Source organism: Streptomyces sp. NPDC006463 (assembly GCF_042870715.1).
GTDB lineage: Bacteria > Actinomycetota > Actinomycetes > Streptomycetales > Streptomycetaceae > Streptomyces.
Genome location: NZ_JBIAHP010000003.1, coordinates 166,661 through 279,810 on the forward strand (window position 1 = coordinate 166,661; position 113,150 = coordinate 279,810).

At 71.4% G+C, this 113,150-nt stretch carries 99 protein-coding genes and 4 pseudogenes (2 of these 103 running past the window's edge); 52 read left to right on the forward strand and 51 right to left on the reverse strand.

The features are described 5' to 3' along the window. From ACFYOB_RS07775 to katG, 6 genes are all read right to left on the reverse strand, one after another. A protein-coding gene (locus ACFYOB_RS07775) for a potassium-transporting ATPase subunit C (RefSeq protein ID WP_388555992.1) crosses the window boundary here: on the reverse strand, window positions 1–341 show its 5' portion. 376 nt of this gene lie to the left of the window's left edge; the window shows 341 of its 717 coding nt (coding positions 1–341); it begins with the start codon at window positions 339–341; its stop codon lies beyond the left edge, outside the window. 23 nt (window positions 342–364) lie between these two features. After that, on the reverse strand, window positions 365–2,470 hold the full coding sequence (kdpB, locus tag ACFYOB_RS07780) for a potassium-transporting ATPase subunit KdpB (protein ID WP_388555994.1): 2,106 nt from the start codon (window positions 2,468–2,470) through the stop codon (window positions 365–367). After that, window positions 2,467–4,131 carry a potassium-transporting ATPase subunit KdpA gene (kdpA, locus tag ACFYOB_RS07785; RefSeq protein WP_388555998.1) on the reverse strand — a complete coding sequence of 555 codons (1,665 nt, stop codon included), beginning with the start codon at window positions 4,129–4,131 and terminating at the stop codon, window positions 2,467–2,469. Before kdpA ends, kdpB begins: the two co-directional genes overlap by 4 nt. An 8-nt stretch (window positions 4,132–4,139) precedes the next feature. Then, window positions 4,140–4,229, reverse strand: coding sequence for a K(+)-transporting ATPase subunit F (gene kdpF, locus ACFYOB_RS07790; protein ID WP_388556002.1), 90 nt, complete (start codon window positions 4,227–4,229; stop codon window positions 4,140–4,142). Next, window positions 4,226–4,384: a hypothetical protein gene (locus ACFYOB_RS07795; protein ID WP_388556007.1), complete on the reverse strand. Its 159-nt coding sequence runs from the start codon at window positions 4,382–4,384 to the stop codon at window positions 4,226–4,228. Before ACFYOB_RS07795 ends, kdpF begins: the two co-directional genes overlap by 4 nt. A 215-nt stretch (window positions 4,385–4,599) precedes the next feature. Beyond that, window positions 4,600–6,789 carry a catalase/peroxidase HPI gene (gene katG / locus ACFYOB_RS07800; RefSeq protein ID WP_388556011.1) on the reverse strand — a complete coding sequence of 730 codons (2,190 nt, stop codon included), beginning with the start codon at window positions 6,787–6,789 and terminating at the stop codon, window positions 4,600–4,602. Between the two features lie 424 nt (window positions 6,790–7,213). Between katG and ACFYOB_RS07805 the strand changes: the two genes are divergently transcribed. From ACFYOB_RS07805 to ACFYOB_RS07815, 3 genes and pseudogenes are all read left to right on the forward strand, one after another. Further along, window positions 7,214–7,789, forward strand: coding sequence for a DUF2231 domain-containing protein (locus ACFYOB_RS07805; RefSeq protein ID WP_388556014.1), 576 nt, complete (start codon window positions 7,214–7,216; stop codon window positions 7,787–7,789). 280 nt (window positions 7,790–8,069) lie between these two features. Then, a pseudogene (locus ACFYOB_RS07810) lies at window positions 8,070–8,588 on the forward strand (glycine-rich protein); the annotation flags it as partial. Window positions 8,589–10,046: 1,458 nt separating this feature from the next. Next, window positions 10,047–10,466 (forward strand): molybdopterin-binding protein, encoded by a 420-nt coding sequence (locus tag ACFYOB_RS07815; protein ID WP_388556017.1) that lies wholly within the window; start codon window positions 10,047–10,049, stop codon window positions 10,464–10,466. Between the two features lie 114 nt (window positions 10,467–10,580). On the opposite strand, the pseudogene ACFYOB_RS07820 reads toward ACFYOB_RS07815, so the two are convergent. The 5 genes and pseudogenes from ACFYOB_RS07820 to ACFYOB_RS07840 all read right to left on the reverse strand — a co-directional run. Then, window positions 10,581–10,781: pseudogene (locus ACFYOB_RS07820) on the reverse strand (2Fe-2S iron-sulfur cluster-binding protein); the annotation flags it as partial. A 47-nt stretch (window positions 10,782–10,828) separates the two neighbouring features. After that, window positions 10,829–11,326, reverse strand: a complete 498-nt coding sequence (locus ACFYOB_RS07825) for a molybdopterin-dependent oxidoreductase (RefSeq protein WP_388556020.1) — start codon at window positions 11,324–11,326, stop codon at window positions 10,829–10,831. Between the two features lie 296 nt (window positions 11,327–11,622). Continuing rightward, window positions 11,623–11,979, reverse strand: coding sequence for a hypothetical protein (locus ACFYOB_RS07830; protein ID WP_388556023.1), 357 nt, complete (start codon window positions 11,977–11,979; stop codon window positions 11,623–11,625). Then, window positions 11,976–12,575, reverse strand: a complete 600-nt coding sequence (locus ACFYOB_RS07835) for an RNA polymerase sigma factor (RefSeq protein WP_388556025.1) — start codon at window positions 12,573–12,575, stop codon at window positions 11,976–11,978. The genes ACFYOB_RS07830 and ACFYOB_RS07835 overlap by 4 nt, the downstream gene beginning before the upstream one ends. 307 nt (window positions 12,576–12,882) lie before the next feature. Continuing rightward, the gene (locus tag ACFYOB_RS07840) at window positions 12,883–14,598 is read right to left on the reverse strand and encodes an ABC transporter ATP-binding protein (protein WP_388556769.1); all 1,716 of its coding nucleotides are present in this window, start codon (window positions 14,596–14,598) and stop codon (window positions 12,883–12,885) included. Window positions 14,599–15,083: 485 nt separating this feature from the next. On the opposite strand from ACFYOB_RS07840, the pseudogene ACFYOB_RS07845 reads away from it, so the two are divergent. The 4 genes and pseudogenes from ACFYOB_RS07845 to ACFYOB_RS07860 all read left to right on the forward strand — a co-directional run. After that, window positions 15,084–15,371 (forward strand): annotated as a pseudogene (locus tag ACFYOB_RS07845) (alpha/beta fold hydrolase); the annotation flags it as partial. A gap of 199 nt (window positions 15,372–15,570) precedes the next feature. Next, window positions 15,571–17,259 carry a GMC oxidoreductase gene (locus ACFYOB_RS07850; RefSeq protein ID WP_388556028.1) on the forward strand — a complete coding sequence of 563 codons (1,689 nt, stop codon included), beginning with the start codon at window positions 15,571–15,573 and terminating at the stop codon, window positions 17,257–17,259. Beyond that, a complete protein-coding gene (locus ACFYOB_RS07855) occupies window positions 17,256–18,803 on the forward strand; it encodes a patatin-like phospholipase family protein (RefSeq protein ID WP_388556030.1) in 1,548 nt (515 codons plus the stop codon). Before ACFYOB_RS07850 ends, ACFYOB_RS07855 begins: the two co-directional genes overlap by 4 nt. Before the next feature lie 28 nt (window positions 18,804–18,831). After that, complete coding sequence (locus ACFYOB_RS07860) at window positions 18,832–20,676, forward strand: hypothetical protein (RefSeq protein WP_388556032.1); 1,845 nt, start codon at window positions 18,832–18,834, stop codon at window positions 20,674–20,676. 75 nt (window positions 20,677–20,751) lie between these two features. Here the strand turns inward: ACFYOB_RS07860 and ACFYOB_RS07865 are convergent, their stop codons facing one another. The 3 genes from ACFYOB_RS07865 to ACFYOB_RS07875 form a co-directional block, all read right to left on the reverse strand. Beyond that, window positions 20,752–22,260 carry a DUF4246 domain-containing protein gene (locus ACFYOB_RS07865; protein ID WP_388556035.1) on the reverse strand — a complete coding sequence of 503 codons (1,509 nt, stop codon included), beginning with the start codon at window positions 22,258–22,260 and terminating at the stop codon, window positions 20,752–20,754. 875 nt (window positions 22,261–23,135) lie between these two features. Next, the gene (locus ACFYOB_RS07870; RefSeq protein ID WP_285440506.1) at window positions 23,136–23,513 is read right to left on the reverse strand and encodes an FKBP-type peptidyl-prolyl cis-trans isomerase; all 378 of its coding nucleotides are present in this window, start codon (window positions 23,511–23,513) and stop codon (window positions 23,136–23,138) included. 758 nt (window positions 23,514–24,271) lie between these two features. Next, window positions 24,272–24,448, reverse strand: a complete 177-nt coding sequence (locus tag ACFYOB_RS07875; RefSeq protein WP_388556038.1) for a hypothetical protein — start codon at window positions 24,446–24,448, stop codon at window positions 24,272–24,274. Window positions 24,449–25,179: 731 nt separating this feature from the next. On the opposite strand from ACFYOB_RS07875, the gene ACFYOB_RS07880 reads away from it, so the two are divergent. The 6 genes from ACFYOB_RS07880 to ACFYOB_RS07905 all read left to right on the forward strand — a co-directional run bounded on the left by ACFYOB_RS07880 (window position 25,180) and on the right by ACFYOB_RS07905 (window position 31,815). Continuing rightward, on the forward strand, window positions 25,180–26,979 hold the full coding sequence (locus ACFYOB_RS07880; protein ID WP_388556041.1) for a serine/threonine protein kinase: 1,800 nt from the start codon (window positions 25,180–25,182) through the stop codon (window positions 26,977–26,979). Window positions 26,980–28,744: 1,765 nt separating this feature from the next. After that, window positions 28,745–29,953 (forward strand): nitrous oxide reductase family maturation protein NosD, encoded by a 1,209-nt coding sequence (locus tag ACFYOB_RS07885; protein ID WP_388556043.1) that lies wholly within the window; start codon window positions 28,745–28,747, stop codon window positions 29,951–29,953. A 136-nt stretch (window positions 29,954–30,089) separates the two neighbouring features. Further along, window positions 30,090–30,278, forward strand: a complete 189-nt coding sequence (locus tag ACFYOB_RS07890) for a hypothetical protein (protein ID WP_053790793.1) — start codon at window positions 30,090–30,092, stop codon at window positions 30,276–30,278. A gap of 292 nt (window positions 30,279–30,570) precedes the next feature. After that, the gene (locus ACFYOB_RS07895; protein ID WP_388556046.1) at window positions 30,571–31,221 is read left to right on the forward strand and encodes a hypothetical protein; all 651 of its coding nucleotides are present in this window, start codon (window positions 30,571–30,573) and stop codon (window positions 31,219–31,221) included. Further along, the gene (locus ACFYOB_RS07900) at window positions 31,152–31,571 is read left to right on the forward strand and encodes a PP2C family protein-serine/threonine phosphatase (RefSeq protein WP_388556048.1); all 420 of its coding nucleotides are present in this window, start codon (window positions 31,152–31,154) and stop codon (window positions 31,569–31,571) included. The genes ACFYOB_RS07895 and ACFYOB_RS07900 overlap by 70 nt, the downstream gene beginning before the upstream one ends. Before the next feature lie 103 nt (window positions 31,572–31,674). Next, window positions 31,675–31,815 carry a hypothetical protein gene (locus ACFYOB_RS07905; RefSeq protein WP_388556050.1) on the forward strand — a complete coding sequence of 47 codons (141 nt, stop codon included), beginning with the start codon at window positions 31,675–31,677 and terminating at the stop codon, window positions 31,813–31,815. A gap of 97 nt (window positions 31,816–31,912) precedes the next feature. Here the strand turns inward: ACFYOB_RS07905 and ACFYOB_RS07910 are convergent. Then, window positions 31,913–32,524 (reverse strand): annotated as a pseudogene (locus ACFYOB_RS07910) (MFS transporter); the annotation flags it as partial. 718 nt (window positions 32,525–33,242) lie between these two features. Here ACFYOB_RS07910 and ACFYOB_RS07915 point away from each other — a divergent pair. The 6 genes from ACFYOB_RS07915 (at window position 33,243) to ACFYOB_RS07940 (ending at window position 38,903) form a co-directional block, all read left to right on the forward strand. Next, a complete protein-coding gene (locus ACFYOB_RS07915; protein ID WP_388556053.1) occupies window positions 33,243–33,464 on the forward strand; it encodes a hypothetical protein in 222 nt (73 codons plus the stop codon). Between the two features lie 75 nt (window positions 33,465–33,539). After that, complete coding sequence (locus ACFYOB_RS07920) at window positions 33,540–35,114, forward strand: GMC family oxidoreductase (RefSeq protein WP_388556055.1); 1,575 nt, start codon at window positions 33,540–33,542, stop codon at window positions 35,112–35,114. A gap of 108 nt (window positions 35,115–35,222) precedes the next feature. Then, entirely contained in the window at window positions 35,223–36,041 is an 819-nt protein-coding gene (locus ACFYOB_RS07925) for an inositol monophosphatase family protein (protein WP_388556058.1), read from the forward strand. A 44-nt stretch (window positions 36,042–36,085) separates the two neighbouring features. Further along, on the forward strand, window positions 36,086–36,682 hold the full coding sequence (locus ACFYOB_RS07930; RefSeq protein WP_266631639.1) for an NADPH-dependent F420 reductase: 597 nt from the start codon (window positions 36,086–36,088) through the stop codon (window positions 36,680–36,682). Window positions 36,683–37,340: 658 nt separating this feature from the next. Continuing rightward, window positions 37,341–38,327, forward strand: a complete 987-nt coding sequence (locus ACFYOB_RS07935; protein WP_030296791.1) for a helix-turn-helix domain-containing protein — start codon at window positions 37,341–37,343, stop codon at window positions 38,325–38,327. Window positions 38,328–38,747: 420 nt separating this feature from the next. Beyond that, window positions 38,748–38,903, forward strand: a complete 156-nt coding sequence (locus tag ACFYOB_RS07940) for a maleylpyruvate isomerase N-terminal domain-containing protein (RefSeq protein WP_243879321.1) — start codon at window positions 38,748–38,750, stop codon at window positions 38,901–38,903. A gap of 125 nt (window positions 38,904–39,028) precedes the next feature. Here the strand turns inward: ACFYOB_RS07940 and ACFYOB_RS07945 are convergent, their stop codons facing one another. Both ACFYOB_RS07945 and ACFYOB_RS07950 read right to left on the reverse strand, forming a co-directional pair. Further along, a complete protein-coding gene (locus ACFYOB_RS07945) occupies window positions 39,029–40,552 on the reverse strand; it encodes an aldehyde dehydrogenase family protein (RefSeq protein WP_388556062.1) in 1,524 nt (507 codons plus the stop codon). A 53-nt stretch (window positions 40,553–40,605) separates the two neighbouring features. Then, entirely contained in the window at window positions 40,606–41,934 is a 1,329-nt protein-coding gene (locus ACFYOB_RS07950; protein WP_388556065.1) for a GAF domain-containing protein, read from the reverse strand. Between the two features lie 319 nt (window positions 41,935–42,253). Between ACFYOB_RS07950 and ACFYOB_RS07955 the strand changes: the two genes are divergently transcribed. Next, window positions 42,254–42,436, forward strand: a complete 183-nt coding sequence (locus ACFYOB_RS07955; RefSeq protein ID WP_266938332.1) for a hypothetical protein — start codon at window positions 42,254–42,256, stop codon at window positions 42,434–42,436. Between the two features lie 239 nt (window positions 42,437–42,675). Here the strand turns inward: ACFYOB_RS07955 and ACFYOB_RS07960 are convergent, their stop codons facing one another. Together ACFYOB_RS07960 and ACFYOB_RS07965 are read right to left on the reverse strand one after the other, a co-directional pair. Further along, window positions 42,676–43,131, reverse strand: coding sequence for an SAM-dependent methyltransferase (locus tag ACFYOB_RS07960; protein WP_388556774.1), 456 nt, complete (start codon window positions 43,129–43,131; stop codon window positions 42,676–42,678). Window positions 43,132–43,164: 33 nt separating this feature from the next. Next, on the reverse strand, window positions 43,165–43,944 hold the full coding sequence (locus ACFYOB_RS07965; protein ID WP_388556069.1) for a hypothetical protein: 780 nt from the start codon (window positions 43,942–43,944) through the stop codon (window positions 43,165–43,167). 135 nt (window positions 43,945–44,079) lie between these two features. Between ACFYOB_RS07965 and ACFYOB_RS07970 the strand changes: the two genes are divergently transcribed. Continuing rightward, the gene (locus tag ACFYOB_RS07970) at window positions 44,080–44,994 is read left to right on the forward strand and encodes an oxygenase MpaB family protein (RefSeq protein ID WP_388556072.1); all 915 of its coding nucleotides are present in this window, start codon (window positions 44,080–44,082) and stop codon (window positions 44,992–44,994) included. A 64-nt stretch (window positions 44,995–45,058) separates the two neighbouring features. Here ACFYOB_RS07970 and ACFYOB_RS07975 read toward each other — a convergent pair whose 3' ends face one another. Further along, window positions 45,059–45,658, reverse strand: coding sequence for a class I SAM-dependent methyltransferase (locus ACFYOB_RS07975; protein ID WP_388556075.1), 600 nt, complete (start codon window positions 45,656–45,658; stop codon window positions 45,059–45,061). A gap of 178 nt (window positions 45,659–45,836) precedes the next feature. On the opposite strand from ACFYOB_RS07975, the gene ACFYOB_RS07980 reads away from it, so the two are divergent. The 5 genes from ACFYOB_RS07980 to ACFYOB_RS08000 all read left to right on the forward strand — a co-directional run bounded on the left by ACFYOB_RS07980 (window position 45,837) and on the right by ACFYOB_RS08000 (window position 50,793). Next, window positions 45,837–46,616, forward strand: a complete 780-nt coding sequence (locus ACFYOB_RS07980) for an MHYT domain-containing protein (RefSeq protein WP_388556777.1) — start codon at window positions 45,837–45,839, stop codon at window positions 46,614–46,616. A 118-nt stretch (window positions 46,617–46,734) separates the two neighbouring features. Then, window positions 46,735–49,308 carry a nitrate- and nitrite sensing domain-containing protein gene (locus ACFYOB_RS07985; protein WP_388556079.1) on the forward strand — a complete coding sequence of 858 codons (2,574 nt, stop codon included), beginning with the start codon at window positions 46,735–46,737 and terminating at the stop codon, window positions 49,306–49,308. Beyond that, entirely contained in the window at window positions 49,308–49,751 is a 444-nt protein-coding gene (locus tag ACFYOB_RS07990) for a roadblock/LC7 domain-containing protein (protein WP_388556082.1), read from the forward strand. The genes ACFYOB_RS07985 and ACFYOB_RS07990 overlap by 1 nt, the downstream gene beginning before the upstream one ends. A 17-nt stretch (window positions 49,752–49,768) precedes the next feature. Next, window positions 49,769–50,149: a DUF742 domain-containing protein gene (locus ACFYOB_RS07995; RefSeq protein ID WP_328924407.1), complete on the forward strand. Its 381-nt coding sequence runs from the start codon at window positions 49,769–49,771 to the stop codon at window positions 50,147–50,149. Beyond that, window positions 50,149–50,793: an ATP/GTP-binding protein gene (locus ACFYOB_RS08000; RefSeq protein WP_388556086.1), complete on the forward strand. Its 645-nt coding sequence runs from the start codon at window positions 50,149–50,151 to the stop codon at window positions 50,791–50,793. The genes ACFYOB_RS07995 and ACFYOB_RS08000 overlap by 1 nt, the downstream gene beginning before the upstream one ends. Window positions 50,794–50,837: 44 nt before the next feature. On the opposite strand, the gene ACFYOB_RS08005 is transcribed toward ACFYOB_RS08000, so the two are convergent. Next, a complete protein-coding gene (locus ACFYOB_RS08005; protein ID WP_388556089.1) occupies window positions 50,838–51,275 on the reverse strand; it encodes a PPOX class F420-dependent oxidoreductase in 438 nt (145 codons plus the stop codon). A gap of 106 nt (window positions 51,276–51,381) precedes the next feature. Here ACFYOB_RS08005 and ACFYOB_RS08010 point away from each other — a divergent pair, with 106 nt between their 5' ends. Next, on the forward strand, window positions 51,382–51,780 hold the full coding sequence (locus ACFYOB_RS08010) for a roadblock/LC7 domain-containing protein (RefSeq protein ID WP_328924404.1): 399 nt from the start codon (window positions 51,382–51,384) through the stop codon (window positions 51,778–51,780). An 83-nt stretch (window positions 51,781–51,863) separates the two neighbouring features. After that, the gene (locus ACFYOB_RS08015) at window positions 51,864–52,808 is read left to right on the forward strand and encodes a DUF6397 family protein (RefSeq protein ID WP_388556093.1); all 945 of its coding nucleotides are present in this window, start codon (window positions 51,864–51,866) and stop codon (window positions 52,806–52,808) included. Here ACFYOB_RS08015 and ACFYOB_RS08020 read toward each other — a convergent pair. From ACFYOB_RS08020 to ACFYOB_RS08030, 3 genes are read right to left on the reverse strand one after another with little or no spacing between them, the layout of a single operon-like run. Then, window positions 52,772–53,173 (reverse strand): YchJ family protein, encoded by a 402-nt coding sequence (locus ACFYOB_RS08020; RefSeq protein ID WP_388556096.1) that lies wholly within the window; start codon window positions 53,171–53,173, stop codon window positions 52,772–52,774. The genes ACFYOB_RS08015 and ACFYOB_RS08020 overlap by 37 nt on opposite strands. Before the next feature lie 50 nt (window positions 53,174–53,223). Continuing rightward, window positions 53,224–54,132 carry an acyl-CoA thioesterase gene (locus ACFYOB_RS08025; RefSeq protein ID WP_388556099.1) on the reverse strand — a complete coding sequence of 303 codons (909 nt, stop codon included), beginning with the start codon at window positions 54,130–54,132 and terminating at the stop codon, window positions 53,224–53,226. A gap of 49 nt (window positions 54,133–54,181) precedes the next feature. Then, window positions 54,182–56,704 (reverse strand): DEAD/DEAH box helicase, encoded by a 2,523-nt coding sequence (locus tag ACFYOB_RS08030; protein WP_388556101.1) that lies wholly within the window; start codon window positions 56,702–56,704, stop codon window positions 54,182–54,184. A 145-nt stretch (window positions 56,705–56,849) separates the two neighbouring features. Here ACFYOB_RS08030 and ACFYOB_RS08035 point away from each other — a divergent pair, with 145 nt between their 5' ends. Then, window positions 56,850–57,641, forward strand: a complete 792-nt coding sequence (locus tag ACFYOB_RS08035) for a metal-dependent hydrolase (RefSeq protein WP_388556104.1) — start codon at window positions 56,850–56,852, stop codon at window positions 57,639–57,641. Between the two features lie 518 nt (window positions 57,642–58,159). Here ACFYOB_RS08035 and ACFYOB_RS08040 read toward each other — a convergent pair. The 4 genes from ACFYOB_RS08040 to ACFYOB_RS08055 all read right to left on the reverse strand — a co-directional run bounded on the left by ACFYOB_RS08040 (window position 58,160) and on the right by ACFYOB_RS08055 (window position 65,354). Further along, window positions 58,160–59,941, reverse strand: coding sequence for an ABC transporter ATP-binding protein (locus ACFYOB_RS08040; protein WP_388556107.1), 1,782 nt, complete (start codon window positions 59,939–59,941; stop codon window positions 58,160–58,162). Beyond that, on the reverse strand, window positions 59,938–61,776 hold the full coding sequence (locus ACFYOB_RS08045; protein WP_388556110.1) for an ABC transporter transmembrane domain-containing protein: 1,839 nt from the start codon (window positions 61,774–61,776) through the stop codon (window positions 59,938–59,940). Before ACFYOB_RS08045 ends, ACFYOB_RS08040 begins: the two co-directional genes overlap by 4 nt. A gap of 148 nt (window positions 61,777–61,924) precedes the next feature. Beyond that, the gene (locus tag ACFYOB_RS08050) at window positions 61,925–64,861 is read right to left on the reverse strand and encodes an FAD-binding and (Fe-S)-binding domain-containing protein (protein WP_388556112.1); all 2,937 of its coding nucleotides are present in this window, start codon (window positions 64,859–64,861) and stop codon (window positions 61,925–61,927) included. Window positions 64,862–64,901: 40 nt separating this feature from the next. Continuing rightward, on the reverse strand, window positions 64,902–65,354 hold the full coding sequence (locus tag ACFYOB_RS08055; RefSeq protein ID WP_388556115.1) for a MarR family winged helix-turn-helix transcriptional regulator: 453 nt from the start codon (window positions 65,352–65,354) through the stop codon (window positions 64,902–64,904). A 93-nt stretch (window positions 65,355–65,447) separates the two neighbouring features. Here ACFYOB_RS08055 and ACFYOB_RS08060 point away from each other — a divergent pair, with 93 nt between their 5' ends. The 3 genes from ACFYOB_RS08060 (at window position 65,448) to ACFYOB_RS08070 (ending at window position 69,245) form a co-directional block, all read left to right on the forward strand. Further along, a complete protein-coding gene (locus ACFYOB_RS08060; RefSeq protein ID WP_388556118.1) occupies window positions 65,448–67,307 on the forward strand; it encodes an ABC transporter ATP-binding protein in 1,860 nt (619 codons plus the stop codon). A gap of 63 nt (window positions 67,308–67,370) precedes the next feature. Further along, window positions 67,371–68,237 carry an endolytic transglycosylase MltG gene (gene mltG, locus ACFYOB_RS08065; protein ID WP_388556121.1) on the forward strand — a complete coding sequence of 289 codons (867 nt, stop codon included), beginning with the start codon at window positions 67,371–67,373 and terminating at the stop codon, window positions 68,235–68,237. Between the two features lie 69 nt (window positions 68,238–68,306). Beyond that, window positions 68,307–69,245 carry a hypothetical protein gene (locus ACFYOB_RS08070; protein WP_388556124.1) on the forward strand — a complete coding sequence of 313 codons (939 nt, stop codon included), beginning with the start codon at window positions 68,307–68,309 and terminating at the stop codon, window positions 69,243–69,245. 16 nt (window positions 69,246–69,261) lie between these two features. On the opposite strand, the gene ACFYOB_RS08075 is transcribed toward ACFYOB_RS08070, so the two are convergent. The 4 genes from ACFYOB_RS08075 to ACFYOB_RS08090 all read right to left on the reverse strand — a co-directional run bounded on the left by ACFYOB_RS08075 (window position 69,262) and on the right by ACFYOB_RS08090 (window position 73,083). Continuing rightward, window positions 69,262–70,350 (reverse strand): FAD-dependent oxidoreductase, encoded by a 1,089-nt coding sequence (locus tag ACFYOB_RS08075; RefSeq protein ID WP_388556126.1) that lies wholly within the window; start codon window positions 70,348–70,350, stop codon window positions 69,262–69,264. A gap of 60 nt (window positions 70,351–70,410) precedes the next feature. After that, window positions 70,411–71,793, reverse strand: coding sequence for a cytochrome P450 (locus tag ACFYOB_RS08080; RefSeq protein ID WP_388556129.1), 1,383 nt, complete (start codon window positions 71,791–71,793; stop codon window positions 70,411–70,413). 83 nt (window positions 71,794–71,876) lie between these two features. Then, window positions 71,877–72,554, reverse strand: coding sequence for an HAD family hydrolase (locus ACFYOB_RS08085; protein ID WP_388556133.1), 678 nt, complete (start codon window positions 72,552–72,554; stop codon window positions 71,877–71,879). Between the two features lie 49 nt (window positions 72,555–72,603). Beyond that, on the reverse strand, window positions 72,604–73,083 hold the full coding sequence (locus ACFYOB_RS08090; RefSeq protein ID WP_388556136.1) for an Lrp/AsnC family transcriptional regulator: 480 nt from the start codon (window positions 73,081–73,083) through the stop codon (window positions 72,604–72,606). A gap of 142 nt (window positions 73,084–73,225) precedes the next feature. Between ACFYOB_RS08090 and ACFYOB_RS08095 the strand changes: the two genes are divergently transcribed. The 3 genes from ACFYOB_RS08095 to ACFYOB_RS08105 are packed head-to-tail and all read left to right on the forward strand — an operon-like array spanning window position 73,226 to window position 77,257. After that, window positions 73,226–74,824, forward strand: coding sequence for an SDR family oxidoreductase (locus ACFYOB_RS08095; RefSeq protein WP_388556139.1), 1,599 nt, complete (start codon window positions 73,226–73,228; stop codon window positions 74,822–74,824). Continuing rightward, complete coding sequence (locus tag ACFYOB_RS08100; protein ID WP_388556142.1) at window positions 74,821–76,194, forward strand: cryptochrome/photolyase family protein; 1,374 nt, start codon at window positions 74,821–74,823, stop codon at window positions 76,192–76,194. Before ACFYOB_RS08095 ends, ACFYOB_RS08100 begins: the two co-directional genes overlap by 4 nt. Window positions 76,195–76,231: 37 nt before the next feature. Continuing rightward, window positions 76,232–77,257, forward strand: coding sequence for a MerR family transcriptional regulator (locus tag ACFYOB_RS08105; protein ID WP_388556144.1), 1,026 nt, complete (start codon window positions 76,232–76,234; stop codon window positions 77,255–77,257). Here the strand turns inward: ACFYOB_RS08105 and ACFYOB_RS08110 are convergent. Then, the gene (locus tag ACFYOB_RS08110; protein WP_388556146.1) at window positions 77,181–77,771 is read right to left on the reverse strand and encodes an RNA polymerase sigma factor; all 591 of its coding nucleotides are present in this window, start codon (window positions 77,769–77,771) and stop codon (window positions 77,181–77,183) included. The genes ACFYOB_RS08105 and ACFYOB_RS08110 overlap by 77 nt on opposite strands. A gap of 79 nt (window positions 77,772–77,850) precedes the next feature. Beyond that, complete coding sequence (locus tag ACFYOB_RS08115) at window positions 77,851–78,561, reverse strand: YoaK family protein (protein WP_388556149.1); 711 nt, start codon at window positions 78,559–78,561, stop codon at window positions 77,851–77,853. 70 nt (window positions 78,562–78,631) lie between these two features. Here ACFYOB_RS08115 and ACFYOB_RS08120 point away from each other — a divergent pair, with 70 nt between their 5' ends. From ACFYOB_RS08120 to ACFYOB_RS08140, 5 genes are all read left to right on the forward strand, one after another. Further along, window positions 78,632–79,225, forward strand: a complete 594-nt coding sequence (locus ACFYOB_RS08120; protein ID WP_388556152.1) for a histidine phosphatase family protein — start codon at window positions 78,632–78,634, stop codon at window positions 79,223–79,225. Between the two features lie 48 nt (window positions 79,226–79,273). Further along, window positions 79,274–80,845, forward strand: a complete 1,572-nt coding sequence (locus tag ACFYOB_RS08125) for an APC family permease (protein WP_388556155.1) — start codon at window positions 79,274–79,276, stop codon at window positions 80,843–80,845. Window positions 80,846–80,854: 9 nt separating this feature from the next. Continuing rightward, window positions 80,855–81,283, forward strand: coding sequence for a universal stress protein (locus tag ACFYOB_RS08130; RefSeq protein ID WP_388556157.1), 429 nt, complete (start codon window positions 80,855–80,857; stop codon window positions 81,281–81,283). A 153-nt stretch (window positions 81,284–81,436) separates the two neighbouring features. After that, entirely contained in the window at window positions 81,437–82,357 is a 921-nt protein-coding gene (locus tag ACFYOB_RS08135) for a methyltransferase domain-containing protein (RefSeq protein ID WP_388556160.1), read from the forward strand. 2 nt (window positions 82,358–82,359) lie between these two features. Continuing rightward, entirely contained in the window at window positions 82,360–83,469 is a 1,110-nt protein-coding gene (locus ACFYOB_RS08140) for a hypothetical protein (protein WP_388556163.1), read from the forward strand. Window positions 83,470–83,476: 7 nt separating this feature from the next. Here ACFYOB_RS08140 and ACFYOB_RS08145 read toward each other — a convergent pair whose 3' ends face one another. Genes ACFYOB_RS08145 through ACFYOB_RS08165 form a run of 5 tightly spaced genes read right to left on the reverse strand, consistent with a single transcriptional unit; the run spans window position 83,477 to window position 87,731 of the window. Continuing rightward, window positions 83,477–84,838 carry a cytochrome P450 gene (locus ACFYOB_RS08145; protein ID WP_388556166.1) on the reverse strand — a complete coding sequence of 454 codons (1,362 nt, stop codon included), beginning with the start codon at window positions 84,836–84,838 and terminating at the stop codon, window positions 83,477–83,479. Next, the gene (locus ACFYOB_RS08150; RefSeq protein WP_328924377.1) at window positions 84,835–85,455 is read right to left on the reverse strand and encodes an ATP/GTP-binding protein; all 621 of its coding nucleotides are present in this window, start codon (window positions 85,453–85,455) and stop codon (window positions 84,835–84,837) included. The genes ACFYOB_RS08145 and ACFYOB_RS08150 overlap by 4 nt, the downstream gene beginning before the upstream one ends. Beyond that, complete coding sequence (locus ACFYOB_RS08155; RefSeq protein WP_328924376.1) at window positions 85,436–85,795, reverse strand: DUF742 domain-containing protein; 360 nt, start codon at window positions 85,793–85,795, stop codon at window positions 85,436–85,438. Before ACFYOB_RS08155 ends, ACFYOB_RS08150 begins: the two co-directional genes overlap by 20 nt. Then, window positions 85,792–86,199: a roadblock/LC7 domain-containing protein gene (locus ACFYOB_RS08160; protein WP_328924375.1), complete on the reverse strand. Its 408-nt coding sequence runs from the start codon at window positions 86,197–86,199 to the stop codon at window positions 85,792–85,794. Before ACFYOB_RS08160 ends, ACFYOB_RS08155 begins: the two co-directional genes overlap by 4 nt. Beyond that, window positions 86,196–87,731, reverse strand: coding sequence for a sensor histidine kinase (locus tag ACFYOB_RS08165; RefSeq protein ID WP_388556171.1), 1,536 nt, complete (start codon window positions 87,729–87,731; stop codon window positions 86,196–86,198). Before ACFYOB_RS08165 ends, ACFYOB_RS08160 begins: the two co-directional genes overlap by 4 nt. Window positions 87,732–88,379: 648 nt before the next feature. On the opposite strand from ACFYOB_RS08165, the gene ACFYOB_RS08170 reads away from it, so the two are divergent. Then, the gene (locus ACFYOB_RS08170) at window positions 88,380–89,873 is read left to right on the forward strand and encodes an FUSC family protein (RefSeq protein ID WP_388556780.1); all 1,494 of its coding nucleotides are present in this window, start codon (window positions 88,380–88,382) and stop codon (window positions 89,871–89,873) included. Here the strand turns inward: ACFYOB_RS08170 and ACFYOB_RS08175 are convergent, their stop codons facing one another. Continuing rightward, window positions 89,874–92,231, reverse strand: a complete 2,358-nt coding sequence (locus ACFYOB_RS08175; RefSeq protein WP_388556173.1) for a HelD family protein — start codon at window positions 92,229–92,231, stop codon at window positions 89,874–89,876. It lies immediately after the preceding gene. A 75-nt stretch (window positions 92,232–92,306) separates the two neighbouring features. Here ACFYOB_RS08175 and ACFYOB_RS08180 point away from each other — a divergent pair, with 75 nt between their 5' ends. From ACFYOB_RS08180 to ACFYOB_RS08190, 3 genes are all read left to right on the forward strand, one after another. Further along, window positions 92,307–92,888 carry a GNAT family N-acetyltransferase gene (locus ACFYOB_RS08180; RefSeq protein ID WP_388556175.1) on the forward strand — a complete coding sequence of 194 codons (582 nt, stop codon included), beginning with the start codon at window positions 92,307–92,309 and terminating at the stop codon, window positions 92,886–92,888. A 215-nt stretch (window positions 92,889–93,103) separates the two neighbouring features. Continuing rightward, entirely contained in the window at window positions 93,104–94,243 is a 1,140-nt protein-coding gene (locus tag ACFYOB_RS08185; protein ID WP_388556178.1) for a nitric oxide synthase oxygenase, read from the forward strand. Window positions 94,244–94,297: 54 nt separating this feature from the next. Then, window positions 94,298–95,377: a lactonase family protein gene (locus ACFYOB_RS08190; protein WP_388556180.1), complete on the forward strand. Its 1,080-nt coding sequence runs from the start codon at window positions 94,298–94,300 to the stop codon at window positions 95,375–95,377. A 59-nt stretch (window positions 95,378–95,436) separates the two neighbouring features. Here ACFYOB_RS08190 and ACFYOB_RS08195 read toward each other — a convergent pair whose 3' ends face one another. The 3 genes from ACFYOB_RS08195 to ACFYOB_RS08205 all read right to left on the reverse strand — a co-directional run bounded on the left by ACFYOB_RS08195 (window position 95,437) and on the right by ACFYOB_RS08205 (window position 98,237). After that, complete coding sequence (locus ACFYOB_RS08195; RefSeq protein ID WP_388556182.1) at window positions 95,437–96,351, reverse strand: sirohydrochlorin chelatase; 915 nt, start codon at window positions 96,349–96,351, stop codon at window positions 95,437–95,439. A 96-nt stretch (window positions 96,352–96,447) separates the two neighbouring features. Then, entirely contained in the window at window positions 96,448–97,134 is a 687-nt protein-coding gene (locus ACFYOB_RS08200; RefSeq protein ID WP_388556185.1) for a uracil-DNA glycosylase, read from the reverse strand. Window positions 97,135–97,145: 11 nt separating this feature from the next. Then, window positions 97,146–98,237 (reverse strand): WD40/YVTN/BNR-like repeat-containing protein, encoded by a 1,092-nt coding sequence (locus ACFYOB_RS08205; RefSeq protein WP_388556188.1) that lies wholly within the window; start codon window positions 98,235–98,237, stop codon window positions 97,146–97,148. A 237-nt stretch (window positions 98,238–98,474) separates the two neighbouring features. Here ACFYOB_RS08205 and ACFYOB_RS08210 point away from each other — a divergent pair, with 237 nt between their 5' ends. The 3 genes from ACFYOB_RS08210 to ACFYOB_RS08220 all read left to right on the forward strand — a co-directional run bounded on the left by ACFYOB_RS08210 (window position 98,475) and on the right by ACFYOB_RS08220 (window position 101,458). Then, window positions 98,475–99,812, forward strand: coding sequence for a wax ester/triacylglycerol synthase family O-acyltransferase (locus tag ACFYOB_RS08210; RefSeq protein ID WP_388556191.1), 1,338 nt, complete (start codon window positions 98,475–98,477; stop codon window positions 99,810–99,812). 80 nt (window positions 99,813–99,892) lie between these two features. Next, window positions 99,893–100,993: an NADH:flavin oxidoreductase/NADH oxidase gene (locus tag ACFYOB_RS08215; RefSeq protein WP_388556194.1), complete on the forward strand. Its 1,101-nt coding sequence runs from the start codon at window positions 99,893–99,895 to the stop codon at window positions 100,991–100,993. Between the two features lie 108 nt (window positions 100,994–101,101). After that, entirely contained in the window at window positions 101,102–101,458 is a 357-nt protein-coding gene (locus tag ACFYOB_RS08220) for an ArsR/SmtB family transcription factor (RefSeq protein WP_388556197.1), read from the forward strand. On the opposite strand, the gene ACFYOB_RS08225 is transcribed toward ACFYOB_RS08220, so the two are convergent. Together ACFYOB_RS08225 and ACFYOB_RS08230 are read right to left on the reverse strand one after the other, a co-directional pair. Next, window positions 101,451–102,812 carry an FAD-dependent oxidoreductase gene (locus ACFYOB_RS08225; protein ID WP_388556199.1) on the reverse strand — a complete coding sequence of 454 codons (1,362 nt, stop codon included), beginning with the start codon at window positions 102,810–102,812 and terminating at the stop codon, window positions 101,451–101,453. The genes ACFYOB_RS08220 and ACFYOB_RS08225 overlap by 8 nt on opposite strands. 52 nt (window positions 102,813–102,864) lie before the next feature. After that, window positions 102,865–103,551: a DUF305 domain-containing protein gene (locus ACFYOB_RS08230; protein WP_388556202.1), complete on the reverse strand. Its 687-nt coding sequence runs from the start codon at window positions 103,549–103,551 to the stop codon at window positions 102,865–102,867. A 78-nt stretch (window positions 103,552–103,629) separates the two neighbouring features. Here ACFYOB_RS08230 and ACFYOB_RS08235 point away from each other — a divergent pair, with 78 nt between their 5' ends. Then, window positions 103,630–105,114, forward strand: a complete 1,485-nt coding sequence (locus tag ACFYOB_RS08235; RefSeq protein WP_388556205.1) for an LVIVD repeat-containing protein — start codon at window positions 103,630–103,632, stop codon at window positions 105,112–105,114. A 19-nt stretch (window positions 105,115–105,133) separates the two neighbouring features. Here the strand turns inward: ACFYOB_RS08235 and ACFYOB_RS08240 are convergent, their stop codons facing one another. The 4 genes from ACFYOB_RS08240 to ACFYOB_RS08255 form a co-directional block, all read right to left on the reverse strand. Continuing rightward, the gene (locus ACFYOB_RS08240) at window positions 105,134–105,772 is read right to left on the reverse strand and encodes a TetR/AcrR family transcriptional regulator (protein WP_388556208.1); all 639 of its coding nucleotides are present in this window, start codon (window positions 105,770–105,772) and stop codon (window positions 105,134–105,136) included. Between the two features lie 132 nt (window positions 105,773–105,904). Beyond that, window positions 105,905–106,552, reverse strand: a complete 648-nt coding sequence (locus tag ACFYOB_RS08245; RefSeq protein WP_388556211.1) for a phosphatase PAP2 family protein — start codon at window positions 106,550–106,552, stop codon at window positions 105,905–105,907. A 56-nt stretch (window positions 106,553–106,608) separates the two neighbouring features. After that, complete coding sequence (locus tag ACFYOB_RS08250; RefSeq protein ID WP_388556214.1) at window positions 106,609–107,547, reverse strand: M56 family metallopeptidase; 939 nt, start codon at window positions 107,545–107,547, stop codon at window positions 106,609–106,611. Between the two features lie 81 nt (window positions 107,548–107,628). Continuing rightward, the gene (locus tag ACFYOB_RS08255; protein ID WP_388556216.1) at window positions 107,629–108,162 is read right to left on the reverse strand and encodes a DUF5134 domain-containing protein; all 534 of its coding nucleotides are present in this window, start codon (window positions 108,160–108,162) and stop codon (window positions 107,629–107,631) included. Window positions 108,163–108,335: 173 nt separating this feature from the next. Here ACFYOB_RS08255 and ACFYOB_RS08260 point away from each other — a divergent pair, with 173 nt between their 5' ends. Further along, complete coding sequence (locus ACFYOB_RS08260; protein WP_388556219.1) at window positions 108,336–108,875, forward strand: GNAT family N-acetyltransferase; 540 nt, start codon at window positions 108,336–108,338, stop codon at window positions 108,873–108,875. A 9-nt stretch (window positions 108,876–108,884) separates the two neighbouring features. On the opposite strand, the gene ACFYOB_RS08265 is transcribed toward ACFYOB_RS08260, so the two are convergent. Both ACFYOB_RS08265 and ACFYOB_RS08270 read right to left on the reverse strand, forming a co-directional pair. Beyond that, window positions 108,885–109,577: a glycerophosphodiester phosphodiesterase gene (locus ACFYOB_RS08265; protein ID WP_388556222.1), complete on the reverse strand. Its 693-nt coding sequence runs from the start codon at window positions 109,575–109,577 to the stop codon at window positions 108,885–108,887. Window positions 109,578–109,812: 235 nt separating this feature from the next. After that, window positions 109,813–110,427 (reverse strand): PadR family transcriptional regulator, encoded by a 615-nt coding sequence (locus ACFYOB_RS08270; protein ID WP_388556225.1) that lies wholly within the window; start codon window positions 110,425–110,427, stop codon window positions 109,813–109,815. 49 nt (window positions 110,428–110,476) lie between these two features. Here ACFYOB_RS08270 and ACFYOB_RS08275 point away from each other — a divergent pair, with 49 nt between their 5' ends. From ACFYOB_RS08275 to ACFYOB_RS08285, 3 genes are all read left to right on the forward strand, one after another. Next, window positions 110,477–111,598, forward strand: coding sequence for an LLM class flavin-dependent oxidoreductase (locus ACFYOB_RS08275; RefSeq protein WP_388556228.1), 1,122 nt, complete (start codon window positions 110,477–110,479; stop codon window positions 111,596–111,598). Then, entirely contained in the window at window positions 111,598–112,632 is a 1,035-nt protein-coding gene (locus tag ACFYOB_RS08280; RefSeq protein ID WP_388556231.1) for an alpha/beta hydrolase, read from the forward strand. The genes ACFYOB_RS08275 and ACFYOB_RS08280 overlap by 1 nt, the downstream gene beginning before the upstream one ends. 81 nt (window positions 112,633–112,713) lie before the next feature. Beyond that, window positions 112,714–113,150: the start of a DUF6421 family protein gene (locus ACFYOB_RS08285; protein WP_388556234.1), read on the forward strand. Its footprint extends 970 nt past the window's final position; only the first 437 of its 1,407 coding nucleotides appear in the window; the start codon lies at window positions 112,714–112,716; its stop codon lies beyond the right edge, outside the window.

Genomic DNA, 113,150 nt, shown 5'->3' on the forward strand with positions numbered 1-113,150 from the left:
GTGGCGCCGGAAAGGATCAGCGAGTACCGGGTGTTGACGCTGTTGCCGCCCAGGCCGTTGGAGGGGCGCGGCTGGAACCACCTCAGGTCCGGCTTCGCGGTCTCTTCGGCGTCGTCGGGGTCCTGCTTCGGAAGGTCGTAGGTCTGCCCGATGAGGGAGGAGCCGACGACCTGGCCGCTGCTGTCCTTGATCTCGGACCCGTTGGCCTTGTCCCCGAAGAGGGCCTGGGCGATCCCGGTGACGGCGAGCGGGTAGATGATCCCGCAGATCACGGTCAGGACGAGCAGGGCGCGGAGGCCCGCACCGATCAGGCGCGCGGTGTTGCCTGCAGAGTTGTTCATTGTCGTCTCAGCACGTTCCTGGTTCAGGCGAGGCCGGGGATGAGGGAGATGAGCATGTCGATGATCTTGATGCCGATGAACGGGGCGATCAGGCCGCCGAGTCCGTAGATCCCGAGGTTGCGGCGGAGCATCTTGTCGGCACTGGTCGGCTTGTACTGGACGCCCCTGAGGGCGAGCGGGACCAGCGCGATGATGATCAGCGCGTTGAAGATCACGGCGGAGAGGATCGCGGAGCTCGGGGAGGACAGGCCCATGATGTTGAGCTTGTCCAGGCCCGGGTAGACCACGGCGAACATGGCCGGGATGATCGCGAAGTACTTCGCGACGTCGTTGGCGATGGAGAACGTGGTGAGCGCACCTCGGGTGATGAGGAGCTGTTTGCCGATCTCGACGATCTCGATGAGTTTGGTGGGGTTGGAGTCCAGGTCCACCATGTTCCCGGCCTCCTTGGCGGCCGAGGTGCCGGTGTTCATCGCGACGCCGACATCGGCCTGCGCGAGGGCCGGGGCGTCGTTGGTGCCGTCACCGGTCATCGCGACGAGCTTGCCGCCCGCCTGCTCCCGCTTGATGAGTGCCATCTTGTCCTCGGGAGTGGCTTCCGCGAGGAAGTCGTCCACGCCCGCCTCTTCGGCGATCGCCTTGGCCGTCAGCGGGTTGTCGCCGGTGATCATGACGGTCTTGATGCCCATGCGGCGCAGTTCGTCGAACCGCTCGCGCATGCCCTCCTTGACGACGTCCTTGAGGTGGATGACCCCGAGGACGCGGGCGCCCTCCTCGTCGTCGACCGCGACGAGGAGCGGGGTTCCGCCGGCCTCGGAGATGCGGTTGGCGAGGAGGTCGGCGTCGTCGGAGACCCGGCCGCCCTGCTCCTCGACCCAGGTGATGACGGAGCCGGCGGCGCCCTTGCGGGTCCTCGCACCGTCGACGTCCACACCCGACATACGGGTCTGGGCGGTGAAGGGGACCCAGGTGGCGTGGGCGAGCTCGCCCTGGTGGCGCTCGCGCAGGCCGTACTTCTCCTTAGCCAGGACGACGACGGATCGGCCCTCGGGGGTCTCGTCGGCGAGCGAGGAGAGCTGGGCGGCGTCGGCGAGCTCGGCCTCGGAGGTGCCGTTGACGGGTACGAAGTCGGAGGCCTGCCGGTTGCCGAGGGTGATGGTGCCGGTCTTGTCGAGCAGCAGCGTGGAGACGTCTCCGGCCGCTTCCACCGCGCGGCCGGACATGGCGAGCACGTTGCGCTGGACCAGGCGGTCCATGCCCGCGATGCCGATGGCGGAGAGGAGCGCGCCGATGGTGGTGGGAATGAGGCAGACCAGCAAGGCGGTGAGCACGATCATGGACTGCTCGGCGTCCGCGTAGATCGCGAAGGGCTGCAGGGTGACGACCGCGAGCAGGAAGACGATGGTGAGGGACGCCAGCAGGATGTTGAGGGCGATCTCGTTGGGGGTCTTCTGCCGGGCCGCGCCCTCGACCAGGGCGATCATGCGGTCGATGAAGGTCTCGCCGGACTTTGTCGTGATCTTGATGACGATCCGGTCGGAGAGCACCTTCGTACCGCCGGTGACCGCGGACCGGTCGCCCCCCGACTCGCGGATCACCGGGGCGGACTCACCCGTGATCGCGGACTCGTCCACCGAGGCGACGCCTTCGACGACGTCACCGTCGCCGGGGATGATGTCGCCGGCCTCGCAGACCACCAGGTCGCCGACGCGCAGCTCCGTGCCGGGGACCTGCTCCTCGCCGTTGCCGTCCTTGGCCAGGCGGCGGGCGACGGAGTCGGTCTTGGCCTTGCGCAAGGTGTCGGCCTGGGCCTTGCCGCGGCCCTCGGCGACGGCCTCGGCGAGGTTGGCGAAGATCGTGGTCAGCCACAGCCAGGCGGTGATGGCCCAGCCGAACCAGTCCGTCGGGTCCTTGACCGCGAGGACGGTCGTGACGACCGAGCCGATCAGCACGACGAACATGACCGGGGACTTGATCATGATCCGGGGGTCGAGCTTGCGGACCGCTTCCGGGAAGGACCTGAGCAGCTGCGTCGGGTCGAAGAGTCCGCCGCCCACGCGTCCGGCGCCCGGCTCGTGACCGGCGGGCACGTCCTGCTGCGGAGCCCTTGTGGGTGTGGCGGTGCTCATGATGCGAGTCCTTCGGCGAGCGGACCCAGCGCCAGGGCCGGGAAGTAGGTCAGACCGGTGACGATGACGATCGTGCCGACGAGCAGGCCCGTGTAGAGCGGCTTGTCTGTACGCAGCGTGCCCGCGGTCTCGGGAACGGGCTTCTGCTCGGCGAGCGAGCCGGCCAGGGCCAGGACGAACACCATGGGCAGGAAACGGCCCAGCAGCATCGCGATGCCGATGGTGCTGTTGAACCACTGCGTGTCGGCGTTCAGGCCCGCGAAGGCGGAGCCGTTGTTGTTGGCGCCCGAGGTGTAGGCGTAGAGGACCTCGGAGAATCCGTGCGCCCCGGTGTTGGTCATCGAGTCGGCCGGGGTGTCCAGGGCCATCGCGGCGGCCGTGAAGCCCAGGACCAGGGCGGGCGTGATGAGGATGTAGCAGGCCGCGAACTTGATCTCGCGGGTGCCGATCTTCTTTCCGAGGTACTCGGGGGTGCGGCCGACCATCAGGCCGGCGATGAACACCGCGATGATCGCCATGATCAGCATGCCGTAGAGGCCGGAGCCGACGCCGCCGGGCGCGATCTCGCCGAGCTGCATGCCCAGCAGCTGGATGCCGCCGCCGAATCCCGTGTAGGAGGAGTGGAAGGAGTTGACCGCACCCGTCGAGGTCAGCGTGGTCGCGACCGAGAAGATCGCGGAGGCGCCGATCCCGAACCGGGTCTCCTTGCCCTCCATCGCGCCGCCGGCGACGTCGAAGGCCGGGCCGTGGTGGGCGAACTCGGTCCACATCATCAGCGCGGTGAAGCCGATCCAGATGGTGGCCATCGTCGCGAGGATCGCGTAACCCTGCTTCACGCTGCCGACCATCTTGCCGAAAGTGCGGGTCAGCGCGAACGGGATGACGAGGACGAGGAAGATCTCGAAGAGGTTGGAGAACGGGGTGGGGTTCTCGAAGGGGTGGGCCGAGTTGGCGTTGAAGTAGCCGCCGCCGTTCGTGCCGAGCTCCTTGATGACCTCCTGCGAGGCGACCGCACCGCCGTTCCACTGCTGGGTGCCGCCCAGGAACTGGCCGACCTCGTGGATTCCGGCGAAGTTCTGGATCGCGCCGCAGGCGACCAGGATGATCGCGCCGATGACGGAGATCGGCAGGAGTACGCGGACGGTGCCGCGGACCAGGTCGGCCCAGAAGTTGCCGAGCTCACCGGTACGGGAGCGGGCGAAGCCCCGCACGAGGGCCACGGCGACGGCCATGCCCACCGCGGCCGAGACGAAGTTCTGCACCGCCAGGCCGCCCGTCTGCACGACGTGTCCCATGGCCTGCTCACCGGCGTACGACTGCCAGTTGGTGTTCGCGACGAACGAGGCGGCGGTGTTGAAGGCCTGGTCCGGGTCGATCGCGGAGAAGCCGAGCGAGCCGGGCAGGACGCCCTGGGCCCGCTGGAGGGCGTAGAGGAAGAGGACGCCCACCGCCGAGAAGGCGAGGACGGCGCGCAGGTAGGCCGGCCAGCGCATCTCGGCGGCGGGGTTGGCGCCGATGGCCTTGTAGATCCACTTCTCCGGCCGGTAGTGCTTCTCGGAGGAGTAGACGCGGGCCATGTAGTCGCCCAGCGGGCGGTAGGCCAGCGCCAGCGCGGCGATCAGCGCGAGCAGCTGGAGCACGCCGGCGGTTACGGGACTCATATCAGGACTCAGAACCTCTCCGGGTACACGAGGGCGAGGACGAGGTATCCGAGCAGGGAGACGGCCACGACGAGGCCGACGACGGTCTCGGCGGTCACAGCTTGGTCACCCCCCGGGCGATGAGAGCCACCAGCGCGAACACCGCGACCGTAGTGACGACGAAGGCCAGATCGGCCATCGCAAGCTCCTGAGTGAAGTCGGAAGTAAGGAATCGGCCAGGTGGCCGATGACCAGACAACCGTGTCTTCACCACGGCGTTGAGCCGCCTTGACGGCCTCCATACGGGTGCCCCGGAACCCTTGACGCCCCCCTGACGCGAAAGGCAGCGCACGGCCCTGCCGGGCCGCCGTGCCGTCGACGGCCCAACAGAAATCCCGCCGGATCCTCGCGCACGCGAGGATCCGGCGGGACCCTGGACGGCCTGCCCCGTCCTGACGGATCAGTGGGAGACCGGCCGGTGCATCGGGCTCAGACGAGGTCGAACCTGTCGAGGTTCATCACCTTGTCCCACGCAGCCACGAAGTCACGCACGAACTTCTCTCCCGCGTCCCTGGACGCGTAGACCTCCGAGAGGGCTCGGAGCTGGGAGTTCGAACCGAAGATCAGGTCGACCGCGGTGGCGGACCACTTGACCTCGCCCGTGGCGCGGTCCCGGCCTTCGAAGACGTTCTCGGCCGAGGCCGACGCCTTCCACTCCGTACCCATGTCGAGCAGGTTGACGAAGAAGTCGTTGGTCAACGTCTCCGGCCGGTCGGTGAAGGCACCGTGCGGGGACCCCTTGAAGCCGGTGTTCAGGGCCCGCATGCCGCCGGTCAGGACCGTCATCTCGGGTGCGGTCAGCGTCAACAGGTTTGCGCGGTCGAGCAGGAGAGTCTCCGGCGACAGCTTCTCTCCCGCCCGGAGGTAGTTGCGGAATCCGTCGGCCCTCGGTTCGAGTACGGCGAACGACTCCACGTCGGTCTGCTCCTGCAAGGCGTCCGTGCGCCCCGGTGCGAACGGGACCGTGACGTCGTGCCCGGCGTTCTTCGCGGCCCGCTCGACGGCCGCGCACCCGCCCAGGACGATCAGATCGGCGAGCGAGACCTTCGTTCCACCGGTCTGTGAGGCGTTGAAGTCCTGCCGGAGCTGTTCGAGGGTCCGCACCACCTCGGCCACCTCGGGCAGGTCGTTGACCTCCCAGTCCTTCTGCGGCGCGAGTCGGATCCGTGCCCCGTTGGCCCCGCCCCGCTTGTCGGTGCCGCGGAAGCTCGCCGCCGCCGCCCAGGCGGTGGTGACCAGTTGGGAGATGGACAGCCCCGAGGCAAGGATCCGGGCCTTGAGATCGGCGATCTCCGCGTCCCCGACCAGCGCGTGATCGACCTCGGGGAGGGGGTCCTGCCACAGCTGCGGCGCGGCGATCCACGGGCCGAGGTAACGCGAGAGGGGCCCCATGTCGCGGTGCAACAGCTTGTACCAGGCCTTGGCGAACGCCTCCGCGAGCTTGGCCGGGTTCTCGTGGAAGCTCTTCGAGATCGGCGCGTAGACCGGGTCCAGCTTCAGCGAGAGGTCCGTCGTCAGCATCATGGGAGCGTGCCGCTTCGACGGGTCGTGCGCATCGGGCACCGTGCCTTGGGCCGAGGGATCCTTGGGGGTCCACTGGTGCGCACCGGCCGGGCTCGCCGTCAGCTCCCAGTCGTACTTGAACAGGTTGTCCAGGTAGCCGTTGTCCCACTTCGTCGGCTCGGTGGTCCATGCGCCTTCGAGCCCACTGGTGAGCGTGTCGACGCCCATGCCGCTGCCGTAGGAGTTCTTCCATCCGAGGCCCTGCTGCTCGATCGGGCCGGCCTCGGGTTCCGGACCGATGTACTCGGGATCGACCGCGCCGTGGCACTTGCCGAACGTGTGGCCGCCGACGATGAGCGCGACCGTCTCCTCGTCGTTCATCGCCATACGGGCGAACGTCTCGCGAATGTCCCTGGCGGCAGCGATCGGATCCGGGTTTCCGTTGGGTCCCTGCGGATTGACGTAGATCAGCCCCATCTGCACTGCACCGAAAGGACCGGAGAGTTCCCGGTCCCCGCTGTAGCGCTCATCTCCGAGCCACGTGTCCTCGGGCCCCCAGAAGATTTCCTCTGGCTCCCAGATGTCCTCTCGCCCGAAGCCGAACCCGAACGTCTCGAACCCCATCGATTCCATGGCGCAGTTGCCGGCGAATACCAGAAGGTCGGCCCATGAGATCTTCTGGCCGTACTTCTGCTTGACCGGCCAGAGCAAACGGCGCGCCTTGTCGAGGCTCGCGTTGTCCGGCCAGCTGTTGAGGGGTGCGAAGCGCTGAGCGCCGGAGCCGCCACCGCCGCGGCCGTCGGCGATGCGGTACGTACCCGCGGCATGCCAGCTCATACGGATGAAGAGCGGGCCGTAGTGGCCGTAGTCGGCAGGCCACCAGTCCTGCGACGTAGTCATCACCTCGAAGACGTCCCGCTTCAGCGCGTCGACGTCCAGGGTCGCGAACTCCTCCGCGTAGTTGAAGTCATCACCCATCGGATTGGACCGAGGCGAATGCTGGTGGAGAACCTGAAGTTCCAGCTGATTCGGCCACCAGTCCCGGTTCGTCTTGGGGCTGGTCGGCGCAGGGGCCGGGGAGGGGATTGCTGGGTTCTCGCTTTCGCTGCCGGACACGTCCGTCCTTCTTCCTGTCTCGGTGTTTCCGTCTGCTGGCTGCTTGCTCTTGACGCTGTCTGCTTTTCCGATTCGAGTACTGCGATCCGCGCCCGTGGCGCGCCATGGCGGCGTCCGTATGGTCGCGCACCGCGGACCGCACGGCCACGAGAACACGCAGGGCGCCCTCGCGTAACAAGCAGTCGAAATTCCTCTGAGACATATGGCGCTGCCGCCCGGCAGGTCACTCACCGCTTTCCGTCAGAAGCCGAACCCGTGCCGGTATGTTTTTGTCGTCCCGCCGGGCCTGAACAGATGAACCGAAATGAGTGACCTGCTGGAGTGACTGCGAGGGCGTGGCCGGCGCATGACATCCCGGCGGCCATCTGGCTGGGAATTCGGTGACCGGCGGGCGTGGCGGAGCGAGGGTGGGTAGGCGACCTCCATGAACACACAGATCAGGTCCGGGAAGACGAGCCCGGCCGGGGCTCTCGATACGGCGTCCGCCGGATGGCTGAGAACCGTGGACCACATCGAACGGACCACCATCGTGGATCCGGTAATTCGTGTTCTCCAGCGGGCCATCCGGGCTGTTCCGCTGGGCGGGGCACGCGACATCCTGCGAGGCAGGCCCTTGGGGCATCCGCTGCATCCCGTACTGGTGCAGGTGCCGGTCGGCTGCCTGCTGTCGGCCGGGGTGATGGACGTCGTGCCCGGAGGGCAGCCCGCGGCCTCGACGCTCACGGCCGTCGGACTGGCGGGGGCCGGTCCGGCGGCCGTTGCCGGCTGGCTCGACTGGGCCGATCTGCCGCCGCGGGAGGCCCGGGTCGGATTGGCCCATGCGGTGTCGAACGTGGCCGTGATCGCCTGCTACGCCCTGTCCCTCAGGGCGAGGGTGCGGGGCCACACGGCCAAGGGCCGGGGCTGGTCCCTCGCCGGGCTGACGGCGGTCGCCGTGAGCGGCGCGCTGGGCGGACACGTTGCCTACCGGCGGGCCGTCGGTGCGGATGCCGTGCCGTAGGTACGGAGCGCAGCCACGTCCGGGCAGCCCGGTCCTGAGCGGGTTGTGCGCTGTAGGACGTCGGCCGGTTCCGCAGCCGAGGAGGCCCTCTGCCCGGCCGCGGAAGCGGGGGCGGAGAACGTGGCCGTGGGGGCACCGATCCTGCGCTTCGGCTTGGCCTCGCCGCGGTAGAGGTCGGCGATGCGCCGCATGGCGAGGCCAGGCAGCCCGCCGCGACGGCCGCCGCGGCCGAACCCGGCTGCGGGACGACCGGTACGGCCACCACCGACAGCCGAGCCGTATGCGCCTGGACCGCGCCCGGCACCGACACCTTCACCGTCCCGGCCGGAGTCAGCTCCGTGATGACCGTGGACCTGTTCGGCGCCGAGGGCGGCAGCGCCGCCGGATACGTCGCCCCCAACCCGTCCAACGCCGGGTCCCCGGCGGCCTCGGGGGCCACACCCGCGCCACCCTGGCCGTCACCCCGGGCCAGGTCCTCCAGCTCACGGTGGGCGCCGCCGGCATACCCGGCACTTCCCGGCACGGGGAGTACGCCCGGCCCGGTGGCTACGGCCACGGAGCGGGCGACGGCGGCGCGCACGGCGGCGGGGGCTCCGGCGGCGGGGCCTCCGACCTCCGGGTCGGATCGTTCGGCCCGGCCGAGCGGATCCTGGTCGCCGGCGGGGGCGGCGGCGCCGGTAAGGGCGGACCGCAGCTGCGCGGAGGCGACGGCGGCGGCCTGACCGGCGGGCCCGGTGGCCAGGCCGATGGCCCGCAGGGCTCCGGCACCGCCGGCGGGGGCGCGACCCAGAGCGCCCACGGCACCGGCAGCCCAACTCCAAGCTGGGCGGCCCCGGCATCCCCGGCGGCGACACCGACCCCAACACCGGCCTGCTCAACCCGGGCAACGGCGGCCCCGGCGGCAACGGCGGGCGCGGCGGCAACGGCGGTGGAGGCGGGGGCGCGGCCGGCAGCCGCGAGCATCGCCGGGGTGACGTCGATGCCCAGGACGCTGCCGGTGTCTCCGACGTGGGCGCGCAGTGCCGGCATGGCTCGCCCGGTGCCGCAGCCGAGGTCGACCGTTCGACCGCCCGGCTTCAGGCGCGTCCGCGCGACTGCGGCCGCGTAGGCCGGGGTCTGGTAGGCGAAGCGCTCCTCCCAGGCCTCGGCCCGGCGGGTGAAGAAGGCCGGCCACCAGCGCGGCGAACCTGCCGATCACCCCGTCCCACCAAGGCGCGAGTCCGACGTCGTCCCCGAGTTCGAAGTCCACGCCCCGGGCACTGCTTCCGATCCGGAACGCGTGCACGGCGTGCAGGTCACAGGAGACCAGGGCCACTGCGCCATGGGGCAAATTCCCGCTGCCGGCGGCAGACCGGAGTCCGGAGGCCGTCGGAGCGGCCCCTGCCAACAGGGGGTCGACATCGGCTGCCGTAGTGAAGCTCGTCCGCCCGCACCCGCCCCGGGCGTCGCGCTCGGTCCGGTTCGCGGATCCAGCTGCCACGGCCAGCACCCTGCCCCCGGGCCCGCCGCCAGTACGGGTACTTCGGCGGCGAGAGCGCTCCGCAGAAGGCCGACGTCGGTGGGACCCGCGAAGTGAGATCGTCATCTGCCCCGACGCGCGCGGCCCTTCCCAATGACGATGAGTCCCTCGATTCCCGTGAGGTCCGCGGGTGGCGGCTCGTCGGCCCAGAGCCGGATCGTCCGACTCCTCAGGCCTGCCGCGGTGACAGCGCTGTCGATGGCTGACGCCAGGTCTCCCTGGGATGGGTACTGCAGGACCGTGACCGCCATGGAGGGCTCCTCAAATTCGAGCCACTTCAGCTGATCCAAGTGGCATCCGCGTAAGAATGCCCGCTGGATCACCGCATAGGCCAGGTGTCGATCAGTCTGCGAGACGGGTCGGTGCCGATGGCCCGCAAGAACGGTCGCCGCGCGCCGAACACCGCGAGCGGCGCGCAGGGGCTCCTGCACCGGCCACGGCTGTCGCAGTGAGAGCCGCCCCACTGGTGCGGCGGCCGGTGCCCGAGTCGGTCAATCAACAGCCGGCCCCGGGTACGACTGGATCCCGACACGGAATCCGGCGTTGGGGACCCGTTCCGAGATGGTGGTTCATCCAGAGGGTCTCGCGGTTCGGATCCGCGACCCCGAAATGGCCTACTCGGTCAGCGGCTGCGATGCGCCTGCGCAGGGGTGTGATCGGCTTGCCGTAGGGTCGGGAAAGGCCCAGGCCGCAGAAGGGTCTGCGGTTCAGAACCAGTCTTTTGTGAGGCGTGTTTCCTTGAGCCTGAGCATCCGCAACCAGATCGCCGGCACGGTTACGGCCGTCACCACGGGCGAAGCAATGGCCACGGTGAGGGTGCGTCTGGCGGGCGGTCAGGACATCACCGCCGCGATCACCGCCGACGCGGTCAAGGAGCTCGGCCTCGCCGAGGGCTCCGAGGTGAAGGCGCTCGTGAAGTCCACCGAAGTCGCGCTCGCCACCGCCCCGGTGGACGGCATCTCGATCCGCAACCAGATCGCGGGCACCGTCACCGAGGTCGCGACCGGCGGAGCCATGGGCTCCGTCAAGGTCTCCGTCGAGGGCGGTGAACTGACCGCCGCCGTCACCAAGGACGCCGTCGACGCGCTCGGCCTGGCCGCCGGGTCCTCCGTCGTCGCGCTGATCAAGTCCACCGAGATCTCGCTCGCCGCGGTCTGATCAGCCTCAGGGGGTCGCTCGTACGATGACGAGCGCCTCCTCGTACGCCGGCTGCCCGCGCAGGCCCGACGAGGAACTGCCGCACGCAACGGCCGTAGCCCAGCGGCCCGATGGCACCGCTCTGCCCGTGCAGGGCCGCTCGGCGTGCTGGACGCCGCGCACGGCGTCCTCGATGGCGCGGTAGCCCGTACAGCGGCAGTTGTTGTCCTTGAACGCGCGGGGCAGGTCGTCGAGCCTGCCGTCGTCGTGCGGGGCGCCGCGCTCGGTCTCCAGGGCGGCCGTCGTCATGAGGAAGCCGGCGGTGCGGAAGCCGCACTACCAGGAGGCTCCACGTCGCTGAACCCCGCGCTGCGGGCCGTGGTCTAGGCGGGGGCCGGGCAAGCGTCGATGCGGAGACGGGTGAGGGCGCTGACGTAGCGCGCTCCGCAGCGGTCCGTCGGCACGACGAGCTGACTGCCCTCGGCGTCGAGGTCCCGCCCGTCCATGCGGGTGGCCAGCAGGATGGGGGCGTCGCCGAAGTCCTCGTCGACCTCCGCCCAGGCGAGCACGCTGTGGTGGCCGTCCCCGCCTTCGGCGGTGAGCAGGAAGCGGGAGCGGTCCTTGCGCCGACACGGGTCGAACGCGGGCTCGGCTGCGGAGACGACCTCGCGAAGCAGCGGGCCTTCGAAGCTGTGCTGCTGTGGTCCCTCGGTCGCGCAGTCGAACACCACCTGCGCCTGGTGCTGCGGCCATCGGGTCCGCAAGTGCTCGATGGTGAGTGTGATGGGGCGGCGCACCTCGCCGGTGATGAGGAGCGCCGGAGCGGCCGGTGACGGGATCGCGGGCGCGACGGTAAGCGGCGCGGTGTCGGTCCCGTGCATGGTTGCCTCCAGTGCGGGTGGGCGGCTGCCTCCCCTTCATGCCCACGTGACGCGAAGTGGAATCGCATTTCCGAAGAAAATTTGTTGAGACTCTCGCATATGAGAGTTGGATGTCCTGGATTGTGGAGCAAAAGCGTCATGGGGTCAGTCCGGGCAAGGGGCTCAGGCGACGGAACGTCCGACCGCGCCTCGAGGCCCCTCTCCCGGCTCGACCATCGTCTCGACCTCCGTGCGACGCTGCTGTGCCGGTGACGTCCTGTGAGTTCCGCTGTGTGCGGAGGTCTGCGGCCTCCGTTTCAGCGGCTGCCGGCGGTCGACGCGGCCACGGCATTCGCCGCCGGGTGCGCCTTGGTGAGGGTGCAGACGCCGTCGACGCACTGGCGCTCCAGACGGCCGCGCGAGATGGTCTGCGCCAGGCCGACCATCCAGCAGGTGGGGCAGCCGCGGAAGGCGATCAGGGCCAACGGGGCCGCCAGCAGGGTGGCCGGGCCGGCGATGGGCACCAGGGCGATCGAGCCGATGATCAGCCCGAAGCCGATGGCGCCGCGCGCCAGGTGGCGCGGGACGGACTTGCTGGCGAAATTCATCTCGGGCGCCCCGGGCCGTGCGGTGGCCCGGGCCTTCTCGTCGTGCGGGGGCTTCGCGGTCTTCATGGTCGTGAGTCTTCTCCCACTGGTAGGTCGATGGCTTGATCGGGTGCCCGGTCCGTCACTGCCAATGAGTGACGCAGTGCTGTGCGTGCTCTGTGCAGCCGGGATTTCATCGCAGCGCTGCTCAGACCGAGCGAATGGGCGACGGTCTTGCCGGGCAGGCCCTGCATGTCCCGCATGATCAGGACCTGCCGCTGGTCAGGGGGAAGGGCGCTGATCGCAGCCGAGATTCGCTCCACCTCCAGCCTGTGGAGCACCGCGTCCTCGGCGGAGCGTTCCGCGGACGCCTCCGGGTCGGCCGACGCCTCGTCCCTCCGCGAGACGAGCAGCCGTACCTGCCGGAGGCATTCGTTGCGCACGATCCGGAACATCCATGAGGCGAGCGCGCCGGTGGCCCGCAAGGTGCCGATCTTCCGGTAGAGGGTGATCAGCGCCTCCTGTGCCGCGTCCTCCGCGTCTTGCGGCGAGGCGCACAGCGACATGGCGAACTTGCGCACATGAGGCTGCGATTCCATGACGACGGTGGCGAGCGACGTGGCGTCGCCGTCCTGAGCGGCCTTGATCAGCCGGTCGTCCGGCCAGGGGAAACGTTGTTTCATCTGCTACTCATATCCGGAAGGGCGCCCTGCGCGGCTCTGGTCAGCTTCGGCTCTGGTCAGCTTCGGCTCTTGTAACGCCGCATCAGGTGCCAGCTGCACGCGCCCACGAGCAGGACTCCGATCACTACGAGGCCAGTGACCATCATTGGCGTTTCCTCCCGGTTCTGCCGGCCCGGTTCGGCCGGTACGCAGATAAGAGGCGGGGCGGTCCGGAAAGGATTCACCGCCGGCCGAAGTTTTCTGCGAACCGTACAGGGCGCCGCTCGCGCCGCCGCGGCACGAGGTCGGGGTTCCGGGCCGGTGTTGCTCACCGGCCGTTCAGCAGCTGGGTGGTGGCCAGTTCGCGGTAAAGGGCATCCGCTTCGAGGAGTTCGGAGTGGGTGCCCACCGCCCGTACGTGGCCGGCCTCCATCACGACGATGCGGTCGGCCGTGGTGACCGTGGATAGCCGGTGGGCGACGACGAGGACGGTGACGCGACCCGCGACGTCGGTGATGGTGTCGCGCAGTGCCGCCTCGTTGGCCGCGTCGAGCTGCGAAGTGGCTTCGTCCAGCAGCAGCAGTCTCGGGCGGCGCAGCAGGGCCCGGGCGATCGCGACGCGCTGGCGCTCGCCGCCCGAGAGACTGCTGCCGCGGTGGCCGACGTCGGTGTCGAGGCCACGGGGCAGACGGTCCGTCACCGAGTCGAGGCGGACGAGGCGCAGGGCGTGGCGGAGTTCCTCCTCAGTGGCATCGACCGCGCCCAGCGTCAGGTTCTCCCGCAGGGTGCCGGCGAGGACGGGCGTGTCCTGTTCTACGTATCCGATGGCTGCGCGGAGTTCGGCCAGGGGCCATTGCCGCACGTCTTTCCCGTCCAGCAGTACGTGGCCGGCGTCCGGGTCGTAGAAGCGTTCGATGAGGGAGAAGACCGTGGTCTTGCCCGTGCCGGACGGCCCGACGAACGCGGTCAGGCCTCCGCCGGGAACGGTGAAGTAGACACGGTGGTGGACCTGGGGCAGGCCGGGGCGGTAGGCGAAGCGGACGTCGCGGAAGGCCACGCGGGCGGGCAGTTGATCCGCTTTCGGCCGGCTCGCACTGCCTTCGGTTCCGTAGTGAGCGTCCTCGACCTCCAGGCTCTCGACCTCCAGGCTCTCGACCTCCAGGCTCTCGACCTCCCGGATCCGGGAGGCGGCGGCCGAACCGATCTGGAACTGGCCGACGCCTTCCACCAACTGGCCGATCCGGGGTGCGAGCGCGAAGAGGTAGAGGAGAAAGGCGACCAGGGTGGAGACGTCGATGGCGCCGGAGGTGACGCGCGCGCCCCCCACCCCCAGCACGACCAGGAAGCAGACCTGCACGACGACCGCCGACAGGGTCGCGGACAACGCTTCCCAGGCGGCAGCGCGGACACCGGTACGCCGGGCGTGCTCGGCCGCCCGGTACAGCGCTAGCGCCTCCTGTCGTTCGGCACCCGACGCCTTGATCGTACGGAAGGCGCCCAGGGCTCGTTCCAGCGCGGCGCCCATGCGGCCGACCGCCTCCTGCGTATGCCGGGTCGCCCGACCGATCCGCGGGGCCACGACAGCGACGACGATGCCGACGAACGCGACCACGCCGAGCGTGATGCCGAGCAGCACGGCGTCGAGCAGGCCCATCATGACCACCGTCGCGAGGGTGATCAGGGTGCCGGTGACCGCGGCCGACACCGCCTGAGGAGCGCTTTGCCGCAGCAGCGCCGTGTCGGAGGTGACGCGGGAGATCAGGTCTCCCGGTTCGGTGCGTTCCACCACCGGTACGCGCAGCGCCAGCAGACGATCGGTCAGTCGGCGCCGGGCGGCGCAGACGATGGACTCCGCGGACCGGTCCAGGACGTAGTGCCCGAGGCCGGCGAGGATCCCTCCCGCCGCGACCAGCACGCTGAGGGCGATCACCGGGCCGTACGCCGGGCCTCCTCGGCCCATGTCGTCCATCACCTGTTTGGCCACCATGGGCTGGGCCAGGCCCATCACGCTGCCGAGCAGACCCAGCACGACACCCGCCGTCATGCGGCCGCGCTGCGGTCGGAGGTGCCCGAGGAGGGCGAGCGACGCACGGGCCACGGGCTCAGTCCACCGTGAAGTCACAATGGTGTTCCGGTCCGGGCCGCGGCACGCCCGCGGCGCGCAAGTCGCCTTGCGCGCCGCCGAACGATGCCGCCCGCCTCCGGATCGGCGGGCATCCGACCTCGTGCGCAACACCCGCAACAGCGAGGACGTAAAGGCATACTTTTCGGCGGTCCTGGGCGGGTCCGGTTGCGGTGCGGGGGGCGAAACCCATGGGGCACAAGGCACTGCACCGGCCGCGCGACGGATGGCCGCCGGCTCCGCGGGCGAGGTCCGCCTCCGCCGGGCTTGCGGGACGGGCGCGGCTCTCGGTCCCGACCGGTGGTGCGCTGTCGTGCCAACTCCTGGGCGCAGGAAGTAAATACGGTCGGTCGGGTCGCTCGTAACTTCGGGGTGTGCCGAGCCGCCGAGGCGGCGGGCGTGCTACCGCGGCGGACGTGACCGAGGACGTCGCCTGCATTCTCGCTGCGACCCAACGACCGCTCGCCGCAACCGCCTTCACGGAGACGGCGTCGGCGGCGGCGTGGCGGGCGAAGCCGTCCTGGGCCCTGGTGGCCGGGGCCGACCGCACGATCAGCCCCGAGGTCCAGCGTTTCGGCGCCGAACGCGCCGGAGCCGTCGTCGTCGAAATCCCGGACGCCTCCCACGCCGTAGCCCTGTCCCAGCCCACCCTGGTCGCCGACCTGATCAGGAACGCGGTACGGGCGACGAGCTGACCGACCGGCCTCTGCGGCGGTACCGGCGAGGGCGACGCCCCTGCCGGCGCAGGCTGAGACGGCCTTGGTGCCGGTGCGGGCCGACGCTACGACGTGCGCGTCACCGTACGTGGGTGAACCATGGAATGAGGTCGTGCGTGCAGCAGCCGCATGCGGGGGAAGTCAGGCCATGGGGCTTCGGCCTCTAGAGGTGGCGAGCGTGGACGTTTTCGATGCTGTCGTCGTCGGGTCGGGTTTCGGCGGGTCCGTGACCGCATTTCGCCTGGCCGAGGCCGACATGCGCGTATGCCTTCTGGAAAGAGGGAAGCCCTTCCCGCCCGGGTCCTTTCCACGGAGCCCCCATGACGCGGCCAAGAACTTCTGGGAACCGGACTCCCAGCTGTACGGGATGTACGACATGTGGAGCTTCTCGAAGCTCGACGCCCTCGTGTCCAGCGGGCTGGGCGGAGGTTCCTTGATCTATGCGAACGTGATGATTCGCAAGCCGGAAAGCTGGTTCGTGCACGAGTCGTTCGACGGCGGCTACGAGGACTGGCCCGTCACACGTGCGGATCTCGATCCTCACTACGATCGCGTCGAGACCATGATGGGTGCGCAGCGGTACCCGTTCGGTGTGAAGCCCTACCAGGACACCCCCAAGACCATCGCCATGCAGGAGGCGGCCTCGCGGCTGGGCCTTCCGTGGGAGCTTCCCCTGCTGGCCGTCTCCTTCGGAGACCCCCCGGTGCCCGGCGCTCCCATCGAGGGCGGTGAGGACAATCTGCACCACAGCCCGCGCTATACGTGCAGACTTGTCGGTGAATGCGACCTGGGCTGTAACTTCGGCAGCAAGAACAGCCTGGATTTCACCTACCTCAGTGCCGCGAACCGGCGCGGGGTGGATATCCGGACCCTTTGCGAGGTCCGCTCGTTCGAACGGGTCAAGGAGGGGTTCCTCGTCTCGTACATCGAGCACGGGGCTGCCGGAGACGGAGATCCGCTCGCTCCTCCCGCGCGGCGCACCGTCAGGACCAGACAGCTGATCCTCTCTGCCGGCACGCTCGGCACCGCCTATCTGCTGCTGAGGAACCGCAGCGCCTTTCCTGCACTCAGCCCGGCGCTGGGCACCCATTTCTCGGGGAACGGGGACTTTCTCGGGCTGGTGTTCAAAGCACGGGAGAGGCGTCAGGACGGGACCGGGGCGACGGCGCCGCGCATGATGGAGCCGAGTTTCGGCCCGGTCATCACGAGTGCGATGGTCATGAACCGCAAGGCTGACGGCGAGACCGTCCGCGGTTTCTACATCGAGGACGCCGGTTACCCGGAATTCCTCAACTGGCTCGTCGAGGACAATGTGCTCACCATGTCCAACAGGGTCGCGCGGTTCCTGCTGCGGCGAGGGTGGTCGCAGCTGACCAGAACCGCCAGGAGCCGTGTGGGGCGACAGCTCGGTGACGCCATGGGCAAGGGGCTGTTCACCGCGACTTCCCTGCCACTGCTCGGCATGGGCAGGGACGTCCCCAACGGCCGGTTGTTCCTCCGGGACGGACTTCTGGACCTCGACTGGCATCTGGCCGCCTCCGATCAGTACTTCGACCAGATGAACGAGGCCATGGAGCGTGTGTCCCACAGCCTGGGCGGGCGCTACGCCTCGAATCCCCTGTGGTGGCTCAACCGCCTCATCACCGTGCACCCCGTGGGCGGCGCGCCGATGGGACGCACCGCACGGGAAGGCGTGGTGGACCCCTTCGGGCGCGTGTACGGCTGTCCGGGATTGTCGATCGCCGACGGCTCGGTGATGCCCGGACCCGTAGGCCCGAATCCCTCCCTGACCATCGCGGCGCTGGCCGACCGGTCGGCCGACCGCATCATCGAGGATCACCGGAAGAACCCTACGAGGCCCTCATGACGACCGGACCGGGCACCGAGCCCCGCAGCGGATCCCCGCGCAGATCTCTCATCCTCGCCGGCGGCGGGCTGAAGGTGGCTTTCCAGGCGGGAGTCCTCCAGGTCCTGCTCGACGAGGCCGAGTTGCAGTTCGACCACGCCGACGGTGCCAGCGGAGGTGTGTTCAACCTCGCCATGTACTGCCAGGGGATGTCCGGGCACGAGATAGCGGACAACTGGCGCAAGCTCTCTCCCTTGAAAGGCGTCACCCCGAACTGGCGCGAGTTGCCGAAAGGGCCGTACGCCCGTTCCGTCTTCACGCTGGACGGCTATCGGCGTCGCGTCTTCCCGGGCTGGGGGCTGGACTGGGAGGCGATCCGGGCCACCGATCGGGAAGCCACCTTCAACCTCTACAACTTCAGCTCCAATGAACTGGAGACGGTGACCGCCGACCGCATGGACGAGGAGCGTTTCTGTGCCGGGGTGGCACTGCCCATGTGGTTCCCTCCCGTCGTCATCGATGGGCAGACCTACATCGACCCGGTCTACATCACCGACGCAAACGTCGAGGAGGCGATTCGGCGAGGCTGCGACGAACTGTGGATCATCTGGACGGTAAGCCGCCGGCACCGCTGGCGGGACGGCTTCGTGGCCAACTACTTCCACATCATCGAAACGGCGGCCAACGGTCAGTTGAAGCACTGGCTGCGTCGGATCGAGGCCAGCAACGCGGCCATCCACGGAGGAGGCCAGGGAGAGTTCGGACGCCTGATCGACGTGAGGCTCCTGAGCGCGGAGGTCCCCCTGAACTACCTGATCAACTTCAGCAGGGACCGTTTCGCCCAGGCCGTGGAACTCGGAGTCCATCGTGCTCGCCAGTGGTGCACGGACCAGGGGATCCCCTGGAAGCCCGGCGCCCCTCCGGACCGCCCCGACGACCCGACCCGCATCCGGTTCACCGAACGCATGGTCGGCCGCGTCGCCTTCGGCGAGAGCGACTTCCAGAAGGGAGCCTCGTCGGAGGGTGGAGCAGCGGCTAACTTGGCCTTGCACGTGACCATCGACATCCGGGGTGTGGACGGCTTCATCGTCGGTCCGGAGCACGAAGCTTCACTGCGGGGCGAGATCGTCTGCCAGGAGCTGGGCGGACGACTCCCGGTCGAGCGAGGAACCTTCCAGCTGTTCGTGGAGCACTCCGACCCGGAACACCTTCGGATGCGTTACCGCTTGTTCTTCACCGACCGAGCCGGTCATCGGCTCACACTCAGTGGATACAAGGACGTGAGCGAGGATTCCCGTCGGGGAGTCTGGAGGGACACGTCCGTCCTCTACACGCGCATTGTTCGTGGCCACGTCGATGCCGACGAAGAGTCCGAAGCCGAGTTGGTGGCCTCGGGGACCGTGCGCATCCGACCGACCGACTTCCTGAAGCAACTCACCACCTTCCGGGTCGAAGCGGCAACGCTGTCCGGCCGGGTGACCACGCTGGGACGCTTCGGGCAGTTCTTCTTCGGCAAGTTGTGGGATGTGTACGCGCAGAACCTCTTGCCCTGGTCACCGCTGTGACCGAGCTCGGGCCGACGAAGGAGCCATCGTGGATGTCCATGAGTTGCGCATGCACGCGGCGGCGCTCCGGTTCACCCCGCAGGAACCGGTGCGCTGGATGGCGCCGAGGGAACTGACGCGTACGGCGGTCAAGGTGGGGCTGGCCGCCGTGTTCGCCGGCTATTCGGACAAGCGCGAGATACAGGGCGCGCTGCAGGCCGGTCTCCTGCGGGCACCCTTGGCGGATCCCGGCGCCGAGGACATCTGGATCGACTTCGTCGCCGACCTGGGCGACGGCTTCGAGGCGACGTACTCGGTGGCATCCGCACTGGCGGCGGCCCGACTCCCCGTCGCCGGGCCCGGGTCGCTCCCGCGTGGTGCGCTGCTCGTCCTCGGCGGTGACGAGGTGTACCCGGTGGCGTCGGCGACGGCGTACGAGGACCGGATGAAGGAGCCCTACCGAGCCGCGCTCCCGTCGGCACCGGACCGGCCGCTCATGGTGGTGCTGCCTGGCAACCACGACTGGTACGACGGACTCACCGCCTTCCTGCGGATGTTCGCCCAAGAATCGCCCATCGGCGGCTGGCAGACCCGGCAGACCCGGAGCTACTTCGCCGTGCAACTGCCTCAGCGCTGGTGGCTCGTCGGGCTGGACAGCCAACTCGGCTCCTACTTCGACGATCCGCAGCGGCGCTACTTCGAGTCCTACCTCTCGCCGCAGCTGCTGCCGGGCGACAGCGTGATCGTCTGCTCCTCCACGCCCACGTGGGTGAAGAGTGACGAAGATCCCGACGCCTTCAACTCCCTGCACTGGTTCGACCAAAAGATCGTACGGACCCGGATCGACCGGGCGACCGGAGATACCGAGGACACGGGCGCGTCGATTCGACTGTGGCTGACCGGCGACAAGCACCACTACGCCCGTTACGCGGAACGGCTGCCCGATGACCGGCCCGGATCCGACGACGCTCTGCCTCCGGACCCCCGGCGGCGCCAGTTGGTGACGTGCGGCCTGGGCGGCGCGTACCTGGCAGCCACCCACAGGCTCCCGAACGATCTGCCGTTGCCGCCGGCCACCTCGCGGATGCGGGACAAGGACGTCCCGCCGCCGGTATTCGCCCGCGCACCCCACACGTACCCCGATGCGGAGGAGTCCCGCTCGCTCGCGCGTGCGATCGCCAAGCCCTGGTCGCGGTACTGGCTCCCGCGGCGCAACCCCGGGTTCGCGGTACTGGCCGGGGCGGTGCAGGTCGTGCTCGTCCTGGTGGCGAGTGGCGCGTTCGCGCTGGCCGAGGGCAGACACAATCCCGTCGACGCCCTCCGTGGAGCCGGCATCGACGACGTGCTCTGCCTGCTCGGCACAAGCGTCGCCCTCTTCGTTCTGCCCTTCGTGTTCGGCTGGGGGAACGTGCTGCGCGGACGGCGGCCCAGGGCGCCGTCCGGCCCGATCGTGGCGGTGCTGTTTCAGTTGGCGGTCACCGTCGCAGCCTTGTCCGTCACTGTCGCGGTGGCCCGGTCGGTCCCACCCTCCTGGAACGGGCTCTGGCTCCTGGCGATACTGCTGGTCGTCGCTGCTGTGATGGGCGCATCCCTCGGCTCCCAGCTCTTCGCCCTGTGGGTGCTGTGGACGGACCGGGGCCTGGTCGCCGAGTGGCAGATGTCCGGGCAGTCCATCGACGACCGCACGGGATTCCTTCGGATGCACATCGCACGGGACGGCGCACTCACCCTCTACCCGCTGGCGCTCGACGCCACCTGCCGGGACTGGCACCTCGAAGAGGTTGCGGACATCCGCGCCGCGTGGACACGACCGGTACCCAACACACCGCCGACCGTTCGGCTCATCGAAGAGCCCATCGTGATCGCGCGGACGCGGACGCCCGGCAGCAGGTGAGTCACCTCTCCCTCGGGCACGACCCGCCTTCTCGAAGGCCTATCAGGGAGTCGGCGCCGTCGTCCAGGCTGAGGTTCAGTGCTCGCAGAGGGAGAATTCTCGTTCGTAGAGCTGCTCGTTGTGTTCGTCGATGAAGAACTTGCGTTCCTGCATGAGTTGTTCGCGGTAGTTCTTCGCTTGCTCGAGCGTCATGGTCGAGGTGTCGGACCATGGTTGTTGCGGTGGCACATCGGATGTCGAGACGATCTTTTCCGACGGGTCGACCAGGAAGAACGCGAGTATTTTGCGATACCCCGGGCGGGTGGTGTCTGTGAGGCGGAATGAGCCGACGCGGTGTTGCAGGATGTTCGGGAACGCCAGGCAGCGGCCCGCTGGGGTCGATGTCGATCCCAGTATCTGGTTCAGTGCGTCTTCGTCCTCCAGGCCGTACACCTCACGCAGACCGTTGTCGTCGTTCTGTTCGTAGTTCGGGTCGTCGAGTGCCGCCCGGAAACTCAGCCGGCTTTCGGTGATGTTCTCGCTGTCCCAGTAGTAGATGCCGGTCGAGACGATCCGCTCGTTCATCATCCCCTCGACGTGCCAGGAGCCGCCGGGGTACTCGGGCTTGTCCGGGGTGAGGTGAATGGCGGCGAGCTTGACGATGACCTGGAGACGGCGGCCGCGCAGGTCGACTCGGGCGGATGCATCGGGCAACTTGGGCGGGGTGAAGGCCGGGGCGTCCGGGATGACCGGGCGGCGGTTCTCCCACCAGTCGTCCTGGGCCTGTTCCCATGCACGACGGGCTTCTGCGTAAGCCTCATCATCACCGTAGGAGGACTTGTCCGGATACTCCGGCTCCGAGTCGTACCACCCGTAAGGATCGGCCTCGATCCGCAGGGGCCGCGGATGGCGCAGGTCGGTGAGCACGTTCTCCAGCAGCGGGAGCATGCGCGCGAACAAGTCCGGCAGGACGGAGGCCAGTTCGCGGTGAGTCTCGGGGTGGACGTTGTTCACGTACGAACGGAACGTGACATCGCCGTCGTCACTGACGTCGACATCCGTGGGCAGCCACTGGAACTTCTCCGAGAATTCGTACCTCGAGTAGCGGTCCGTCGGGTTCTGCCAAGCCCGCTCGGGCGCACCACTCACCTCTCTCACCAGGCAGAACAGCGAGGGATGAACCAGATCCAGTACCTGGCCGTCGGATCCGGGATGCCAGTCCTGTTCGGCTTCGGGGACCTGTTCCAGAACCCGAACCGCCTCGCGCAGCCGCGATCTGAGCTCGTCGTCGACCAGCGTGTCCGACTGCCACACCCCGTCGACGGCGGACACCTCGACGCCGGTTCGTCCGTCTCGCAGAGCGGCGTAATGCACGAGTTCGGCAAGCACGTAACGAACCTGCGCTTCGGTGAGGCCCTGGGCGACCGCTTCCTGCGTCCACCTGGCGACGATGTCGGCATCGTTCATCTTGTCGAACCACCCCGCCTTCGCCCGAATGTGTGAGCTGCACTCCATCATCTGAAGTTCCCGCAGCGTTCGGGGTGTCGCGAACGATATGGAACGCGAAGCATGGAAGGGCAGCGGGAAAGCAGACAGGCCGGTCAATTCTCTGGGTCCTCCCAGTCGGTGTGCGGTGGCGGGAAGGATACTTCAGCGGACTGACACCACAGCCGTGGTCGTCCCTGTCATAGCCGGTCCGGGAGCCAGGGCTTCGCCGTAGTCGCATGACGTCCGCTTCACGTTCATCCGAGGCCGAAGCCGGTGTGCCACGTGGCGGGGGCTTCGAGGTCGACGGTGTCGGGTGCGGTCACGGCACAGGCATACCGGATCGGGACGGGCACGCCACCGGGATATCGCGGCGTACGAGCCCAGGAGCCGGCGGCCACCCCAGCGGCTAAGGGCTGTCCCGTAATCCCCGGTGGGTCAGCGCACGGCGTCGGATGCGGTGCATGGCAAGGCGGAGGGGCGCCCCCATACTGGGCGTGTTCGGGCGTTCCGACAACGCGGAGAGGTGCCGTAGCCGGCGCCGTGCGCCCGCCGGGGATTACGGGACAGCCCTTAGCGGCCTGCTTGCCCGGCACATTGCGCAGCAGGGGTGGCCGGGGGCGAGGCGAGGACTTGGATGACCTGCCCGACCCGGACCGAGGCGGCGTCCATGGGAGCGCGGCGTCATTGACCCTGGGGTGGATCACCTCGACGAGCGCCGCGGCCGAGGCGATCACCGGGGGGCACGGGCGGCGGCGAGCCACGCGTGGGCCTCGCGGTCGCGCCGTACGGCCTTGGCCAGCCCTCTCTGTCCAGGATGAGCGCACCGTTCATGCGGCACCTCTGACCCCGGACTGTGTCTCTACGCCTGAGTGCCCCCGGCTGTAGTTCCGGCCGGGGCATGCCAGGAATCGGCTTGAGGATCAGAGCGGAGGGGGTGAGGAAGCACATGTGGGCGATGTGAGCAGCTCCGTACCGCGACGGGCAGGCCTTCCTCAGACTACTGAGAGCAGGTCCACCACGAAGACGAGCGTGGAACCCGCCGGGATCAACGGCGACGGGGACTGGTTGCCGTAGCCGAGGCGCGGGGGAACGATGATCTCGCGCCGACCGCCGACCTTCATCCCCCTGAGTCCTCGGTCCCAGCCCTTGATGACCCTGCCACCCCCCACGGCGAACTTGAACGGCTGGCCGCGGTCCCAGGAGGCATCGAACTCCATTCCGGACTCGAAGGTGACCCCGACGTAGTGGACTCGGACGACCCTGCCCGGCTTCGCCTCAGGCCCGTCCCCGACGACGAGGTCCCGGATCGTCAGCTCCTGGGGAGCATCACCCCCCGGAAGTTCGATCTCGGGCTTCGTCAGTTCGCTCATCGCAGCCTCGCTACTTTCCGCCGGAATCCCTCGTACAGACCAGCCGGCCGCATGATCACTCCATGCAGTAGAGCACGCTACCGAGAACGCTGATCGACTGGATACATCAAACCGCACGGAGCCCGGCGCGGCGTGACTGGGCGCGTTTCGTCTTCGGTATGGCCATGGCGAGGCCTGAGCTGAGTCCGCTGAGCCCCCTCCTGGAGCCCGGTGACTCTGAGAGGGGGGCCTCCCGGCGCGAGGCACGAATGGTCACGTCTCCGGACGGGATGGTGTACCGCCTGCACGACCATCACTGGCCCCCGCCGCGCGGCACGTGACGGCGGTCAGTGACCCTGGCGAGGCGGCTTCAACGGTCAGCCTCGCAGGGACATGGCGTCTCCCAGGACGATCACGGCGTGCAGAGCGGCCTCGGCCCGGTCGGGACAACCCGTCAGGAGAGGTGGTCGGGGAGTCCGCCGGGGACCCGGAGGCGGCAACCGTCGAAGACGCGGCCGAGGAGACCGCGTCCGGCACCGATTCGGAACGGGAAGCCACCGCAATGCCCGGACGACGCGGTCGCGCGGCACCGATGACGTGCCGTCGGCGACGTCCCCTCAACCTGACCCGGTACCACTCCCGGACGCGGAGCCCGGCTGGCTGCCCGGCAGCAGCGTCCGTACTCACGGCCGCTCCAAGGACGGGGCGGGCGTCCCTCCGCGTCCCGGCATGGGCACGGATCCAGCGGGCACCGATCGTCGCGGCGCTGAAGTACCTGCCTACCGCAGGCGGCCGTTGAGCGGGTCGCGGACGCTGTGCCTGGCGGTCGAGGAGCCGGAGCTGTTCCGGCATCCGCCGCAGGCGCGGACCTTTGCGAAGGTGTTGCGCGAGCTGGTGACGTCGTCTCCCCAGGGGCGTACGCAGGTGATGTACGCGACGAACAGCCCGGTCTTCATCGACCCCGCAGGCTACCACCAAGTACGTCGTGTCGACGTGACCGCAGGGACAACCTCCTGCTCAGCCAGGTGATCCTCTCGGCGATGGGCGTGCCCTGCCATGTGATTCTCGACGGTGACGGCGGTATGGAGGAGCGTGAGCGAGAGTCGGTTCGGCGCCTCGACGAGGAGACCCGGAGGGAGAAGGGGGCAGCCTTTGAACATCAGGCGCGCAAGACCTCGGGCAGCAACGCCTGCCTACTTGGCTGCCTGGGGGAGTCGCGGTCGCCGTGGCCGGCGACGGGGGCGGGTCCGGCGAGCGCGCACACGGTTCTCGAACCCGTACGCTCCTTCGGGCACGCCGTACGTCACGTGCTCGTTTTCCCTGACTTGTCCAGGAGCGGTGCCCACGGCAGTCCAGGTCTCACTCAAGGCTCCTGTCGGATTATCCTACGCGTCTGGAGTGGGTGTTGTCTGGAGCAGGCAACCCCTTCTCCAGACAGCAGACTTCGGTCCTCTGGAAGAAGCCGAGCTTCTGGGGGAGTAGCCGACCAGGACGTTCTTCGCCCGCTGGTGGACAGCAGCCGCCGCAGTCAGCTGGTCGCGCTCGACGGCCGACCGGCCCTGTACCCGCCGGAGTTGCTTGCCTTGCAGGTGCAGGTGCAGGTGCAGGTGCAGGTGCAGGTGCGGGAGCGGGGTGCCGGGGAGCAGCCACTAGGGTGGTGCGAAAGAGGTTTGTGAAGGGGCGCGGGATGAGTAGCGAGTTGGCGGCAGCCGGATTCTTCCAGCCGCTTGGGGCGGACGATCCGCAGATGGTGGCCGGCTACCGCATCGCGGCCAGGCTCGGCTCCGGAGGCATGGGCAAGGTCTACCTTTCGCACACCCCCGGCGGTCGGCCGGTCGCCATCAAGGTGATTCGCCAAGAGTTCGCCGACGACCCGGAGTTCCGGCACCGGTTCAAGCAGGAGGTGGTCTCCGCGCAGCGGGTGCAGGGTCTTTTCACCGCGCCCGTGATCGACGCCGACGCGGACGGGCCGGTGCCCTGGCTCGCCACCGCGTACGTGCCCGGGCCCACGGTTGCGGCCGCCGTCGCCGAACACGGGCCGTTGCCCGCCCGTACGGTCCTGATGCTGGTCGCCGGGATCGCTGAGGCCCTCCAGGTCATCCACGGCGCGGGCATCGTGCACCGGGACCTCAAGCCGTCCAATGTGCTGCTGGCCTCCGACGGGCCGCGGGTCATCGACTTCGGCATCGCGCGGGCCGCCGACGCCACGTCGCTCACGGCGAGCGGAGTTGCGATCGGCACCCCGTCCTTCATGGCGCCGGAGCAGGCGGCCGGGGGCAGGATCGGCGCCGCCACCGATGTGTTCGCGCTGGGGCAGGTGGCCGTGTACGCCGCCTCGGGTGCCCCCGCGTACGGGGAGGGCCCCTCGCACGGGGTGCTCTACCGCATCGTGCACGAGGAGCCCGACCTCTCGGGCCTGCCGGCGGAACTGCGGCCCCTGGTGGAGCGTTGCCTTGTCAAGGTTCCGGCGGAACGGGCCTCGCTGACCGAGATCCTGGAGCTGTGCCGGGCCGCCGCCGACCAGACGCAGCTGCGGCGGCAGGAGGACTGGCTGCCGAGTGGGCTGGCGGCAGGTATCACCTCGCGGCAGGGGGTGGTCCCGGGTCCGGTTGCGGCGCCGGGGGCGCCCGTACCGACCCCTGCGGCAGCGGGTGGGCCCGTACCCACCGCGCCCGCGCATCAGCTGCCGCCCATGCCCGCCGGGCTGCCCACCCAGGCGGGGGTGGCCCACCAGCCGACGGCGCCTGCCCACCCTGCCGTCCACGCCGCTTCGGCCCCCGGGGTCCCGGCAGTTCCGGCGCAGAGCCCCGCGTTCAACGCGCCGTACCAAAATCCCTACCCGCCCACGGGCGCGTACCGGGCACCCACGCCCGCCCCGTACTTCCCAACCCCGCCGCCGCCGCCCAAGCGCAACCGCTCCGCCATCGTGCTCGGCGCCATCTTCGGCTCGCTGGTGCTCCTGCTCGGAGGCTGCGCGGCGCTCGCCAACGTGATCGGCAAGGGCAATGACGACCGGCGCAGCGCGAGCAGCGGCAGCACAGCGCCGCAAGGAGGTGGCGGCGCCGCGAGCGCCAGGCCAAGCACCGATCCGACGCCAGCCTCCTACCCCGGCTTCGAGTTTCCCGCCGGGTATCACATCAAGCTGGGGGACGACCCGCTCACGCCGCACGACTCGAACTACGACGACCTGTATCTGTCGTGCGGCGGCAGCTCCATCGGCTGTACCTTCGGCTCCTACGGCACCAGGCTCGTGCTGCTCGACTCCGCCGAGAAGGGCTCCCTCAAGACCTGCCGCGAGGTGACCCGCTTTACCACCCAGATCAAGGTGGAGACGCTGTCCAAGGGCGCCGAGATCTGCATGCGGACCAAGTCGGGCAATGTTGGCCTCATCCTCTTCAAGGGTATGTCGGCGCAGGACGACCCCAGTGTGCACGCCAAGGTCGACGTGACGGTCTGGCGCGGCGGACTCGCGCCGCAGGACAAGTGAGCGCCCGCTTTGCTGTGGTCGGTGACTTGCCGGTTGATTGCTGTCTGCCTCTGGGGTGAGCGTTGACTGGAGCGAACAACGCCCGCTCCAGTCAGCGGACTTCATGTGTCTAGAAGAACCCCAGCTTCTTGGGCGAGTAGCTACAAAGGATGTTCTTCGTCTCCTGGTGGTACAGCAGCTGCACCCACGCTGACCAGGGCAAACGGCAGTTGGTATGGCTCCTTGGAGGAGGCTGGTCCGGAAATGGTCCGGATCGCGGTGCTTGCGGTCCTGGGGCGGCGGGGATGGGGTGGGGCGGGAAGTTCTGGTAGCGATTGGGAGCGGGGAGCCCGGCGCAGTCAGGCGAGCTGGGGTCCTGCCCTCCACGATGGCCCTGGCGACAAGCGTGCCCCGCTGGCCCGAGTTCGCGGCCGCCGTTATAGCGGGCCACGAGCAAGGCGATGTCCGCGTCTTTCGAGTCGAGGGCTGTGCGGTGCACGTCACGGATTCCCGGGCCCAGTTCGTACGCGGCGATGCGATGAGGCTGCTGTTCCCGGACGGCGGGCGTCGGTGGCGAACAGCGGCGTCCTCAGCTTCGTCCCTGCTCCTGAGTCGGCCGTTGCAGAGATGGTCCGCATCCTGCGCCCCGGCGGCACGCTCCCCGCGTACCTCTGGGACTACATCCAGGGAGGCATGGAACTCATCCGCTACTTCTGGGAACCGCAGTCTCCCTGGACGAGGGCAGTCGGGAGCTGGACGAGTTCCTGCGAGCGGCCGGCCTGGCGGACGTGGAGGTCGACGAGATCAACATCGCCACACGCTTCAGGAATTTCGACGACTACGGGGCCCCGTTCCGGGGCGGGCAAGGGCATGCCCCGTCGCACCTCGCGTCACTGTCGCAAAAGGGGGGCAGGTCCTCTGTCTGGTGGGCCCCGCTCCGGTTACGGGCCTGGGCTCCGGGTGCGGATCCGATCCGGCAGCAGGACCGTGCCCGCGAGTGCGTCGTAAACCAGCTCGTCAGGCGCCCACAGAACGCGCGACACCCCGCGCCCGGCAGGAACGGCTGATGGTGGCCGAGGTGGCGGGACGCTCACGCCGTGTTCCGGCTGAACCGGGCCGCGCTCCGAGCAGCCCGGTTCAGCCGGGGCGCTTCAGGCGGGACGTGATCCGGGAGCGCATGGAGGGTATCTACTCGGCCGGCACCCTGAGGGAGCTGCGCGACTTTGTCCAGGCTTCCACCGGTCGCCCGGACTGGGATTTCACCTCGTGGCGCCGGACGGGTGTGGCGCCGAAACGTGAATGGCGCCCGGTTGGAGGATCGGGCGCCATTCACTGAGAGCCGTGCCGCGGGCTGACCGTACCGCGCGACCACGACCAGCACGAAGGAGATGGGCAAGCTCCGCTATGTCGTGGAGCAGACCTTCGCCCTATTCCACCAGTTCAAACGACTCGCCGTCCGCTGGGAACGCCGCACCGAACGCTACGACGCCTTCGTCTCCATCGCCTGCGGCCCTCAACTACGGGCGACGCCTCAAGCGAGCCCAACCGTGATCGTGTTGGGAGCTCCCAGCGACGCGTACGGAGTACTACCGCTTGCACACCCAGTGTGACCCCGCCTAGCTTCGCAATCAGCGTGTGCTTGCCCGGGCTTCGTTCAGTTTACGTAACTGATGGAGTCCGGCAAATGGAAGCTAATTCACCAGTCCGGCTGCCAGGTCACAGCACTAGCCGACTGTACTGCCGCACTACCGGATCGCGGTCTGCGCCGAGAGTCGAGGAGAAGACCATGAAGAAGACCATTCTTGTCGTGGTGTGCGTGGCAGCGGCTACAGCCTTCCCGGTAGTGCCCAGCCAGGCAGCTCAGGTCGTACTCGTTGTGGATGACAACGGAGCGCAATGCCCGGGGGCAGCTTTCACCACGATCCAGGCAGCGATTACCGCGGCCTCGCCGGGAGACGAGATCAGGGTCTGCGCCGGCACATACAATGAGGTTGTCACCGTGAACAAGGCGAACTTGCGGTTGGTCGGACCGGCCGCCGCCCCCAGAGGGACAGCGTGCCGCCAGGTCGGAGCTCCGGATCCGACTAGTCAGGCAATCATTCAGTCGGCGGACGGTTCAGGCACTGTCCGCTTGGCGGAGAACGGCATCAGGTTCTCCCGCTTCACCGTTCAGAACAATACCTCCAGTTATGGCATTGTAATGAGTGCGGCACACTCGGGCCACCAAGTGCGGCAGAACTTGATCCAGGGTAATGTGTTCGGAGTCTATTTCAACTCCAGCGGCGCAATCCTTTCCGAGGTTGAACAGAACTGTATCCGCCAGAACAATGAACCCGGTTCCGCAAGCGGCAATGGAGTCTACTCGGATGCGGGCTTGAAGAACGCGGACATCGAAGATAACACCTTTTCCGGTAACGAGAACTCTGGTGTCCTTCTGGACGCACTGGCACCCGGAGGAGTCGATAATGTCAGAGTAAACAGAAACACATCCTTGGAGGACAGGGCCTTTGCGTTCATCTTCAAGTCCAGCAACGTCGCCGTAGGGAGCAACACCATCCGGGACAACTTTGGCGCCCCCGGGATCTTCTTCGGCGACAGCAATACGAACTTGAGGATCACCTCCAATCTCATTGAGAGGGGCTTCCTGGGCGTGCGGGCCAACGCCTTTGGCCTCTCGCCCAACACCAACGTCACCATCACCGGCAACACCATCAGAAACTCCGAATCAAGCACCGTCGGCCACGGCATCAGCGTGGCAGCGAACTCCCTCGCGAACTCCGTCATCTCCCGGAACATCGCCACCGGCAACGCGGGCGACGGCATCCGCATCGATGCCGGCGGCAACGGGGGCAACACCATCAGCTTCAACGTCGCCCGCGGCAGCGGCATGCTCGACTGCCGCGACAACACCACCGGCACCGGCACCGGTGGCACGGCCAACACCTGGGTTCGCAACATTGGCCCGAGCGCGGCCCCTCCCAGCATCTGCCTCTGATCGAACTGCTGAGCCCGGATCCACCGGCTCGATGCCTGTGGATAGTTCCTCCGGAAACGAAGAAGTTCCTTGTGGCTTGCGATGAGGGGGGATTCTCTAGGACCCCATCAGGCATGATCAGCAAGGCGCTTCCGAGATGAAGTCTTCCCATGCCGCAGCGGCGGTCCCATCCGCGTTCGACAACCCGAACCTGATCGCGTACGGCGGGCTGGAGCCGCTGGTGCGGCTGGCCGAGCGGTGCTGTGTGCCCGCGCTGGCCGCGGAGCACATCCGACTGCCGCGCTCGAAGGACGGCACCCCGGCGCCTTCCCTGCGGCGAAAGTGATGTCGCTGGTGGGTTCCGAGCCGGGGTGCTCGGTGAGCCAGGCCGTGAAGGTCTCGGCGGTGCGGTCAGGCAGTACATCCACAACGCGGTCAAACGGTGACACGGCCCGCAGGTGGACCGGACAGCGGCCGTGAGCGCAGTGGCCACCGGTGTGAGGCCCGCACAGGCGGACGCACGCTGGACGGGGCCGCCCCACCCTCGGCCTGAGACGGCCTTGGCCCAGCCCTTGCGCTCGCCCCCGGGACCGGGAGCCGGCGGCCACCACCAGGTCGTTTTCGCCCTTGCGGAGTGCGTGCCCTTCGCGATCGCCCTGCTGGTGCTCCTCATCGAGTTCACGCCCGCGCACGTCGGGTACACCGTCCCGCTACTGGTGGCGACACCCGCTCTGGCGGCGGTGACGATGGGGCCGAAGGGCACGCTCGCGGCGGTGGGGGCGGCCGTCGGTGTCAGCTTGGCCACCGCCACCTACAACCAGGCCTGGGGCAGCCAACAGGTCTACACGAACTTCCTCGCCCTGTTCCTGGTCTCGGCCGCGAGCTTCATGACGAGCAGCGCTGCGCGCACGCGCAGGGAGAACGAGCTCAACCAGGTCCGCCGGATCGCCACGGCCGCCCAGGAGGTCCTCCTACGGCCCGTGCCGGACCAGCTGGGCCCCGTACGGGCGTCCAGCATGTACCTGGCGGCCGAGACGGGCGCGCAGATCGGCGGCGATCTGTACGACGTGATCCAGACCCGGTACGGGGTCCTGATGGTCGTCGGGGATGTCCGGGGCAAGGCATTGCCCGCCGTACGGGCCGCCGCGGTCGTGCTGGGTGCGTTCCGGGAGGTCGTCTACTACGAGGACGACCTGGCGGAGGTCATCAACCAGCGCTCGTGGCCCAGATCCCGGACAGCCCGCACTTCGAGACGATCAACCGGGCCCACCCGCTGCCGCTGCTCCTGAGCAACGGCACGGTCCGGCCCTTGATGCCCACCGTCCCCCTGCCGCCGTTCGGGCTTGAGGAATCCATCAGCGGCCCTCCTGCGTTGACGGACAGCTATCCGTTCGCACCGGGGGACCGGCTGCAGCTGTACACCGACGGCGTCATCGAGGCCCACGACTGGGACGACACCTTCTTCGACCTGCCCGAGGCCATGATGGCCATGCGTGACCACACCCGACAGGCGTTCCTGGAGGGCCTGCGCCAAGCGTTGCTCCGCCACGCCCAGAGCCGCCTCGCGGACGACGTGGCGGTCATCCTCGTCGACCGGTGCGAGGACGAGGGGCACCAGCCGACCGGAGGCCCGACGTAGTGTCCGCGGCAGGTCACGTGAACACGCGCCGGCCATGGAGTGCCTCCCGCTGCCGGGGGACTGTAAAAGGTCGGTGTAACTCCTGATCATGGAAGATGCATCGATGGTCAGCAAGAACGTGACCGTGGACGAGTCTGCCGAGCCGACTGAGCAGGCGCTGTCGAGGTCTGTGGATGACCGGCTGATTGACGAGCCGGTTGGCCATGCCCAGGCCCGAGGGCCCGCAGCCCGCCCTGGCCTGTGAGGTTGGTCCCGTCGGCCTTGGCCCGGTCCGCCAGCTGGCCGATCAACTGGTCATCCAGCATGGTCGGATCCAGCCCCGCCAGCCGGGTGAGCGGGCGTTAGCCCATTTCCTCCAGGGTTTTGCCCTTGGTCTCCTTGATGCAGAACACCACGAACGGGGTGGACAGCAAGGCGAACACGGCGTAGATGACGTAGGTCGCCGACAGGTTCCAGTCGGCGAGGTCCGGGAAGGTGACGGTGATTGCCCAGTTGGCGATCCACTGGGCCGAGGCGGCCACCGACAGGGCGAGTGCGCGGATCGCGTTCGGGAACATCTCGCCGAGCAGCACCCAGACCACCACGCCCCAGGAGAAGGCGAAGCAGAAGACAAAGACGTGCGCGGCCACCAGTGCCACCGTCGCGTACGTGTCGTCCAGGGCGACGTTGTCTCTGGTGCCCTGGCGGAACGAGAACGCCCACGCGGCCGTGCCGAGCGCGAGCGTCATGCCGGCCGAGCCCGCCAGTGCCAGCGGCTTGCGGCCGATACGGTCGACCAGGGCCATCGCGACCACCGTGCCGACCACGTTGACGATCGAGGTGGAGAGGCTGATCAGCAGCGAGTTGCTCTCGTCGATGCCCACCGACGGCCACAGGAAGGACGAGTAGTAGAAGATCACGTTGATGCCGACGAACTGCTGGAACACCGAGGCCCCGATGCCGACCCCGACGATCATTCTCTTAGAAGAAGCCGATCTTCTTTGGTGAATAACTTACTAAAAAGTTCTTCGTCTGCTGGTGGTACGGGAGGCACCCATGCTGACCAGCGGAAACGTCAGTTGATGCGCCCCCTTGGTCTGGGCTGGTCCGGAGCTGGTCCGGATCTTTGCCCGGGCGCTCCTGGCGTGGGGTGGGCCGGGAAGTTCTGGGAATGATTGCTGGGAGGCTTCCGTCGTCCGCCGCGCGGACAACCGCGCGGCGGACCATCGTCTCGTACCAGCCGGAGCCCCACCACTCGCCGATCGACTCGGTGTGGGAGCCGTGCAGGAGAGCAGGCGGAGGGTGGCTTCCGGGCCGAGGTTTGCGTCGACCTGCTGCCAGAGGTCGATCTCCCGGTGGACGGACGTGAGGATCCGCACCCATCCCCGATGCCACGGGCCCGCCGTGGCCGGAACTGCGGGCGCCTAACGTCCTTGCTGCCGACCCAGGTTCACGCGGCCGTCGGTGGGAAAGGGCGGCCACCTGTGGCAGGGCAAGAAGTCGGTCGGCGTGTACGAGCAGCCTGACCCAGTGCTGTGTGACGCCGACTGTCTCGCCACACGTATGGCGCTGAGGTTCCGAACGAACGTCGCGGAGGTTCAAGTACGCGCCGTGTCCGTATTCCTAAGATTCGACGGCAGAAGGGAAACCCGGGCTGTTCCAGGACGGGTACACACCAAGGACAAGAAACGCGTGAAACAAGAGAAGTCCAGCCGGAAGGCCGTCATCGCAGGCACCGGCGCCGGCATGGACATCCCCAACGGGGTGATCGGCAATGGCCGGACCGGGCGCTCCCAGGCCCGTCGGATCAAGGTGATCGTTTGCCGCCGGGCCACCTCGGTGTCCGTCAGCACCAGCAGCGCGCGCGGCCTGCCTGCGGACAGCTCCGCTCCACTGGAGCCCGCTCGCTGGTGATCAGCCGGTTCCACGCCTTCTGCGCGCCGAGCTCGGACTTCTCGGCCCCATTAGTTCGTGCAAGCAATCAGCTCTTTGATCGTCGAGGAGCCTTTTCCTGAAACCCGGTGGGCGGACAGTGCTGCCGTGGGAAGCGGAGACATGATGGGTCAGAGTCCTTATGACTATGTCGTTGTGGGAGCGGGGACAGCGGGGTGCGTGATCGCCTCCCGGCTTTCCGAACGCCCCGGCGTGCGGGTGCTGTTGCTGGAGGCGGGAGCCCGGGACGCGACCGAGGCGATGGCGTCTGCCTGGGGGTTTCTGGGGTTCGACCCGTCGTCGCTCTGGCTGGGCGCCTCGACCGTGCAGGCAGGTACGGGCAGGGCCGCTGACGTCCTGCGCGGTAGGGCGCTCGGCGGATCGTCGAGCATCAACGGCCTCTACCACCTGCGGGGGCACCGCTCCGGTTACGACGAATGGCCCGGACTCGGTGCTCCGGGCTGGGGTTTCGACGATCTGCTTCCCTATTTCCGGCGCAGCGAGAGCACTCGCCGTCGGGATGCCTCCGTGCGGGGTACGGATGGGCCGGTCGTGGTCGCTCCGGTTCCGGAGCCCCATCCCCTGGCCACGGCGGGCGTCGACGCCGCGGTGCAGGCTGGGTTCACACGCGCCGGTGACATCGGCGGCGGGCTGGAGACCGGGTTCGGGTGGAGTGACATGAATCTGCCCGGCGGCGCCCGCCAGAGCGCGGCCGACGCCTACATCCGTCCGTTTCTCGACCGGTCGAACCTGGACGTCGTCACGGACGCGACCGTGCAGCGGCTGCGCATCACCGCGGGCCGTTGCACCGGCGTCGAGTACACCGTGGGTGGCGAGCACGTGTCCGTCGAGAGCGCCGAAGTCGTACTGACCGCGGGTGCCATCGGTTCCGCGCATCTCCTGATGCTGTCGGGGATCGGCCCGGCACGACACCTCGGCGAACACGGCATCGACGTCGTCGCCGACCTGCCGGGAGTGGGATCCCATCTGCAGGACCATCCGATGGCGGCAGTGGTGTACGAGGCCAGCCGGCCCGTACCGTTCGTTCCTGCCAACCCGCCGGCCGAAATGATGGGCCTGCTGTTCAGCGATCCCGCCGCGGCCCGGCCGGACCTTCAGGTCTACATCGTCGCCGCACCGCTGCCTTCGGCATGGGGCCGGCCGCCGGCCAACGGCTACTCCATAGCCTTCTCCGCGATGGCTCCGCACAGCAGCGGCACCGTGCGCCTGGCGGACGCTCATCCCGCCAGTGTTCCCGTCGTCGACCCGGGCTACCTGAGCGACGAACGTGACCTGGAGGCCATGTGCAAGGGCCTGGCAGTGGCACGCCGCATCGGCGAGGCCGACGCGTTCGCCGACTGGCGCAAGCAGGAAGCGGTGCCGGGCTCCGGGACGAACGGCGCGTCCGTGGACGAGTTCATCCGGAAGGCCACCGGCCCCTACTTCCACTTCACCGGCACCTGCCGCATGGGAACCGACGCCGATGCCGTCGTCGACCCTGCAAACCTTCGCGTACAGGGGATCGCCGGACTGCGTGTCGCCGATGCCTCGGTGATGCCGTCCATCCCCTCGGCCAACACCAACGCGACCGTTTACGCCATCGCCGAACGGGCCGCCGAACTGATCGACTGAGCCTTCTTCCGCGCCCACGGCGCTTCCACAACGTGCTTCATCCCCCCGTCGTCCGTCGAACGCGACCCCGACCGGCCTCATCACCCCTCCTCAGACAGGAGCACCACCATGTCCGAAACGCTTCAGACCACTGACGTCGTCACCTCCGACGCCGACCTGCTCGACCGCACCGCGACCGCCGTGCGCGCCGCCGGTGCGGCGCTGCGCGAGCGTTTCGGCGATGTGGTCCGTTACGAGACCCGTGACGAGCTGATGCGTGCGCTCGCCGTCAACGACGACACGGCCCTGGACATCCTGCGCCCCTGCCTCACGAGCCTGCGCCCGGCGGCCGGCTGGGTGGAGGACGAGCTGGACGGCGGGGCGCTGCCGCCCGGCGAGTGGTGGGTCGTGGACCCGGCCGAAGGCAACGTCAACCACCTGCACGCGCTGCCGGAGTGGGCGGTGACCGCGACCCTCGTGCGTGAGAACCAGCCGGTGCTCACCGCGGTCCACCTGCCGCTGACCGGCGAGACCTACACCGCGCTCACCGGCGCCGGCGCCTACCTCGACGGCCGGCCGCTGCGCGTCTCCCCGACCGCGGACCTCGGCCTGAGCATCGTGGCCACCAGCCAGGCCCGGCCGGACGAGGACGAGAGGGTCGTACGGCGCGTCGGCTCCTCGATCACCGCGATGCTCTTCGACGCGCTCGTCGTCCGCACCGCCGTGCCCGCGACCCTGCACCTCACGAACGTGGCCGCCGGCCGCATCGACGCCTTCTGGCAGTTCGCCGGCGCCCGAGCGGACCTGCTGCCCGGCGCGCTGCTCGTCACCGAGGCCGGCGGACAGATCTCCGACGCCGAGGGCCGCCCCTGGACCCCGCAGAGCGAGAGCTTCCTGGCCGCCGCGCCCGGCGTCCACGCCGAAGCCGTCGCCACGCTCTCCCGCTGACCCCGCACACCACAACCCGCACCCAACGCAAGGACCAGAACATCATGACCACGATCGCAGTTCTCGGAAACGGCCGCGTCGGCGGCAACCTGGCGAAAGCCCTCACCCTGGCAGGGCACGAGGTGACCGTCGCGGACCGCGCGCCGGGCGCCGCCGCCGATGCCGCCCGGGCGGCCCGGATCGTCATCAACGCCACCCCGGGCGCCGGCTCCCTGGAACGTCTCGCCGCCCTGCGCGAAGAGCTGCACGGCAAGATCCTCGTGGACGTCTCCAACGCCACCGTCGACGGACCGGACGGACTGCCCGCCGCCCTGATCTACCCCGGTTCAAGCCTCGCCGAGCAACTCCAGGCAGCGCTCCCCGAAACGCACGTCGTCAAGACGCTCAACACCATGCTCTTCCCGGTGATGACCGCCCCGGCCACGCTCACCCAGACGCCAACCGCCTTCCTCTCCGGCGAGGAACCGGAGGCCAAGCGGACCGTCCTTGAACTGCTCATCGACCTCGGCTGGCGCAAGGAATGGATCACCGACCTCGGCGGGATCCAGACCGCTCGCGCCACGGAGGCCGCGATACTGTTCGTACCGCACGTCATCCGGTCCATCGGATTCACCCCCTTCGCGATCTCGATCGCCCGCTGACCGTCGAGCCGCGCAACCTGCAGGTGACCGGAGCCGGCACCGGCACGGATGGGTTCCCGGTGGGACACGACCACGACAGGATGATCTTGGCCGACACGGCTTGGCAGGCCGATCGGCATGGCCCGCAGCCGGAAGACGCCCGGATTCGGCTGCGGCTCGGTGAGTGACCTACCCGGGCAACTACGAGGTCGCGCTCACGGTCCGTTCCGTCGACACCGGGGCTGTGCACTACGAACTTGTTGCCTCCGGGGCAGCACCTGCCTGGGCGTGGCCGACGCCATCGGCCCACACGGCGAACTGCGCGCCGGCCACTAACCGTTACCTCCGGCGAAAGGTCCGACCGAGGCGGCGAAGACGTCCCCGGCACGAGCCCATGAGGGAGGACCGAGCGCGAGTGCGACCCCTGACGATCAGGCTGCGACCTGATCGTCAGGGGTCGCGTCGTTCATCTCGCCGAATCAGAAACATCAGCTCTGCCTCCCGGCCGCTGCAATGCGGTCCGTCCATAGGAAGATTGGCACGGTGTCCACATGGGTCATGGCGGCGTCCTGCGGAACACGACCACCACAGGACGGCGTTGAAGCAATGAAGACGAGAGGATCGCAGAGGGATGCACGGTACTGGAGCGGAGGTCGACGGCGCGCGCGGGGTGTTCGCAGTGGACTCGACCGCCCCGGATTCCGCACCGCGGGGACTCGACGTTTTCCGGCGCGGGTGGCAGACGCAGGTCGGCGACGATGTCTTCCAACTGCCGGCCTTCAGCCCGGACACGATCGGTGACTTCCGGGTCAAGGGCAAGGTTGCCAAGGTGCATGGCGCGGCGATCGCCGATCTCCACGCCGCGTCGGCAACCCGGACCGCGGACGTCCCGGGCGGCGATCAGGATCTGGTTGCCATGTATGTCGTGCGGAGCGGCGCATGGACTCTGGGCGGCCCGTCCGGCTACGGCGACCAGACCGTGTCGGCCGGGCAGTTCCTCGTCCGGCACCTCGGGCGCCTGACGGCCTTCGAGACGACGGCGCACCTCACGGCGAAGTTCCTCGTCCTGCCCCCCGGCGAGCTCAAACCCCTGCTCGGGAACCGGGTCGTCACCGGGCCGGCGGACTCGGCCGAGGTGCGCTTGCTGACGGCCCTTGCAGACATGATCCACATGACCGTGGCCGACCTCGGCCCGGCCGGTGTGGCAGCTGCCCAAGGTACCCTGATCGAGCTGACCAAGGCGGTGGTGAAGGGCCGGTTCGACGACGTAGAGCCCCGGTTGGCTCCCGCGCTCACCCAGGCAGCCAAGGACCTCGCGGACCGTCGGCTCGCCGATCCCGAACTTTCTCCGGCGATGCTTGCGCGTGAACTCAACGTCTCCGTCCGCACGCTGCACCGGGCATTCGCCGCGGTGGGAGAGCAGGTGAGCACCTACATCCGCCACCGGCGACTGCATGAGGCCCGGCTCGCCCTTGTCTCGCCGTCAGGGCGCCTGAGCATTTCGGAACTCGCCGCACACTGGCAGTTCGCGGACGGCAGTCACTTCACCCGAGCCTTCAAGAAGCACTATGGTCAGACTCCCACCGAGTGCGCCCGCTCGACCGGACCGGCCTCGCTCTCGCCGAACCGGCACCCGCCGGGCCACGGGTCGGCCGATAGCGCGTGACCAGAGGTACGGCTGCAGTTCAGCGGATGCCGCCGACTCGTGTCCCAAGCAAGGCAGCGGGGCGCTGTGGGCGGCCTGGGCACCGGCCGGAGGCTCGACGACCTGCACCGCACGCGACCCGCCGACAACGAGGGCCGGGATGACTTGCCCGAACCGTCACGGCTTCGCCTGTGACTCCGACGGCTATCGCGTCACGGCTGCCAAGGGCAGCACAGTGCTCCGCACCTCGTCCTGGGACGTCAACGGAGCCCTGCCCACCATCGGCGCCGAGTACGACGGCAGAGGCCTTGAGTATCGCCACCTGGGGCCGCGTCATCAGAGGAAGGGCGCAGTCATGAACCCCGCCCAGCACGGAGCGGCCTTCGCAGCCGAGACCGCCGTATTCCTCGCCACGGTCACGGGAGCCGACCCTCCACCCCGCTGCCGACCTGCCCCGGCTGGACTCTCGGGGACCTCACGCGGCACGTCGGCAGCGAGCACCGGTGGTTCAGTGAGCTGCTTCGCCGGCGCATCCAGCAGCCGCCGACCAGGTTCGCCCACTCGGCCTTGAGCGATTTCCAACTTCTTGGTCCGTGACTGGTCCGGGGGAAAGGTTCCGAAGTGGTCCGGTCACGTATGGCTGCCGTTTGATTACCTTCTGCGCTTGGAGTCAATGTTGCCTGGAGAGGCAATGCCCGCTCCAGGCAACGGATTTCTGTTCTCTAGAAGAACCCAAGCTTCTTGGGTGAGTAACTGACTAAAACGTTCTTGGTCTGCTGGTAGTGCTCCAGCATCATCTTGTGAGTCTCGCGGCCGATGCCAGACTGCTTGTAGCCGCCGAAGGCGGCGTGCGCCGGGTACGCGTGGTAGCAGTTCGTCCAGACGCGGCCCGCCTGGATCGCACGGCCCGCGCGGTACGCGGTGTTGATGTCACGGGTCCACACGCCGGCGCCCAGGCCGTACGCCGTGTCGTTCGCGATCCGCACCGCGTCGTCGAAGTCCTGGAACGAGGTCACCGACACCACCGGCCCGAAGATCTCCTCCTGGAAGATCCGCATGCGGTTGTCGCCCTCGAAGATGGTCGGCTGGACGTAGAAGCCGCCGGCCAGATCGCCGTCGAGTTCCTGGCGCAGACCGCCGGTGAGGATCTTCGCGCCCTCCTTCTGGCCGATCTCCAGGTACGACAGGACCTTCTTCAGCTGCTCCTCCGAGGCCTGCGCGCCGATCATCGTGTCCGTGTCCAGCGGGTGGCCCGGCACGATCAGCTCTGTGCGTGCGACCGCCGCGTCGAGGAAGTCCCCGTACCGTCCCCGCTCGATCAGGGCGCGCGACGGGCTGGTGCACACCTCGCCCTGGTTGAGGGCGAACATGGTGAACCCCTCCAGGGCCTTGTCGCGCAGGTCGTCGTCGGTCGACCAGATGTCGTCGAAGAACAGGTTCGGGCTCTTGCCGCCGAGTTCCAGGGTGACCGGCTTCAGATGCTCGGCCGCGTACTGCATGATCAGCCGCCCGGTGGCGGTCTCCCCGGTGAAGGCGATCTTCGCCACGCGCGGGCTGGAGGCCAGCGGCTTCCCGGCCTCCTCACCGAAGCCGTTGACGATGTTCACCACGCCCGGCGGCAGCAGGTCCGCCACCAGGCTCAGCCAGTAGTGCACGGACGCGGGGGTCTGCTCGGCCGGCTTGAGTACCACCGTGTTGCCCGCGGCCAGCGCCGGAGCCAGCTTCCACACCGCCATCAGGATCGGGAAGTTCCACGGGATGATCTGGCCGACCACGCCCAGCGGTTCGTGGAAGTGGTACGCCACCGTGTCGTCGTCGAGCTGGCTCAGGGCGCCCTCCTGCGCGCGCAGGGCTCCCGCGAAATAGCGGAACTGGTCGATGGCCAGCGGCATGTCGGCCGCCAGGGTCTCCCGCACCGGCTTGCCGTTCTCCCAGGTCTCCGCGACCGCGAGCGCCTCCAGGTTCTGCTCCATCCGGTCCGCGATGCGCAGCAGGATCGTGGACCGTTCCGTCACGGAGGTCCGCCCCCAGGCGGGCGCGGCCGCGTGCGCCGCGTCCAGCGCCCGCTCCACGTCCTCCGCGGTACCGCGCGCGACCTCGGTGAAAGTCTGTCCATTGACGGGGGAGGGGTTCGCGAAGTACTGGCCGCGGGCGGGTTCGACGTACTCGCCGCCGATGAAGTGGCCGTAGCGGGACGCGTACGACATGAGCGCGCCCTCGGTGCCGGGCGCAGCGTAACGGGCCATGGTGTCCTCCCTTGCCGGGCGCCGGCCACCGTCGGACGGCGCTCGCCGGGAGGCTAGGAGCGGGCAGGTTGCGGATACGTTGCACGCCCCCGGCCGCCGGGCCGAGCGGGCTTGCGTACGTCGGGCCCGCGCGCGCCGAGCTCCCGGTCCAGGGCGTGTACGCGGGCCAGCGCGGCCGGCCGGCCCTCGGGCGGCAGCGCAGCCGCCAGCGCACGCCACGCCTCCCGGTCGTCCGCGCCCCACGGGCTGCACACCCAGTCGGTCAGCAGGCCGGTGTCCGCCCGGGCTATCACGGCGGCCCGTGCCTGGTCCTCGATCCGACGGCGCAGCCGGACGATTCCCGGCGCGGCGGAGGCGGGCAGGAGGGGGCCCGGGTAGTGGTGGAGGGCGGCGGACACCGCCCCGGCGGCCAGGTGCCGGGTCAGCGCGGTGAAGTCGGCGTCGAGCGGACCGGCCGTGCGGTAGGGCCGCGAGAGCGGGGCGACGGGCCCCAGCAGCGCGCGCAGCCGCGAGATCTCGGCGCGTAATGTCACCGGTGACACCGACTCGTCCTCGTACAGCGCGATCGCGAGCTCCTCGCCCGACAGCCCTTCCGGGTGCTGAGCGAGCAGCGCCATGATCTCGCTGTGCCGCCGCCCCAGCCGCACCCTGCGTCCCCCTGTCACCAGCAGCGCCTCGTCCCGACCGAGCGCGGCGAGGACGTCCCGGGTGGCCGGCGGGCCGGGGTCGGCGAGGGCCAGCTGGGCCTCCGCCGCCCGCGCCACCGCTTGCACGAAGGCGAGGGAGTGCGGGTGGGCGAGGCCGTCGCCGCCGGTGATGTCCACCGCGCCCAGCACCCTGCCCGTCCGGGGATCGCGGACCGGGGCCGCCGCGCAGGTCCACGGATGGACCCGGCGGCTGAAATGCTCCGCTCCGAAGACCTGCACGGGCTCACCGACCGCGACCGCCGTACCGGGAGCGTTTGTTCCCATCGCGGTCTCCGCCCAGAGCGCGCCCGGGACGAAGCCGAGCCGCTCCGCCCGCCGCAGCGTGCCCGGCTCGCCCTCCACCCACAGCAGACTGCCCCGCGCGTCGCACACCGCCAGCAGATGCGCCCCGTGCGCGGCGAAGGCCCCCACGAGGTCCCGGAACAGCGGCATCACCCCGGCCAGGGGGTGCTCCTCCCGGTACGGCCGCAGCTCCGCCTCCGCCAGCTCCACCCGGGGGGCGCACTCCGGGCTGACCCGGGCCCGGGCGCACCGCCGCCAGGACTTCGCGATGACCGCCCGGACCGGTGCCTCGACCCGACCCTCCAGGGTGAACGCGGCATGGGCCCGCCGTAGTTCCCGCGTCCGCTCGGCGGGATCGGCGCCGCCCGGCAGCGCCACCGAAGGATCGTCCATGTCACCCTCCCGTGGTGCCGCGGTACCCGGAGCGCCCCCATCGTCGTCCCGGCACCGGCCCCCGACAAGCGGTACGTCGGCCACTGCGCAGGCCGGTCCGCGCCGAAACGCCGCGGGCGTGGCCGGGGCCTGCGGGTCCGCTCCCGGCCCCCGCCCCGGCCGGAGATCACGGAGCGCACGAGCTCCGCACACTTGGCCACCGGGGGTCGTGGGGCGGCCGAGGCGTTGCCGCGACGCGTGCGTTACCGCACCCGGGAACGCGCGGTCGCGGTGGTGCGTTGAGGGGGTAGTGGCCTACGGCAGGAGGAGGTGTCCGCAGATGTCCACGAGCGGAAAGGTCGCGGTTGCCGGTGTAGTGGCAGCCATCGTGTTGTTCTGGACGGTCGGGTTCTGGGCGGGGCTGCTGGTGCTGATCGGCGTGCCCGCGGCCGCCTACCTCCTGCTGGACTCCTCTCAGCGGCGTCGACTGCGGGGTATATCCAGGAAACAGATCGGCCGCTGACGGCGGCAGGGCCGACCGGGCGCTGCCTTCGGTGCGGAGCCCGGCCGGCCCGCGTGAAGGGCGGGTGACGCGGGCCGGTCCTGCCCGGGCGGCGCGGTCAGGCGACGCCGGCGATTCCCGAGCGTGCCGCCGTGTCGGTGTCGTGGGACGCGTACCGGTCGGGAAGAGACCGCTCGCCAGGTCCGGGGCGTGGCTCGGCGCGAGGGCGGATTCCGGCGGCGTGTGCCGACGCGGCGCGCTCAGTAGTAGTCGCGCATCAGCGCAGTTGCCCACTCGGGCTGCCGCAACTCGCCGCGCGGACCGAACTCGGCCATGTACGGCTTCAGATCGAGCACAGGCGTGCCGTCCACCGCGTCGAGGCCCTCCACGTGCACGTCCAGGCCGTCCACCTTCACCACCCGGCACCGCGAGACACCCAGCCGGTTCGGCCGGTTCTTGCCGCGCTGGGCGAAGATGCCGACCAGCGGCCAGTCCGGGTTGCCCCGCGGGCGCCGCGCACCCGTCTCGACCTTCTCCACCGGCACACGGTCGAAGTGGTAGACGACCTCGACGTGCGAGAAGTCCTCCAGCCCGTACAGCGCCTCCGGGCCGAACCGGGTGCCGTCCAGGCGGATCACCGCCGCCTCACGCCCCCAGTCGTCGTCGACCACCTCCGCGCGGCCGCCCACCACCACGCCCACCGGCTCGCACTCCACCGTCACAGCTCTCCTCGGAATCTTCGGTCGCGGTCAGGCCGGGCGTACCGCGACGCGGTCCAGAGCCGCCAGCAGTTCCGGCAGATCATGCTCCCCCTCCCGGGGGACAGACAGCACTTCGCTCGGCTCATCGTCGAGCAGGACGAAGGCGGCGTCGCCGGTACGCGCCACCAGTGACCAGCCCGGCCCGTCCACCCGCAGGGTTCGGACCCCCTCACCCGCGAAGGAGGACCGCACCCGCCCGGGCACCGGCGGGGTGAGCGTGTACCCCCGGGCCTCCTCCAGCGCCCGGGCCAGCCCGGGATGCGCGGCGGCCGCCGCGCCGCCGTCCGTCGCCACGCGCTCACGCCAGTCGGCCCACTGCCGCGCGACCTGGTCCGCGGCCATCCGCCGCTGCACCGGACCCCACACATCGGCCGACGGCGGCGCCAGAGGCACCCGCCCCGTGCCGTCCGCTCCCTGCTCCGGATCGTGCGGCTCCGGGATCCCCGACGCGGCCACCGACAACTCCAGCGGCCAGCCGGCCAGCGAGACCACGATCGACCGCTCGTCGGGCGACAGGTCGTACTCCATCCCGCAGTCCCAGGAGGCGATGGCCGTGGCCACGAGCGAGACGTCGTCCACGACGACCGTCCAGCGCGCGCCCTCCTCGTCCTGGCCGAGCACCAGCCCGTACCCGTCCCCGGCCGGCTCCACGCCCAGCAGGGAGCAGGCCTCGGGGAAGTCGTCGCCCAGGATGCTCGGGAACTGCGCGGGAGTCAGCAGCACGGCGGTCAGCACGTACAGCGAGCCGCCACCCTCGTCGTCGGACACCTGGCCTCCTGGTAGCTCTCTCGTCGGCGCACCTTAACCAGCGGGTAACCCGCACGTCGAGAGCCTGCGGCCGACGATTTCCATGGCCGCTGCCTGCACGTAGAGTTGGGGACCCGCCACAGAAAGGGACACCCGGTGCAGCGATACGACCGGCTGAGGGAGATCCTCCGTCTCGACCCCGACAAGGATTTCCTCGCCATCTACCGGCTCACCGCCACCTACGAGTTCCCGTGGGACTTCACCCGCGCCCTGGAACTCGCCCTCTTCCGGACCTACGCCGTCCCCTCCATCGGCGGCCTGCTGGCCGAGACCGCCGAGTTCACGGACCGTACCCAGAAGCGCTACGACGACACCGCGCTGCTCCTGGACGCGGTCGTGGAGCACGGCTTCGACAGCGACACCGCGCGCACCGCGATCCGCCGCGTCAACCAGATGCACCGCAGCTACGACATCACCAACGAGGACATGCGCTACGTCCTGTGCACCTTCGTGGTGATTCCGTCGCGCTGGCTGGACGCCTACGGCTGGCGTCCGCTGACCGACCACGAGCGCCGTGCCTGCGCCAACTACTACGCCACCCTCGGCCGTCACCTGGGCATCAAGGACATCCCGGGCTCCTTCGAGGAGTTCGAGACCACCCTGAACGCATATGAAGTGGCCCATTTCGGCTGGGACGAAGGTGCCCGGAAGGTCGCCGACGCCACCCTCGACCTGATGGCCTCCTGGTACCCGGCGCCGCTCGCCCCCGCCGTCCGCGGCGCGAGCCTCGCCCTCCTCGACGAACCGCTGCTGAGCGCCTTCCGCTACGAGCGCCCGCGCCCCCCGGTCCAGCGGCTGGTCCAGGGCGCCCTGCGGCTGCGCGGGCGCGCGGTACGGCTGCTGCCCCCGCGCAGAGCCCCGCACTACGCCCGCCAGAACCCGGAGATCAAGAACTACCAGGGAGGCTACGACGTGGGCGAGCTCGGCACCTTCCCTGTGCCCGGTGCAGGCGGCTGCCCCGTCCCCCATCCCCGCCGGCCGGCCGGAGCCGAGGCCCAGCCTCCGGCGTGATCCCGATGGCCTCCGCGCATTCCGGGCGCGGGGCCGACGTACATGCGTGTCATGTTTCGACGTGTCACAGGTGACGTACGGCCAGCGCCAGGAAGCGGGCGTCCTCGTCAGAGTACGAGGTCATTTCCCAGCCCGAACGGGCCAGCAACGGACCGAGGTTGGACTGGGCCCGCAGGTCCTGCGGGGTCAGCTCGCGGCCGTGGCGGGCGGCGAGGGCGGCTCGCCCGATCGGGTGAAAAAGCGCGAGACGGCCGCCGGGACGGACCACCCGCGCCAGTTCGCGCAGGTTCGCCTCCGGGTCGGGCAGGTGGGCGATGAGGCCGGCCGCGAACACCGCGTCCAGCGCCCCGTCACGCAGCGGCAGCCGGGCCACGTCCGCGAGCAGCAGGGCGCCCTCCGCGGCCCGCCCGGCCCGCTGCGCCGCGGCCAGCATCCCGGGGGTGAGGTCCGCGCCGAGGACGATGCCGGTGGGCCCGACCGCGGCGCGCAGCGGGGCCAGGGCCCGCCCGGTGCCGCAGCCCGCGTCGAGCACGCGGTCGCCGGGCCGCAGGCCGAACTCGGCCACGGCGGTCGCGAAGGCGGGCGCGTCCCCGGGGAACTTCCGGTCCCAGTCGGCGGCGCGCGCTCCGAAGAACTCCTGCACGTGTGTGTGGTCTTCGCTCATGCGCCCATGATCCCGCACCGCCGCACCCCGTTCAGGCCTGCGGACCGTGTGCAAGGTGGCACGTGGCGTGATCGAAGATGAACGTAGCTCTGTCATATTCCAGCAGTTCCAGCGTCTTTCGAAATGCTCCCCTTGTTCGCGCCCTCACCCGGACTAGCGTCCGGTGGCCATGGGACACCTGGGACATCTGGACCACGCCGCCTACGGCTGGCTGACACCCGCGCTGTCGTACCTGATGGCATCGATCGGCGCAGCCCTCGGGCTGCGCTGTACCGTCCGCGCGCTCGCCGCGACCGGACCCTCCCGGCGCAACTGGCTCCTCACCGCCGCCTCCGCGATCGGCACCGGCATCTGGACGATGCACTTCGTGGCGATGCTCGGCTTCGACGTCACCGGCACGGAGATCCACTACAACGTGCCGCTCACCATCCTCAGTCTGCTCGTCGCCATGCTGGTCGTCGGCGCCGGCGTCTTCGCCGTCGGCTACGGCAGGCAGCGCGGCCGGGCGCTCGTCCTGGGCGGCCTCACCACCGGCCTCGGCGTCGCCAGCATGCACTACCTGGGCATGGCGGCCCTGCGCCTGCACGGGGACGTCTCCTACGACCTGCTCACCGTCGGACTCTCCGTCGCCATCGCCGTGGTCGCCGCCACCGCCGCCCTGTGGGCCGCGCTCAACATCAAGTCACCGGTCGCCGTGGCCGTCGCCTCCCTGGTCATGGGCGCCGCCGTGAGCAGCATGCACTACACCGGGATGATGGCCGTCGCCGTCGGCGTCAGCCCCTCGGACACCGACCTGCCCGGCGCCACGGCCATGCAGTTCATCTTCCCGCTCGCCGTCGGGCTGGGCTCCTACCTGTTCATCACCGCCGCGTTCGTCGCCCTCTCCCCGACCGCCGACGAGCGGGCCGCGTCCGCCTCCGCCCGGCACCTGGGGGAGCACGCCGCGGCGGCCCACTGAACACGCCCGTCCCGCCGCCGGACGCGCGTACTCACGTACGCAGACGCAGACGCAGACGCAGACGCACCGCACGACCGTACGACCGCACCTGTCGGTACCGCCCCGGAACGAGGAGCCCATGCGCACACCCCGCAGAAGACCGGACGCAGCGGCGCCGCGGCTGCCCGCGCCTGCGGACGGCCGCGCCACGCCAACAGGCCGCCGGGCCCACGCCGGCCCGCCGGCCGACGAACCCGCGGAGCAGGTGGTCCACCAGCCCGCCCCGGCCGCCCCCACCGCCCCCCACGTCCGAGGCCCCCGGCTGCGGCTGCGCCCCGCCACCGTCCGCGCGAAGATCGTCTCGCTGCTGATGGTTCCGGTCGTCTCGCTGCTCGCACTCTGGGCCTTCGCCACCGTCAGCACCGCCCAGGACATCGCCCGGCTCAGCCGCGTCCAGCAGGCCGACACCGAGATACGCACCCCCGTCACCGCCGCCGTCACCGAGCTCCAGGCCGAGCGGCGCGCCGCCGTCCGTCTCCTCGCCGACCCCGCCGCCGACCCGGCCGCCCTGGACCAGCAGGCCCGCCGCACCGACACCGCCGTCGCGCGGCTCCGCCTCGGGGACCGCAACACCGTCGCCGACTCCGGCGACTACGGCTCCGATATCGTTGTCCGCCTGGGCGCCTTCGTCGCCGACGCCGAGGCGCTCGGGTCGGCCCGCAAGGACGTCACCGGCCGCCGGGCCACACCCGAGGCCGCGTACGAGATCTACACCCGCGTGGTCGATTCGGCCCTCGCCGTGGGCGGCGCCCTGACCGGCGGGGAAGACGCCGAACTCGGCCCGGAATCCCGCGTCCTGCTCGAATTCGCCCGGGCCGGGGAACTCCTCTCCCGGGAGGACGCACTGCTCGCCGTACCGGGCCAGCGCACCGCTGAATCGCTTCGTCAGCTGACCGGAGCCATCGAGACCCGGCGCGCCCTCACCACCGCCTCGGCCGACGACCTCCCCACCGCCCAGCAGGACGCCTGGCAGTCCGTCGCCAAGAGCTCCGCCTACGCCGACCTCACCGCCGCCGAGGACCGGGCGCTGGCCGCCGGCACGGCCAAGGAGGCCCGCGGGGTGCCCGCCGGATGGGAGGCGGCCTACACCTCCATCAGCGCCTCGATGCGCGAGATCGAGGGAGCCGCACACGCCGCGGCCGCCGACCGGGCCGACCCGGTCGCCGAAGGGGCGCTCAGCCCGGCCGGCGGCGCCGTGCTGCTGGGCCTGGCCGCGGTCGCGGCCTCGCTGGTCATCTCCGTGCGCATCGGCCGCGTCCTGGTCGTGGAGCTGGTCTCGCTGCGCAACACCGCCCTGGAGATCGCCCGCCGCAAGCTCCCGCACGCGATGGAGCGGCTCCGCGCGGGCCAAGAGATCGACGTCGCAGCCGAGACCCCGTCCGGGCCGCCGGCCGACGACGAGATCACCCAGGTCGGCGAGGCACTCGCCACCGTCCACCGGGCCGCTCTCACCGCCGCCGTCGAGCGGGCGGAACTGGCCAGCGGGGTCTCCGGTGTGTTCGTCAACCTCGCCCGCCGCAGCCAGGTCCTCGTGCACAAGCAGCTGACGCTCCTCGACTCGATGGAGCGCCGCGCGGACGACCCGAACGAGCTGGGCGACCTCTTCCGCCTCGACCACCTGACCACCCGGATGCGCCGGCACGCCGAGAGTCTGATCATCCTCTCGGGCGCGGCCCCGGGCCGGGCCTGGCGGATGCCGGTCCCCCTCACGAACGTCGTACGGGCGGCCGTATCCGAGATCGAGGACTACCCGCGGGTGGAGGTCCGCCAGCTCGCGGAGGCCGCCGTGGTCGGGGGAGCCGTCGCCGACCTCACCCATCTGCTGGCCGAACTCATCGAGAACGCCGCCCAGTTCTCCCCGCCCCACACCAAGGTCCGGGTCAGCGGCGAGCCGGTCGGCGCCGGCTACGTACTGGAGGTCGAGGACCGGGGACTCGGCATGGGCCGCGAGACCCTGAGCGACGCCAACCGGCGCATCGAGCAGTCCGAGGCGCTCGACCTCTTCGACAGCGACCGGCTCGGGCTGTTCGTGGTCAGCCGCCTCTCGGCCCGCCACGGCGTGAAGGTGCACCTGCGCACGTCACCCTACGGAGGCACCACCGCCGTGGTGCTGCTGCCGAACTCCATGCTCCAGAGCGCGATCACGGCCGGAGCCGCCGAGCCATCGGTCCCGGCAGCGGCCTCGGTTGCGGCAGCGGACGGGGCCCCGGAGCGGGCGGCGGCGCAGGGAGCGCAGCGGGCCGCGGGGGTGGAGCAGCCACCCGCCATGACCGTCGTACGGGAGGACCCCCGCGGTCTCCCGGAACGGGACCCGGACCGCACCCCGGCAGCCGGGGAGCCGCGTCCCGCACCGGTGGCGGCGCTGCGGCCGCGCGTTCCCGGCGGCGCGCTGACCCGTACACAGGTGTCGCCGCCCCCGGCGGCCCCCGCCGCCTCGGTGACGGAACTGCCGCGCCGGGTACGTCAGGCCAGCCTCGTCCCGCAGCTGCGCGAGACCCCCGCCCCCAAGCCGCCGGCCGACGCAGGCCTCCCCGAGGACCCGCCGGGCCGCAGCCCGGAGCAGGCCCGGGACCGGATGGCGGCCTACCGGGCCGGTTGGGTCCGCGGCGCCCAGGAGAACTCCCCTCACGCAGGCAGCGAAGGAGAACTGTGATGATCGAACACCAGAGGATCGACCGGGGCGGCGTCCGAAGGTCCGGCGAACTGGACTGGCTGCTGGACGACCTGGTGGTCCGGGTCCGGGAGGTCCGGCACACCGTGGTCCTCTCCAACGACGGGCTGCCGGTCGGTGCTTCGAGTGCGCTGAGCCGGGAGGACGCGGAGCACCTGGCTGCCGTGGCTTCCGGCTTCCACAGCCTGGCCAAGGGCGCGGGCCGGCACTTCCACGCCGGGGGCGTGCGCCAGACGATGGTCGAGATGGACGAGGGCTTCCTCTTCGTCGCGGCCGCCGGGGACGGCTCCTGTCTGGCCGTGCTGAGCGGTGCCGGCGCGGACATCGGGCTGATCGCCTACGAGATGGCCCGGCTGGTGAAGCGGGTCGGCGAACACCTCTACACCCCGCCCCGGTTCGCGGCGCGGCCGCCGGCCGCCGGCTGAGGGCGGCGGTCCGGCACATGAACGGCCAGTGGTACGACGCCGACGCGGGCCCGCTCGTCCGTCCGTACGCCATGACCGGCGGGCGGACGAAACCCGGACCCCACGGGGTCCGCTTCGACCTGATCGCGCTGGTCGTCGTGGATCCGCAGGGTACCGACGAGGCGGCGGAGTCGCTGCTCGGCCCCGAACACCGGGCACTGCTCGGACTCTGCCGGTCCGAGACGCAGTCGGTGGCGGAGCTCGCCGCCGACGCGGACCTGCCCGTGGGGGTGGTGCGGGTGCTCCTCGGCGACCTGCTGGAGGGCGGGCACGTCAAGGTCAGCAGGCCGGTACCGCCCGCACAGCTGCCGGACGAGCGGATTCTGCGGGAAGTCATCGAGGGATTGCGAGCACTGTGATGGGACAACACGACAACGGAACCGCCCCGGCCGCGGACCCCGGCGAGGACACCGAACTGGCCGCGCTCTCGCTGAAGATCCTGGTGGCGGGCGGCTTCGGGGTCGGCAAGACCACGCTGGTGGGCGCGGTGAGCGAGATCAGGCCGCTGCGGACGGAGGAAACCCTGAGCGAGGCGGGCGAACTGGTCGACGACACCGGTGGGGTGGACCACAAGACCACCACGACCGTGGCCATGGACTTCGGCCGGATCACCATCCGGTCCGGGCTCTCCCTGTACCTCTTCGGCACGCCGGGTCAGGACCGGTTCTGGTTCCTGTGGGACGAACTGTCGCAGGGGGCGCTGGGCGCGGTGGTGCTCGCGGACACGCGTCGGCTGGAGGACTGCTTCCCGGCGGTGGACTATTTCGAGCACCGGCGCATCCCGTTCGTGGTCGCCGTGAACTGCTTCACGGACGCGCTGCGGTACGGGGCGCACGACGTGTCGCGCGCGCTGGACCTGGATCAGGGGACGCCGGTGGTGCTGTGTGACGCGCGGGACAAGGACTCGGGGAAGGAAGTGCTGATCAGGCTGGTCGAGTACGCCGGGCGGGTGCATACCGCCCGGCTGCTGGACTCGGTGGAGCCGCAGGCCGATTCGGTGTGAACCGGACCGGCCCGCGGAGGTGGGGCGCCGGTGGGCGGCCCCTGTCAGTCCGCCACCCCGCCGACGGTGATCACCTTGTTGATGGGGACCCTGACGAGGAGTTCGGTCGCGACGGCGTTACGGCGGCCGAAGGCCTCCGCGCGCTCCTCGCCCATGTAGCGGGCGGCGATCGTGGTCGCCCAGGCGAGCATTTCGTCCTCGTTCCCGGCGTACTCGCTGATCTGGGCGCGGCCCTGGAGGACGACGTAGGAGAACGGCGGGCGGTCGTCGTCCACGCACAGCGCGACCCGGCCGTCACGGGCCAGGTTCCGTCCCTTCACCGTGTCCTTGCCGGTGCTGAACACGAAGGAGTCGCCGTCGAGCACGAACCAGATGGGAGCGATATGGGGACTGCCGTCCTCACGGACGGTGGAGAGCTTCCCGGTGCGACTGGAGTGGGAGACGAAAGCCCGCCATTCCCCTTGAGTCATCTTCTTCGCCATGGGGACATCCTCCTTGCCGGAAAGGGGCTGGTGGGGAAGGCTTGCGGCACGACTACGCGGGGTGGGGCGCGGCCATGCCGGCCGCGTCGACGGGGAGGGGTTCGCAATGGCACTGGACAAGCAGCTCGACTGGCTGCTGGACGACCTGACGCGCAGGGTCCAGCAGGTGCGGCATGCGGTGGTGCTGTCCAACGACGGCCTGGTGACGGGCGCGAGTGCGGGGCTGGCGCGGGAGGACGCGGAGCACCTGGCGGCCGTCGCCGCCGGGCTGCAGAGCCTGGCGAAGGGGTCGGGGCGGCACTTCAGGGCCGGGGAGGTCCGGCAGACGATGGTCGAGTACGACGAAGGGGTCCTCTTCGTCATGGCGGCGGGCGCGGGCAGTTGCCTGTGCGTGCTGAGCGCCTCCGAGGCGGACATCGGGCAGGTCGCGTACGAGATGACGTTGCTGGTCAACCGGGTGGGTGAGCACCTGGGCGTCGCGGAGCGGCGCATCACGGGCGGCTGAGTTATCCACAGGCCTCGCAGGGTTTCGTCGCAGTGAGTTACGGTCTTCACGCAGAGTAATCAATGCTCGTGGGGGAGGCCGTGATGATGCAGATGGGGACGACCGTGGTGCGGGACGCCGTGACCGCCGAGGTGCAGGCGGAGGCGACTTGTGACGGTCGTGAGGGTGAGTGCCTGGGTGGGCGTCAGGTCGCGGGGCCGGACGGGAACCGGGACGGGGGCGAGGATGCCCGTGTGGACGCGCCTGCCGAGACCTTGGTGGGCGGCGTGCGGGCCGCTGGGGAACTGGGGCTGAGCCGGGGCGAGTTCGCCAGGGCCGTTCAGCTGGGGGTCGTGCGGGCGGCCGGGCCGCCCGCGCCCGGCGGGGCCGCGCGCTACACGCTGGCCGAGCTGGACCGGGTCCGGTCGGCCGAGGGTCGGCCGGGCACGGAGTGGCCGGACGCGCTGCGCGAACGGGTGGCCACCGTGGCCGGGGCGGAGGCGGCTGCGGGCGTGCTGGGAGTCGGCCCGAGCCGGTTCACGCGGCTCGCGCGCTGCGGGCACGTCGCGCCGGTCGGCTACCGCGTCAACCGCTACCGGGCGGTGGTGTGGCTCTACCTGGCCGCGGAGCTACGGGAGTTCGCGGCGCGGGAGCCGGCGATGCTGCGCGGGACGGCACCTGAGGCGGACCGGGAGCTGATGGCGGCCAAGGCGGACTTGCGTCCGCGGAAGTGGCGGGGGCGGCATGTCGGGCTGCTGCTGAGACGGACCGCCGACCCCTGGGAGCGCGCCGCCGTACTGGCGTCCGTACTCCCGGAGGAAGAGCTGCGGCAGGCCGTGCCCGACCCGGCGGAGCGGGTCGTACTGGCCGCCCTCGCCCCGCCCCCGCCGTACGGGCATCCGCAGGTCCCGGCGGCCGCGGCCGCGGCCCTGCGGTTGCTGAAGGCCGAGCCGCCGGAGGAGATCCACTGGTACCGCACCAGCCTGGACTTCGCGCTGACCGGGGCCCGCGGTCAGTCGAAGTCGACGGGGGACAGGGGGCCGACGTAGACCCAGGCCCCGTCTTCGCGCGAGAAGGCGCTGTGCTCGTGCAGTGAACCCGTGTGCCCGCCCTCGCGGTAGTGCGCCCGGAACTCCACCGAACCCTCCGTCTCGAACATCCCGCCGCGCTCGGTGGCGAGGATCTCCAGCCGCTCCCAGCGCTGCCCCGGATCCAGGTCGAGCCTGGCCGGCCGGGTGGAGGGGTGCCAGGAGCGCAGCAGGTAGGCGGTGTCACCGACGGCGAAGGCGCTGAACCGGGAGCGCATCAGCTTCTCGGCGGTGGGCGCCTGCTGAGCACCGGAGTGGAAGCGGCCGCAGCACTCCGGGTAGGTGGCGGGGAGCCCGCAGGGGCAGGGGAGGGCCGGGGTGGGCATGGGTGTGCTCGGTTCCTCGTGGAGGGCGGGGACTCAGGGGGGTGTCTGGACTACGGGGCCGGCGGGGCCGACCCGGCGGGCCGGGGCGGCCCGGCGGGGTACGGGCGGAAGAGGCCTTCCTGGACCACGGAGACCAGCAGCCTGCCCTCCAGGTCGTAGATACGGCCCCGGGCGAGGCCCCGGCCGCCGTGCGCGATGGGGGACTCCTGGTCGTACAGGAACCACTCGTCCGCCCGGAACGGGCGGTGGAACCACATGGCGTGATCCAGGCTCGCCATGTCGAACCCGCGCATCCCCCACAGGGGTTCCACGGGGATGCGCACGGCATCGAGGAGGGTCATGTCACTGGCGTAGGTGAGGGCGCAGGTGTGCACGAGCGGGTCGTCGCCCAGCGGGCCGACCGCCCGCATCCACACCGCGCTGCGGGGATCGGCGTCCTTGAGCTCCTCGGGAGTCCAGCGGAGCCGGTTCACGTACCGGATGTCGAAGGGCTGGCGGCGGGCCATCCGCTCCAGCGCCTCGGGCAGGGCGCCCAGGTGTTCGCGGATCTCGTCCGCGACCTTCGGGAGCGTGTCCGGATGAGGAACGTGGTGAGGAGGCAGCTGGTGCTCGATGCCGCCCTCCTCCGGATGATGGAAGGAGGCGGTGAGATTGAAGATCGTCTTGCCCTGCTGGACCGCGGTGACGCGGCGCGTGGTGAAGGACCGCCCGTCGCGCACCCGCTCCACCTGGTACACGATCGGCACCCCGGGGAGGCCGGGGCGCAGGAAGTACGCGTGCAGCGAGTGGACCGGGCGGTCGCTCTCCATGGTGCGGCCGGCGGCAACCAGCGCCTGGCCGGCGACCTGGCCGCCGAAGACGCGCTGGAGGGACTCCTGCGGGCTGGCGCCGCGGAAGATGTTGACCTCGATCTGCTCCAGATCGAGCAGGTCGACCAGTCTCTCGGCGGGGTTCGTCATCAGAGGATCTCCACTGTCGGTGGTGTGGACGGCGGGACGCGGGTGGCGGTCAGAGCGCGCCGAGCTCGCCGACCGAGGTGACCCGGATGACAGCCCGGCCCTCCTCGTCGGAGGCCGCGAGGTCGACCTCGGCGCTGATGCCCCAGCCATGGTCCCCGTTGGGGTCGGCGAAGGTCTGGCGGACGCGCCACAGGCCGTGCGCCGGGTCCTCCTCGATCTGCAGCAGCTTGGGACCGCGTGCGTCGGGACCGGTGCCCAGATCGTCGTACTCGTCCCAGTACCCGTCCATCGCCTCGCCCCAGGCGTCGGCGTCCCAGCCGGACTCGGCGTCCAGTTCGCCCAGCACGTTGACGTGGTCGAGGGCGGCCAGTTCCACCCGGCGGAACATCGCGTTGCGGACCAGTACGCGGAAGGCACGCCCGTTCGCGGTGACCGGCTTGACCTGGTCGGCCTTCTCCTGGGCCTGCTCCGCCGTCTCCACCTCCGGGTTCGCCAGCTGCTCCCACTCGTCGAGCAGGCTGGAGTCCACCTGGCGGACCAGCTCGCCGAGCCAGGCGATCAGGTCCTGGAGGTCCTCGGACTTGAGGTCGTCGGGGATGGTGTGGTCCAGCGCCTTGAACGCGCTGGCCAGGTAGCGCAGCACGATGCCCTCGGTGCGGGCCAGTTCGTAGAAGGAGGTGAACTCGGTGAAGGTCATCGCGCGTTCGTACATGTCGCGGATGATCGACTTCGGGGAGACGGGGTGGTCGCGGACCCAAGGGTGGCTCTTGGCGTACACGTCGTAGGCGTGGAAGAGCAGCTCTTCGAGCGGCTTGGGATAGGTGACGTCCTGGAGCCTCTCCATCCGCTCCTCGTACTCGATCCCGTCGGCCTTCATCTGGCCGACCGCGATGCCGCGCTCCTTGTTCTGCTGGGCGGCCAGGATCTGGCGCGGGTCGTCCAGCGTGGACTCCACGACGGACACCATGTCCAGCGCGTAGGAAGGGGACTCCGGGTCCAGCAGGTCGAAGGAGGCGAGCGCGAAGGTGGAGAGCGGCTGATTGAGCGCGAAGTCCTGCTGGAGGTCGACGGTGAGCCGGATGGTGCGGCCCTCCGCGTCCGGGGTGTCGAGCTTCTCGACGACACCGCCGTCCAGCAGCGAGCGGTAGATCGCGATGGCCCGGCGGATGTGCCGCAGCTGGGCCTTGCGCGGCTCGTGGTTGTCCTCCAGGAGGTGGCGCATCGCCTGGAAGGCGTCGCCCGGCCGGGCGATGACCGACAGCAGCATGATGTTGGTGACCTTGAAGCGCGAGGTCAGCGCCTCCGGATCGGCGGCGATGAGCTTCTCGAAGGTGGTGTCCGACCACGCGACGAAACCCTCGGGAGCCTTCTTGCGAACCACCTTGCGGCGCTTCTTCGGGTCGTCGCCCGCCTTGGCGAGGGCCTTCTCGTTCTCGATGACGTGCTCGGGTGCCTGGGCGACCACGTAGCCCGCCGTGTCGAAGCCGGCCCGGCCCGCGCGGCCGGCGATCTGGTGGAACTCGCGAGCGCGCAGGGTGCGGACCCGGTTGCCGTCGTACTTGGTGAGCGCGGTGAACAGCACCGTGCGGATCGGGACGTTGACGCCGACGCCGAGGGTGTCGGTACCGCAGATGACCTTCAGCAGACCGGCCTGGGCCAGCTTCTCGACCAGGCGCCGGTACTTGGGCAGCATGCCGGCGTGGTGCACGCCGATGCCGTGCCGGACGTAGCGGGACAGGTTCTGGCCGAACTTGGTGGTGAAGCGGAAGTTGCCGATCAGGTCGGCGATCTTGTCCTTCTCCTCGCGGGTGCACATGTTGATGCTCATGAGCGACTGCGCCCGCTCGACCGCCTGGGCCTGGGTGAAGTGCACGATGTATACGGGGGCCTGCCGGGTCTCCAGCAGCTCGGTGATCGTGTCGGTGATCGGCGTGGTGACGTACTCGTAGGAGAGCGGGACGGGCCGGGTCGCGGACCGGACCACCGAGGTGGGCCGGCCGGTGCGCCGGGTCAGGTCCTCCTCGAACCGCTTCATGTCGCCGAGGGTCGCGGACATCAGGATGAACTGCGCCTGCGGCAGCTCCAGCAGCGGGATCTGCCAGGCCCAACCGCGGTCCGGCTCGGCGTAGAAGTGGAACTCGTCCATCACGACCTGGCCGATGTCGGCGTGCTTGCCGTCGCGCAGGGCGATGGAGGCCAGCACCTCGGCGGTGCAGCAGATCACCGGGGCGTCCGCGTTCACCGAGGCGTCGCCGGTCAGCATGCCGACGTTCTCCGTGCCGAAGAGCTTGCACAGGTCGAAGAACTTCTCCGACACCAGTGCCTTGATCGGGGCGGTGTAGAAGGTGACCTTGTCCTGGGCCAGGGCGGTGAAGTGCGCGCCCGCGGCGACGAGGCTCTTGCCGGAGCCGGTCGGGGTGGAGAGGATCACGTTCGCCCCGGAGACGACCTCGATCAGCGCCTCCTCCTGAGCCGGGTACAGGGTGATGCCCTGGTCCTCCGCCCACGAGGAGAAAGCCTCGAAGAGGGCGTCGGGGTCGGCGTTCGGCGGGAGCTGATCAATGAGGGTCACACCCCCCATCTTGCCTGGCTTCCCCCCGGATCAGGGAACCGGCCGACGGAGGGAAGATCACCGCCGGTACGCTGTGCCGTCGATGCGGCCCGAATGAAACAGTCGACCGGGCCCGACCAGCACACCACCGGGGCGGGGAACGACCATGATGGGTCCGGCGCATTCACTCTCCGGGGCAGCCGCCTGGCTGGGGGTGGGCGCGGCCACCGCGGCCGCCGGGCACCCCATGCCGTGGCCGGTCCTGGTCGTCGGGGCGCTGATCTGCGCCGGAGCAGCCCTCGCCCCCGACCTCGACCACAAGTCGGCGACGATCTCGCGCGCGTTCGGCCCGCTCTCCCGCGGACTGTGCGAGGTGGTCGACAAGATCTCCTACGCCGTCTACAAGGCCACGCGCTCGCCGAAGGACGCCCGCCGCAGCGGGGGCCACCGCACCCTGACGCACACCTGGCTCTGGGCCGTCCTGATAGGCGCAGGTGCCTCCACGCTCGCCGTGACCGCCGACCGCTGGGGCGTGCTCGCGCTGCTCTTCGTCCACCTGGTGCTCGCGGTCGAAGGCCTGCTGTGGCGGGCCGCCCGGATGTCCAGCGACATCCTCGTCTGGCTGCTCGGCGCGACCAGCGCGTGGATCCTGGCCGGTGTGCTCGACCAGCCCGGCAACGGCGCGGGCTGGCTGTTCACCGCGCCGGGGCAGGAGTACCTCTGGCTCGGCCTGCCGATCCTGCTCGGAGCCCTGGTCCACGACATCGGTGACGCCCTGACCGTCTCCGGCTGCCCGGTCCTGTGGCCGCTCCCGATCGCCGGCAAGCGCTGGTACCCGATCGGCCCGCCGAAGATGATGCGCTTCCGGGCCGGCAGCTGGGTGGAGCTCAAGGTCCTCATGCCGGTTTTCCTGCTGCTCGGCGGCTTCGGCGGCGCCTCGGCCCTCGGGTTCATCTAGGACCGGGCCCGGACGCCCGACGAGGCATCCGATTGAGCCCGGCGGGGGCGGTGCCCGCCGCGCTCACCGTCGTCCTGCCTGGGCAGGCGGCCTCGGGGAAGCCGACGGATCGCCGGGCGCCGGTGGGCTGCAAGCCGTTCATCCGGGCGCTGAAGGCGCTCCCGGGATCGGATCCCTACGGCAGGAACGCTGACGACCGCCACCGCCACCGCCACCAGGCCCGAGGCCTTCAGCTACCGGCCCGCGGCACGCGCCGTCACCCTGCTGCCCGGCGGGGGAGACCGCGACCGGGGACACGTCGTCGGCTCCAGCCCCGCGACGACCGCTACTGACCGCAGGCTCGCCCAGGGCGCCTTCACCACCGTCTACACGGTCACCGACGACGACCCGGTCGGCGGGGCCGCGCAGGACGCCTCAGGCGGCACCCACCCGGTCAAGGCCCGACGGTTGACCGAACGCCGAGGGGCGGCCGGACCCCCTGTGGTCCGGCCGCCCCTCGGTCGCCCCGCGCACCGGGGTCACCCGTGCCAGGACCGCCACAGCGCCGCGTACGCGCCGTCGGCGGCGACCAGCTCGTCGTGCGACCCGAGTTCGCTGATCCTGCCGCCCTCGACCACCGCGATCACATCCGCGTCGTGCGCGGTGTGCAGCCGGTGGGCGATCGCGATGACCGTACGGCCGTCCAGCACCCGGGCCAGGGAACGCTCCAGGTGCCGTGCCGCACGCGGGTCCAGCAGTGACGTCGCCTCGTCCAGCACCAGCGTGTGCGGGTCCGCCAGCACCAGCCGGGCCAGCGCGACCTGCTGCGCCTGAGCCGGGGTCAGCGCCGTGCCCCCGGAGCCGACCTCGGTGTCCAGGCCGGCCTCCAGGGCCCGTGCCCAGCCGTCCGCGTCCACCGCACCCAGCGCCGCCCACAGCTCCGTGTCCCCGGCACCCGTCCTGGCCAGGCGCAGGTTGTCCCGCAGCGAGCCCACGAACACGTGGTGCTCCTGGTTGACGAGTGCCACGTGCTCGCGCACCCGCTCCGCCTGCATCCGCGACAGCCGTGCCCCGCCGAGGGTGATCTCGCCGGTCCGCGGCGCGTAGATGCCCGCGAGCAGCCGGCCCAGCGTGGACTTGCCCGCACCCGAGGGGCCGACGAGCGCCATCCGGGTGCCCGGCGGCACGGACATCGACACCTCGTGCAGTACGTCCACGCCCTCCCGGTAGCCGAAGCGCACCTCGTCCGCCCGGACGTCCCGGCCCTCCGGCCCGACCTCCGGATCCCCGGCGTCCGACTCGATCTCCCGGACGCCCACCAGCCGGGCCAGCGAGACCTGGGCGATCTGCAGTTCGTCGTACCAGCGCAGGATCAGGCCGATCGGATCGACCATCATCTGCGCCAGCAGCGCACCCGTGGTCAGCTGCCCCACCGACATCCAGCCCCGCAGCACGCAGTACCCGCCGATCATCAGCACGGAGCCGAGGATCGTCACGTACGTGACGTTGACGACCGGGAAGAGGACCGTCCGCAGGAACAGGGTGTACCGCTCCCACGCCGTCCACTGCTTGATCCGGCGCTCCGACAGTGCGATCCGGTCCTCCCCGAGACGGTGCGCCTCGACCGTGCGGCCCGCGTCCACCGTCTCGGTGAGCGCGGCCGCGACCGCCGCGTAGCCGGCCGCCTCCGAGCGGTACGCCGACGGCGCCCGCCGGAAGTACCAGCGGCAGCCGATCACCAGCACCGGAAGCGCCACCAGCGCGGCCAGCGCGAGCTGCGGCGCCGTCACCGCGAGCGCGCCGTAGAGCAGCCCCGCCCACACCACGCCGATGGCCAGCTGCGGCACGGCCTCGCGCATGGCGTTGGCGAGCCGGTCGATGTCGGTGGTGATCCGCGACAGCAGGTCACCGGTGCCCGCGCGCTCCAGTACACCGGGCGGCAGCCCCACGGACCGCACCAGGAAGTCCTCGCGCAGATCGGCGAGCATCTCCTCGCCGAGCATCGCCCCGCGCAGCCGGACCAGCCGGACGAAGAGCGCCTGGACGGCGAGCGCCACCGCGAACAGCAGCGCCACGCGCTCCAGATGGAGCTCCCGCGCCCCCGCCGCGAGATCGTCCACGACCCGGCCCAGCAGGTACGGGCCGACCATGGAGGCGATCACCGCGACGGCGTTGACGCCCACCAGCACCGCGAAGGCCCGCCGGTGTCGCCGGAACAGGCCGCGCACATAGCCCCGTACGGTCGCCGACGTGCCCACGGGCAGGGTCGCGGCCGACTCGGGGGCCGCCGGATCGTACTCCGGCGGTGCCACGCCGATCATGCGGATTCCTCGATCTCTGTGAGTGCTTCTTCCAGCTCCGTCAGCCCGAGGGGCGTGACCCGCTGCTCCTCTTCCGTCTCGCGCGTGACGACCGCCCGGTAGAGCGGTTCGCCGTGCAGCAGTTCGCGGTGCGTACCGACCGCCGCGACCGTGCCCTCGTGGATGAGGACGACCCGGTCGGCGCGGTCCAGGAGCAGCGGCGAGGACGCCAGGACCACGGTGGTGCGCCCGGCGCGCAGGGACGCGACCCCGTCCGCGATCCGTGCCTCGGTGTGCGAATCGACCGCCGAGGTCGGCTCGTCCAGTACCAGCACCTCGGGGTCGGTCACCAGGGAGCGCGCCAGCGCGAGCCGCTGGCGCTGCCCGCCGGACAGCGACCGGCCGCGCTCGGTGATCCGCGCGTCCATCGGATCGTCGACCCCGTCCGGCGCCGACTGCAGCAGCGCGTCCAGGACGTCCGCGCACTGGGCCGCCGCCAGGGCCGCACCGGACTGGACCGCCCCCGAGGACGGTACGTCGAACAGTTCGCGCAGGGTCCCGGACAGCAGGACCGGATCCTTGTCCTGTACGAGGACCAGCGTGCGCGCGGTGTCCAGCGCGAGCTCGTCCAGCGCGACCCCGCCGAGGAGCGCCGAGGGTCCGGCGGCGGCGTCGGCGTCCGTGTCCATGGGGTGGCCGCCGAGACGCTCCGCGAGCCGGCCCGCCAGGTCCGGGTCGCCGCACACGACGGCGGTGAACCGGCCTGCGGGAGCCAGCAGTCCGGTCTGCGGGTCGTACAGGTCCCCGCCCGGGGACGGAGCCTTCGGCGGCTCGGCGGCCGGCGACCGCTCGGCGGCGTCGGTACGGGTCAGCGACAGCACCCGGGCAGCCCGCTTGGCCGAGGGCCGCGAGAACGAGTACGCCATTGCGATTTCCTCGAAGTGGCGCAGCGGGTACAGCAGCGTGGCCACCGCGCTGAACACCGCGACGAGTTCACCCACCGCGATGCGCCCGTCCGATACGAGCGCGGCGCCGTACCAGACCACCGTGATCAGCAGCGTGCCCGGCAGGAGCACCTGGATCGCCGAGATCAGCGCCCACATCCGGGCACTGCGCACAGCCGCCTTGCGGACCTCCTGCGAAGCCTCGCGGTAGCGGCCGAGGAAGAGTTCCTCGCCGCCGATGCCGCGCAGTACCCGCAGACCCGCGACGGTGTCGGAGGCCAGCTCGGTGGCCTTGCCCGCCTTCTCCCGCTGGATGTCGGCGCGTCGGGTGGCGCGGGGCAGCAACGGCAACGCCGCCAGGGCGACCAGCGGCACGCCGATCGCCACGACCACGCCCAGCTCGGGCGCGTAGAACAGCAGACCGACGCAGACGAGCACGACGGTGAACGCGGCGGCGAGGAAGCGGGAGACCGCCTCGACGAACCAGCCGATCTTCTCCACATCGCCGGTGGAGACCGCGACCACCTCGCCCGCGGCGACCCGGCGGGTCAGGGCGGAGCCCAGCTCGGCGGTCTTGCGCGCCAGCAGCTGCTGCACGCGAGCGGCGGCCGTGATCCAGTTGGTGACGGCCGTCCGGTGCAGCATGGAGTCGCCGAGCGAGATGGCGGCGCCGAGCAGCACGAGCAGCCCGCCGACGAGGAGCAGCCGGGTGGAGTCGCGGTCGACGACCGCGTCGATGCCCGTGCCCACGGCGTACGGCAGTCCGGCGATGCCGCCGAAGTGCACCAGTCCCCAGCACAGGCTCTTGAGCTGTCCGCCGAGCTGACCCCGGCCCAGCCACATCAGGAACCGGGGCCCGGAACGGGCGTCGGGTACCCCGGGGTCCGGATACGGAAGATCGCTGATCTGCATGACGCCCCATGACTGGTCGAGTGGTCCAAACCGTGCAAGGTTCGCCTTTCTGACCGGAGCCGGGCAATCGATTTTCCGTCCTCCACGCCTCGCCGCGGGGAGGTTTACGGTCCCGTCGTACGACGTGGCGCGAGGTCAGAAAGGCGACTCAGGGGTGGGTGGCGCGCTCCAGTTCGAGCAGGACCGAGTAATAGCCGCGCCCGGTCGCCCGCTCCATGCCCACCTCGCACATCCGGTTCGCCGACAGGTGCGCGTCGAACGGCCGCGCCGTCACCTCGGCGGCCTCGCGTGCCGTCGCCGAGTCCGTCAGCTCGGGGTGCAGCATGCCCCGGTCACCCGCGAAGGCGCAGCACCCCGCGTCGTCCGGGACCACCACCTCGTCGGCGCACGCCTCGGCGACGGCCCGCAGCTGTCCCTCGTCACCCAAGTGCCGCATCGAACAGGTGGGATGGAGGACCGCCGAGCCGGCCGTTCGACGGATCTCCAGGTGCGGCAGCAGTTCCTCGGCCGCCCAGACCACCGAGTCGACGATGCGCAACTGCGCGTGCAGGGACCGGTTCCCCTCGGTCAGGTAGGGGACGACCTCGTGGGCGATGCCCAGCGTGCAGGAGGAGGCGTCGACGACCAACGGCAACCGTCCGCCGGCGGTCCAGCCCCAGGCCGCCTCGACGATGCGGTTGGCCATCACCCGGTTCCCGGCGTCGTAGCCCTTGGAGTGCCAGATCGTCGCGCAGCAGGTGCCGGTCACGTCACGGGGGATCCACACGGGCTTCCCGGCCCGCTCCGACACGGCCACCACGGCCTCTGGCAGCGAGGGCCCGGGCCGGCCGCCGGGGCCGCCGAAGATCCGGTTCACGCAGGACGGGTAGTACACCGCCGAGGCGCCCACCCGCCGGGAGGCGGGCAGTCTGCGCGCCGCGGCTCCGGGGATCTGCGGCAGCCACCGCGGCACCAGGTCCGGTCGTACGGCCTTGCGCGCGGCCCCCGTGACGGCCTTCAGCAGGCGGTCCCCGAACCGGTTCCTCAGCTGATCGGCGGTGGCCACGGCGAGCCGGGCGGCGGCCTCGACGGCACGGAACCGCCGCGCGGCCAGCTCCGCGGCCCGCTCCTCGCGGGCGCTGTGCCGGCGGTGGCGGAAATCCCTCATCAGCGCGCCGGTGTCGATGCCGACTGGGCAGGCGAGCTTGCAGGTGGAGTCGGCCGCGCAGGTGTCGACGGCGTCGTAGCCGTAGGCGTCGAGCAGCCCGTCCAGCACCGTGGAGCCGGGCTGCTGCCGCGTCATCTCGCGGCGCAGTACGATCCGCTGGCGCGGAGTGGTCGTCAGGTCCTCGCTGGGGCAGGTCGGTTCGCAGAATCCGCACTCGATGCACGGGTCGGCCACCGCCTCCACCCGCGGGATGGTCTTCAGTCCGCGCAGGTGTGCCTGCGGGTCGCGGTCGAGGAGGATCCGCGGGGCGAGCACCCCCTCCGGGTCGACGACTCGTTTGGTGCGCCACATCAGTTCGGTGGCCTCGGCCCCCCACTCCAGTTCCAGGAAGGGCGCCATGTTGCGTCCGGTGGAGTGCTCGGCCTTCAGCGAGCCGTCGAACCGTTCCACGGTGAGCCGGCAGAAGGCGTCCATGAAGGCCGCGTACCGCTCGACGTCCGCCGGGTCGGCGGCGTCGAAGGCGAGCAGGAAGTGCAGGTTGCCGTGGGCGGCGTGACCGGCGACGGCCGCGTCGAAGCCGTGCTCCGCCTGGAGTTCGAGGAGCGCCTCGCAAGCTTCGGCCAGCCGGGACGGCGGCACCGCGAAGTCCTCGGTGATCAGCGTGGTGCCGGGGGCGCGAGCTCCGCCGACGGCGGTGACGAAGGCCCTGCGGGCCGTCCAGTAGCCGCCGATGGTCCTGGGGTCCCGGGTGAAGGCGTTGGTGACCGAGGCGACCGGGGCGACGAGGTCGAGTCCGGTGAGCAGCCGCGTCGCGCGGCGCTCGTACGCGTCCCGGCCGGCTTCGTCCGGGGCGCGGAACTCCACCAGCAGGGCGGTGGTGTCCTTGGGCAGGTCCGCCCAGTCGGCGGGGACGCCCGCGACGCTGACGGAGGCCCGCAGGGTGTTGCCGTCCATCAGCTCGACGGCGATGGCGCCGGCCTCGTTGAAGAGCGGTACGGCGGCGGCCGCGGCGGGCAGCGAGGGGAAGAACAGCAGGGCGGAGCATAGTTCGCGGTCCAGCGGGAGGGTGTCGAAGACGACCTCGGCGATGAAGCCGAGGGTGCCCTCCGACCCGACCGTCAGCCCGCGCAGGATCTCCACGGGGGTGTTGCCGTCCAGATAGGCGTCGAGCCGGTAGCCCGTGGTGTTCTTGATCTCGTACTTGGCGCGGATCCGGGCGACCAGCGCGGCGTCGGCCTCGATCTCCGCCTTGATCTCCATCAGCCCGTGGCACAGGGCCGGCTCGGCGCGCGCCAGCTCCTCGTCGGCCAGCGGGTCCGCCGTGTCCACCACGGTGCCGCCCGGGAGCACGAGGGTGAGGGAGGACAGCGTGCGGTACGAGTTCCTCATGGTGCCCGCCGTCATGCCCGAGGCATTGTTGGCGACGACTCCGCCGAGGGTGCAGGCGATGGCACTGGCCGGGTCGGGGCCGAGTACGCGGCCGTGCCGGGCGAGGGCGGCATTGGCCCGGAATACGGTGGTGCCGGGCTGGATCCGGGCCAGCCGGCCTGCGTCCAGCACCTCGACGCCGGCCCAGTGGCGGCGTACGTCGACGAGGATGTCCTCGCCCTGGGCCTGGCCGTTGAGCGAGGTGCCCGCGGCACGGAAGACGACCTCGCGCCGGCGGCCGTGGGCGTACGAGAGGACCGCGGAGATGTCGTCGATGTCCTCGGCGATCACCACGACCTGGGGGACGAAGCGGTAGGGGGAGGCGTCGGAGGCGTAGCGGACCAGGTCGGAGATCTTCCACAGCACCTTCTCGGGGCCGAGCAGCTCGGCCAGCTCGGTGCGCAGCGGTTCCGGGGTGCCGGCGGCCCGGTGCCCGGGCACCCGGTCGGGGGCGGGGCCGCTGATGCTGCGCGGGCGCAGCGCCCCGGGCCTCGGTTCCAGCAGCGGCATGTGGGACCCCTCGCCTCATCGCGGCCCACGCGTGGCCCCGTCAGCAGCGGCGCTCCGCCGGGGCGTCCGACAGGGCGTTCAGCAGTCCGCCGAGCACCTCGCGCTGTTCGGCGGTCAATGGGGCCAGGATCTCCTCTGCCGCGTCGGTCCGCGCGTTGCGCAGACGGCGCAGCGTGGCGCGGCCGGTGTCGGTGAGCTCGATCCGTATGACGCGGCGGTTCGCGGGGTCGGGCGCGCGGCGCACGCACTCGGCCGCCTCCAGGCCGTCCACAAGGGTGGTCACGGCGCGCGGGACGACCTCCAGGCGGGCGGCGAGATCCGCCATTCGGGGTGCCTGGTCGTCCTCGTAGTGCGAGACGAGGCGCAGCAGCCGACCCTGGGCGGGAGTGATCCCGAGCGGTTCCATGTGGCGCTTCTGGATCCGGTGGAGCCTGCGCGTCAGGCGCAGCAGCTGTTCGGCGAGGAGGCGATCGGTGTCGGAGGCGGAGCTCATGCCGGAACAATATCAGGACCCCATTCATTGTGAGTATAGGTAACAATGACCTATGCTCCAATGGCCTCGACTTCCGACCCCGAGAGGGCGCCCATGCGCGACGAACCGAAGTGGACCCCATCGAAAGTCCCCCTCGACCCCGACCGGCCCGCCCCGGCGGAGCAGCCGCGCGAGCTGCGCCGCATCATGGGCCTCTTCCGGCCCTACCGCGGCCGCCTCGCCGTCGTCGGCCTGCTGGTCGCCGCCTCCTCGCTGGTCGGCGTCGCCTCGCCGTTCCTGCTGAAGGAGATCCTGGACGTCGCGATCCCCGAGGGCCGTACCGGGCTGCTCAGCCTGCTCGCCCTCGGCATGATCCTCACGGCCGTCGTCACCAGCGTCTTCGGCGTGCTCCAGACCCTGATCTCCACCACGGTCGGCCAGCGCGTCATGCACGACCTGCGCACCGCCGTCTACGCCCAGCTCCAGCGGATGCCGCTGGCCTTCTTCACCCGGACCCGCACCGGTGAGGTGCAGTCCCGCATAGCCAACGACATCGGCGGCATGCAGGCCACCGTCACCTCCACCGCGACCTCGCTCGTCTCCAATCTGACGGCCGTCATCGCCTCCGTCGTCGCCATGCTCGCGCTCGACTGGCGGCTCACCCTGGTGTCGCTGCTCCTGCTCCCCGTCTTCGTGTGGATCAGCCGGCGGGTCGGCCGCGAGCGCAAGAAGATCACCACGCAGCGGCAGAAGCAGATGGCCGCCATGGCCGCGACCGTGACCGAGTCGCTGTCGGTGAGCGGCATCCTGCTGGGCCGCACGATGGGCCGCTCCGGGTCCCTCACGTCCGCGTTCTCGGAGGAGTCCGAGAAGCTCGTCGGCCTTGAGGTGCGCTCCAGCATGGCCGGACGCTGGCGGATGTCCACCATCGGCATCGTCATGGCGGCCATGCCCGCGCTCATCTACTGGGCCGCGGGCATAGCCCTCCAGACGGGCGCCCCCTCGCTCTCCGTCGGCACCCTCGTCGCCTTCGTCACGCTCCAGCAGGGCCTGTTCCGGCCCGCCGTGAGCCTGCTGTCGACCGGTGTGCAGATCCAGACCTCGCTCGCCCTCTTCGCCCGCATCTTCGAGTACCTCGACCTGCCGGTGGACATCACCGAGCGCGAGGACCCGGTGCGCCTGGAGCGGGCCAAGGGCGAGATCCGCCTGGAGGACGTGCACTTCGCGTACGACGCCGGGAGCGGCCCGACCCTCACGGGCATCGACATCACCGTCCCGGCCGGCGGCTCCCTCGCCGTGGTCGGCCCGACCGGCTCCGGCAAGAGCACGCTCAGTTACCTGGTGCCCCGGCTCTACGACGTCACCGGCGGACGGGTCGCCCTCGACGGGGTGGACGTGCGTGACCTCGACTTCGACTCGCTGGCCCGCTCCATAGGCGTGGTCTCCCAGGAGACGTACCTCTTCCACGCCTCGGTCGCGGACAACCTGCGCTTCGCCAAGCCTGACGCGACGGACGAGGAGATCACCGAAGCGGCCCGCGCCGCCCAGATCCACGACCACATCGAGTCCCTGCCCGACGGGTACCAGACCCTGGTCGGCGAGCGCGGATACCGGTTCTCCGGCGGCGAGAAGCAGCGCCTCGCGATCGCCCGCACCATCCTGCGGGACCCGCCGGTGCTGATCCTCGACGAGGCCACCAGCGCTCTCGACACGCGCACCGAGCACGCCGTCCAGCGGGCCATCGACAACCTCTCCCAGGGTCGTACCACCATCACCATCGCGCACCGCCTCTCCACCGTCCGCGACGCCGACCAGATCGTGGTCCTGGACGCGGGCCGGATAGCCGAGCGCGGCACCCACGAGGAGCTACTGAAGGCCGACGGCCGGTATGCGGCCCTGGTCCGCCGCGACCGGGACGCGGCGCAGCCGTCGGCATCGCTGCAGGACACCGAACTTGCTCCGGTGAATGTGTGACCGTATGACCGGCACGCCGAGCGGATGTCAGAAATGTGATGATGTGCGGGTTAGCGTTCCCGCATGCGTCATGAGTACCGGCCGCCACAACGTCGTTCCCGGCTCACCCCCCGGGGCCGGCTGGCGCTGCTCTTCCTCGGCACGCTGGTCGCGATCGGGGCGGCAGTTCTGGTTCCGCTGCTGCGGGGTGGTGAAGAGCCGGAAAAGCCGCGTCAGTTGGTGATCCCCGAGGGCTGGCGGGCACCCCAGGTGTACGCGGCGATCGACCGCGCGTTGGGGCTCCCGGCCGGTTCGGCCAAGGCGGCCGTGCCCACCGCCGGTCTGGCCCTGCCCGCCGAGGCGAAGGGGAACCCCGAGGGCTACCTCTTCCCGGCCACCTACCCGGTGACCTCGAAGACCACCCCGGGCGCGCTCCTCGCGTACATGGTGCAGACGACGAACCGGAAGCTCGCCACCCCGGCCGTCGCGGACGGCGGCAAGGCCCACGGGATGACCCCGTACCAGACGGCCACCCTGGCCAGCATCATCGAAGCGGAAGCCGACGGCCGGGCCGACATGGGCAAGGTCGCCCGGGTGGTGCACAACCGGCTGGGGAAGTCGATGCCGCTCCAGATGGACTCCACCATCAACTACGCGCTGGGCCGCAACACCGTGGACACCACCCTGAGCGACACCCGGATCGACAGCCCCTTCAACACCTACGAACGCCAGGGGCTCCCGCCCACTCCCATCGACAGCCCCGGCCTGGACGCCATGGCGGCAGCGGTCGCACCGACGCCCGGCAAATGGCTCTACTTCGTCACCGTCAAACCAGGGGACACCCGCTTCTCGGCGACCTACGACGAACACCGCAAGCACGTGGCCGAGTTCAACCGGCTCCGCGCCCGTGCGGGTTCCCGTGCAGGTCACGGGGATGCCACCGGGAAATGAGGCGCGGTCGACCCTGCGACGGTTCTACGATCGGCGGCCTGCCGAGTGCGTGGACCGAGGGGGCGGACTGTGAAATGGCCATGGAGAGCGAAAACGAAGGCTGAAGCGAAGGCGGAAACGACGGACGACCTCGCGTTCGACGCGGAGTCGATCAGAAAGCTGGTTCAGCAGCGCACGGAAGCGGACGCGAAGGCCGCCGCGGCCGCCGAGCGGGAAGGGCACCAGCGGATGGTCGAACGGTGGGGTCCCAGCGTGGTCGAATGGCGCGATTGGCTGGCGCGTTCACCCGTCGGAGTGGACCTGATCCACTGGTGGTTCGCCGAGGCCGAACTGACCGCCCTGGTCGGCGAGGAACGGTACGTGGAACGGTTGGGGGAACTGCTCTCGCAAGCCGCGGCGCGCGACATCGCGGCGATGGGGCTCGGCTGCACCCGGCGCGTCGACCGGGCCTGCCGCTTCGCCGAGATCTGCAGTCAGGACCCCGTCGTACCGCCGGGCGAAAAGCTCGAGAGCTATCGGCACGGGGGGATACCCGGGGCGTGCAGCAGCTTCATCGACTGCTGGTCCAAGCACGAGATCGACGTGACCTTCGCCGACGGCGACAGCCACCGTTCGGTGCTCCTGTTCCGCGACCACCCGGGCAAGGCCCGGCTCTGGGTGGACGGCGTGCGCGTGGGGGAGGGCGAGTGGCTGGACAAGGGCGGCTTCTGGGTGGACGAGCGCTTCTTCACCATCCGGATCGAGGGCCCGAAGGACCACCCGGAGCAGGGACTCGGCCACATGGGCGCCCAGCTCTACAACATCGTCTCGCTCCTGATCCACGACGCGGAGCGGGGCACCACGCGCATCCTCGTCCCGGAGGACACCGAGAACTGGACCGATCCCGTTCTGGCCGTGCGGGACGGGATGGGCTGGGTGTACCCGACCCGGGAGGACCGTGCCGCCGGCGGCACCCCGGACCGGATCTTCCCCATCGACGACCCTGTCGACGAACAGGAGGCCGGCTGAGGGCCCCGCAGCGGGCTCAGCCCACGGGGGCTCCGACCGGCTCGCCCGCCCGCTCGCGGGCCAGGAGGCGGTGGATCTCGCGGACCGCGGCCCCGCCCGCCCGGTTGGCGCCGATCGTCGATGCCGACGGGCCGTAGCCGACCAGGTGGACCCGCTCGTCGCGCACCGCCCGGGTCCCGTCGATCCGGATGCCGCCGCCCGGCTCGCGCAGGCGCAGCGGGGCCAGGTGGTCGACGGCCGCGCGGAACCCGGTCGCCCACAGGATGACGTCCGCGTCCACGTGGCTGCCGTCCGCCCAGGCCGCACCGGTGGCGGTGATCCGGTCGAACATGGGTCGGCGGTCGAGCACGCCCGAGTCCAGCCCGGCCCGGACGGCCTCGTTCAGCGGGAGCCCGGTCACGCTCACCACGCTCTGCGGCGGCAGTCCCCGGCGGACCCGCTCGTCCACCAGGGCCACCGCCGCCCGGCCCTCGGCCTCGCCGAAGCTCCCGTCGCGGAAGACCGGGGGCCGCCGTGTCACCCACGTGGTCTCCGCGGCCGCCTCGGAGATCTCCAGCAGGTGCTGCACCGCCGAGGTGCCGCCGCCCACCACGATCACCCGGGCCCCGGCGAACTCGACGGGCCCCGGGTAGTCCGCCGTGTGCAGTTGGTGGCCGCGGAAGGTCTCCTGGCCGGGGTAGCGCGGCCAGAACGGCCGGTCCCAGGTCCCGGTGGCGTTGATCAGGGCCCGGGCCGACCAGTCGCCGGCCGAGGTCTCCACGAGCAGCCGTCCGCCGTCCCCCTCGCGTACGGCCGACACGTCCACGGGGCGCCGTACGCGCAGGCCGAAGCGTTCCTCGTAGGCGGCGAAGTACTCCCCGATCACCTGGGACGACGGGCGCAGCGGGTCGGCGCCCGTCAGCTCCATGCCGGGCAGGGCGTGCATCCCGTGGACCCTGCCGTAGGTGAGCGAGGGCCAGCGGAACTGCCAGGCTCCGCCCGGTCGGGGCGCGTGGTCCAGGACCACGTGGTCGATCCCCGCCCGCGCCAGGTGGTACGCGCTGGACAGGCCGGCCTGTCCGGCGCCGATGACCGCCACGTCCACGTTCCGCGTCACATTGTTCACGGTTCTACCAACTCGCGACGACCGCGGGATCTTCCCGCGGCCGTCCGCCGGCTCAGGGCGTCAGCGGCTACGGCCGCCCCCGGGCCGGCCCGGAGGGCGCAGCGTCGCCAGGACCGGCCCGGTCGGCTGGAGGGTGAGCCCCGGGAACACCGCGGCCCGCCCGCTCCCGCTGTCCAGGTGGAACCGCTGCCCCAGCACCGCCAGCAGGAGCGCGGCCTCCACCAGGGCGAACCGCGCCCCCAGGCAGGCCCGCGGGCCGCCGCCGAACGGGAACCAGGCGTGTTCCGGCACCGGATGCGGGGCGTCCGCGTCCCACCTCTCGGGGCGGAAGTCCTCCGGATCCGGGAACCAGCGTTCGTCCCGGTGCATCGACCACGGGCTGGTCCACACCGCCGTCCCCGCGGGAACCGGCCGCCCACCGATGCTCGCGCCCTCCACGGCCACCGCGGAGATCAGCCAGATCGGCGGATAGATCCGCAGCGCCTCCTTGACCACCTGCCGGGTCCAGGGCAACCGGTCGTAGTCGTCATACATCGGCAGCCGTCCGCCGAGCACCCGGTCCAGCTCCTCGGTCAGCCGGGCCCGCGCCTCGGGCGCCCCTGACAGCAGCTGCCAGGCCCGGGTCAGGGTGGTCGAGGTGGTCTCGTGGCCGCCGATGTAGAGGGTGATCGACTCGTCCCGGAGCTCCTTGCGGGAGAGCGGTGCGCCGTGCTCGTCGCGAGCTGCGAGCAGCCTGCTCAGCAGGTCGTCCCGCTCGGCCCCGGCCGCCGTCGCCGCCTCGTGCTCGCCTATGACGTGCGCGATCTCGCGGTCGAGGACCGCCACCGCCTCCCGCATCCGGCGCCGCCCGGGCGTGCGTACCCACGGCGGCAGGAACAGCGTGAGCCCCCGGAACTCGACTCCCAGCTCCCGCTGCGCCGTGGCCATGGCCGCGCTGATGGGGGCCTCCCGGCCGGCGGCGTCGCTCCCGAACAGCGTGCGCACCGCGATCCGTTGGGTGAGCCCGGCCATCTCCCGGTGTACGTCGATCCGTTCGCCCTCGGTCCAGCCGCAGGCCAGCGCGTCCGCGCATTCCACCATCGTGGCGGCGTACGAGCGGACCTGGCGCGGCCGAACGGCCGGCTGGACCAGTGCCCGCTTGCGCCGCCAGTCGTCGCCGGTGGCGACGACGACGCCGTCGCCGAGCAACTGGTGGAAGGCCCAGCCCAGTTCCATCGGCTTGAAGGTGCCCTCCACGGCGCCGAGCAGCTCACGGGCGTGCTCGGGCCGCGAGACCAGCACATTGCGCTGCCGGCCCAGCGACCACGGCACCCAGTCGCCGTACTCGTCGCGCAGGGACTCGAAGAAGGCCAGCGGATCACGGGCGAAGGCGGGCAGATTCCCGAGCAGGGGCCATGGGCGCGGCCCGTGCCCTGCCCCCCGGGGCAGCGTGGTGGCGGTCACGCAGGCATGGTGGCAGCCGTCGTGACCGGGCGCCAGAGCGTCGCGCCGCCGGTTCACCGATCCCCGGCGGGGCCGCGACGGGGTCAGGCAGCCACGCGCGCGGCGAGCCAGTCGTACGCCGCGGCCGCGGTGAACTCCCGCTGCCCGCCCGCGAAGAGCAGCCCGGCGGTCGCGAAGGCCGGGTCGTGCGCGGTGTCCGTCACGTACGGGACCGCCATGCAGCCCATGCCCGCGGCGAGGGCGGCCAGCGCGCCCGGGGCCGCGTCCTCGACGACCACGCAGTCGGCGGGGTCGGCGCCCAGCCGGCGGGCCGCCTCCAGGAACACGTCCGGGGCCGGCTTGCCGTGCGCGACCTCCTCGGCCGAGACGACCGTCCTCAGCAGGGCGTCCAGCCCGGTGCCGGCCAGCACCGCGTCGATCGCCTCGCGCGAGGAGCCGGAGGCCACCGCCATCGCCACACCCTCGGAATGCAGCCGCTCCACGAACTTCCGCATCTCGGGGAAGACCTCGCACCCGGCGCGGGCCAGTTCCAGGTAGGCGGCGTTCTGCTCGGCGAGCAGCTGCTCGACCGGCGCGCGGATGCCGTACCGGTCCTTCAGGATCCCCAGCGTCTCCAGGGTGCCGATGCCGATGAACCGGGCGTGCTCCTCCCACGTGAAATCGGGAACCCCGTGCTGCCCAAGGGTGCGGCGCCCCGACTCGTAGTAGTTCGGCTCGCTGTCCACGAGGGTGCCGTCGAGATCGAATATGACGGAAATCATCCGCTGTGCCCGTCCTGCCGGTCGTGTCCTGTCCTGTCCGGTCATGCTGTCAGCTTTTGCGGGCGGCCCGTCCCACGGACTCGACCAGCGGCAGCAGCCGGTGCGGAACCCGCTCGCGCAGGGCCACCTCCGTGCGCGTGCGGACTACGCCCGGGAGCTGGATCAGCCGCTGGATCACGTCCTCCAGATGCGCGTTGTCCCGGGCCGCCACCCGCGTCAGCAGGTCCCCGCCACCGGTGATCGAGAACGCCTCGATGATCTCGGGCACGGCGGCCAGCGCGTCACCCACGTCGTCCAGGTGCCCCTGGGTCACCTCGATGTGCACGAAGGCCAGCACCGGATGTCCCAGAGCGGCGGGGGAGAGGACGGGCCCCGTCCCGGTGATCACCCCGGTGCGCTCCAGCCGGTCCAGACGGGCCTGGAGCGTGCCGCGCGCGACCCCGAGGATCCGGGCGTACTCGCGGACGCTTGTCCGCGGCTGCTCGATCAGCAGGCGCAGGATTCTGGTGTCGAGCTCGTCCACCGCCATGCCGTGACTGTACCAATGGCCCGGTTCACCCGGATCTTGCAGAGGCGGGTGGACCGCGGGGCGGGTCGCATGGCACTCCCGGATGCGAGGGGCGACGGTGTTCTGGTCGGCATTCGTAGCGGATCCACGAGCGGAGCGAGCCATGTCAGGTCTGAACTGCCTGGTCACCGGTGCCACCGGCTACATCGGAGGCCGGCTCGTGCCTGAGCTCCTCGATGCCGGACACCGCGTCCGCTGCCTGGCCCGGTCCCCGGAGAAACTCCGCGACCACCCCTGGGCCGGACAGGCCGAGACCGTCCGCGGCGACGCCACCGACCCGCGGTCCGTGGCCGAGGCCCTGGAAGGCATCGAGGTGGCCTATTACCTCGTGCACGCCCTCGGCGGCGGCTCCGGATTCGAGGAGCGCGACCGCGCCGCCGCCCGCATCTTCGCCGAGCAGGCCCACAGCGCCAGCGTCCGCCGCGTCGTCTACCTCGGCGGGCTCACCCCCACGGGCATCCCTGTCCACGAGCTCTCCCCGCACCTGCGATCCCGGGCGGAGGTCGGCGAGATCCTCCTCGCCGGTCCCGTACCGGCCACCGTCCTGCGTGCCGCCGTCATCATCGGTTCCGGGTCGGCCTCCTTCGAGATGCTGCGCTACCTCACCGAACGGCTGCCCGTCATGGTGACCCCCAGCTGGGTCGGCACCCGCTGCCAGCCCATCGCCGTGCGCGACGTCCTGCGCTACCTCGTCGGCAGCGCCACCATGCCGCCCGAGGTGAACCGGGCCTTCGACATCGGCGGCCCTGACGTGGTCACGTACGAGGAGATGATGCGCCGCTACGCCACCGTCGCCGAGCTGCCCAACCGGCTCATCCTGCGCGTACCCATGCTCACCCCCGGCCTCTCCAGCCGGTGGATCGGCCTGGTCACCCCCGTACCGCGGGCGCTGGCCCGGCCGCTCGCCGAATCACTGCGCCACGAGGTGGTCTGCGCGGAGCACGACATCGCGCACCACGTCCCCGACCCGCCCGGCACGCCGATCGGGTTCGACCGGGCGCTGTCGCTGGCCCTGCGGCGGGTGCGGGAAGCCGAGGTCACCACCCGCTGGTCCTCCGCCTCCGTGCCGGGCGCGCCCAGCGACCCGCTGCCCACGGACCCCGACTGGGCGGGCGGCAGCCTCTACACCGACCGGAGGCAGACGGCCGTCGAGGCCTCGCCCGGCGCGCTGTGGCGGGTGGTGGAGGGCATCGGCGGGGAGAACGGCTGGTACTCCTTCCCGCTGGCCTGGTCCGTACGGGGCTGGCTCGACCGGCTCGTCGGCGGGGTCGGCATCCGCCGCGGCCGCCGCGACGCGACCCGGCTGCGAGTGGGCGATTCCCTCGACTTCTGGCGGGTGGAGGAGATCGAGCCGGGGCGGCTGCTGCGCCTGCGCGCCGAGATGCGGCTGCCCGGCCTGGCCTGGCTGGAGATGTACGTGGACCCCTGCCCCGAGAGCGGTCGCGCGCGCTACCGGCAGCGGGCGCTGTTCCACCCGCACGGACTGCTCGGCCACGTGTACTGGTGGAGCGTGTCCCCCTTCCACGCCTTGGTCTTCGGCGGAATGGCCCGCAACATCGCCCGCGCCGCCGAACGCCAGGGCGCGGCCGATGTCCCCGCATCTCCTGCATCTGCTGCATCTGCTGCATCCGGCAAGGCCCCCGTGGCCGAAGTACCGCACGACAGCCGTCCTCCCCAGCCCGACGAGGAGCGAGAGTCATGAACGTCGCGGTGGTCCTGTACACCTCCGACCTGCGCCTGCACGACCATCCGCCGCTGCGCGCGGCCCTCTCCTCCTGCGACCGGGTGGTCCCGCTCTTCGTCCGCGACCGCGCCCTCGCGGCCGCCGGATTCGCCCCGCCCAACCGACAGGCCTTCCTCGCCGACTGCCTCGCCGACCTGGACGCCGGACTGCGCGAGCGCGGCGGACGCCTCGTGATCCGCTCCGGGGACACCGTCCGGGAGGTCTGCGCACTCGTCCGGGAGACCGACGCCGACGAGGTGCACATGGCCGCCGGGGTCAGCGGCTACGCCCACGCCCGCGAGGAGCGGCTGCGCGCCGCCCTCGAAGCCGAGGGCCGCCGGCTCCACGTGCACGACACGGTGGTCACGGCCGTCGCCCCCGGGGCCGTCCTGCCCGCCGGCTCCGACCACTTCGCCGTCTTCACGCCGTACTTCCGCCGCTGGGCCGAACTGCCGCCGCGGGCCGTTGCCGCGGCACCTCGTACGGTCCGGCTCCCCGAAGGCGTCGGCTCCGAGCCGCTGCCCGTGCGCGGCGCCCTCACCGGCGTCTCCCCGGGCCTCGCCCGCGGCGGCGAGACCGAGGCCCGCCGGCTTCTGGCGAACTGGCTGCGCTCCGGCATCACCCGCTACGAGGACACCCACGACGACCTGGCCGGCGACGCCACCTCCCGGCTCTCCCCGCACCTGCACTTCGGCACCCTCTCGGCTGCCGAGGCGGTCCACCGGGCCCGCGCCGCGGGCGGGCCCGGCGCCGACGCCTTCGTCCGGCAGCTGTGCTGGCGCGACTTCCACCACCAGGTCCTCGCCGCCCGCCCGGAGGCCGCCGCCGAGGACTACCGCGCCAGGCAGGACCGGTGGCGCACCGGCGCAGCCGCCGAGGAGGAGACGGAGGCCTGGAAGGAGGGCAAGACCGGCTACCCGGTGGTGGACGCCGCGATGCGCCAGCTGCGTCACGAGGGCTGGATGCCGGGCCGCGGCCGCCTCCTCGCCGCGAGCTTCCTCACCAAGACGCTGTACGTCGACTGGCGGACCGGGGCGCGCCACTTCCTGGACCTCCTGGTCGACGGGGACCTCGCCAACAACCAGCTCAACTGGCAGTGGGTCGCCGGAACGGGCACCGACACCCGCCCCAACCGGGTGCTCAACCCCGTCCGGCAGGGCCTGCGGTACGACCCGCAGGGCCGTTACGTCCACCGCTGGGTGCCGGAGCTCGCCGGGCTGCCCGCCCCGCAGGTGCACGAGCCGTGGCGGCTGGAGGGCCTGGAACGGGCGCGGTACGACTACCCGGACCCGGTGGTGGAGCTCGCCGACGGCCTCGACCGCTTCCGGCGGGGGCGCGGGACCGGCTGAGCCCTCGCGCGCAGGCCACCCGTCGTATCGTGGGCGGGTGCCGTCCGTGCCGCAGCCCGAACCACCGCAGGACCTTCCGGCCGCCGCGCTGAGCACCGGAGCCGTCGCCCGGCGCCTCGGGGTCTCGCCGACCACGCTGCGCTCCTGGGAGCGCCGGTACGCGATCGGCCCGGCCCACCGAGAGGACGGGCGCCACCGCCGCTGGACCCCGCAGGACGTCGCCCGGCTGGAACTGATGTGCCGGCTCACCGCAGGGGGCGTGCCCCCGGCCGAGGCGGCCCGGGCCGCGCGGGACGAAGCCACAGCCGCGCGCCCCGTTGCCCGTACGGCGGGGCCGGACCCGGGCGGGCCCGGATCGCTTCCCCCCGGGGAGGTCCGACAGCAGCGCAGAGGGCTCGCACGGGCCGCCGTACGGCTGGACGCGCCGGCCGTGGAGGATCTGCTGGACGCCGCCCTCGCGGAACACGGCCTGGTCACCGCGTGGGAGGAGGTCATCGCGCCGACCCTGCACGCGGTGGGCCGCAAATGGGCCACGGCGGGGGAGCGTTACGTGGAGGTGGAGCACTTGCTCTCCTGGTACGTCTCCTCGGCCCTGCGCCGGATCCGGCCGGTCCGGATGCCGTCGTACCCGGACGTCCCACCGGTGCTCCTCGCGTGCGTGCCGGGGGAGCAGCACAGCCTGCCGATCGAGGCGCTGGCCGCGGCCCTCGGCGAACGGGGCCTGCCGGTGAGGATGTTCGGAGCCGACCTGCCCCCGGGCGCCCTGCGTGACGCCGTACGCCGGACCGGACCGCGGGCCGTCGTGCTGTGGTCCCAGTCCCGGACCACCGCGGACGCGGCGCTGGCGCGTTCGGCCGCCGGCATCGAGTGGGGCCCGCGGGGCGCCCGGGGCCACCCGACGGTGCTACTCGCGGGACCCGGCTGGGGCGCGGGAACCCAGGCCCCGCGCACCGAGCGGCTGTTCGGACTGCGCTCGGGCCTGGAGGTCATCGCCGCGCCGGTGGCGGACGCGGCTCCAGTGACCGGCGCAGGCCGTGCAGGGCCCGCCGCATATGGCTCTTGACGGTGCCCAGCGGCAGTCCGGTGCGGTCCGCGATCTGCGACTGCGTCAGGTCCCCGTAGAAGGCGAGGCGCATCACCCGCTGCTGGGCCGATGGCAGCCGGGCCAGTTCCCCGAGGACCAGCACCCGGTCCACCACCCGCTCGGGCTCCGGCTCCGGCCGGGCCGCCGTGCCGGGGTACGACGCCAGGTCGTGGCAGGCCCGCGCGGCGGCGGCCGCCTCGGCCCGACGGCTACGCGCCCGCAGCGCGTCGGCCACCTTGTGCCGGGTGATCCCGGTGAGCCAGGCACCCAGCCCGCCGGGTCCCGGCCGGTAGCCGTGACGTCCGCGCCAGGCGGCGAGGAAGACCTGCTGGGTCACGTCCTCGGCCTCCCGCTCGTCGCCCAGCGCACGCCGGGCCAGGGCGTGGACCAGCGGCCGCCAGTGCCGGTAGACCGTCTCCACACAGTCGTCCGCGCCGGCCACGAAACCGTCCGCGACGCGTTCGTCGAGCCTTTCGGGCCCCTCGTCGTCCATGGCCCGAGACTCGTCGCCGCGGCGGGGCCGTCAAAGTCGCATCGTTTCCGCATCGATATTCAGCGTGGAAGGAACACAACTAAGCACCGTGCGGCTGCGGCAGGACGCGGTGGCTCAGGCCCACCGCGAGGACCAGCGCCGCGGCGGGCACCAGCAGTGCGCCCACCTTCCACCCGGCGCCGATCAGCAGGGCCCCGGTCAGCCCGCCCACGAACATCGCCAGCACCGCCCCGGCCCGGCGCACCCAGGCTCCCGTCCCGTACCCGAAGGCGCTGTCCCGTCCCAGGGCCGAGCTGCCGATCAGCGCGGTGAGGGACCGGGTGATCAGGGTCGTCGGCACGCCGGGCACGTTCACCCGCATGCTCGTCACCGTCCGGATGCCCATCGCCGCCGCCAGCATCCCGGTCACCGCCAGATGCTCGGCGCTCGGGTGCCCGAAACGCGGCTCCACACCCCATCCGGTCGCCGCACCGGCCAGGATCAGCGCGGCCTCCACGTACAGGCCGAGCTCGGCCCAGCGCCATCCCCGGGCGTCCGCGGCCGACTCCATCCGTGCCCCGCACACCGCCCCGGCGGCGAACGCCGTCACCGAGGCCGCGGCCGACAGCGCGGGCAGGTTGCCCTGCCGCGCGAGCCCGAACGCCAGGAAGAGCACATTGCCGGTCTGCATCGCGGTGAACACCGGCCCGAGGGCGAGCAGGCTCACCGCCTCGACCAGCCCCGTGACCCCGGTCAGGACGATCATCAACCCGGCCAGGGAAGGACGCACCGGGTGCGCACCCACGTTCATGAGGCCCGACAGTGACACGCCCGCCCCGGTGCTCCGGCACCGACATGCCGGAGGGCTTAGGGTCCGGAGGATGAGCGACCTGCTGCTGGTGAGACACGGAGAGACGGCGTGGAGCGCCGGCGGGCGGCACACCGGGCGGACCGACGTCCCGCTGAACGCGAGCGGGGTCGAGCAGGCCGTCTCCCTCGCTCCCTTCTTCCTGGACCGGCACCCAGCGCTGGTGCTCACCAGCCCGCTGCGCCGGGCCGTCGCCACGGCCGAACTCGCGGGGCTCACCGGCGCGGTCACCGACCCCGATCTCTACGAGTGGGACTACGGCGGCTACGAGGGCGTCACCACCGCGGAGATCCAGCGGAGCACGCCCGGCTGGTCCCTGTGGACCGATGGCGTCCCGCCCGGCGACGCGACGCACCCCGGGGAGAGCGCCGCGCAGGTGGGCGCCCGCGCGGACCGCGCCCTGGCCCGCGTCGCCCCGGTGCTCCGCGCCGACGGCGGCAACGCGGTACTCGTCGCCCACGGCCACTTCCTGCGCGTGCTCACCGCCCGCTATCTGGGCCTGGACCCCGCGGACGGCAGGCTGTTCCTGCTGCGCACCGGCACGGTCAGCGTCCTCTCCACGGAACACGGGCTTCCGGTGATCGCGGGCTGGAACATCCGCCCATAGGGGGCATCCCGCCTCGCGCGGCGGCCGGGCGCGGGCGAGGATGCGTACATGGCCGACGACGGTGCGGGCGGTGTGGACAGCACCGGCGACACGGGTGGTACGGGCGGTGGCGGCGGACCGCGGAGCGGGCCTGCGGACAGCGCGGGGCTCACGACCGATGCGGGGCTCAAGGCCAACGCGATCGGTTTCCTCGACGCGCTCGTCATCGGCCTGAACTCCACCTCGCCCGCCTATTCCCTCGCCGCCGTGCTCGGGCCGATCGTGGCGCTCGTCGGGATCTACGCGCCGGGCGTGATGCTGGCCTCCTTCGTGCCCATGCTGCTGATCGCCGCCGCCTTCTACTACCTCAACAAGGTCGACCAGGACTGCGGGACGACCTTCTCCTGGGTCGCCCGGGCCATGGGACCCTGGGCCGGCTGGCTCGGGGGCTGGGCGATCGCCATGACGGGCGTGCTCGTCATCGGCTCGCTGGCGGACGTCGCCGTCAACTTCGGGCTGCTCGCCTTCGGCCTCGACGACTGGGCCGCCAACGCCTGGATCCGGCAGGGCCTCACCGTCGCGGTCATCCTGGCCATGACAGCGATCTGCGTCATCGGCACCGAGCTGTCGGCCCACCTCCAGGACATCCTCATCCTCGCCCAGGTCTTCTTCCTGCTGACCTTCGCGGTGGTCGCCATCTACCGCATCTACGCCGGCACCAGCACCCTCGAGGAGATCGAGCCGTCCATCAGCTGGCTCAACCCCTTCGGCGCCGGTGGCGCCGCCCTCACCGGCGGACTGCTGCTCGGCGTGTTCATGTACTGGGGCTGGGAGTCCGCGGTCAACCTGACCGAGGAGGTCGAGAACTCCGCCACGGCGCCCGGCAAGGCCGGTATCTGGTCGACCGTGATCCTCCTGGTGACCTACCTGTCCGTGGGTTTCGCGGTCGTCGGATACGCCGGCACGGCCTTCCTCGCCGAGAACGCGGCCGAGGAGGAGGCCATCTTCGCCGTGCTCGCCCACGAGGTCATGGGCGGCTGGGACTGGGTGGTGCTCCTCGCCGTCTGCACCTCCGCGCTCGCGTCCACGCAGACCACGATCATCCCCGCCTCCCGCACGGCCCTGTCCATGGCCCGCCGGCACGCGCTGCCACCGCCGCTCGCGCACATCCACCAGCGGTTCCGGACGCCGGACGTGAGCACGTGGTGGGTGGCGGGCATCGCCATCGGCTGGTACCTCGTCGTCAACCAGATCAGCGAGAACGCGCTCCTGGACTCGCTCACCGCGCTGTCCCTGCTCATCGCCTTCTACTACGCGCTCACCGGTCTGGCCTGCGCCGTCTACTACCGCCGCCACCTGATGGAGAGCCCGCACAACTTCCTGCTCATCGGGGCGGGCCCGGTGGTCGGCGCCTTCCTGCTGATCTGGCTGCTGGTGGAGTCGATCGGTGACATGTCCGACCCGGAGAACTCGGCCAGCGGCGTCTCCTGGTTCGGGCTCGGTCCGCCGCTGGTCATCGGGATCGGCATCGCCGTCGTCGGCGTGCTCGTCATGTGCTTCTGGCGGGTACGGGACGGCAGGTTCTGGCAGGAACGGCGAGGGGTGGTCGACCCGGCCCTCGTCCACGCCGGGAAGCGCTGAGGAGTCCCGATGTCCGTGGTCCTCGGATACGACGAGTCGCCCGGCGCGGCGCGCGCGCTGCAGGTGGCGCTGGAGGTGGCCACGGCCTTCGGCGAGCCGCTCGTCCTCGTCTACGGAGCGGCCGCTCCGGGCAGTACCGGCGAGGAGTCCCGCGCCCACCGGGAAGCCGTCCGCCAGGCGGGCCGCAGCGCCCTCGCGCACGCGGTCGAGGCGGCCGACGGAGCGGGCGTGCCGTCGACGGTGGAGCTGGTCGACGACAAGCCCGCGCAGGCGCTGCTCGACGCGGCCCGTCGCCACGGCGCCCGCGTCATCATCGTCGGCACCTGGGGCGACAGCCCGATTCGCGGCGCCCTGCTGGGCTCCACCCCCCACAAACTCCTCCACCTGTCCCCGGTACCGGTGTTGTGCGTACCGACGGAGGGCGGTGCGACAGTGTGAGGCGGACACTATAGACCAACTGTGCCGGGAATGTGGCTATTTCAGGTGTGACTATGCTCAAGACCTAAGTGATTGAGGCGTTTTATTGATCACTCTTGGGCAGAGTGGGGCGGCCGAGAAACACCCCCACGTGACCGCATGACCGGAGAACCGATGGACAGCAACCTCGTCATCCAGCCCCACACTGGTGGCCGGGCTTTCGACGAGAGGCAAGTGCCCCTCTACTACAGCCGCAAGACGGCGGACATCCTCCACAAGTACGGGCCGGGACCGCGTGTCCACTTCCACATGGGCCTCTTCGCTCCAGGATCGACACCCAACACCACGGTGTCCCAGCGGGTGCTCAAGCGCCGCATAGTCGAGTCGCAGGAGGCGATAGTCGAGCACGCCGCCCGGACGTGGGGCGCGTACGCCACCCCGCCCGCGCGCCTGCTCGACATCGGCTGCGGGGTCGGCGGCGGCTCGCTCTACTGGGCACAGGAGCACGGCGCGTCCGTCACCGGCCTCACCGTCGCCGCGGAACACGTCCCGGTCATCGAGCAGTTCGCGCGTCAGGCCGGGGTGGGCGACCGGGTCACCCCGCTCCTCGCCGACGTCCACGACTTCACCGCCGACCGAAGATTCGATGCGGCCTACGCCAACGAGAGCTCCGGCTACATGGACCGCGAGCGGCTCTTCCAGGTCGTCGCCAAGGCGCTGAAGCCGGGCGGCTGGTTCGGGATACAGGAGCACTTCATCTGCCGTCCCGAGTGGACCGATTTCATCGACGGCTATTACAAGACGCGCCTGGGCACCCTCACCGAGTACATCACCGCCGCCGAGGCCGCGGGGTTCGAGCTGGAACAGGACGAGGACGTCACCGACCGCGTCGCGGAGTTCTGGGTGCAGTCCATGGCCTGGAACACCGCCGAACTGGACCGGATCGAGCAGCCGGGCGCCGTCGCCTCGCCGACCGCCTGGTGCCGGGAGCGGCTCCAGGAGTCGACGATCACGCACGGCAAGCTGTTCCGGATCTGGCGCGACCACGCGCTGGAGACCCGGCTGCTGCTCTTCCGGCTCGGCGGGGGGAACTGATCATGGCGACCGTCTACGAGGAGGCCACGCACCCCTCCCGCATCGGATGGGAACTGCCGCCGTTCTACTGCCCGTTCGAGCAGGGCCTTATCCACCCCGCAGTGGACGAGATCGAGAAGCGGGCCATCGCCTGGATCGACAGGTTCGGGCTCTACCCGGACGCCACCGAGCGCGCGTGGGGGCTGGCCACCCACAGCGCCGACTTCACCAGCCGGATCATCCCCCACGGCGACGTCGAACCGATGGTGCTGTTCGCCCAGTGGAACTACTGGGCCTTCGCCACCGACGACTGGCAGGACTCCAACACCGGCTCGGCGGGCACGGCGGCCGTCGCGGACCACGGCGCCCGGCTGATCCGAACCGTCGAGGCACCCGGCTCCGGCCTGCTGCCGCCGGGGCCGCACACCGCCGCGCTGGAGGACCTCGCGGCCCGGACCCGGGACATGCTCACCCCCATTCAGCTGCGCCGCTTCACCGAGGGCATCCGGGACTGGGTGTTCGGCGCCACCTGGCAGACCGCCAACGCCGAGCGCGAGATCATGCCGAGCCTCAACGACTTCGTGGCGAAGCGGATCTCCAGCAACGGCACCCGGTTCACCCTCACGTGGTGCGACGTGGCGAACGGGATCGACGTACCGGGCGACGAGCTGTACTCGGCCCCCGTCCAGGCCCTGACCGACGCCGCCGGGTTCATCGTCAGCTGCGACAACGACCTGTTCTCGTACAACAAGGACGACCACATGGTCCCCTGGGAGCAGAACCTGATCAACGTCCTGGCCCGGCTGCACGACTGCACTCCGGCCGAGGCGCTTCCCGCCGCCTACGCCCTGCGGGACCGGACGGTGACCCTGTTCGTCCGGCTCCGCGAGCAGCTCGGCAGGGAAGCCGGCGAACAACTGGGCCGCTATCTGCGCTCGTTGGAACACTGGATCGCGGGCGACCTCGAATACCACAGCAGGGCGCCGCGTTACGCGAGCCCGCGCAACCGCAACGCACTGCCCGTGGACGGCGCCCGGTTCGACATCGTCCGGAGCGACACGCCCAGCGACGCGAGCGTCGAGCCGCCGCCGGTCCCGGCTCTCGCCTGGTGGTGGCAGCAGCTCGACGCCTGACCAGTCGTCAGCGGCGGCCCAGCAGCCGGGCCCACCACGAGGGCCGCACCGCCGGCCGCTCCTCGGACCGGGGCGCGGCCGCCGGCGCGGCGGCCGGCGGGACGGGCGCGCGCGTGGCCGCCGTGACCGAGGTACCGCGCGGTGTGAACCTCACCGGAAGCGCGACCAGATGGCGGGACATGAGCGACGAGGTCCAGCGCAGGCCGTCCTCGGGTACGGCCAGTTCCAGATCGGGCAGCCGCGTCAGCAGGGTGTCGATACCGGTGTCCGCGATCGCCCGGCCGATGTCCTGGCCGGGGCACTCGTGGGGGCCGCTGCTGAAGGCCAGGTGGGAGCGGTTGCCGTGGACGGGCACCGACAGGTCCGGACGTATCTGAGGATCGACGTTCCCGGGCGCGAGGCCCAGCAGCAGCATGTCCCCGGCGCTGATGTGCACCCCGGCGAGCTCGGTGTCGCCGGTGGCCCAGCGGCCCAGGATCGTCGTGAACGGGGGCTCGTCCCAGAGGACCTGTTCGAGCGCGTCGGGCAGGGTCATGTGACCGCCGGAGAGGTTCGCGCGGAAGCGCTGGTCGGTGAGGACCAGGCGCAGCGTGTTCGCCACGAGGTTGGCGGTCGACTCGAACGCCGCGATCATCACCAGCCGCAGGTGCTCCACGATCTCTTCGTCGGTCAGCGCCGTCGGGTGCTCCAGCATCCAGGTGGTGAAGTCCCGGCCGGGCACCACCCGCTTGCCCGCGACGAGTTCCCGCAGGGTGGCCGTGACGTACTCGTTGCTGGCGACGGCCGTCTCGGTGCCCCGGATCATGTCTCGGGCGGCCTCGACGAGCCGCGGTCCGTACGAGTCCGGCGCCCCGACCAACTGGGTCATGACGAGCATCGGCAGCGGTTCGGCGAAGTCGGCGACGAGATCGCCCCGCCCGGACTCGGCGATACCGTCGATCAGCTGGTCGGCGAAGCGCTTGACGTACCGGCGCACGCCGCGCCGGTCGAAGCGCTCCAGCGACTCGGTGAGCGCCCCGCGCAACCGCTCGTGCTCGGCGCCGTCGACGAAGTGGCACACCGGCTGCCACGCGGTCATCGGGGTCAGCGGATGGTTCGCAGGAACGTTGCCCTCCTGCATGTCCCGCCAGCGCCGGGGGTCCCGGGAGAACCGGGACGGCGTACGCGCCACGTCCAGGTTCTCGCGGTGACCCAGCACCAGCCAGGCCGGCAGGTCGCCCTGTACGAGGACGGGGGCCACCGCGCCGTGCTCGGCACGCAGCTTCTCGTACAGCCCCATCGGATCGGCCTCGGCCTCGGGGCCGTAGAGCCGGTGTGCGGGGCAGCCCGGCGGCGGAGTGGAAGCTGCGGGGTACGGGGTGGTGCTCACGATGCCTCCGGGGTCACGGCGAGGGAGTGCAGATAGCGCATCAGCGTCATCAGGACGTCACGGCTGGACTCGCGCCGCCGGGCGTCGCAGAGCACCAGCGGTACCGAAGCGGGCAGGTCGAGGGCGCTGCGCAGGTCCTCGACAGGGTGCTCGGGCGCGTCGGGGAAGGAATTCACGGCGACCACGAACGGCACCCCGCGCTCCTCCAGCCGGCCGATCACGTCGAAGCTGACCTCCAGGCGGCGGGTGTCGACCAGGACCACCGCGCCCAGCGCGCCCTCGAACAGGCCGTTCCAGAGGAACCAGAAACGCTGCTGGCCGGGGGTGCCGAAGAGGTACAGCACCAGTTCCTCGTTGATGCTGATCCGGCCGAAGTCCATGGCCACGGTGGTGGAGCTCTTGCGCTCCACGCCCGCCGTGTCGTCGACGCCGACCCCCGCCTGGGTCATCGTCTCCTCGGTCGTCAGGGGCCGGATCTCGCTCACCGAGCCGACCAGGGTCGTCTTGCCGACCCCGAAGCCGCCCACGATCACCACCTTGACCGCGGCGGCGGCCGTGGCCGGCAGTACGTCCTCGCGCCGCGGCCCGGCGGGCCGCTCAGAGCTTTCGAAGTCCATCGATGACTGCCTCAATCAATGCCAGGTCGGGGAGTTGGGCGCGGGCGACGGGTGCGCGGGAGAGCACCTGACCCGCGGTGATCAGATCGTCGACCAGTACGGTGACCACGCTCACCGGCAGGCCGAGATACGCGGAGATCTCGGCCACCGAGAGGGGCGCCTGACACAGCCGGATGATGGCCGCGTGTTCCGGCTGCATGCCGGGCCTGGGCCCCGACCTGGCGACGATGAGCGTGACCAGGTCGAGGCGGGTGGGAACTAACGGTCCACTGCGACCGCCCGTGATGACGTACAGCCGCTCGGGACTGCCGTCTTCCCAGCCGTTGCCCGGGTCACTCACGCGGTCTGCCTGTCGCTGCGCGGCGGGCTGCTGAGGTGCTCTCCGATCCGCGCCACGAGGTCACGCATGCGCTGGCCCATCAGCCCGGCGTCGACGCCCTCGTTCGCCAGCACCGCGAGATAGGCGCCGGCGCCGGCCGCCATCAGGTAGAAGAACCCGCCGTCCATCTCGATCACGACCAGACGCATGCGGCCGTTGCTGTTCGGGAGTTCGGAGGCGACCGCGCCGGCGAGGCTCTGGAGTCCGGCACATGCGGCGGCGAGCCGGTCGGCCGTGTCGGTCTCCGCGCCGTACTGGGCCATCCGCAGGCCGTCGGCGGAGAGCACGATGACGTGCCGGGTCTGCGGAACGCTCTCGGCCAGGTCCTTGAGCATCCAGTCCATATTGGTCTGCTGCTGACTCATGGCTGTTCCCCCTTGCTCGCCGAGGCCGGCGAGACGTCTGTGTTCTGGCTTGCGCCGGCCTGGCTGTCCCCGGACAGGCCGCTCTGGAAGGCGGCCAGCCACATGCCGGGCTGCGCTTCGGTCTGGTCCGGGGCGGCCGCAGTGGTCCGCTCGGCCGCCGCGGGCTCGGCCGGCGCCGTCGCCCGGCTCTTGCGGCGCCGCTGCGGCAGTCCGTTCGGTGCCCGCTCGGTCACGATGGGCACCTCGTCCATGTTCACCGGGTGCCGCGGGCCCGTGGCCGGGCGCGGCGGCTGCGCGGGCTGAGACGGCTGCGGCGGTGCGGCGGAGGTCTCCAGGGCGGCACGGGGACCCGAGGAGGTACCGATGCCATGGGCGACGCCGGTCGCGGTCGAGACGGTGGTGATCAGTTCCTGCGGGATGACCAGGACGGCGCGTACGCCGCCGTACGCCGAGGAGCGCAGCGACACCCGGAAGTCGTACGCCTGCGAGAGCCGGCCGACCACGGCGAGGCCCAGCCGGGGCGTCTCGCCCAGGTCGGTGAGGTCGATGCCCTCCTGCGCCTGGCGCAGCATGCGCTCGGCCCGCTTGCGGGCCTCCTCGCTCATGCTCAGGCCGCCGTCCTCGATCTCGATGGCGATGCCCGAGTTCACGTCGACGGCGGTCAGATGGACCTTGGTCTGCGGCGGGGAGTAGCGGGTCGCGTTGTCGAGCAGCTCGGCCAGTGCGTGGATGAGCGGCTCGACCGCGGGGCCGACGACGGCGACCTGGGACACGGAGTGGAGCTCCACCCGCTGGTAGTCGATGATCCGCGACATGGCGCCGCGCAGCACGCTGTACAGCGGGACGGCCTTGCTCCACTGGCGGCCGGGCCGCGCACCGCCGAGCACGGCGATGGAGTCGGCGAGCCGGCCGATGAGCGCGGTGCCGTGGTCCAGCCGCAGCAGATCGCCGAAGACGGCCGGGGTCTGGCCGTGCCGGTCCTCCATCTCCCGGAGTTCCTGCGCCTGTTGGTGCACGATCGCCTGGACGCGGCGGGCGATGTTCACGAAGGCCCGTTGCGCGGAGTCGCGCAGGTCCTCCTCGGCTACCACTGCATCGAGCACCGAGCGCAGCACCGCGTGGTGGGCGGCCCTGAACTCGGGCGTCAGCCCGGGCTGGTAGATACCGGGGTCCTCCAGGGACGTGAGCACGTCCTCGGGGAACTCACCCTTGCGCAGGCGCGCCACGACATCGGGCAGCAGCGTCTCGGCCAGCCGTACGGTCTCGGCCTGCTGCCGCCACAGAGCCTCGTCCTGCGCGGCCACCCTGGCCCGCAGCGCCGTCACGGCCTTGCCGCGCCGGGCGGCCTCACCACAGGAGAGCGCGACGGCGACGAAGGCCGCGGCGCCGATCCAGGCCACGGGGGTGCGGGCAGGTGCTGACACCAGTGCGACGGCCACCGCCGACAGCGCGGCGGTCAGCAGGGCGGGCAGCGCCCATACGACGGGTGAGGTGGGCCCTGGACTGCCGGGCGACGATCCCTCTCGAACCATCAGAACCCTCAAACGATCGAAAGCGAAAGATCATTGGACAACAGCCCGGGATCTTATCTGCTCTACGAACGGCCCCTTGACAACAGGTCATGATGCGGACGGGCAACGGTTGTTGGCGGCGGGGAGACCTGACCTGAAACGGACCGTGCGCCCGAACGGCCGCCCCGGTGGTCCGCGACCGTCGTCCGTGCAGTCAGGGCCTGGTGGGCCCCTGCCCGGCGCCCGAGGGCGGGGCCGCGCGCACCGACGCGGCGCCCCGCCCGATTCGGCTGGTTTCCGACGCCGGCCGAGGGGCCCCGACCGGGCCGGGGGCACGGCACCGCCGGCTCTATGTCCCGACCCCGCCGTCCGGGAAGCGGAACGCCGTCGTGGGCACCGCGCCGGGCCGTTGGCCCCCTCCTGGCCGAAGAACACAGGTCCGCGCTGTGCCAATGGCCCAGTGAGCCGAGACCCGGTTGAGCCACCGGGCCCGCAGATGCTTATCTGTGTCGTATCCATGTACTTTCGGGCGCCGCGCAGCGCCGGACGGCAACGACGCCGCTCCGGACCGTGGCGCCTTCGCCGTGCCCGTACGCCGCCCACCACCCCCGGGCGGCCGCCGGGCCGGCGCGCACCATCGCGAGGGGGCGGCACACCGCCGTGAAGAGGATGTTCGTGGCTCCGGATCCGGGGCGTATGAGGCTCAGGAACTCGGCTCGCGCCGTGATCGGCGTCGGCGCCGCCGTGGCCTTCGCCGAGCTGTGCGGTCTCTCACTGACCGCTTCCATCACCGGGGGACTGGCGGCCCTGCTCGCCCTCTTCACCGTGCTCGACGCCGATGTCCGCGCCCAGCGCGCCACCACCGCCCTGCTGCCCGTCGCCGGATTCCCCGTCCTCGCGCTGGCCACCACCCTCCACGGGGTGCCCCTCGCCCGTGACGCCGCCTTCCTCGCCGTCGTGTTCGCCGGGGTCTACGCCCGGCGCTTCGGCCCGCGCGGACACGCCCTCGGGATCTTCGGCTTCATGATGTTCTTCGTCACCCAGTTCCTGCACGCCCGGCCCGGGCAGCTGCCCGAGCTGTACGCGGCCGTCGGGCTGGCGCTCCTCGCCGCCGGAGCCGTGCGCTTCGCGCTGTGGCCCATCGAGCGGCGCACCCCGCCCGCCGCGGCGCCGCCCGGGCTGCCGGGCTCCGGGCTCGCACGGCCCACCACCCGCCAGGCCTTCCAGGCCACCGCCGCCTGCGCCTTCGCCCTCGGCATCGGCCAGGCGCTCTCCGAGGACCGCTGGTACTGGGCCGTCGGCACCGCCTGGTGGATCTTCGTCAACACCGCCTCACGGGGCGAGACCCTCGTCCGCGGCTTCCGCCGGGTCGTCGGCACCGTCACCGGCATCGCGGCCGGGCTGCTGATCGCCGTACCGCTGCACGGCGCGCCCGCGCCGACCGCCGCGCTCGTCGCCGTGTGCGTCTTCGGGATCTTCTACACCGCGGCCCCGTCGTACTCCTGGATGATGTTCTTCGTCACCGTCATGGCCGGGCTGCTCTACGGGCTCCTCGGCGTCCTGCACCCCGGGCTGCTGCTCCTGCGCTTCCAGGAGACCGCGATCGGCGCGCTCGGCGCCGCCCTCGCCGTCGTGATCATCCTCCCGGTGACCACCCACGCCGCGAACGACGCCTGGATCCAGCGCGCCCTGCACTGCGTACGCGCCTCCACCGCGGCCTCCCTGGACCGCCTCGCCGGGGACCCCGCGGCCGACCCGGCCCCGCACGCCGCCGAGCTGGAGCTCCTTCTGGGCCGCGTACGGATGGCGCTCGCGCCCCTCGTCCACCCGTTGAGCCCGCTGCGCGCCCGCAAGGCCCGCGCCAGGCAGGTGCTGGCACTGCTCGACGACTGCGCCCGGGAGGTGCGCGGCCTGGTCGCCGTCGCCGCCGACCCGCAGGCCTCGCACGACGCCCGGCTGGCCGCCGCCTGCTGGCGCGTCGAGGCGGCCGTCGAGGCGCTGACGGCGCCCCAGGGCGCCCCCGAGCCCGCGCCGGTGACGCCGGCCCGGCCCGCCCCCGCCGAGCCGGCCCTGGCCCACCTGCACGGCCTCGAACACGCCCTCGTCGCGCTCGCCACCCCGCTGCGCACCGACCCGCGGGCGCCGCTGGTCATCAGCGCCTGATCAGCTCCTGATCAGCCCCTCCGGGCCCAGCCCCGCCGGCAGCCGGCCCTCGGTGTGCACCACACCGAGGGCCTGGGTGGCCCGGGTCAGTGCCACGTACAGGTCGCTCGGTTCGAGGTCGGCAGGCTCCACCACGATCACCGTGTCGAACTCCAGCCCCTTGGCCTGGCGCGGATCGAGGAGAACCACGTCCTGGGTCAGGTCCGGCTCGGCCCCGGCGCGTACCCCCGGCAGCCCGGCGGCGAGCGAGGAGTGCAGCGCCCGCGGCGCGATCACCGCGAGCCGCCCCTCCTCCGGCAGCTCCCGCCGGACCGCGTCCCCGACCGCCTCCGCCAGGTTCCCGGCCGCCCGCGCCCACGGCCGGACCCCGGTGGTCCGCACCGAGCTCGGCGGCTCGAAGCCGGGATGGCGGGCCCGCAGCACCGACGCCGCCACCTCCATGATCTCGGCGGGCGTGCGGTAGTTGACCGCCAGCCGGACCAGCTCCCAGCGCTCGCCCACGTACGGGCCCAGGATGCGCTCCCACGAACCGCAGCCCGCCTCGTCGGCGGTCTGGGCCGGATCGCCGACCAGCGTCATGGAGCGGGTCGGGCAGCGCCGCATCAGCAGCCGCCACGCCATCTCCGACAGCTCCTGCGCCTCGTCCACGATGACGTGCCCGAAGGCCCAGGTGCGGTCCGCCGCGGCCCGCTCGGCCGTGCTGCGGTGGTCGGCCTCCTCGTGGCGTTCGGCCATCCGCTCGGCGTCGATGATGTCGTGCGCCGCGAGGAACTCGCTCTCCTCGTCCTCGAACTCGTACGTCTCGGAACCCTGCGACAGGTCCAGCACGCCCTGCGCGTACGCGATGCGCCGCTGCCGCTCGCGCTCCTCGGCCGCGCGCCGGGCGCTGTCGTCCTCCCCGAGCAGTTCGGCCGCCTCGTCCAGCAGCGGTACGTCGGCCGGGGTCCACCGCGGCCGGGCCGACGGCTCGCGCCGGATCAGCTCCGCCTCGTGCGCGGGCAGGTGCGTGGGCTCCGCCAGGAAGTCGCCGACGAGCTGTTCCGGGGTGAGGGAGGGCCACAGCGAGTCGATCGCGGCGTGTACGGCCGGGCTCATCGCGATCTCCTTGCCCAGCTGCGCCACGTCGTCCGAGCCCAGCAGGTTCGGGCCGCCGTACGGGTCCGCCCCGAGCCGGTCGGCGAGCTGCGCCGTGAGCGCGTCGATGATCGGGAAGGCGAAGGAGGGACGCGCCTGGTTGTGCGGCAGTCCGGTGGCCCGGGCCCGGTCCCGCGCCTCGTACGCCATCGTGCGGTCCAGCAGCAGCGTCCCGTAGTCGTCGTGGTCGATCTCCAGCGCGGGCTCGGGGACCGTGTCGAACTCCTCGCCGGTGTCCGCCGGCACCGTCTGCGGCAGGCACTGCCGGTCGGCGACGACCCTGGCCAGCACCTCCGCCATCGCGGCCCGGCCCTTCACCGCGGCCGCCCCGGGGCGGTCGGTGCCCGTCGCGTGGACGCCGGGGAAGAGCTCGCCGGGGGTGGCGAGCAGGACGCCCGTCTCGCCGAGCGCGGGCAGCACCCCGCCGATGTAGCCCAGGAAGGCCGGGCCGGGGCCGACGATCAGGACCCCGCGCTTGGCGAGCAGCTCCCGGTGCGCGTACAGCAGGTACGCGGCCCGGTGCAGCGCCACCGCCGTCTTACCGGTGCCGGGACCGCCCTCGACGACCAGCACCCCGCGGTGCGTGGAGCGGATGACCCGGTCCTGTTCGGCCTGGATGGTGCGCACGATGTCGTGCATCCGGCCGGTCCGGGCCGCGTCGAGCGCGGCGAGCAGTACGGCGTCCGCGTCGGCGCCCTCGTACCCGGTGCGCTCCGCGTCGGTCAGGTCGAGGATCTCGTCGTGCAGGGCGGTGACCACCCGGTCCCGGCTGCTGATGTGGCGGCGGCGCCGCAGCCCCATGGGGGTGTGACCGGTGGCGAGGTAGAACGGGCGGGCCACGTCGGCGCGCCAGTCCAGGACCAGCGGTGTGCGGTCGGCGTCGTCCGCGCGGATTCCGATGCGGCCGATGTGGTGGTCGCGGCCGTCGGAGAACTCCAGACGGCCGAAACACAGACCGTTCTCGCCGGCATTCAGTGCGGATAGCACACCGGACTGCTCCGCGACCAGGACATCACGGTCCAGGCGTGCCTGAAGCCCGGTCCCGACATCGCGCAATGCCTTCTCGACGGCACGTTCGGCCTGGTCACGCAGATGGTCGAGGCGCGCGTAGAGACCGTCGACGAATTGCTGTTCTTTCCGGAATTCCTCGGTTGACAATTGCACTCCTGCCGCGATACTGTGTCCTCGTAAACTTCTTCGTGTCTTCGGTTTCAGCGAAGGCATGAACCCATGAATATACGTTCCATCATCCCTCGGTAGTCAATTCCGCCGGGGGATTTTTTGCGTACCGTGGATTCCATGACCACCGCACGCGGCTCCACCGACGGCATCGTCTACCGCCTCGCCCGCCCCGATGATGCGGGAGCCATCGAGGCCCTGGACGGCTCCTTCACCACCGACACCGTCTTCGAGGTGGCCGCCTCCGGCACCGGTTTCGGATTCCTGCTCCGTGAGATCCCCGCCGACCCGCCGCTGTACAAGGAGTTCCCGCCCGAGGAGCACGACGAACAGGGGCTCGGCGGCGGGCCGGACACCACCGGGGACGCCCGGACCTACGTCGCCCTCGACGGCGGCCGGGTGTGCGGCTTCGCCGCCGTCGGCTACGCCGCGTGGAACCGGCGGCTGACGATCGAGGACATCGAGGTCGCGCCCGGCCACCGCGGCCGGGGCATCGGCCGCGCCCTGATGGAGTGCGCGGACGGATTCGCGCGCGAACGCGGCGCCGAACACCTGTGGTTGGAGGTCAGCTCGGTCAACGCCCCGGCCGTGCACGCCTATCGGCGCATGGGATTCACCCTCTGCGGCCTCGACACCACCCTCTACGGCGGCACGCCCGCCGCGGGCGAGCAGGCGCTGTTCATGAGCCGGCCCTGCCGCTGACGAGCCGCACGGTGGTCAACTCCCGGATGGCGGCGGATCGTACGCCGTCCTGCGGCCCGCCCGCAGTCCGATCCCCGAAGACCACTCGGACGGGTGTTCCATACGTGCCTGGCGCGCGCCCCTGACCTGCGGCATGTACAACGGGTGATGGTTTATTGCACATTCATCCGGCATGTACAGGGTGGATCTGGTCGGACAGGGGGTAACCGCCCGGAATGGAAATACTTCAACAGCGCTCCACCACCGCCCAGGTGTGGGAAGCGGCCGAGGAGTTCATCCGACTCTTCCACCGGGAGGACCGGGGCGCCGGTGATCCGCGTGCCCGGCTCGCCGCCGTGCGGGCCGAGCTCGCGGAGACCGGCACCTACCGGCACACCCTCGAAGAGCTGGTCCACGGGGCCCGCGTGGCCTGGCGCAACAGCAACCGCTGCATAGGCAGGCTCTACTGGAACTCCCTGCGGGTCCGTGACCGCCGGGAGCTCACGGAGGGCGACGAGATCGCCGCCGAATGCTTCGGGCACCTGCGCGAGGCGACCAACGGCGGCCGGATCCGGCCCACGATCACGGTCTTCGCCCCGGACGCCCCGGACCGGCCGGGACCGCTGATCTGGAGCGAGCAGCTCGTCCGGTACGCCGGGTACGGGGACCACCACTCCGTCACCGTCGGCGACGCGCGCAACGCCCCGCTCACCGAGGCCCTGCTCCGGCTCGGCTGGAACGGCGGCGCGGGCACCCCCTTCGACCTGCTGCCGCTGGTGGTCCAGGGCGTCGACGACAAGCCCCGCTGGTTCGAAACCCCCTCGGACGCCGTCCTGGAGGTCCCGATCGCCCACCCCGAGGACGAGGGCTGGGGCGCGGACTGGGGACTGCGCTGGCACGCCGTACCCGCCATCTCCAACATGTGCCTGGAGATCGGCGGCATCCACTACCCGGCCGCCCCGTTCAACGGCTGGTACATGGGCACCGAGATAGGCGCCCGCAACCTCGCCGACACCGACCGGTACAACCTCCTGCCCGCCGTCGCCCGCCGCCTGGGCCTGGACACCTCCAGCGACCGCTCGCTGTGGAAGGACCGCGCGCTCGTCGAGCTCAACCGGGCGGTCCTGCACTCCTTCGACCGCGCCGGGGTCACCATCGCCGACCACCACTCCGAGTCCCGGCGCTTCCTGTCCCACCTTGCGCGGGAGGAACGCAAGGGCCGCGACGTGGGGGCGGACTGGTCCTGGATAGTGCCGCCGATCTCCGGCGCCGCGACCCCGGTCTTCCACCGCACCTACGAGGACCGCCGCAGCAGTACCGCGTACGTCCACCATCCCGGCGCTCAGGAGCGGGCCCAGGGGCGGGACTTGGTCTAGACCCTTCTGTTACCGTCGCCTCCGGACGGATCCGAGAGCGGAGAGGGGCCTCCCGTGGGCGGCGCGGACAGCACGGACCAGAACGGCGGACACCGGGCCTACATCGGCTCGTTCACCTCCGGCGGTGGTCGCGGCGTCACCACCGCGGCCGTGGATCCGGCCACGGGAGCCCTGACGCCGATCGCGGTCACGGGCGCCGCCGTGGCGGACCCCTCGTACCTCACGCTCGCCGTGGACACCGGCGTGCTCTACGCGGTGAGCGAGACCGGACAGGGAGCGGTGGCAGCCTTCACGCCCACCGCCGCCGGCCTGGCACCCCTCGGCGCGCCCGTCGGCGTGGGCGGCTCCGGGCCCACCCACCTCAGCCTGGCCGGGCGCCGGCTGCTCACCGCCAACTACACCTCCGGCAGCGTCAGCAGCCTCCCGCTCGCCGCCGACGGCCGCCCGGAGGGACCCGCCGCCGTCCTCGCGCACCACGGCTGCGGCATCGACGCCGACCGCCAGGAGCGGCCGCACGCCCACCAGGTGCTGCCCGACCCGAGCGGCCGCTGGGTGCTCAGCGTCGACCTCGGCACCGACTCCGTACGGGTCTGCGCGCTCGACCCGGCCACCGGGGAACCGCGGCTGCACACCGAGACCGCCCTGCGGGCCGGGACCGGACCCCGCCACCTCGCCTTCCACCCGCACGGCGAGGTGGCCTACGTGCTGCACGAGCTGGAGCCGCAGCTGACCGTCTGCCGGTGGAACGCGGCCTCCGGGCGACTGGAACCGGTCGGAGAGGTTCCGATCGCCTCCGAGGGTCCCTCAGGGGCCGTACGGGCCTATCCCTCGGCGGTCGTCGCCTCGGCCGACGGGCGATTCGTCTGGGCCGCGATCCGCGGCACCGACGCCATCGCCACCCTCTCCCTCGCCGCAGGCGCCGAGGAGCCGCAGCTCACCGGCGTCGTGGGCTGTGGTGGCAGCTGGCCGCGCGATCTCGCCGCCGACCCTTCGGGGCGCCGCCTGTACGCGGCCAACGAGCACTCGGGAGACGTCACCTGGTTCGACGTCGACCCCGTGACCGGGCAGCCGCGCGAGGCCGGCTCGGTGGCCGTGCCCGCCGCCACCTGCGTGGTCTTCGGCCGGTCCGTCTGAGGTCCCCAGACGCCAAGGGCCCCGCCGAACGGCGGGGCCCTTGACGTCGTGGCGGGCGGTCAGTGCGTGGCCGCGCCCTGGGTGATCCCGAGAGCCGCGGCGTACTGCGCGACGGCGAGCTTGCCGAGCGCCGGGTAGGCGCCGAGCACCTCGGCGGCGCTGCAGTCGGCGTCCTTGCAGGCGCTGTCCAGCAGCCCGTCGGCGGCCTCCGGGCCGATCAGGTACGGGGCGAGCGCGACCTGCGTGGAGCCCTCTCGGCGCAGCTGGTCGGCGACCGCGGCCACCGAGCCCTCCTCGTCGAGCGCGGCGGCCATGACGGGCACGGCGAGCCGGGCCGCGAGCAGCATCCCGGTGATCCCGGCGGCCTGCACGGCCTCCTCGCCACCGGTGGTGGCCAGGACGATGCCGTCGGCGGCGGTGGTCACGGTGAAGAGCCGGGCGCGGTCGGCGCGGGCCAGACCGGCCTCGGACAGCCGCACGTGCAGGCCCTCGGCGAGCAGCGGGTGCGGGCCGAGTACGTCGGCCAGCTCGGCGGCGGCGGAGGAGTCCATCAGCGCCTGGCGGATCCGGCGGAGCAGATCACCGTCGGGACCGGGCAGGAGCGGGACCACCACGGCGTCCGGGCCGGTCGGCGCGGGCACCTCGTGGCCGGCGGCGCGGGCGAACTCCGCGCGCGCGACGCGCTCGGTCGCGACGGCGGTCAGCACACCGGACAGGGACGGGAAATCGGTGGCGTCGTCACCGTCGAGGAAGCCGATCCGGGCGTCGAGGCCCGGCAGCTCGGAACGGCCGATGCTGATGATCTCTTCCGCCAGCCCCCGCGAGGCGGCCGAGGGGGCACCGGGCACGGCGAGCACCAGCGCGGGCGCGCCCTCGGGCGCCGCCGCGGGCTCGGGCCGGCGGTGCCGTCCGGTCTGGCGGGGTCGCGGCATTCGTACGGGCAGGCCATTTGCGGGCCCAGTGGGGGAGCTCATGGCGCCGCATGCTACTGGCTTATCGGAACCGGGTGTTCGGGCAGGGCCTTCTCCTGGGGCATCTGTCCGTATTTATCCGGTGAATTGCAGATACCATCAACTGACGGACGGCAAGCGCCAGTCCACGGGCTGTGAACCTTGGCCCACCAGCAGCTCGTTCGTCCTGCTGAACGGCCTGGATCCGAAGAATCCGTAATCGGCGGACTTGGGGGAGGGGTGGGAGGACTCCACCACCGGCAGCTCGCCGAGCAGCGGCCGCAGATTGCGGGCCGCCCGGCCCCAGAGGATGGACACCAGCGGCTTGCCGCGCGCGGCGAGGGCCCGGATGGCCTGGTCGGTCACGGCCTCCCAGCCCTTGCCCTGGTGGGCGTTGGACCTGCGGGGCGCGGTGGTGAGCGATCGGTTGAGCAGCAGCACGCCCTGCCGGGTCCACGGGGTGAGGTCGCCGTTCGCGGGACGGCCGGTACCGAGGTCCCGGTGCAGTTCCAGGAAGATGTTGTCGAGACTCGGCGGCACCGGCCGCACCTCGGGCGCGACCGAGAAGGACAGGCCCACCGCGTGCCCCGGCGTGGGGTACGGGTCCTGGCCCACGATCAGCACCTTGACCTCATCGAAGGGCTGCTGGAAGGCGCGCAGGACGTTCGCCCCGGCCGGGACGTAGGTCCTCCCCGCCGCGATCTCGGTGCGCAGGAAGTCGCCCATCGCGGCGATCTGGCCCGCCACCGGCTCCAGAGCCCGGGCCCAGCCCGGCTCGACGATCTCGTTCAACGGTCGTGCTGCCACGGTGGATCACTCTACTGGCCGATCGTCGCCGCCCGCACACACAGCACGTCGGGCAGGTGCTCCGCCAGCAGCCGCCAGCTCTCGCCGTCGTCGTGGCTGGCGTAGAGCTCGCCGTTGCGGTTGCCGAAGTAGACGCCCGCCGGGTCCGCGTCGTCCGTGCACAAGGCGTCGCGCAGCACCGTGCCGTAGTGGTCGCCGGCGGGCAGGCCGTGCGACAGGGGCTCCCAGGTGGCGCCCGCGTCCCGCGTGCGGAAGACCCGGCACCGGTGCCCGGCCGGGACCCGGTCGGAGTCGGCGTTGAGCGGGAAGACGTAGGCGGTGTCCGGCCGGTGCGGGTGGGCGGCCACCGCGAAGCCGAAGTCGGAGGGCAGCCCGCCGCCGATGTCGGTCCACCGGGACCCGGCGTCGTCGCTTCGGTAGACGCCCCAGTGGTTCTGCAGGTACAGCCGGTCGGTGCTCCCGGCGTCCTGGGCGATCTTGTGCACGCACTGGCCGAACTCGGGGTGCGGATCGGGCAGGAAGACCGCCGACACCCCGTCGTTGGACGGCTCCCAGCTAGACCCGCCGTCCTTCGTCCGGAACACCCCGGCGGTGGAGACGGCCACCGTCACGGCGTCCGCGTCGTGCGGATCGGTGATCACCGTGTGCAGCCCTTCGCCGCCGCCGCCCGGCTGCCAGCTGCCCCGGCTGGGGTGCTCCCACAGCGGGCGGACCAGCTCGAAGGACTCGCCGCGGTCCGTCGAGCGGAACAGCGCGGCCGGCTCCGTCCCCGCGTAGACCACGTCCGGAGCCTCGGGCCCGGCCGGCTGGAGCTGCCAGACGCGCTCCAGTGAGGCGCCGGTGTCCTTGGGGAACTTCACGGCGGCCTCGGCGGGCTCGTTCCAGGTCTCCCCGAGGTCGTCAGAGCTGAAGACGGACGGCCCCCAGTGCGAGCTGTCCCCGGCGACCAGCAGCCGGGGCGCCGCTCCCCGCCGGTCGACGGCGACCGCGTAGACCGCCTGGGCGTTGAAATGGGGCCCGCCGAACTCCCAGGCCCCCTCGCCCCGGCGGCGGCCGATGAAGAGCCCCTTGCGGGTACCCACGAGCAGCAGTACGTCGGCCATGGCCGGCACCTCCGGACTTCGTCGTCCATGTCTTTCGGGTGGTCCGTGTCTTGCGAGCTGTCGTCTCTTTCCGGTCAGTCTGCACCCGCCCACCGACAGCGGCCCGGCGGGCGGCGCGGGGGCCTGAGAGGCGGATTAATACCGATCATTTACCCGCAGGAAACGATCGCTGCTTGCATGGAGATGTTCCGAATAGATTGACTTCAGGCCACTGCTGCCGCACGCGAGAGGACGTACGTGGCCACGGAGCACTTGTCCCCGCTCGACCTCGCCTTCTGGCGGATCGAATCCGCCGCCCACCCCATGCACCTCGGTGCCCTGGCGGTCTTCAGGGCCGTCGGGCCCGGGGCCGCAGAGCACGCCGCGGAACTGCTCACCGCCCGCTGCGTCGGCGTGCCCGGCCTGCGCCGCCGGATCCGGGACGTCCTGCTGCCGGTCGGCGCCGCCGCCTGGTCGCCCGACCCGGGCTTCGATCCGGCGCGGCACGTGTTCCTCGTCGCCACGCGGGTCTCGCCGCACGAGGCCGCGGGACCGCTGATGGCCCGGCCGCTGGACCGGAGCCTGCCGCCCTGGGAGGCGCACGTACTCGCCGGGCCAGACCCGGACTCCTTCGCGGTGCTGTTCAAGTTCCACCACGCCCTCGCCGACGGGCTCGGCGCGCTCGCCCTGGCCGCGGCACTGTTCGACGAGGGTGCTTCCCTGCGTCCGCCCCCGCGCCCCGCTCCGCGTCCGTCCGCCCGCCCGGCCCCCGGACGACAGGCCGCCCCGTCCCTGCGACGGCTCTCCGAAATCCTCGCGGCCCGGGCCCAGGACGTCGGCCAGGCCCTGGAGATCGGCGCCGCGGTGGCCCGCGCCGGGCTGCCGGTCGGGGTCCCCGCGGTCCTCACCGCGGGCGTCGCCGGCGCGGGATCCCGTACGGTCGCGGGCCTCGCCCTGGACCTGGACGAGGTCAACCTGGTCCGCAAGGCCGCCGGAGGCACCGTCAACGACGTGCTCATCTCCGTGGTCGCCGGCGCCCTGCGGCGCTGGATGGAGGGCCGCGGCGACCCCGCGCCCAGCGGACCGGGCCCCCGCGCCCTGATCCCCGTGTCCCGCCGGGGCAGGCCCGGGACCGGCGGCGGCAACCGGCTCTCCGGCTACCTGCTGAGGCTCCCGCTCGCCGAGCGCGACCCGCTGCTGCGCCTGGACCGAGTCCGGGCGGCCATGGACCGCAACAAGGACGCCGGCCCCGCCCGCGGCGCCGGCGCCGTCGCCCTGCTCGCCGACCACGTCCACCCGCTCGGCCACCGCCTCGGCGGACCGCTCGTCGCCCAGGCCGCCCGGCTGCTCTTCGACATCCTGGTCACCAGCGTCCCGCTGCCCGGCCTGAACTTCTCGCTCGGGGGGAGCCGGGTGGGCGAGGTCTACCCGCTCGCCCCGCTGGCCCGCGGGCAGGCCCTGGCCGTCGCGGTCTCCACGTACAAGGGAACGGTCCATTACGGCCTCGTGGCAGACGCGGCGGCAGTCCCGGATCTGCCCGCCCTGGCCGAGGCGCTGCGTGCGGAGCTCGACGCGCTTGTACGAGAGGTCTCGTAGTACGAAGGAATTCGTAGTACGGTGAGTCTCGTACTTAGCCGCCGACCCCGGCGCGCCCGGTGACGTCCTGGAGAGCCCTGATGAGTGCTGCCCCCGCTGCTTTCGCCGCCCTGTTCGCTCCCTACACCCTTCGCTCGGTCACCATCCCGAACCGCGTGTGGATGGCGGCGATGTGCCAGTACAGCGCCGAAGCCTTCGGCCCCGGCGCGGGCGTTGCGCACGACTGGCACTTCGCGCACTACGCCGCCCGCGCCGTCGGCGGCACCGGCCTGATCATCCAGGAGGCCACCGCCGTCTCCCCGGAAGGCCGGATCTCTCCCTACGACCTCGGCATCTGGAACGACACCCAGGTCGAGGCGCTGCGCCGGATCACCTCCTTCCTCAAGGCCCAGGGCACCGTCCCCGGCATCCAGATCGCGCACGCCGGACGCAAGGCCTCCACCGACCGGACCTGGAAGGGCGGCGGCCCGGTCGGGCCCGAGGCCCACGGCTGGCTGCCGGTGGCCCCGAGCGCCGTGCCGTTCGACGGGGACCGCCCGGCGCCGCACGAGCTGACGGCCGATGAGATCGCGGAGATCGTCGGCCAGTTCGCGGCCGCCGCCGAACGCGCGCTGGCCGCGGGCTACGAGATCATCGAGATCCACGGCGCCCACGGCTACCTCATCGGCGAGTTCCTCTCCCCGTTCAGCAACAAGCGCACCGACGCGTACGGCGGCTCGTTCGAGAACCGCACCCGCCTCGCCCTCGAAGTCGTCGACGCCGTACGGGCGGTGTGGCCCGAGGAGCTCCCGTTGTTCTTCCGGATCTCCGCCACCGACTGGCTGGAGGAGGAAGGCTGGACCGCCGACGAGACCGTCCGGCTGGCCGGGCTGCTCCAGGAGCACGGCGTGGACCTCCTCGACGTCTCCACCGGAGGCCTGGCCCCCGGGGTGCAGATCCCCGTCGGCCCGGGCTACCAGGTGCCGTTCGCCGCGCGGGTCAAGGCGGAGACCACCCTCCCCGTGGCCGCCGTCGGCCTGATCACCGAACCGGCGCAGGCCGAGAAGATCCTGGCCAACGGCGAGGCCGACGCCGTCCTGCTGGGCCGCGAACTGCTGCGCGACCCGTACTGGGCCCGCCGCGCGGCCGTCGAGCTCGGCGCGGAGCTCCGTACGCCCGACCAGTACCACCGGTCCTGGTGAAGCCGGTGCGGCTCCGGCGCCCCCATGCCGGAGCCGTACCCCGCCCTGTTCCTACGACGACTCTCGTACGATGGGGGCCGGGGCAAGCCGAGCGAGCGGAGCAGGGACATGACGGAACGTGACACGGCCCGCGCCCTCGACCACCCCGAGGCGGCCGCGATCCGGCTGGAGGGCGTCCTGCACGCGCTCTCCGACCCGCTCCGGCTCTCCATCGTCCGGGACCTGGCGGGCTCGGCCAGGGAACTGGCCTGCTCGTACTTCGACCTGCCGGTCACCAAGTCGACGACCACCCACCACTTCCGCGTCCTGCGGGAGAGCGGCCTCGTGCGCCAGACCTACCGGGGCACCACCAAGCTCAACGCCCTGCGCCGCGCGGAGCTGGAGGACCTCTTCCCGGGCCTCCTCGACAGCGTCCTCACGGCGGCTGCCGCCGAGGAAGCGCGATCGGCCCTGATCCTCAACTGAGTCCGGCGGCGTCCAGCAGGCCGTGCCAGTCGGGGATCTTGACCGAGCGGCGGCCCAGGGACCGGCCGAGCTCGGACTCGGCCGCTTCGATGGCCTGCCAGCCCGGCCATTCCACCGGTCGCAGGCCCGCCGCCCGCATCGCGTCCAGCGGGTCCTCGTCGGGCACCCCGCGCCGGGCCAGCGCTCCCGCGTCCTGGAGCAGCGAGGACGCCGTCTCCTTGGCGCAAGGCCGGTTCGTGCCGATCACCCCCGTCGGGCCGCGCTTGATCCAGCCCGCCACGTACTCGCCGACCGAGGCCCGGCCCGCGCGCACGACCCGGCCCGCCGCGTGCGGGACCGTGCCCTTCGCCGGGTCGAAGGGCAGCCCGGCCAGCGGGACGCCCTTGTACCCCACCGAGCGCAGGACCAGCTGCGCCTCGATGTCCTCGTACACGCCGGTCCCGGTCACCCCGCCGGTGCCGTCCGGGGCGGTCCGCTCGAAGCGCACGCCGGTCACCCGGCCGTCGGGCCCGCCCAGCACCTCCACCGGCCGCAGGTAGAACCGCAGGGCGATGCGGCGCGGCCCGTCGCCCGGGCCGGCCTGTGCCCAGCCGCGCAGTACCTCCAGGTTGCGCCGCGCCACCGCGGGCAGCGCCGCGGCCGCCTCCGGATCCCCGTACACCGGGTCCAGGGCCGCCTCGACGGGGTCCACCACGGCGTCCACTCCCGGCAGCGTGCCCAGCTCCCGCAGCTCCTTGGTGGTGAACTTGCCCTGCGAGGGGCCGCGCCGGGCCACCATCGCCACCCGGCGCACGCCGCTGTCCGCGAACGCGCCGAGGGCGGGCTGCGGCATGTCCGTCGGCGCCAGCTCTGCCTCTCCCCGGGCCAGGATCCGCGTCACGTCCACCGCGACGTTGCCCGCGCCGACCACGACCGCCGAGTCCACCCCGGCCAGGTCGAAGACCTCGGCGGCGGCATCGGGGTGCCCGCTGTACCAGGACACGAAGGCCGTCGCGGAATGCACCCCGGCCAGCTCCTCGCCGGGGATCCCCAGCAGCCGGTCCCGGGCCGCGCCCACGCAGTACACCACCGCGTGGTAGAGCTCCAACAGCCGCTGCGTGGGCAGCAGCTCACCGCCGACCTCGACGTTCCCGAGGAAGCGGATCCGCTCGTCCTCCAGCACGGTGCGCAGGCTGCCCTGCAGCGACTTGATCTTCTCGTGGTCCGGCGCGACCCCGTACCGGACGAGCCCGTACGGAGCGGGCAGCCGGTCGAGCACGTCGACCCGCACCCCGGGCACCTCTCGCTGCTGGACCAGCGTCTGGGCCGCGTAGACCCCGCTGGGGCCCGATCCGACGACGGCGACACGAAGCACGGCGGAGCTCCTCCCGCAGGTGGTCCCAGCATGACACCGGCTTCCCCGACAGTCAGCCCATCGCGCGCATCCGGTGGATCTCGGCGCTCTGCGTGGCCACCACCTCGGTGGCCATCTCCTCGACCGCGACGTTGTTGCCGCCGGTCAGCGCCTCGCCGGCCATCTTCAGGGCACCCTCGTGGTGGGCGGTCATCAGCTTCAGGAAGAGCCGGTCGAAGTCGGCTCCCCGGGCGTCGGACAGTTCCTTCAGCTGCTGTTCGGTCGCCATGCCCGGCATCGCGCCGTGGTCGTGCGCGTGTCCGCCAGCGGTCGCCGATGGTGCCGGATGGAGGGCCAGCCACTTCTCCATCGCCGCGATCTCGGGCCGCTGCGCGGCGGTGATCCGTTCCGCCAGCCGCCTGACGCCGTCCGCCGAGGCCCGGTCCGGCGCCAGCGCGCTCATCGTCAGGGCCTGCCTGTGGTGTTCGATCATGTTCTGGGCGTACGCGTGGTCGGCGGCGTTCGGGCTGTCGTCGGGCTTCTCCTTCGCGGCCTGTTCGGGGGTGAGCGTGCGGGCCTTCTCGCCCGGCTTGCCCGGCGCGACGACCACGGCGCGTCCGTCCTCGGAGCCCTCCGCCCGGTCGTCTCCCTGGCAGCCGGCGAGTGTCAGCACGAGACCGGCGGCCGCGGCCGCTCCGGCGAGCCGCCCGAGCCGCGGCGGTAAGGCCTTGCGGCCCCAGGGGTCTTTTGCCATGTCCATGGAAAGGAAGATACTGCCGGGGTCCTGGTTCCGTTCCCCTGACGACCGGAACCGATCGGACTCCCTTGGGAGGGCACGTTGAGCTCGTTCCACACCACGAGAGCGCGCAGCGCAAGGGTGGGAGCGGCCGTCGCTGCGGCCGGGCTCCTCACCGCGCTTCTGACCGCCGGACCGGCGGCCGCCACCCCCGACCCGGGTGACTTATCGCCCGGGAACGGCAACCAGCAGGGCGCGGCCCTCGTCGACGGCAGGGAGCTCGCCCCCGGCGAGATCCCCGGCCAGGACGAGATCGTGCACAGCGCCAACATCAAGCCCCTGGCCAACATCCCCAGCGCCGACCCCACGGTCATCAACTCCGACCTGGCCTTCCAGGGCAGGTACGCCTACGCGGGCAACTACAACGGCTTCACGATCTACGACATCGCCAACCCGAAGGCACCGAAGACCGTCACCCAGGTGCTGTGCCCCGGCGGACAGAACGACGTCTCCGTCTACGGGGACCTGCTCTTCCTCTCCACCGACTCCTCGCGCAGCGACGACTCCTGCAACAGCGTCTCGCAGCCCGCGACGGAGAAGTCCTCGTGGGAGGGCATCAAGATCTTCGACATCAAGGACAAGAAGAACCCCAAGTACATCAAGTCCGTCGAGACCAACTGCGGCTCCCACACCCACACCCTGGTGCCCGGCGGCCGTGACATCTACCTCTACGTCGCCTCGTACTCCCCGAACGAGGCCTTCCCCGACTGCCAGCCGCCGCACGACGGCATCTCGGTGGTGAAGGTCCCGAAGAAGGCGCCGACGCAGGCCGCGGTCGTCGCCTTCCCGATCCTGTTCCCGGACGGCGGCAACCCGGGCGGGCCCGCCAACCCCGGGGTCTCCAAGACCACCGGCTGCCACGACATCACCGTGCTGCCGTCGAAGAACCTGGCCGCCGGCGCCTGCATGGGCGACGGCATCCTCTTCGACATCAGCAAGCCCGAACAGCCGCGGGTCATCGACCGGGTGCAGGACAACGTGAACTTCGCGTTCTGGCACTCCGCCACCTTCAACGAGCGGGCGAACAAGGTGGTGTTCACCGACGAACTCGGCGGCGGTGGCGGACCCACCTGCAACGAGGCCACCGGTCCCAACCGGGGCGCAGACGGGATCTACGACATCACCGGCAGCGGGGACCAGCGCAAACTCGCCTTCCGCAGCTACTTCAAGATCCCGCGGCACCAGGCCGACACCGAGAACTGCGTGGCCCACAACGGCTCGCTGATCCCGGTCGGCGGCGGCCGCGACATCATGGTGCAGGCCTGGTACCAGGGCGGTGTCTCGGTGTGGGAGTTCACCGACTCCGCGCAGCCCAAGGAGATCGGGTACTTCGAACGCGGCCCGCTGACCACGGACAAGCTCGGACTCGGCGGGTCCTGGTCGGCGTACTACTACAACGGGCACATCTACTCGAACGACATCGCCAAGGGCCTCGACGTGCTGCGGCTGGACGACTGGCGCACCGCGAGCGCGAAATGGGTGTGGCTGGACCGGCTCAACGTGCAGAGCCAGCCCGAGTATCACTGACGCCCTTGACACCCAGGTGCTAGGGGTGTGACGGGAACGTTCCGCCGGGCGGCCCGCCGTCCGGCGGGACACCGAGCTCCCAGTCCAGCCCGTAGCGCTGGAACAGCTCGGCCCGCAGCCGGGCCGCAGGCATCGGCGCGCCCGGCAGCAGGACCGCCACCACGGCGCCCATCAGCAGCGCCCGCAGGAGCGGATAGTCCACGTCCACGTCCGTCGATCCGTACCGGGTGACGGTGTCCCGCAGCAGTTCGGCGAGCCGCTGCTGCTCGGCGCACTGGACGAAGCCCTCGGCCTGGAGGATGCCGGCCATGTGCGTGCGCATCAGCCTCGGCGCGTCCCGGGCCAGCCCGAGGATCGCGTCGATGGCCCGGGCCAGCCGCTCGCGCCCTTCGTCCTCGCCGGTGGGCAGGGGCTCGCGCTCCAGCGCCGCCTGCAAGGTGAGGTGCATCAGCCGGTGCACCGCCGACTGCAGCAACTGCCGCTTGCCCGGGAAGTAGTACGAGACCAGGCCGCGCGCGGCGCCCGCCCGGTCGGCGATGTCGCCGAGCGTGGTGGCCTCGTAGCCCCGCTCGGCGACGAGTTCGACCGTCGCCTGGAGCAGCCGCTCGCGGGAACGTCTGCGCAATTCTTCATTGACCGATGCGCTGCGCGGGGACATGCTTACTCCTGCGTTGACTGGCTCAGAGCCAATATACTCAGCGCGCGGGTTCGCCTGCTCTGGGTGAAACGGGGGATCGCCCAGGGCAGGCACACCCCCCAGGGCAGGCACACCCCCCAGGCGCGGCACACCTCACGGTCCGGCGCGGCCGGGTCCCGGCCGGCAGACGGAGCCGGCCGTCACGAATGCCACCAGGGCCACGCCCAGCAGCCAGCCCGCCACGACGTCCGTCACCCAGTGGACCCCCAGGTAGAGACGGGTGAACCCGACTCCGACCACGGAGACGACGGCCACCGTCCAGGCGGTGGCCGCCCACCGTGCGGGAGCCGGCCGGGGGAGCAGCCAGAGCAGTAGCCCGACCACCACCGTCGCCGTCATCGCGTGGCCGGACGGGTAGGCCGAGAAGTGGGCCGAATCCACCGGGTCCGGCCACACCGGGCGCCCCCGTCCCACCAGCCCCTTCATACCTTGCTGCACCACTACGGCCACCAGCGTCGCCAGTGCCACCCGCAGCGCCCGCTCCCGGTCACCGCGCCACCACAGCGTCACGCAGGCGACGGTGGCCAGGGCCCGCATGGTCCACGGATCCCACACCCAGTCGGTGAGGATCCGCATCGTGTGGGTCACCCCGGGATGGGCGACGGCATGGCCGTGCAGATCCCGGGCGACCCGGTCGTCGTACGACAGGAGCGGCTGCCACCCCGCCACCACCAACACCGTCAGTACGGCCGCGAGCAGCGCGCAGCCGATGCCCGCCCAACGCACGTGATCGTTCCGCATACGGGGATCCTGCCACCGGAGGGCGTACCGGAGGGCGTACCGGCGACGGGCAGGCGCTACGCCAGGGCGCTCAGCCCCGGTACGAGGGCCACCAGCAGCGGCACCGCCGGGACCAGCGTCGCCAGCGCCGTCAGCCGCAGCCTGTTCATCGCGGACAGCCGGGGCGCGGCCGACAGCAGCCGCGCCACCCGCTCCTGCACATGTGCCTGCGGAGCGGCGGAGGGCCCGAACACCCCGCGGTCCTCGTTCAGTCCGACCAGGGCCAGGGCGACGGTGAGGCGCCCGTACCGCCGCGAGGCCACGTCGTCGGCGGCCAGCTCGACGAGGCGGTGCATCTCCGCCTCGAAGGCCGCGAAGACGGGTACCTGCGGAAACCCGCCGGCCAGCGCCCGCGAGCAGTGCAGCAGCCAGTCGTGGCGGGCCGCCGCGTGCCCCTGTTCGTGCGCGAGCACCGCATCGAGCTGGCTCCCCTTGAGCCGGCCCAGCGCCGCCGTCGTGACCACGAGCTGCGGGGCCGCCCCGGGCAGCCACCAGGCGTCCGGCCGCTGCCCCTCCAGGACGACGAGCCGCGCGCCCGCGGGGTCCTCGCCGGGCAACAGCGGGGCCCGCTCCAGCAGTTCGGTGCCCTGGGTGCGCCGCCGGGCCCGCGCCCGCAGTACCTCCCGGGCCAGCATCGTCCCGGTCCACAGCGCCCCGCCCGCCAGCGCGAGCGCCGTACCGGCGGCCCAGGGGCCTCCGGACGCGCCCAGGGCGTACGCGTCGACCACACCGTGCGGGGCGGCGGCGAACAGCCGCCCCCGGACCGCCTGCCAGGCGGCCGCCGCGCTCAGCAGCATCGACAGTCCGAGGCACAGGAGCACCGCACCCACCACGCACTGCCACACCCACAGGGCGACGACCGGTTCATGCTCGGGCCATCGGGCCCGGCCCAGCAGGCGGGGCGCGAGCACCGCGGTCAGAGCGCCGAGCAGCAGGAGTGCGGCGGGGACCATCATGGCCACCAGCCTATGAGCGGGGGGCTACCTGCGGGTACGGCCTCGGGTGATTGGTGACGCAGGACACGTGGGGCGCCGCCGTCACATGGTGAGCAGCATGGCCAACATCGCCGTTCCCATGGCCAGTCGGCAGGCCCGGGTCAGCTCGGCCGCCTTCTGGGGACCGGCGGCCGGTCCGCCCGCGGCCGCGACCGTGTGCGCGCCCCCGCCCTCCGCCACCAGCCGGGCCCCGCCCAGCAGGACGTACCCCGCGAAGTAGAGGAGCAGCGCCCCGGTGACCAGGGGCAGCCCCGCGCCGTGCCCGGACCCCGCGGCCGTCCTCAGCGCCATGTAGGCCATGGCCAGCGAGCCGACCAGGTGGTGCGCGTGGTGCACCCCGCCGCGCAGCATCCACACGGCGTGCAGGGCGGCGGCGCAGAAGACCACCCCCAGCACGAGGGCCTGCCACCCCTCACGGACGCCGACGGGCACCGCCATCAGCGCCATGCCGAACCCCATCACGGCCTCCCCGGCGGCGCCGCCGCCCGATCTGCGCACCTGCCCGAGGCAGTACGCGCCGCTCACCGCGCACAGCAGGACGAGCAGCCAGGAGGAGACGGAGGCGGATGCGGACATGGTGGAACCGTGCACGGCGGAACCTCCCGGTTCGTCGGCGTCACGGGAAGAGATGCCCGTCCGGGGTGGCCCGCACGCCGCCCCCGGTTAGGTTCTCCTTATGCGGCCCCGGGATAGGCTCTCCGGAGCCGCACAGGGCATGTCATGTGCCACCGCGTAGAACGGAGCCCCCGATGTCGACCGCCAACCCCGCCGCCCTGAGCTTCCGCACCGCCGTGGAGGCGGACGTGACGGAGCTGGTGGCACTCGTCGAGTCCGCGTACCGCGGTGACGCCAGCCGCGGCGGCTGGACCACGGAGGCCGACTACCTGGAGGGGCAGCGCACCGACGCGGACGGGGTCCGCCAGATCATCGAGACCCCCGACAGCACCCTGGTGGTCGTCGAGCGCGCCGGTGAGCTCGTCGCCTGCTGCCAGCTCGAACACCGGGGCGACCACGCCTACTTCGGGATGTTCGCGGTCCGTCCCGGGCTCCAGGGCGCGGGCCTCGGCAAGGAGATCCTGGCCGAGGCCGAGCGCCGCGCCCGCGAGACGTGGGGCGCCAAGGAGATGCGCATGACGGTGGTGAACGTGCGGGAGGAGCTCATCGCCTACTACGTGCGCCGCGGTTACCGGCGCACCGGCGAGCTGAGCCCCTTCCCCTACGGCGACGAGCGCTTCGGGGTCCCGCTCCGCGACGACCTGGCCTTCGAACTGCTGGTCAAGTCGCTGTAGCCGGACCGGCTATGCGGTGAAGCGCCCCGTGCTGCGGATCTCCGGGAAGTCGGTGACCGCGCCGTCCAGGCCGAGCGCCCGCGCGAGCCGCAGCTGGTCCAGGGTGTTGACGGCCCGGCCGGTCACCCGCAGCCCGGCCGTGTGCGCCGTCTCCACGGCCTCCAGGGTGAGCCGCCGGATGTCCGCGGCGATCGTCGCCGCGCCCGCGGTCCGCGCCCGTGCCACCAGGTCCCCGGCCCCGTCGCCGAAGGAGTCCGCATAGAGCACGGTCCGCGCGCCCGGCACCCGCCGCGCCGTCTCGGCCAGCAGCGCGTCGTCGGGGGAGGCCACTTCCACGCGGGCGGTCAGGTCGAGGCGCAGGAGCAGCTCCGCGAGCGCACCGGCGGCGGCCCGGTCCCGTACCGACGCCTGCAGCGGGACCCGGACCGCGTCCAGGACGTCCTCGAAGACCGGCACGCGCTCGCCCTCGCCGGCGTCCAGTTCGCGTAGTTCGGCCAGGGTCAGATGGGCGACGGCCCCCGAGCCGTCGGTGGTCCGGTCCACCTCGGGGTCGTGCAGGGCGACGAGGGCGCCGTCCTTGCTCAGTTGGAGGTCCAGGGCGATGGCGTCCATGCCGGAACGTTCCGCTCGGAGATACGACCGCAGGGTGTTCTCCGGTTCGACACCCATGACCCCGCGGTGACCGATGGTGAGGAAAGTCAAGGTTCTCTCGCTTCCGTCGACGGCGGCTCCCCGCGCGGTCGCGGTGTCCCGACCGGCCGCGCGCGGTGAGGACGCATGCTAGTGCGCCGACGGCGCGAAGGGACCGGCCGTGCAAGGCCCCGCAGGTGCTCACCGGCCGCTTCCCGCCGGGGTTGTGCGCCCGGGTGCGGCCGGTGGCGGTCCCGCCGCGTCACCCGGGCGTGGGCGTGTCCCGGCCGGCTTGACCGGCCCCGGCTCAGGCCTCGGTGACGGCGGCCGGAGCGGGTTCCCCGTGGTCGGCGGCCAGGTCGGCGAGGTCCTGCAGGAGGGCCTGTGCGAGCTCCAGTTCCGCCAGGTGCTGCCGCTCGCTCCAGCGCAGCGCGAGGGCGGGGAAGGCCCATTGCGGAACGTCGGCCGCGTGCTCCATCGCCTCCCGTACGGCGGCCAGTTCGGCCCGGGTGCGCTCCATGTGTTCGCCGACCATCGCGCGCAGCCGCTCCGGCTCGGCGAGGTGCCCGAGCCAGACGCGCAGCAGCAGCCCGTGCTTGAGCACCGGGGGACCGGCCTCGGCGGTGTCGGCGGCCCAGCCGGCCAGGGCCTCGCGCCCGGCGTCGGTGATGGCGTAGCGGCGCTTGGCCCGCGCCTCCTCGGGCCCCGAGCGCGCGGAGGCCGCGTAACCCAGCTCCTCCAGCCGGCGCAGCTCCGCGTAGATCTGGCTGATGGCCGGTGACCAGTAGAAGAAGCGCAGCGAGGAGTCCGCCCACTTCTTCAGCTCGTAGCCGGTGCGCTCCCCCGGGAAGGAGAGCAGACCGAGAACCGCCCACGCGGTCGGCGGTAGCTCTTGCTTCTTCACCTTCTGACTACTAGTCATATTCCTAATTGAAGTAAGACCGGGCACGGGACGCAACCCTGGAGGCACCGTGAAATTCTCCGTGATCTTCGAAGCCCAGCTGGCCGACCCGACCGTGGAGCGGGAGCACCAGGTCATCCGCGACTGCGTCGAGCAGGCCGTGCTGGCCGAACGGATGGGATTCGACCGGATCTGGGCGGTCGAGCACCACTCGCTGAAGTGGTACGCGCACATGTCCGCGCCGGAGGTCTTCCTGACCTGGGTCGCCGCCAAGACCAGCACCATACGCATCGGTCACGGGGTCGTGTGCATGCCCTTCAACTTCAACCACCCGGTGCGGGTCGCCGAGCGGGCCGCCATGCTCGACCTGCTCTCGGGCGGGCGGCTCGACCTCGGAGCCGGGCGCGGGGGCACCGAGCAGGAGACCTCGCTGTGCGGGGTGGACCGGGAGCGGACCGCGGCGGAGGTCGAGGAGGCCCTGCGGATCATCGGCAGGGCGTGGCAGGAGGAGCAACTGGAGTACCACGGGGAGCTCGTCGACATCGACCCGCACCCGATCCTGCCGCGGCCGCGGCAGACCCCGCATCCGCCGCTGTTCCTGGCGTGCAGCCGGGGGGAGACCCTCGTCCAGGCGGCCGAGCTGGGGATCGGGGCCCTGGTGATGGGCTTCGCCGGACCCGAGTCGATCGCGGGGATGCGGTCCGTCTACGACGCGGCCGTCGCCGGGCGGGACGGCAGCCGGTTCGTGTCCACGGTGGTCAACGACCACTTCTCCGTGCTCTGCCCGACCATCGTGCTCGACGACCGGGAGGAGGCGCGGCGGATCGGCGTCCGCGGGCAGCGGTTCTTCGCCCAGTCCATCGGCCACTGGTACGGCGGGGCGGGCATCCCGGACGAGGCGGTGGTCGCGGGGGCCGACGAGACGGCGCGGATGCGCGAGGCCGCCGAGCAGGTGGTGGCCCGGCTGCACGAGCTGGACATCCCGGTCCGGCCGACCTCGACTGCCACCTTCAACGCCGACCACGCCTACGGCAGCGCCGACGACGCCATCGCCTACGTGGAACGGCTCCGGGCGGCGGGGGCCGACGAGATCATGTGTCTGGTCCAGATGGGCACGGTGGAGCAGGAGGCCTGCCTGGAGACCCTGCGCCAGTGGGGCGAGAAGGTCATCCCGCACTTCCGGGGCGCGTGATGAACGGACCCGCGACCGGACCGGCGACGGGACCCGCGACCGGACCGGCCGACCGTCTCGACCCCGCCGCCCGCCCCTTCCTGGACGCCCTCGCGGCCGGCTTCCCCGATCTCGGCGGGAGTGTCACCGACGCCGACGAGGCCCGGCGGATCCTGGCGGCCGCGCCCCGCCCGACGGCGCGCAGGCCGCGCGTCGGAGCCGTCCTGGACCGGACCGTTCCCGGTCCGCCGGGGGCCCCGGCCGTCCCCGTGCGCATCTATCTGCCCGACCCGGAGCAGTGGCCGGGGCCCCGCCCGACCGTGGTGTTCTGCCACGGCGGCGGCTGGGTGCTGGGTGACCTCGACTCCTACGACACCACCGCGCGCACCATTTCGCGAGCGGCCGGCGCCGCCGTGGTCTGCGTCGGCTACCGGCTGGCCCCGGAACACCGTTTCCCGGCGGCCGCGCACGACGCGTACGCGGCCCTCTGCTGGGCCGGCGGGAACCTCGGCGAGCTGGGCGGCGACCCGGACGCCCTGGTGGTCGCGGGGGACAGCGCCGGGGGCAACCTCGCCGCCGCCTCGCTGCTGCTGGCCCGCGAAAGCGGGGGACCGGCCGTCGCCCTCCAGGTGCTGGCCTACCCCGCGCTCGACGCCGCCCAGGACGGCGAGTCGTACCGGATCAACGCCGAGGGCTGCTTCCTGACCGCCGCGCACATGGCCTGGTTCTGGGAGCAGTACCTCGGCCCGGGTGTCGGCGGCGGGCATCCGACGGCCTCGCCGCTGCGCGCGGACCTGACCGGGCTGCCGCCCGCCCACGTGATCGTCGCCGGGTGCGACCCGCTGAGGGACGACGGGCTGGCGTACCACCGCAGGCTGGGGGAGAGCGGAGTCCCTTCGGTCCTCGACCTCCGGACCGGGATGTTCCACGGCTTCCTGACGCTGTCCGAGGTGCTGCCGGAGGCCCGACAGGCCATGGAGCGACTGGGCGGAGCCATCCGTTCCACGCTGACGAACGGGAAGACTTTCGGTGAATCAGGGGGTCGCGCAGGATAATTTCCCGAGTTACCACTTGAGCGGAAGAGCCTCACACGTTTACGCTGCCTTGACGTGAGGTTCTCCTGTGGAGGAAGTGACATGACGGAAACTCTTGTGCCGGGTGTCGGCGGTGCCGTGATAACCGCCGGGGCGCGGGTGGTCGACCACCCCGCGTGGCCCGAGCTCAAGGCCGCCGTGGAGGAGATCCGCCCCTGGCAGTCCGCGGACGGGTCCATCGACTTCGGGGCAGAGGGCGCAACCGCCCAGCACACCGCCGAAGCTGCCGTCGGGCGCGTGATCCGCGCCGTCGAGACGCTGTCCCCGCTGCTCCCGCACGCCACGGCGTACCACCAGGCGCTCGTTGACGACCTGCGCAAGTGGGCTGCCGGGGGCTTCCAGGTGCCGGACTTCCTCGATTCCCTGCTGGCCTTCCAGCCGGCCGCCGAGCGCGCCGACGGGCTCCAGCACCTCGTCGTCTTCCCGATGTACACCCAGAACGGCAACCCGGACCGCAACCTGGAAGCCGTCGTGCTCAA

Excerpts from the sequence above, each read along its gene's own strand:
- kdpB (WP_388555994.1), bottom strand. The coding sequence starts at position 2,470 with ATGAGCACCGCCACACCCACAAGGGCTCCGCAGCAGGACGTGCCCGCC.
- kdpA (WP_388555998.1), bottom strand. The coding sequence starts at position 4,131 with ATGAGTCCCGTAACCGCCGGCGTGCTCCAGCTGCTCGCGCTGATCGCC.
- ACFYOB_RS07805 (WP_388556014.1), top strand. The coding sequence starts at position 7,214 with ATGAACACACAGATCAGGTCCGGGAAGACGAGCCCGGCCGGGGCTCTC.
- ACFYOB_RS07825 (WP_388556020.1), bottom strand. The coding sequence starts at position 11,326 with ATGCACGGGACCGACACCGCGCCGCTTACCGTCGCGCCCGCGATCCCG.
- ACFYOB_RS07830 (WP_388556023.1), bottom strand. The coding sequence starts at position 11,979 with ATGAAGACCGCGAAGCCCCCGCACGACGAGAAGGCCCGGGCCACCGCA.
- ACFYOB_RS07835 (WP_388556025.1), bottom strand. The coding sequence starts at position 12,575 with ATGAAACAACGTTTCCCCTGGCCGGACGACCGGCTGATCAAGGCCGCT.
- ACFYOB_RS07840 (WP_388556769.1), bottom strand. The coding sequence starts at position 14,598 with ATGACGGCGGGTGTCGTGCTGGGTCTGCTCGGCAGCGTGATGGGCCTG.
- ACFYOB_RS07855 (WP_388556030.1), top strand. The coding sequence starts at position 17,256 with ATGACGACCGGACCGGGCACCGAGCCCCGCAGCGGATCCCCGCGCAGA.
- ACFYOB_RS07870 (WP_285440506.1), bottom strand. The coding sequence starts at position 23,513 with ATGAGCGAACTGACGAAGCCCGAGATCGAACTTCCGGGGGGTGATGCT.
- ACFYOB_RS07875 (WP_388556038.1), bottom strand. The coding sequence starts at position 24,448 with ATGAAGACCGGGCTGTTCGTCGCGTACATCACCTGCGTACGCCCCTGG.
- ACFYOB_RS07880 (WP_388556041.1), top strand. The coding sequence starts at position 25,180 with ATGAGTAGCGAGTTGGCGGCAGCCGGATTCTTCCAGCCGCTTGGGGCG.
- ACFYOB_RS07885 (WP_388556043.1), top strand. The coding sequence starts at position 28,745 with ATGAAGAAGACCATTCTTGTCGTGGTGTGCGTGGCAGCGGCTACAGCC.
- ACFYOB_RS07890 (WP_053790793.1), top strand. The coding sequence starts at position 30,090 with ATGAAGTCTTCCCATGCCGCAGCGGCGGTCCCATCCGCGTTCGACAAC.
- ACFYOB_RS07905 (WP_388556050.1), top strand. The coding sequence starts at position 31,675 with ATGGTCAGCAAGAACGTGACCGTGGACGAGTCTGCCGAGCCGACTGAG.
- ACFYOB_RS07925 (WP_388556058.1), top strand. The coding sequence starts at position 35,223 with ATGTCCGAAACGCTTCAGACCACTGACGTCGTCACCTCCGACGCCGAC.
- ACFYOB_RS07930 (WP_266631639.1), top strand. The coding sequence starts at position 36,086 with ATGACCACGATCGCAGTTCTCGGAAACGGCCGCGTCGGCGGCAACCTG.
- ACFYOB_RS07945 (WP_388556062.1), bottom strand. The coding sequence starts at position 40,552 with ATGGCCCGTTACGCTGCGCCCGGCACCGAGGGCGCGCTCATGTCGTAC.
- ACFYOB_RS07950 (WP_388556065.1), bottom strand. The coding sequence starts at position 41,934 with ATGGACGATCCTTCGGTGGCGCTGCCGGGCGGCGCCGATCCCGCCGAG.
- ACFYOB_RS07955 (WP_266938332.1), top strand. The coding sequence starts at position 42,254 with ATGTCCACGAGCGGAAAGGTCGCGGTTGCCGGTGTAGTGGCAGCCATC.
- ACFYOB_RS07975 (WP_388556075.1), bottom strand. The coding sequence starts at position 45,658 with ATGAGCGAAGACCACACACACGTGCAGGAGTTCTTCGGAGCGCGCGCC.
- ACFYOB_RS07985 (WP_388556079.1), top strand. The coding sequence starts at position 46,735 with ATGCGCACACCCCGCAGAAGACCGGACGCAGCGGCGCCGCGGCTGCCC.
- ACFYOB_RS07990 (WP_388556082.1), top strand. The coding sequence starts at position 49,308 with ATGATCGAACACCAGAGGATCGACCGGGGCGGCGTCCGAAGGTCCGGC.
- ACFYOB_RS07995 (WP_328924407.1), top strand. The coding sequence starts at position 49,769 with ATGAACGGCCAGTGGTACGACGCCGACGCGGGCCCGCTCGTCCGTCCG.
- ACFYOB_RS08000 (WP_388556086.1), top strand. The coding sequence starts at position 50,149 with ATGGGACAACACGACAACGGAACCGCCCCGGCCGCGGACCCCGGCGAG.
- ACFYOB_RS08005 (WP_388556089.1), bottom strand. The coding sequence starts at position 51,275 with ATGGCGAAGAAGATGACTCAAGGGGAATGGCGGGCTTTCGTCTCCCAC.
- ACFYOB_RS08010 (WP_328924404.1), top strand. The coding sequence starts at position 51,382 with ATGGCACTGGACAAGCAGCTCGACTGGCTGCTGGACGACCTGACGCGC.
- ACFYOB_RS08015 (WP_388556093.1), top strand. The coding sequence starts at position 51,864 with ATGATGCAGATGGGGACGACCGTGGTGCGGGACGCCGTGACCGCCGAG.
- ACFYOB_RS08020 (WP_388556096.1), bottom strand. The coding sequence starts at position 53,173 with ATGCCCACCCCGGCCCTCCCCTGCCCCTGCGGGCTCCCCGCCACCTAC.
- ACFYOB_RS08025 (WP_388556099.1), bottom strand. The coding sequence starts at position 54,132 with ATGACGAACCCCGCCGAGAGACTGGTCGACCTGCTCGATCTGGAGCAG.
- ACFYOB_RS08035 (WP_388556104.1), top strand. The coding sequence starts at position 56,850 with ATGATGGGTCCGGCGCATTCACTCTCCGGGGCAGCCGCCTGGCTGGGG.
- ACFYOB_RS08040 (WP_388556107.1), bottom strand. The coding sequence starts at position 59,941 with ATGATCGGCGTGGCACCGCCGGAGTACGATCCGGCGGCCCCCGAGTCG.
- ACFYOB_RS08045 (WP_388556110.1), bottom strand. The coding sequence starts at position 61,776 with ATGCAGATCAGCGATCTTCCGTATCCGGACCCCGGGGTACCCGACGCC.
- ACFYOB_RS08050 (WP_388556112.1), bottom strand. The coding sequence starts at position 64,861 with ATGCCGCTGCTGGAACCGAGGCCCGGGGCGCTGCGCCCGCGCAGCATC.
- ACFYOB_RS08055 (WP_388556115.1), bottom strand. The coding sequence starts at position 65,354 with ATGAGCTCCGCCTCCGACACCGATCGCCTCCTCGCCGAACAGCTGCTG.
- ACFYOB_RS08060 (WP_388556118.1), top strand. The coding sequence starts at position 65,448 with ATGCGCGACGAACCGAAGTGGACCCCATCGAAAGTCCCCCTCGACCCC.
- mltG (WP_388556121.1), top strand. The coding sequence starts at position 67,371 with ATGCGTCATGAGTACCGGCCGCCACAACGTCGTTCCCGGCTCACCCCC.
- ACFYOB_RS08085 (WP_388556133.1), bottom strand. The coding sequence starts at position 72,554 with ATGATTTCCGTCATATTCGATCTCGACGGCACCCTCGTGGACAGCGAG.
- ACFYOB_RS08090 (WP_388556136.1), bottom strand. The coding sequence starts at position 73,083 with ATGGCGGTGGACGAGCTCGACACCAGAATCCTGCGCCTGCTGATCGAG.
- ACFYOB_RS08095 (WP_388556139.1), top strand. The coding sequence starts at position 73,226 with ATGTCAGGTCTGAACTGCCTGGTCACCGGTGCCACCGGCTACATCGGA.
- ACFYOB_RS08100 (WP_388556142.1), top strand. The coding sequence starts at position 74,821 with ATGAACGTCGCGGTGGTCCTGTACACCTCCGACCTGCGCCTGCACGAC.
- ACFYOB_RS08110 (WP_388556146.1), bottom strand. The coding sequence starts at position 77,771 with ATGGACGACGAGGGGCCCGAAAGGCTCGACGAACGCGTCGCGGACGGT.
- ACFYOB_RS08115 (WP_388556149.1), bottom strand. The coding sequence starts at position 78,561 with ATGAACGTGGGTGCGCACCCGGTGCGTCCTTCCCTGGCCGGGTTGATG.
- ACFYOB_RS08120 (WP_388556152.1), top strand. The coding sequence starts at position 78,632 with ATGAGCGACCTGCTGCTGGTGAGACACGGAGAGACGGCGTGGAGCGCC.
- ACFYOB_RS08125 (WP_388556155.1), top strand. The coding sequence starts at position 79,274 with ATGGCCGACGACGGTGCGGGCGGTGTGGACAGCACCGGCGACACGGGT.
- ACFYOB_RS08130 (WP_388556157.1), top strand. The coding sequence starts at position 80,855 with ATGTCCGTGGTCCTCGGATACGACGAGTCGCCCGGCGCGGCGCGCGCG.
- ACFYOB_RS08135 (WP_388556160.1), top strand. The coding sequence starts at position 81,437 with ATGGACAGCAACCTCGTCATCCAGCCCCACACTGGTGGCCGGGCTTTC.
- ACFYOB_RS08140 (WP_388556163.1), top strand. The coding sequence starts at position 82,360 with ATGGCGACCGTCTACGAGGAGGCCACGCACCCCTCCCGCATCGGATGG.
- ACFYOB_RS08150 (WP_328924377.1), bottom strand. The coding sequence starts at position 85,455 with ATGGACTTCGAAAGCTCTGAGCGGCCCGCCGGGCCGCGGCGCGAGGAC.
- ACFYOB_RS08160 (WP_328924375.1), bottom strand. The coding sequence starts at position 86,199 with ATGAGTCAGCAGCAGACCAATATGGACTGGATGCTCAAGGACCTGGCC.
- ACFYOB_RS08165 (WP_388556171.1), bottom strand. The coding sequence starts at position 87,731 with ATGGTTCGAGAGGGATCGTCGCCCGGCAGTCCAGGGCCCACCTCACCC.
- ACFYOB_RS08170 (WP_388556780.1), top strand. The coding sequence starts at position 88,380 with ATGTTCGTGGCTCCGGATCCGGGGCGTATGAGGCTCAGGAACTCGGCT.
- ACFYOB_RS08175 (WP_388556173.1), bottom strand. The coding sequence starts at position 92,231 with ATGCCTTCGCTGAAACCGAAGACACGAAGAAGTTTACGAGGACACAGT.
- ACFYOB_RS08180 (WP_388556175.1), top strand. The coding sequence starts at position 92,307 with ATGACCACCGCACGCGGCTCCACCGACGGCATCGTCTACCGCCTCGCC.
- ACFYOB_RS08185 (WP_388556178.1), top strand. The coding sequence starts at position 93,104 with ATGGAAATACTTCAACAGCGCTCCACCACCGCCCAGGTGTGGGAAGCG.
- ACFYOB_RS08195 (WP_388556182.1), bottom strand. The coding sequence starts at position 96,351 with ATGAGCTCCCCCACTGGGCCCGCAAATGGCCTGCCCGTACGAATGCCG.
- ACFYOB_RS08205 (WP_388556188.1), bottom strand. The coding sequence starts at position 98,237 with ATGGCCGACGTACTGCTGCTCGTGGGTACCCGCAAGGGGCTCTTCATC.
- ACFYOB_RS08215 (WP_388556194.1), top strand. The coding sequence starts at position 99,893 with ATGAGTGCTGCCCCCGCTGCTTTCGCCGCCCTGTTCGCTCCCTACACC.
- ACFYOB_RS08220 (WP_388556197.1), top strand. The coding sequence starts at position 101,102 with ATGACGGAACGTGACACGGCCCGCGCCCTCGACCACCCCGAGGCGGCC.
- ACFYOB_RS08230 (WP_388556202.1), bottom strand. The coding sequence starts at position 103,551 with ATGGACATGGCAAAAGACCCCTGGGGCCGCAAGGCCTTACCGCCGCGG.
- ACFYOB_RS08240 (WP_388556208.1), bottom strand. The coding sequence starts at position 105,772 with ATGTCCCCGCGCAGCGCATCGGTCAATGAAGAATTGCGCAGACGTTCC.
- ACFYOB_RS08245 (WP_388556211.1), bottom strand. The coding sequence starts at position 106,552 with ATGCGGAACGATCACGTGCGTTGGGCGGGCATCGGCTGCGCGCTGCTC.
- ACFYOB_RS08250 (WP_388556214.1), bottom strand. The coding sequence starts at position 107,547 with ATGATGGTCCCCGCCGCACTCCTGCTGCTCGGCGCTCTGACCGCGGTG.
- ACFYOB_RS08255 (WP_388556216.1), bottom strand. The coding sequence starts at position 108,162 with ATGTCCGCATCCGCCTCCGTCTCCTCCTGGCTGCTCGTCCTGCTGTGC.
- ACFYOB_RS08260 (WP_388556219.1), top strand. The coding sequence starts at position 108,336 with ATGTCGACCGCCAACCCCGCCGCCCTGAGCTTCCGCACCGCCGTGGAG.
- ACFYOB_RS08270 (WP_388556225.1), bottom strand. The coding sequence starts at position 110,427 with ATGACTAGTAGTCAGAAGGTGAAGAAGCAAGAGCTACCGCCGACCGCG.
- ACFYOB_RS08280 (WP_388556231.1), top strand. The coding sequence starts at position 111,598 with ATGAACGGACCCGCGACCGGACCGGCGACGGGACCCGCGACCGGACCG.